This is a genomic window from Phenylobacterium sp. (assembly GCF_013822795.1).
Classification (GTDB): Bacteria; Pseudomonadota; Alphaproteobacteria; order Caulobacterales; family Caulobacteraceae; genus Phenylobacterium.
In genome coordinates this window covers 1-91,106 of sequence record NZ_PNLB01000023.1, presented here as the reverse complement: position 1 = coordinate 91,106, position 91,106 = coordinate 1, and the positions used below count along the sequence as shown (strand labels likewise).

Sequence of the window (91,106 nt, the reverse complement as noted above, 5' to 3'; positions counted from 1 at the left end):
AGATGGCGCCGTTGTCCTTGGCGGTGGAGATCTTCAGACCGGTGTTGATGCGGTTCTGAACGGTGCCGAGGTCTTTGTTGGTGGCGTTCAGGTTTTGGAGCGCGATCATCGCGCCCTTGTTCGTGTTGACCGAATTCAGCGACATACACGTGTTTCCTTTTCTCGGAGACCGACGTCATTTTGACTGCCGGAGGCGTTTTGCCTGCGAAGGTCCTGAGCAAGGGCTGGGCCAGTTTGGGCCGTTAACCACTCATCGTTGATCTGCTTGGGAATTTTCGCAGACCGCCGTTCCGGGCCGGCGGCTCAGTGCGTGGAGCAAGACCGAACACGGTAAATTCTGCCGTCCCGACGCGGCAAAACTTGCGCTCCTGGGTGGGCAGGTTCTGCCGATCGGCGCCGGCGGCGCGCCTGTTTCGACCGCTGTCAGCTTTTCTAAAAACACAAAAAGCTCAAACCGCTGGCGTGGCGAAGGAGCCCCGACCATGCTCCGCGCGACTTTCAGTAGGAGCTTTCCATGGCGCAGGCGCGCAAACGCGGCGGCATCTTCGCCTCTTTCGGCTTCCAGGTCCTGGCGGGCATGGCGCTGGGCCTGGGTCTGGGCCTGCTAGCGCGTCATTTGGGCTCTGAGGCGGGGCAGCCGGGGCACGGCCTGTCCGAAGCCCTGCGGCTGGCCGGCTCGACCTTCGTGCAGCTCTTGCGCGTCCTGGTGCCGCCGCTGGTGTTCACCGCCATCGTCGCCAGCATCGCCAACCTGCGTCAGTTGCAGAATGCTGCAGCCCTGGTGTGGCGCACGCTCTTCTGGTTCGCGGTGACCGCGCTGATCGCCGTCAGCATCGGCATCGTGCTGGGCCTGGTGCTTAAGCCGGGGCTGAACACCACGGTGGCGGCCGCCGCTGCAGAGGTTCCGCATACCAGCGGCTCCTGGCTCGACTTCCTGACCGGTCTGATTCCCTCGAACATGCTGGGTCTTGCGGCGTCCACGACGTTGGCGGACGACGCGGCCAAGACGACGCTTTCGTTCAACGTGCTGCAGATCGTGGTCATCTCGCTGGTGACCGGGATCGCCGCGCTGAAGTCGGGCGCTGCGGCCGAGCCGTTCTTGGCGTTCAACGCCTCGGCGCTGGCCGTCGTGCGCAAGATACTGTGGTGGGTGATCCGGCTGACGCCGATTGGCACCATCGGCCTGTTCGGCAACGCCGTGGCCCACTACGGCTGGGACGCCCTGGCGCAGCTGGGCGCTTTCGCCGTGGCGGTCTATGCCGGTCTCGGCTTGGTGCTGTTCGTGGTCTATCCGGCCTTGCTGGCGGCCAATGGGCTGAATCCGCTGAAGTTTTTTGCGGGCGCCTGGCCCGCGATCCAGCTTGGCTTCGTTTCGCGCTCCTCGATCGGGACCCTGCCGGTCACCCAGACTGTGGCCGAGAGCGCACTGGGCGTGCCGCGGTCCTACGCCGCCTTCGCCGTGCCGTTGGGGGCGACGACCAAGATGGACGGCTGCGCGGCGATCTATCCGGCCGTGGCGGCGATCTTCGTGGCGCAGTTCTACAATGTGCCGCTGGCGGTCAGCGACTACTTCCTCATCGTCTTCGTATCGGTGATCGGCTCGGCGGCGACGGCCGGGCTGACCGGGGCGGTGGTGATGCTCACCCTGACGCTGTCGACGCTGGGGTTGCCGCTGGAGGGCGTGGGGCTGCTGCTGGCCATCGATCCGATCCTCGACATGGGCCGGACCGCGACCAACGTCGCGGGCCAGGCGCTGGTCCCGACGCTGGTCGCCAAACAGCAGGGCATGCTGGACATGGATATCTACAACGCTGCCTCCGGCGATCTGCCGATTGAACCGGACGAAACGACGCAGCGCGCCGCCTGAGGCCGATCGCCGTCTGTCCCTGCACGGGATCCGGCCATAGGATCGCAACGATTTCGGGCGGAGGGCGAATGGGCGACGAGGGGCGGAAGGGCGACTGGCGGAGCGCCGGCGCCGGCGGCGAAGCGCTGCTGCAGGCGATGCTGGACGCGACCTCGATGCTGGCGGGCGTCGTAGAGCCGCTGGACGACGACTACCGTTTCGTCATGGCCAATCGCGGGGCGTGCGAGTTCTACGGCAGCGCCAACGGAACGCTCAACGGCCGCACGGGGCGCGACCTGGGCGTTACCGCCGAGCAGATCAGCGGACGACTGGAGGTCCTGCGGCGGGTGCTTCGGACCGGAGCGCCGGAAACGATCGAGTACTCGTTCCGATTTCCCAGTGGTCGCCAGGGGTGGTTTCTAGGGACGTTCACGCCCCTGGCTGAGGCGGCCGGGCAGGTGGTGTTCATCATCATCGACATCACCCAGCAGCACGTGGCGCAGGTCGAGGCCGAGCGTCAGGGCGCGCGGCTGACTCTTGCGCTCAACGCGACCGAACTCGGGCTCTGGGAGTACGATGTCGCGGCCGACCGGGTGGATTGGGACGCTCGGACCCGGCGCCAATTCGGCCTGCCGCCCGAAGGCGACATCAACTACGCAACCTATGCCGCGGCCGTCCACGTGGAGGACTTCCCGGCCACACGCGTCGCTTACGAGGCGGCGTTGGCTGGTGAGAACGACGGCCACTATGTGGTCGAGCACCGGACGACGGCGGGCGGTGATGGCGGATCGGCGGTCTGGGTGCGCGGCGCCTCGCGCGTGTCATTCGACAGCCAGGGCCGCCCGGTCCACGTGATCGGCACCTCGCAGGACATCTCCGCCCAGGTGGCCGCGCGCGAGCGGCAGGACCTGCTGCTGGCGGAACTGAACCATCGCGTGAAGAACAATCTGGCGGCGGTGCAGGCTATCGCCTCGCAGACCATGCGCGGCGCGCCCGATGACCCGGTGGCGTTCCGGTCGGCGTTCGACAGCCGTATCCAGTCGTTGGCCCGCGGGCATGATCTGCTGACGCGCAACGTCTGGGAGGCGGCCGACCTGCGCGATGTGATCGAGGCGGCGCTGGCTCCGTTCGCGGCGGAGGGATTTGAGATCGATGGGCCCGACGCGCCCGCGCCGCTGGGCCCGGAGATGGCCGTCAACCTGGTGATGGTGCTGAACGAGCTCGCCACCAATGCCGCGAAGTACGGCGCGCTGTCGGGCGCAGGGCGGGTCTCGATTGTCTGGGGCGTGCACGGCGAACGACTGGCGCTGCATTGGCGCGAGCGTGGCGGGCCGCCGGTGACGCCGCCGCAGCGTACGGGCTTTGGCACCCGGCTGACGCTCAGCGCGCTGCAGGCCTATGGCGGGACAGTCGAACTGGTCTTCCCGCCCGAGGGCGCTGAATGCCGGATGACGGCGCTGCTGGCGCGACGTTAGGAGAGCAGCGTCGCCTGCAGGGTGATCTCGGCGTTGAGCAGCCTGGAGACCGGGCAGTTCTTCTCGGCCATGCGGGCCAGCTCATCGAACTTGACCTGATTGATCCCCGGCACCTTGGCCTGCAGGGTGAGGGCCGAGCGGTCGATCTTGAAGCCTTCCCCGTCCGGGATCAGCGAGACGGCCGCCTCGGTCGTGAGTTCCTCGGCCGCCAGACCGGCGCGCTGGATCAGGAAGGCCAGCTGCATGGTGAAGCAACCCGCATGGGCTGCGGCGATCAGTTCCTCGGGATTGGTCCCTGGGGTGTCCTCGAAGCGGGTCTTGAAGCTGTATGGCGTGGCCGACAGCACGCCGGAATCAGTGGTCAGATCGCCGTCGCCGTCACGGCCAGTTCCGCGCCAAACCGCGCGCGCCTTGCGGATCATGCTCGCCTCCTGAATGGGAACGCCCCTGGGACGAGCGGTAAACGCGGCACGCGCGGATTGGATCACTTGCGGCGGTTCATCTCGTCGCCGGCGTCGCGGGGCAGGGGAATGAAGAAGGCCAGCGAGATCAGGGTGATCAGACCCGTGACGACGAAGGCCGGGGAGATGGCTGCCGCCGTGAGGTGATCTTCGCCGCGGGCGACCATGAAGAAGTGCATCAGCGCCGCGGCCAGCCCGATGCCGATCGACTGCACCAGCTGCTGGACCATCGACGAGGTGGTCGAGGCGCGGCTCATGCGATCCTGGCCGATGTCGGCGAAGGCCAGGCCGTTGAGGCTGGTGAAGTGCAGCGAGCGGAAGAAACCGCCGACAGCCAGGATCAGCAGGATGAGCCAATGCGGCGTGGTCGGCGTGAAGAGGCCGTAGGCGACGAAGCTGACGGCGACGATCAAGGCGTTGACGATCAGCACCGAGCGAAACCCGAAGCGGCGCAGGATTGGCGGGGCGGTGGTCTTCATGACCAGGGCGCCGGCCGCGGAGATGAAGGTCATCAGGCCCGCCTGGATCGCCGACAGGCCAAAGCCGACCTGGAGCAGCATGGCGAGCATGAACGGCGTCGCGCCCATGGCGATGCGCATGAACGCCCCGCCGACCACCGAGGCGCGGAAGGTCTGCAGCCGGAACACCGAGAGGTCGAGGATGGCGTGCGGATTGCCCCGGGCGTGACGCCAGTAGACGACCAGCGCGGCCGCGCCGCCCAGGAACATCGTTGCGACCAGGGCGTCGGGCAGCAAGCCGCGACCGAGGTTCTCGAAGCCGAAGATCAGGCCTGCGAGGCCAAGTCCGGTGAGCAGGGTGCCTTTCCAGTCGATGGGCGAGACCTCCTGTTCCTTGACGTTGGGCACGTAGCGCATGACCAGCAGCACGCCGACGACGGCCACGGGAATGCTCAGGAAGAAGATCCACCGCCAGTCGGCGAAGGTGACGATCGCGCCGCCGACGATCGGGCCGATAACGGGGCCGAGCAGGGCCGGCATGGTCATCACCGACATCGCGCCGAGCAGTTCCTCCTTGGGCGTGGTGCGCAGCAGGACCAGCCGGCCGACCGGCATCATCATCGCCCCGCCCATGCCCTGGAAGATCCGAGCGATGACCAGCTGCGTCAGGTCCTGGGCGAAGCCGCAGGCGGCCGAGGCCAGCGCGAAGAGCACCATGGAGACGATGAAGACCCGCTTGGCGCCGAACTTGTCGGCGACCCAGCCGCTGATCGGCAGGAAAACCGCCGAGGCCAGCAGGAACATGGTGATGGCGAGGTTCAGACGCAGCGGCGGCTCGCCGAGCGCGACGGCCATGGTCGGCAGCGCGTTGGCGATCACCGTCGCGTTCATCGTCTGCATGAGCATGGCCGACCCGATGATCGCCGGGATCACCCAGCCCCGGGTCGTCGCGGTGGAGCCTTCGCTCTGGATCGGCTGATCGACGGGGCTCACTGGTCGCACTCCAGGATTTGCAGCAGCGGGGCGCCGGCGGCGGCGAGGGCCGCGCGGGCCTCCGGCGTCAGCCGGGCCAGGCGATCGGCGAGCCAATCGTTGCGGCGCTGGCGCACCGCATCAAGCTGGGCCTCGCCCTGGGGCGTGATGCGCAGGCCCGAGCGGCGGCCGTCTTGCGCGTCGTCGACACGTAAAATCCAGCCCGCCGTCTCGAGCCGCTTGATGTGGCTGCTCATGCTCGGGCGGGAGATCTGCTCGGCCTGAGCCAGTTCGCTGACGCCGACGCCGGGATGCCGACGGATGTGGCCCAGGATCAGGGCGTCGAGCGCTGAGCTCCCCGCGCGCTGCGCCTCCTGGCGCAAGCGTCGCGCCACGCGCAAGAGCGGCGCGCGCAGATTGTCGGCGAGGGCGATCGTCTCGGGCGAGTTCGGCATGAGCACGTAGTTAGGTTGCCGAACTATCTATGTCAAATGCACGATTAACGGGAACGAGTCTGTCGGTTCGCGAATTGGAGGAGTGGGCTGATCAGCGGGCTAGTCGTGAGGCAAGGCGATGGGCGCCGACCAAGGCTTACCGTCCGACATGATGTTCCGCCTCGCCGCCGAAGTGCGCGGCGCGACGCGGCGGATGTCACGTGAACAGGTGTTGGACCTGGCGGACATGCTGCATGAGGAAGTTCGGGCGCGCAGCGATCCTAGCGGCCCACGAGAGGCGGGCCTGGAAGGCGCTGCTAGGAGCTGAGGGCGCGGCGCGCTCGGCGGACCCCCGCGGCGATCGCGCGAGCCTGCGCGGCCAGCTCGTCGAGCACCTGCAGACGCCAGTCGACTGGCTCCCCACGCGAGGCACCTGCGCGGGCGCGTTCGGCCGTCGTGAAGGCCTGGCGCGCCGCCGCCTGACAGTCGGCGAGGTTGGAGATGAAGGCGCCGTCCGCGCCGGCGCGCCAGGCCTCGCGAGCGGCAAGCCGAGCTTGACCGCGCGCCTGCAGGGTCGCTGGCGGGCACGGCGCGGCGGGCTCGGGCGCCATTCCCGACCAGGAGACGCCGCGGCAACGGGCGAGTTCGCGGCGCGCAAAGGTTGCTCGTGCGGCCTCGGCCTTCGTCTCGGCCTCGATCAGCCGGTCAAGCTCGTTCATTCCGATAGTGTATGTTATATACACAATCGTCGCAACCAAAACTCAGCGAGCGCGGCTCAGCCCTCGCTGATGATGATCCGCCGCGCCTGAAAGGGTGGGATGATCGCGGTGATGTGTGCGGCCCAGCGCAGCCGAGCATCGCGCCGGGTGGGGCCGGCGACGCTTTCCAGGTCGTAGAGCCCCGGTCCCGAGCCGCGCAGCAGGCGCTTGACCAGCACCTCGTCGGTGTCGGTTTCCACCACCACCACCTGACCCAGCATGTCAGGGCTCGGCGAGCTGCGCTGATCCTCGAAGTAGATCAGGGCTCCGTCATCGGCGAGGCCGCGCATGGAATGTCCTGAAACCCTTAGCGCCACGGCCTTCTCCGTGCCGCCGGGCGGGATGGGGGCGAGCTCGCCGCTACCTTGGCCGGTCGCCAGCAGCACGTCGCCCTCGGGGTTGGCGCCGACCCGGCCGATGATCGGGGCCAGGCCTTCGGACCCCGTTGAGCGCATGGGCCCCGCGGCGTCGTAGAGCCATTCCGGGCGAACGCCGAAGGCGGCCGCGTACTCCTTGGCGCGCCGGTAGGAGAAAGGGGCGTTGCCGTTTTCGTTGGACGAGTAGGTGTTCCGGTTCCACCCGAACGCGTCGGCGGCGGCCGCCGCCGTTTCAAAGCCTTGCTCGGTGCGGGCCAGCCGCAGACGCTGGAAGCGATCGTCCATATCCGGCTTCTAGCGGAGCCTGTGTGTAAAATAAATACAGAATGCGCTTGCCCGTTCACTGTATGTTCCATACATTTTCGACATGGGACACGAAACGCAGCCGAGAGGCGGCCCCACGGGCCAAGAATATACAACCCTACGACAAACCGGGACGTCGCGGTCGCGCGCCATGGTAGAGCTCGGCGTCGCGCCAGGCGACGCGCGACGGCTGGAGGCGCACTTCCGTGCACGGCCGCAATGGGGCGGAGACCTGCAGGTTCCGCGCTTCGCCCGCCATGATCGGCACGTCGCCGACGTGATGGCGCAAGGCGGCTTCTGCGCTTTCTCCGAACGCCGGATCGGCAAGGAGGGCGTCGCGGTCTGCCTGCCGCTGACGTGGCCGAAATGAACCCAGCGATCGCCGATGTGGTGACTCACGCGCTGCGCACCCTGCCGCCGGAGACCCGCGGCCGCTTCCTGCGGGACCTGATGGCGACGGCCGCGGCCGGTCTGACGGCGCTCGAGGGCGAACGGGCCTGCGGCGAGGCCGTCTATCGCCTGGCCGACGCGGTGGTCGGGGTCGGGGCCGAGCAATCCGAAGCACAAGGGAGAGAGGGATGAGCCGAGCGGCATATCTGGCGCGTCTGGAGCGCGAACGCCTGACCAGGGTCGAGCAGCAGGGCCGGGCCCGACTGGAGGCGCGCCGCGTCGCCGAAGGCGTGGCTGAGACCGTGGCGCTGTCGGCGGCCCGGGGGGCAGAGTTCGAGGCGCCGACAGCCGCACGCGGCGAGCGGCAGCGTCCGTATCGCCGCTTGGCCGGGCTGGACTGGCTGCTGCGCAAGGGGCGGCTGACGACGGCGCAGAAAGCGGCCGGCGAGCGCTATGGTCGTTGCTATCGGGTGGCGCAGGGCGAGGTGGCAATCGCCTCAACGCTCGATGTCCGGCCGGGCGGGGCGGCTGAGAGGCCGTTGACGGCCGTGATCGCCCGCGCGGAGGCCAACGCGCGGGCTCGCGACACGTTGAAGGACTATCGCGAAACCCTGCGCCTCCAGCCTTCGCTGATCGCGGCATGTGACATGATCTGCGGCGAGGAACTGACCCCGCGCGAGGCCGCGCACGGGGGAGACCGGGAGATCTACCGGCTCGAGGCGGTGCTGGAGGTGGCGCTGGATATGCTGGCGGCTGGGAATGCGTAAGTTCTCATTTTGTTCTTGATCCCCGCGGGGATTTTGGTATGCTTGGCGATGGCAGCAAGGTGACTTCGCGCGCCATGACGCCCAGTTTCGGCCGCCCCCGTCCTTGCGGCCGAGGCGGCTCGGTAGTTGGCGGGACCAGACGAGCGAGCGCCTCTTCTAGTGTCCCTCGCAAGTCGAGGTCCACCTGTTGGCCGGACTCGTCGTTGAAAATCAGCACATGGGATTCGCCGGCCTCGAGGGCGGCCTTCACCGCAGGGGCGACGGCGGAGAGGGTTCCGGAGCCAATTTTTCGGCCGCTAGAAAAGGCGGTGTGCGTATCGGACATCGGCGGGACTTCATCAAAATATCACCCGGACATAAATGCGATCTGGCCGGACGGCAAGCGCAGCTAATGCGTAACAGGCGGCGACAAAGGCAAGATTTGCCCCACCCAGCGACTAGGATAGCTATGACTCGGCTCGTCGAGCGGGCCTGTAACTTTCCTGGGGCGTTTCAGCATGCGCGTTTTTCTGCGGGCCGTTCTTCTGGCTTCGGCGTTGTCTACTGCCGGCATGGCGACGAGTACGCTCGCAGCGACCCCAGTAGCGCCTGTGCTCACCACGCCCGACGCCAAGGACGTTCGATCCTACGCTCGACCGCTCGTTGCGCGCGTGACCCATGTCGACCTCGACCTGTCAGCCGACTTCGAGACCAAGATCGTGAGCGGTCAGGCCGCCATGGACGTTCTGGCGGCGCCAGGCGCACGGGAAATCGTGCTCGATACGCTGGGACTGACCATCAACAAGGTCACTGACGGTGCTGGGCGCGATCTGCCATGGAAGCTGGGCGTAGCGGATCCTGAACTTGGCGCGCCGCTGACGGTTCGGCTGAATGGCGCCGACCGGATTGTCGTTCACTACGCCTCGAGCGCCGGCGCGCGCGCCTTGCAATGGCTGCCGCCGTCGCTGACCGCGGGCAAGGCCAAGCCGTATCTCTTCAGCCAAGGACAAGACATCAACAACCGTAGCTGGGTCCCGACGCAGGATAGTCCGGGTATCCGTCAGACCTGGACGGCGCGCATCGTCGTGCCGAGCGATCTGGTCGCCGTGATGAGCGGCGAGCGCCTGACGCCGAACGGCGAGCCGGCGGGGGAGGGCAAGCACGCCTTTCGCTTCCGCATGGACCATTCGGTGCCGCCGTACCTGATCGCGCTGGCTGTAGGCGATCTGACCTTCCGCGAGCTTGGCCCCCGCACAGGCGTCTACACCGAGCCGTCGATGATGGATCGGGCGGCGGGTGAACTGGTGGACACCGAGCAGATGGTGACCACCGCAGAGGGGCTCTACGGTCCCTATCGCTGGGGCCGTTATGACGTCCTGGTGCTGCCGCCTTCGTTTCCGTTCGGCGGCATGGAGAACCCGACGCTTACCTTCCTGACGCCGACCTTCATTACTGGGGACCGGGCCAATGTGGGCCTGGTGGCGCACGAGCTGGCGCACAGCTGGTCCGGAAATCTGGTGACGAATGCGACCTGGCCTGATGGCTGGCTGAACGAGGGTTTCACCACCTACTTCGAGAACCGTATCATGGAGGCGCAGTATGGCGCGCCTCGGGCGGAGATGGAGGCCGATCTCGATTGGGATGGCATGCAAGCTGATATCGCCGAGGCGGGCGGCCCGACCGCGGAAGCCACCAAGCTGTATGGGGACGTCGGCGGGCAACTGGCCTACTTCAAGGGCGCGACCTTCCTGCGGACGATCGAGAAGACCGTTGGGCGTGAGCGTTGGGACGCCTATCTCACCTCGTACTTCGATCGCCACGCGTTCCAGCCGCAAACCACGGCCGGTTTCCTGAAGGACCTTCGCGCCAACCTGATCAAGGGCGACAAGGCGCTGGAGGCGAAGCTGCAGCTCGACCGCTGGGCCTACGCCGCCGGTCTCCCCGACAATGCCGTGCACGTGAAGTCCGAGGCGCTCGCGCGCGTCGACGCGCAGGTCGCTGCGTTCAACCAGGGGACGCCTGCCGCTCAACTGACGACCTCGGCCTGGACCACGCAGGAGTGGCTGCGATTTCTGAACAGTCTCCCGCGGAAGCTGTCGACAGCCCAGCTGGACGACCTCGACGGAGCCTTCAAGCTCTCGACCTCATCGAACAGCTACCTGCGATCCGCATGGCTGGAACTGGCGATCGCCAACCGATACGAGCCGGCCTTGCCCGCCCTTGAGGAGTTCCTGACGACGGTCGGACGCGGACTGTTCCTGCGCCCGCTCTATGCGGGCCTGATGAAGCAGGGCGACTGGGGGCGTCCGATCGCCGTGCGTATCTTCGAGAAGGCGAAGCCGACGTATCATCCGACAGTGGCGTCGAGCCTCGAACGTCTCGTGACTAACGGCTGATCGGAGCGGCGAATGCAAAAGCTGGCGGGCGTTCTTCTTGCCCTCGCATTGACGGGCCCTGCTGCGGCGCAGGACTCAAACGCGGAGTTCTTTGCGCGGAATGCGCAGGCTCCGGGCGTAAAGACGATCCCTGGGATTCAGTACAAGGTCCTGAAATCCGGCCCGGAAAATGGTCCCCATCCGAAGCGCTCCTCGACAATCAAGGTGCGCTACGAGGGCAAATTTCTTGACGGCCGCATCTTCGATTCCTCGAAGAACGATCCAGATGGCGCGGTGACGTTTCCGCTCGGCAAGCTGATCCCGGGTTGGGTGACCGTATTGCCGCTGATGCGGCCCGGCGACGAGTGGGTGATCTACATGCCGCCGGAATACGCCTACGGTCCGGCTGGCAAGGACATCATCCCCGCGAATACGCCGCTCGAGTTCCGGATCGAACTTGTTGAGGTTGTGGACTAAGCGCGGGTCAATTTCGCCGCCAGCAACGTGCCGGCGGCGAACTGGGCGTCTACACTTCCTTCAATGAGGATCACGTCATCCGGTCGAAGGTCGACGCCGTCGAAGGTGATCGGCGAACAGGCCAGGATCAGCGTGAGATCTGCTTGCGTGCGAAACGCCGCTGGGCCTTCTAGCCTTTGCACCTGAGCCGACCACAGGCCTCGCCGCACCATCACGTTGAAGTCTCGCACCGGCCCATTGATCAGGACGGCGTGGCAAGGCGCGTCGCCAGCAAAGGCGAAAGGTGTGGCGGAGGCGTCGAGTTTGACCGTCGCCTGGCCCTCGATCCGCAGTTCCAGGCCTGTACCGTCGAGCACGGTGAGCACGCGATCGACGCCCGCAAAGACTGAGAACGGGCCGGCGGAGCCCACCTCGGCGATGCTGGCGCGCCATTCAAAATCGGCGAGCGATGCGCCGCTCGGCCAGGCGGCGACCTCCCAGGTGAGGCCGCCGCCATTTTTCCATGGCGTCGGCGTGCGATCCGCTGCGCGAAGGATGCGCATCAGCCGAGGATGCCAGGGAGATCGAGCCCCTTATCCCGGGCGACATCGATAGCGATTTCGTAGCCGGCGTCGGCATGCCGCATCACGCCCGTCGCCGGGTCGTTCCACAGCACGCGCTCGATGCGCTTGGCCGCCGCATCCGTCCCGTCGCAGACGATGACCATGCCTGAGTGCTGGGAGAAGCCCATCCCGACGCCGCCGCCATGGTGCAGCGAGACCCAGGTTGCGCCCGAAGCGGTGTTCAGCAACGCATTGAGCAGCGGCCAGTCGGAGACGGCGTCGGAACCGTCGCGCATCGCTTCGGTCTCGCGGTTGGGGGAGGCGACCGAACCTGAATCCAGGTGATCGCGTCCGATGACGACCGGGGCCTTGAGTTCGCCCTTCGCCACCATCTCGTTGAAGGCGAGACCGAGCCGGTGGCGATCGCCGAGCCCGACCCAGCAGATCCGGGCGGGCAGGCCCTGGAACTTGATCTTGCGGGCGGCCATGTCGAGCCAGTTGTGCAGATGCGCGTTGTCCGGGATCAGCTCCTTCACCTTGGCGTCGGTCTTGTAGATGTCCTCAGGATCGCCCGACAGCGCCGCCCAGCGGAACGGGCCGATCCCTCGGCAGAACAGCGGGCGGATGTAGGCAGGCACGAAACCCGGGAAGTCGAATGCGTTCGTGACGCCTTCCTCTTTGGCCATCTGACGGATGTTGTTGCCGTAGTCGACGGTCGGGACGCCAGCGGCCTGGAAGTCGAGCATCGCCTGGACGTGCTCGGCCATAGACGCGCGAGCGGCTTCCTCGACCTGTTTGGGGTCCTGGCCGCGCATGGCGTACCAGCGCTCAAGGCTCCAACCTTTGGGCAGATAGCCGTTCACCGGATCGTGGGCGGACGTCTGATCGGTGAGCAGGTCCGGCCGCACGCCGCGGGCAAACAGCTCCGGCAGCAACTCGGCGGCGTTGCCGAGCAGGCCGACCGAGATCGGGGTCTTCTCGGCGCACGACTGTTCGATCCAGGCCAGCGCTTCGTCGAGGTTGTCGGTCGAGCGGTCGAGATAGCCGGTGCGAAGCCGCATCTCGATGCTGGAGGGCTGGCACTCGATGGCGAGGCAGGACGCCCCGGCCATGACCGCGGCGAGCGGTTGGGCTCCGCCCATGCCGCCGAGGCCTGCCGTGAGCAGCCAGCGGCCCGACAGATCGCCATTGTAGTGCTGGCGGCCCATCTCCACGAAGGTCTCGTAGGTGCCCTGAACGATGCCCTGGGCGCCGATGTAGATCCACGAGCCCGCGGTCATCTGGCCGTACATGGCCAGCCCCTTGCGATCGAGCTCGTTGAAGTGGTCCCAAGTCGCCCAGCGCGGCACCAGGTTTGAATTGGCGATCAGCACGCGCGGCGCGTCGGCATGGGTGCGAAACACGCCGACGGGCTTTCCGCTCTGGACCAACAGCGTCTGATCATCCTCCAGACGGCGGAGCGTTTCGACGATTTTGTCGAAGCTTTCCCAGTCGCGCGCGGCGCGCCCAATGCCACCGTAGACCACCAGTTCCTCCGGCCGTTCTGCGACGTCCGGATGCAGGTTGTTCATTAACATCCGGAGCGGCGCTTCGGTGAGCCAGCTTTTGGCGGAGAGCTCGGCGCCCGTGGCCGGGCGGATCACGCGGGTCTTGTCGATACGGGTCATTTCAGGTGCTCAGGCTGGGCGAAGGCGATGCAGGCCTTCAGGACTTTGGACAGTACGGCGCGCATGGGTTCAGCCTGGATCGGCGAGTAGGGCGCAGGCCAATTGGCCGGTGTCGGGGGCGCGGCCGGATCGTCCATGTAACCACGGCAGGCCAGCTCCATCTGGACCGCGTGTATGCCGTCTGCCGGGAGGCCGTAGTGCCGGGTGGTCCAACCGCCCTTGAAGCGGCCGTTGGTGACGCGCGAATATTTGGGGTGGGCGCACGCCGCTTCGATGGCCGCAGTAAGCTCTGCAGAGCAACTTGCCCCCGAGTTGGTCCCCAGGTTGAGGTGCGGCAGGTCGCCTTCGAACAGCCGTGGAATACGCGAGCGGATCGAGTGCGCTTCGTAGAGCACCACCGTGTCATGCTCCTGCTTCAGCCGCTCGATCTCTTGGGCCAGGGCCGCGTGGTAGGGCTCGAAGAATGCGGTGCGCCGGCGCGAGATTTCGGCCTGGTCCGGTCCCCCCTCGCGATAGAGCGGTTCGCCGTCGAAGGTCGTGCTCGGACAAAGCTCGGTGGTGGCCTGACCTGGATACAGCGAAGCGCCGGTGGGATCGCGATTGACGTCGATGACGCTGCGGCTGATCGAGGTCCGGATCGTAGTCGCGCCAAGTTCCTGGGCGAAATCGTAGAGGCGGTGGATCCACCAGTCGGCGTCCTTGCGCGCTAGCCACGGCGACGTCAGTTGCGCTTCGATGGCGGCCGGAATGTCCATGCCGGTGTGGGGAAAGCTCACGATCAGCGGCGCATCGCCTCGCCGAATTTCCAGCCAGTCCATCAACCGACGTCCGGCAAGGCCACCGCGTCGGCGGCGGCGATAACGTCGCCCGAGCGCACGAGGTCGTTCGCCGCCTGCATATCTGGGTGGAAGTGGCGGTCGTCGCTGAGATACGGCACTTGGGCGCGCAGGCGAGCACGCACCGCTTCCAGCGCGCTGCTCGACGCGAGTGGCGCATGGAAATCACAGCCCTGCGCGCCGGCAAGCAGCTCGATCCCCAGTACGCCGACGACGTTCTCGGCCATGCCCAGCAACCGCCGCGCGCCATGCGCCGCCATCGAGACGTGATCCTCCTGGTTGGCGGAGGTGGGGATGGAGTCGACGCTGGCCGGGTAGGCCTTTTGCTTGTTTTCCGACACCAGCGCGGCTGCGGTCACCTGTGGGATCATGAAGCCTGAGTTCAGGCCGGGCTTGGGTGTCAGGAACGCCGGAAGGCCCGAGAGCGCCGGATCGACGAGCATGGCGATGCGGCGCTCGGAGAGCGAGCCGATCTCGCAGATCGCCAAAGCGATCATGTCCGCGGCGAAGGCGACCGGTTCGGCGTGGAAGTTGCCGCCGGAAAGGGCTTCGTCGGTCTTCGGGAAGATCAGCGGATTGTCGGAAACGCCGTTGGCTTCGGTCGCCAGAGTGGTCGCCGCTTGGCGCAGGATGTCCAGCGCCGCCCCCATGACTTGGGGCTGGCAGCGCAGGCAGTAGGGGTCCTGCACCCGCTCGTCATCCTTCAGGTGCGAAGCCCGAATAGCCGAGCCGGCCATGAGCGACCGCAGTGCGTCGGCAGTCTGGATCTGGCCCGTATGGCGACGCAATGCGTGGATGCGGTGATCGAACGGAGTATCGGAGCCCTTGGCGGCCTCAGTCGAGAGCGCGCCAGTGACAAGCGCCGTCTGGAACAGCAGTTCGGCCTCGAAGAGGCCCGCGAGCGCATTGGCCGTCGAGAACTGCGTTCCGTTCAGCAACGCCAGGCCTTCCTTCGGGCCGAGGGTGAGCGGGGCGAGCCCCGCTTCGGCGAGCGCGTCGCGCGCGGGGCGGCGCGCGCCGCCCACGAAAATCTCCCCAACCCCGATCATGGTCGCAGCCATGTGCGCCAGCGGTGCTAGGTCGCCCGATGCGCCCACTGAACCCTGAGCTGGCACGACCGGCGTCAGGTCCTTCGCCAGCATGGCTTCAAGCAGGGCGGTGGTGGCTGGGCGGACCCCTGAGGCGCCTTGCGCCAGGCTGGCCAGCTTCAGGGCGAGCATCAGCCGGATGACAGGAATGGGTGATGGCTCCCCGACTCCGGCAGCATGCGAGAGCACGATGTTTCGCTGCAACGTCTGAAGGTCCGCCGCTTCGATGCGGACGCTGGCCAGTTTTCCGAAGCCTGTATTGATGCCGTAGACCGGCTCGCCCCTCGCCAGGATACGCTCGACAGCGGCGGCGCTCTGCTCGATCGCAGCGTTCGACGCCGGGCCCAGTCTTACGTCCGCGCCGCGATAGATCGCGCGCCATTCGCCCAGGCTCACGTCAGCCGGGCGCAGCATCACACAGTTCATTTTCCGCTCCACACGCGCGCATGGAGTGGGTTGAACCCCATGCGATAGACAAGTTCGGCTGGGCGCTCGATGTCCCAGATGGCGAGGTCGCAGGCTTTGCCAGCTTCCAGAGTTCCGATTTCGCCGAGCAAGCCGAGCGCGCGCGCCGCCTCGCGTGTCACTCCCGCCAGGCACTCGTCGACGGTGAGGCGAAACAGCGTCGCGGCCATGTTCATGGTCAACAGCAGCGAGGTGAGCGGCGAGGTGCCCGGATTGCAGTCGGTGGCGAGGGCGATCGGCACGCCGGCTCGGCGAAGGTCATCAACTGGCGGCAAGCGCGTTTCGCGGACGGAGTAGAAGGCGCCCGGCAGCAGGGTCGCCACCACGCCGGCGCGGGCCATCGCCGCCACCCCATCCGTGTCTAGGTGCTCCAGATGGTCGGCCGAAAGCGCCCCGAACTCTGCCGCGAGGGCGGCGCCATGTTGGTTCGAAAGCTGTTCGGCGTGGAGCTTTACGGGCAGGCCATGGGCCTGCGCCGCTGCGAAGACGCGGCGCGTTTGGGCGGGCGAAAAGCCGATGCCCTCGCAAAACGCATCGACGGCATCGGCTAGACCTTCCGCCGCTACGGCCGGGATCATGCGATCGCAGATCTCGTCGATATAGCCGTCGGGATCGCCAGACCATTCCGGGGGGAGGGCATGCGCGCCGAGAAACGTGGTGACGATCCGCACCTGGCGCTCGGACGCCAGCCGGCGCGCCGCGCGCAGGCACTTGATTTCATGTTCCAGGGACAATCCGTAGCCGGACTTGACCTCGATTGTCGTGGCGCCTTCTGCGAGCAGCGCATCTAGCCGCGGCAGCGCAGACGCCAGCAGATCGCTTTCGCTCGCCGCTCGGGTAGCGTGCATGGTCGAGACGATGCCGCCGCCGGCGCGGGCGATTTCCTCGTACGAGGCGCCCTGCAGCCGCATCTCGAATTCCTGGGCGCGATCGCCGCCGAAGACCAGGTGGGTGTGCGGATCGATCAGCCCCGGCGTGATCCAGCGACCTTCGCAGTCGACCGTTTCGGCGGGATCGAGCGTGGGAGCCTGAGACGCGGGGCCGGCGTACAGGATGCGGCCGTCCCGAGAGGCGACGACGCCGTCTTCGATCGCGCCGATTCCAGGCTGTTGGGGCGCAAGGGTCGCCAGCCGGGCTTTGATCCAGAGCCGGTCACATCGCATCGTTCGCCTCCTTCCCCTTCGTCTCGAATATGTATAGACATAAATCCGAGCGAGGAGGCTTGTCCAGTGGCTGATCACTCTCAAACGGTCTGGTTCGCAAGCGCGTTGCTGGAGGGCGGCTGGGCGTCGAACGTGCGCCTGACGTTGAGCGACGGCGCTATCGTGCGCGTGGAGACTGATGTCGAGCGCGCCGCCGGCGAGGCCGCGCACGGACCTGCCCTGCCGGGCCTGCCGAACCTGCACAGCCACGCCTTTCAGCGCGGCATGGCGGGGCTGGCCGAGGTGCGCGGCCCTTCGGCTGACAGCTTCTGGACTTGGCGCGAAGTCATGTATCGGTTCACCGAGCGCCTACGACCGGATGACCTGCAGGCGATCGCCGCGCAGGCCTATGTCGAGATGCTGGAGGGCGGCTTCACGCGGGTAGGCGAGTTTCACTACCTCCACCACGACAGGGGCGGCGCGCGGTTCGCCAATCCCGCCGAGATGGCGGCCGCCATCGCCGCGGCTGCTGCTGAGACAGGTCTGGGGCTGACCCTGTTGCCAGTGTTCTATGCTCACGCTGGCTTTGGCGGCGCGCCGCCAACCGAGGGCCAGGCTCGGTTCATCAACGACCTGGACAGCTTCGCTCGCCTGCTGGAGGCGAGCCGTGCCGCCGTGGCGCCGCTCGCCGGCGCGTTGGTCGGTGTGGCGCCGCACAGTCTTCGCGCCGTGACGCCCGAGCAACTCACCGCGCTGGTCGGTCTGGCGGGCGACGCCCCGATGCACATCCACATCGCCGAACAGACCAAGGAGGTCGACGACTGCCTGGCATGGTCGGGCGCGCGGCCCGTCGAATGGCTGCTTGGGCATGCGCCAGTCAGCCAGAGCTGGTGCCTGGTGCACGCGACCCACATGACGCCTGCCGAGACACGGTCGTTGGCGGTCAGCGGGGCCATCGCCGGCCTCTGTCCGGTCACCGAGGCAAATCTCGGAGACGGCCTGTTTCCGGCTGTCGAGCTTGTGGAGGCGGGTGGGCGTTTCGGGGTCGGGTCGGATTCCAACGTGCTGATCGACGCCGCCGAAGAGCTGCGGTTGTTGGAGTATGGTCAGCGGCTGACGCGACGAACGCGCAACGTGCTGGCCCGGGACGCTGGAAGCTCGACGGGAGCCGACCTCTATCGTGCGGCCGCCGCTGGCGGGGCCCAGGCGCTGGGCCGCTCGGCGGCGGCGCTAGCCGTCGGCGCGCCGGCCGACATTGTCAGTCTCGATCCGGCGCATCCGGCGCTGGTCGCGCGCCAGGGCGATGCGATCCTCGACAGCTTGGTGTTTGCTGGTCGCAGAGACATGATTGACGGCGTCTGGCGGGCGGGCGCGAAGCTGGTCACTAATGGACGCCATCACCGGCGTGCCGAGATCGCCGCCCGCTACCGTCGCGCCCTGGAGTACGTGCTCGCGTGAACAAGCCCGCTCCCGTTGCAGAGGCCGAAGCGCCGACTGCGCTGCACCAGCGCATCCGCACCGACATAGAGGCGAAGATTCTTTCGGGCGAGTTGGGCCCCGGCGACCGCATCCCCTTCGAGCATGAACTCACTGAGCAGTACGGCTGCTCGCGCATGACGGTGAGCAAGGCGATATCCGCCTTGGCGGAGGCCGGGTTGATCGAGCGCCGACGGCGCGCCGGCTCCTTTGTCGCCCGGCCGCGGGTGCACTCGGCCGTGCTCGACATTCCCGACCTGCGCGCCGAGATCGAAGGCCGCGGCCAGGCCTATCGGTTCGAACTGAGCGTGTGTGTCCAGCGTGCCGCCGACGGGCCCGACGAAGCGGAGTTGGCGGGCGGACGGACGCTGCTAGCGCTGCGCGGCGTGCACTTCGCCGACGCCCGGCCGTTTTCCCTCGAAGACCGGCTGATCAGCCTACGTGCGGCTCCGGAAGCGGCCCGCATCGACTTCACGCAGATCTCGCCCGGCGCGTGGCTGCTGGAGCACATTCCCTGGACCGAGGCGGAAAACCGGATCTCGGCGCTTGCAGCCGATACCGAGGCCGCACGTCTGTTGGCCATTGCGCCGCGTACCGCCTGCCTGGCGGTGGAGCGCCGGACCTGGCGCGCTGGGGTCGGCGTGACGCGCGTGCGCCAGCTGTTCCCGGGCGAGGCCTACGATCTAGTCGCCCGTTTCGGGCCGTCGCGGGGCTAGGCTTGCCAAGCCGGCCAGCGCGGGCGAAGTCCACGGAGTGACGACGCTCCTCTGGTTTCGCAACGATCTGCGCCTGGCCGAAAACCCGGCGCTTGCCGCCGCTCTCGCGCGGGGCGGCTCGGTCGTGCCGGTGTTCATCCTGGACGACGAAGACGCAGGCCGCTGGCGAGCAGGCGGCGCCTCGCGCTGGTGGTTGCACCACTCTTTGTCGGCGCTCGCTGCTGAGCTTGAGCGGCGCGGCTCGCGCCTGATCCTGAGGCGCGGCGCTGCGGAACACGAAATCCAGCGTCTTGCGGCCGAGGTCGGCGCCGAAGCGGTGGTCTGGAACCGTCGCTATGAGCCCTGGGCCGTCGCGCGCGATGAGCGGCTCAAGGCTGTGCTGAAGGCGCGCGGCGTCGCCGTGCGCAGCTTCAATGCGGGCCTGCTGCGCGAGCCCTGGGAGGTGATGAACGGCAAGGGCGAGCCTTATCGAGTGTTCACGCCCTTCTGGCGAGCGTTGCTTGCTGGGTATGAGCTGCCGGCGCCCCTTCAGACCCCGAAGTACATCCGTGCGCCGCAGGTCTGGCCGGCTGGCGAGACGCTGGGCCACTGGAACCTTGCGCCGTCGCGTCCAGACTGGGCCGGCGGCCTGCGCGAGACGTGGATGCCCGGCGAGCTGGGCGCGCAGGAGCGCCTGGACGCCTTCACCGGCCGTGTCAGCCTGGAGTATGGCGAGGCCCGTAACCTGCCTGGGCGGGAAGGGACCTCGCGCCTGTCGCCGCACCTGCACTTCGGCGAGGTCGGCCCGCGCCAAGTCTGGCGCGCCCTGACAGCTGCCGCGTTCGCCGAGACCGGCGACCTCATGCCGTCGGGCGTGGAAACGTTCCTCTCCGAAATCGCCTGGCGTGAGTTCTCCCACCACCTGCTGTTTCACTCGCCGAGCCTGCCCGAGCAGCCGCTGCGGCCGGAGTTCGCCGCCTTTCGCTGGGCTGAGGACCCGGCCGGTCTGCAAGCGTGGCGCAGGGGCCTGACCGGCTACCCGATCGTCGACGCCGGGATGCGCCAGCTGTGGACCACGGGCTGGATGCACAACCGCGTGCGGATGATCGTGGCCTCGTTCCTGATCAAGGACCTGCTCGTCGACTGGCGCGAGGGGCAGGCCTGGTTCTGGGACACGTTGGTCGACGCCGATTTGGCCAACAACGCCGCCAGCTGGCAGTGGGTGGCCGGCTCCGGCGCTGACGCCTCGCCTTACTTCCGTATCTTCAATCCGGTCACCCAAGGGCAGAAGTTCGATCCCGACGGCGCCTATGTTCGCCGCTGGGTTCCTGAACTCGCCGCATTGCCGGACAGGCTGCTGCACGCACCGTGGACGGCGCGGCCAATCGAGCTTGCTGACGCCGGTGTCGACTATCCGGCGCCGATCGTCGACCACGCGAGGGCTCGCGAGCGGGCCCTCGAAGCCTACGCGGCGACGCGGGCCTAGCTGGACTAGAGGTCCAGCCCGCTCTCACGTCGCATCAGCGGGTTTCCCATCGGCTCGGCGACCCTGGTCAGGGTGTTGCGGTCGCGATGCTGGAAGAGCCCCTCTTGGCCACGCACCGCCAGCATGGTGTCGGACACATAGCTCCAGCTGTCATCGTCGTGGAAGGTGATCTCCAGCTGATAACTGTCGGTGCGGAACGCGTGCTCGAGGAACGCTGTCGAGCTGATGCCATGCTGGGTGTCGCCACGCGTCGCCTTGACGACGATCCCAGTGTCCGTCGCCGCGCCGCCTGCCAGCGCCGTCTGGCCTCGCGGGATCGCCAACGACTGCAGGATCAGCCCGGTCGCCGGTTCATAGAGCCAGTACCCCACCTGGTCGTGGAACGTGGTCTCTTCGCCCACCGCAATGACGCGGACGTGGTAGCGCAAGCCATAGAACAGCTGCGGACCGTTGGCCTGCGGATCGATCGGCCGCATGACGATGCGCTCGACGTATTCCCGCTGTTCGGGGCCGTCGGCCTTGGGGTTCACGTCGACGCCTTTGCGGCCTTCCCATACCCCGGCCAGCCGCCGCAGCGGTCCCAGGTTCGCCAGGCCGTCCGGATCCACGTCCTCCGGCTCGGTGAAGATATCGTCGGGGAACGGGTTCACGGGCGCCTCCTCGCGTCTGTGTTGCACTCTTGCCAATGCCAAGCCGCCCCCGCGACGGTCAAGCTCGGCCGCATTGGTGCGGCCCTGAAGAGCTGGCATAAGGCGGATATCGGAAGCGGGGTTGGAGAGCGGTTCATGGGCGAGTTCACGCGGGATGGTGGCTGCCGCTGCGGCCAGGTGCGGTTTCGGATCTCCGCGCCGCCGTTGATCACCATGGCCTGCCATTGCACCGGCTGTCAGAAGATGACCGCCAGCGCCTTCTCGCTCAGCGTGCTGACGCCGGCCGCAGGCTTTGCCGTCACGGAGGGCGAGCCGGTGATCGGCGGTCTGCACGGTGCAACCCGGCATTTCTTCTGCCCGCACTGCAAAAGCTGGATGTTCACTCGCCCTGACGGAGCCGAGCATCTGGTCAATGTCCGCACGACGCTGCTGGACGATCCGAGCGGTCTTGATCCCTACATGGAGACCATGACCGCCGAGAAATTGCCCTGGGCGGTCACTCCGGCCGTGGAGAGCTTTGAGGGCTTCCCGCCAGTAGAGGTCTACGCTCCGATGATGAAGGCCTTCGCCGCGGGCCGCGCCGGCGGCTGACCGCTACTTTGTTCCGATCACCATCGAGTCCGGTCCGGCCAAAGGCTGGACCACGGCCTCTCTGAACCCGGCTTCCTTCATCCAGCCGATGCAGTCGGCGCCGGTGTAGTCGAAGCCGCCGTTGGTCTCGATCAGCATGTTCAGGCTCATCAGCAGCCCAAAGGCGTTCTGTCGCCGCGCGTCGTCGATGATGGCGTCGTAGACGATCAGCCGGCCGCCGTCGGGCAAGGCGGCGTAAGCCTTGGCGAGAAGTTCGCGCTTCTGGGCCAGGTTCCAGTCATGGAGGATGTGACCCATGATGATGACGTCAGCCGAGGGCAGGGAGCCTGCGAAGAAGTCGCCGGCTGCGAAACGCACCCGGTCCGCCAGCCCCTTCTCCTTCACATAGGCGTCGAACACCGGCTGCACGACGGCCAGGTCGAAGCCGGTCGCGGCCAGGTGCGGGTGCGCCAGGGCGATAGTGGCCGTTGCTCCGCCCTGGGCGCAGCCGACGTCGACCAACGACTTGACCTCGTTCCACGGAAACAGCGCCGCCATCGCCTGCGCCGCCGGCAGGCTGACGCCGGTCATGCCGCGCAGGAAGCTCTCCAGGATCACCGGATCGGCGTAGATGACGCCGAACAGGTCCTCGCCCCCGTCCTTGGCCTCGTTCTGCGGCAGGCCGGTCCGCAGCGCCTCGGTCAGTCCGTCCCAGAACCGGTAGAGGCGTTTGTTGGCCATCTCCAAGATGCCGCCGACATAAGTCGGTTTGTTGCGATCGAGGAAGAGCGCGGTCTCGGGCGTATTGGCGTAGACGCTGCCGTCGCGCGCCAGGACGCCCAGCGCCACCAAGGCGTCGAAGAAGTCGCGCGCCGACCTTGGGTGCAGCGATAATCGTGAGGTCAGCGCCTCCAGGCCCAATGGCCCATTTCCCAGCTCAGTGAATACGCCCAGCTCTACGGCGCTGAGCAGCGTCTTGGAGCCCCAGAAGCCCCAACCTAGCTGCATGATCGCCTCGGGCGTGATCGGGCGCGCATCGTCCATGTCCAGCCTCCCTGGCCAGCCCCGCGCCCGGGCGGACGGTCCGCCTCGCAGGGCGGGTCGTCAAGGGCGGGCCATCGAGCGTGTTCAGCGGATCGGCGCCGTGATCCAGAATGTGAGATGACCAACACGCCGCCAGCGAGTTACTATTCTACCAGGCGTGGCGTCCTGATTGCCTTGATGGAGTGACGACATGCGCGCAATTCTGATCGCGACGTCTGCGGCTCTGTTGCTCGCCGCGCCGGCCGGAGCGGAGTCGCCCAAGTGCACGACGACGATCGACGGTGGCTGGCGTTGCAAGGAGATCGACGGTCATGTCACCGAGCGCCGCCCTGACGGCGAGGGGGGTGCGCGGACGACCTCCACCGATCCGAAGCGGTGGGGCACGTCCGATGGCCACGGCCGCGGCATCACGCCCCCCGACAGTATGATCCGCAACTCCCCGATGCTGCGCCGCGAGGCCTGGGGCCGCGTCACCGATCCGTGGGAGCCGCGCAAGGCGCCCGTTCAATCGGAAGGCGGCTGGCGCGCGCCCAAGGTTCCCACGCCCTAGACGGCGACTAGGGCGTCCAGCCGGGCAGGGCGGCGGCCTGGCGAATCCAGTCGCTCATTTGCACCTCGCCCAACTCGTCGCCTTCATAGATGTCGATCCAGCGCGCTTGGCCGCTCTTCGCCGTCCCGCCCGGCGGGATCGGCGTCAGCGACAGCCCGTCAAAGAAGGTGACCTTCACGTACTTGGTCAGGACGTGGAAGGACACGAACCAGCCGCCAGTCTGTGATCCATAGAATGGCGAGTTCCAGCGCACGCCCTTGCGCGCCGTCGGCACGCTCCGCATGACCAGGTCGTCGAGCCGGCGGCCGAGATCGCGCTTCCAGCCAGGCATCGCAGCGATATAGGCCTGCACCGGGCCGTCGCCGTCGCCCTTGGGGATTTGCGGGTTGCCGCCCGAGAGCAGCTTTGGCGGATTAGGCGAGGTCACGTGCATCGCCCAGGTCGCCGCCCCGCGCCGCCCGCCATTTGGCGACATAGGGCAGCAGGAAAAGGTAGAGTCCAGTCGGCAGCAGGAGGGCCAGCGGCGCCAGCGCCAGGAGGCCGATCCAGGTCGCCGACGATTGCTGCAGCATGGCGACGACGTTCAGCACGACGGCGGCCGTAAAGGCGAGCGACACCCAGCGGTGGACCGCGCGGATCCATTTGTTCCAGTTCATGGACATCTCCATTCGGCGTCAATCGGCTCGGGCCAGCACGTCTTCCAGCGCCGCGAAGAACCGCGGCCAGCCGGCGCTCGCGCCACGGAAGGCCATTTCCTGCTCAGGCCCGAAGCCCGACTGTTCCATGCGCAGCCGCGTGCCGGCCGCGGTCGGCGTGAGTGTCCAGGTGACAACGCTTTCCAGGCCCATGCCCGTCCAGGTGTAGGAAAGCGAGGTCGGGGGTTCGACGGCTAGGACCTCGCAGTTCACCGCGCCCCATTCGGCGCTGAAGCTGAAGCCGTGTCCGACCGCCGGCCTGAAATCGTTCTTCATCAGCCACTCGGCGATCAGGTGCGGTTGGGTCAGTGCGCGCCAGATCCTTTCGGGCGCGAAGGGGATCTCGCGTTCGACGACGACGGTACGGGTTTCGGTCGTGGTAGCGCTCACTGGTCCATCCTCCTGAGCAGGTCTTCGAGTTGATCGAACCGGCTTTCCCAGAAATCGTTCATCTCCCGGGTCCAGTCGATCAGCGGGGCCAGAGCTCCGATCTGGGCGCGATAGTGCGTCTGCCGGCCCTCGGGACGGTCGCGAACCAGCCCGGCCAGCTTCAGGGCCGCCAGGTGCTTGGAGACCGCCGGCTGCGACACCCCCGCCTGCGCTGTCAGCGCTCCGACCGTTTGCTCCCCGTCGCGGCACAGCCGTTCGAAGATCGCACGGCGGGTAGGGTCGGCAAGCGTTCTGAAGATGAGGTCCTGGGCGTCTTGCATCCGGATTAATAACTCAATGGCTATGAATTTATCTATAGCCAATGGGTTATGGGTTCGTCAACCGCTTGCGATCGACGTTATCGAAAGGTGGTCTGCAGCCAATCGACCACAGCCGCCTGCAAGGCGATGCGGTGGTCGTTGTAGCTATGGTCGGTCGGAAACCGGACGCGCTCTGGTTTGGGGCCGCCGGCCGCCTCAATGGCGTCGGCGACGGCTTGGTCTGCGGGCTCGTTGCCATCGTCCGAGCTGATGATCAGCGCCGGCCGTCCGGCCATCTCCGCGGCGTTGGCGCGCCAATCCCAGGCCTGGGCGTTGGCCTGCACCTCGTCGACCAGGGCCGCGGGGCTGGCGTTGGTGAAGCGCGCATCGTCCGTCAGGCCCATGATCGCATCGGCCATGCCGGTTGGGGTGTCGAGCCCGGTCGCCAGCCCGCCCAGGTCCGCGGCCGAAATGACCACGAAGCCCGCCACAGGCTCGTCGCCCAGCATCACGGTGTCGAACCCGCCCATGCTGTGGCCCAGCACCACCAGTCGGCTGGCGTCGACCTTGTCGCTGTTGGATGGGTGGCGCAGCCAGGTCAGGGCGGCGCGGGCGTCTTCGATCGTATTGCCGAAGCTGAACTGGCCGGGCGCGCCCCACACTCCGCGATAGTGGATCGCCATGACGTTCCAGCCCGCGCGCTGGATCGACCGCGCTAGGTCGAGGTTCAGTTCGGTGCCTGGAAATCCATGCAGCAGCAGCACGGTCGGGTGCGGTCCTTCGCCCGCAGCAATGAACCACCGTGCGGGCACGTCGACGCCGGCCGTGTGATAGCGGGTCTGCAGCAGGTGGGCTGGGAAGTCCTTGTCGGGTACCGGATCGGCGATCACCGCCCGCGGCGGAGGGGCCTGCGCGGCGCTGATCGAGGCGGGCGCCAACAGCGCGATCGTCAGCAGCAGGTTCTTCATTCGCAATTCCCCCGGCGGCTAGAGACTAAGCGCGTCAACGGGTGGTTGTCATCGGCCTCAGATCGGCATGGCGGTGGTGTACTTCACCTGGCTGAGCGCGAAGTGGGAGGCGGCGGTCGCGACATTCGGATGGTTTAGGATGACGCCCATCAGGAACCGCTCGTAGCCCGCCACGTCGGAGACGACTACGCGCATCAGATAGTCCCATTCGCCGGACATTGAGTGGCATTCCATGATCTCCGGACGCGTGCGGAGGAAGGATTCGAACTCCTGACGCTGCGCTGTCGCGTGGGACTTCATGCGCAACTGGCACATCACGTTCACGCCGCGGCCGACCCGTTCGGGGTCGACCAGCCGAACCGCATCGCGCAGCACGCCGGCCGCCTCCAGCGCCTTGATCCTGCGCCAGCACGAGGCAGGCGACGCGCCGACCTGCTCGGCCAACACGGCGTGACTCTGCGCGGCGTCGGCCTGCAGGGCGCGAAGCAGTTTCCGGTCGATCTCGTCGAGTTGATGCGTCTCTTTCATGACATGGCCCATTGGTGAAACGTCTCGTCAGAAGATCGCCAAAACGCCGCGAGATTGAAAGCCGTTCATCGCGGCCTGCGCGTAACTTTCTTCTCAGTTGAGGAGGAAGCTGCATGACCGACGTGATCGCTCCCACGCGTTCGCTTTTCGCCGGGTTGAAGGCCCAGGCGCCCGATCCGCTGCTCTCCCTCATCGCGCTCTACAAGAACGATCCGCGCGCGCAGAAGCTGGACCTCGGGGTCGGCGTTTATCGCGACGCGGCCGGCGACACGCCGGTGTTCGGCGCCATGAAGGCGGCCGAGCAGGTGCTGCTCGAGACGCAGCCCACCAAGGCCTATCTCGGCCCGGAAGGCGACTTCGGCTTTCTGGAAGCCATCGCTCCGGTGGTGTTCGGCGACGGCTCGGCGGGCGAGGGGCTGTTCGCGGTCCAAACCCCGGGCGGCACCGGCGCTCTGCGACTAGCGGCCGAACTGGCCAACGCCGGCACGCCCGGCGCGCGCATCTGGATGGGCACGCCTTCCTGGCCGATCCACGCGCCGATCTTCCGCCAGGCGGGGATGGCGGTGGAGACCTTCCGCTACTTTGATGCGGCGACCCAGCGCATCTGCTTCGACGAGATGATGGCCGCTCTGGCCAAGGTCGAGGCCGGCGATCTCGTGCTGCTGCATGGCGCCTGCCACAACCCGACCGGTGCGGACCTGTCACTGGAACAGTGGGCGCAGGTCGCGGCGCTGCTCAGCGCGCGCGGCGCGGTCCCGCTCATCGACCTGGCTTATCAGGGCCTGGGCGCCGGCCTCGACGAGGACGCCGCCGGCATGCGGCTGGTGATGGCGAGCGCCGACGCCGCCATCGTCGCCTATTCCTGTGACAAGAATTTCGGCCTCTACCGCGAGCGCACCGGCGCCCTGTTCGTCCGCGCCCGCGGCCATGAGGACGTGGTCCGCTCCAACATCCTGCAACTGGCGCGCTGCGCCTGGTCGATGCCGCCGGATCACGGCGCCGCCGCCGTCCGCGTGATCCTGCAAGACGCGGCCATGACCGCCCAGTGGCGCGCCGAACTGGACGCCATGCGCACGCGTTTGATCCAGGTGCGCGCTGCGCTGGCCGAGGCAGATCCGCGCCTGGAGCCGCTGCGCGACCAGCACGGCCTCTTCGCCCTGCTGCCGCTGAGCCCGGCCCAGGTCGAGTCCATGCGCCGCGATCACGCCGTCTACATGGCCGGTTCCGGCCGCATCAACATCGCCGGCCTCACGGCCGACACCGTCCAGCCATTCGTGCAGGCGCTCGACGCCTGCCTTAAGGGAGCCGCCTGATATGACCGTGACCCCGGAAAACCCCATCGGCCTCGACGGCTTCGAGTTCGTCGAATTCACCAGCCCCGATCCGGCCAAGATGGCCGCGCTGATCGAGCAGCTCGGCTTCACCGCCTATTCGAAGCACCCGACCAAGGCGATCGTCCGCTACAAGCAGGGCCGCACCAACCTGCTGGTCAACCAGGAGCCCGCCGGCCAGTCCGCCGACTTCCGCGCCGCCCACGGCCCGTCGGCCAACGGCATGGCGTTCCGCGTCGCCGACGCCAAGGCCGCCTATGAGCTGGCCGTCTCGCGCGGCGCCAAACCGGCCGACGCCTCGGCCTCGGCGCTCTCGGACGCCTACGTGCTGGAAGGGATCGGCGGCTCGCTGCTCTATCTGGTCGACCGTTTTGGCGACAAGGGCACGATCTACGACGCTTGGGAGCAAATTCCCGGCGCGGCCGAAGCCGAGGCCAAGAACGCCGTCGGCCTCGACCTGCTCGACCACCTGACCCACAACGTCAAGCGGGGCCAGATGCGCACCTGGTCGAGCTTCTACAATCAGATTTTCGGCTTCGAAGAGCAGAAGTACTTCGACATCAAGGGCCAGGCGACCGGCCTGTTCAGCCAGGCGATGATCGCGCCCGACAAGGCCATCCGCATCCCGCTGAACGAAAGCCAGGACGACAAATCCCAGATCGAAGAGTTCATCCGCGAGTACAATGGCGAGGGCATTCAGCACCTGGCCTTCACCACCGACAACATCTTCGAGACGGTCGAAGCTCTGCGCGCCCGCGGCGTGAACCTTCAGGACACCATCGAGACCTACTACGAACTGGTGAACAAGCGCGTCCCCGGCCACGGCGAGGACCTCGAGCGCCTGCGCAAGAACCGCATCCTCATCGACGGCAATGTCGGCGACGAAGGCATCCTGCTGCAGATCTTCACCGAGAACCTGTTCGGCCCGATCTTCTTCGAGATCATCCAGCGCAAGGGCAATGAGGGCTTCGGCAATGGCAACTTCCAGGCGCTGTTCGAGTCCATCGAGCTCGACCAGATCCGCCGCGGCGTCATCAAGGTCGACGCGGCCTAGGCAAGCCAAGCGGTGTCATCCCGGTTTCGGCCGCAGGCCGAAGATCGGGACCGCTTCGCTTCAGCTGGGATGACACCTAGGGTTTGAGGGGGAAACCGGCCGTGGAGAAAACCATGCCGCTGAACTACATGTCCGGCTTCGGGGGAAGCTTCGAAACCGAAGCTGTCGCCGGCGCTCTGCCCGTCGGGCAGAACTCGCCGCAGAAGACGCCGTTCGGCCTGTTCGCCGAGCAGTTGTCGGGCAGCGCCTTCACCGCGCCGCGCCACGAGAACAAGCGCTCATGGCTCTACCGCCTGCGCCCCACCGCCAGCCATCCGCCGTTCGCGCCCTATGTCGGCGGCAAGCTGCTGCGCTCTGGCCCGTTCGACGAGACCCCGCCCAGCCCCAACCGCCTGCGCTGGGACCCGCTGCCGATCCCGAGCGCGCCGACCGACTTCGTTGACGGACTGGTCACCTACGCCGGCAACGGCGACGTCGGGACCTCGGCCGGCATCGCCATCCACCTCTACGCGGCCAACCGCTCGATGCAGGGCAAGGTGTTCCACGACGCCGACGGCGAGCTGCTGATCGTGCCGCAGGACGGCGAGTTGTTGATCGCCACGGAACTCGGCCGCCTGGAACTGAAGCCGGGCGAGATCGCGCTGATCCCGCGCGGCGTGCGCTTCCGGGTCGAGCTGACCGGTCCCTCCGCGCGTGGCTACGTCTGCGAGAACTACGGCGCGTCGTTCCGCTTGCCTGAACTTGGCCCCATCGGAGCCAACGGCCTGGCCAACGCTCGCGACTTTCTCCACCCGACAGCCTGGTTTGAAGATCGCGACGAACCCACGGAAGTCGTTCAGAAATTCCAGGGCGCGCTGTGGACGACCACGCTCGATCACAGCCCCCTCGACGTCGTCGCCTGGCACGGCACGCTCGCGCCTTGCAAGTACGACCTGGACCGCTTCAACACCATCAACACCGTCAGCTACGACCACCCCGACCCGTCGATCTTCACGGTGCTGACCTCGCCGTCCGAGATCGCCGGCACCGCCAACTGCGACTTCGTGATCTTCCCGCCGCGCTGGATGGTGGCCGAGCACACGTTCCGCCCGCCGTGGTTCCACCGCAACGTGATGAGCGAGTTCATGGGCCTGATCCACGGCGCCTATGACGCCAAGGCTGGCGGCTTCGCCCCCGGCGGGGCCTCCCTGCACAACTGCATGAGCGGCCATGGCCCCGACCGCGAGAGCTACGAGAAGGCGGTAGCCTCCAATCTCGCGCCGCACAAGATCGAGAACACCATGGCCTTCATGTTCGAGAGCCGCTGGGTGATCCGGCCCACGAAGTTCGCCGTCGAAACCCCGCTTCATCAGCTCGACTACGACGACTGCTGGACCGGCTTCGCCAAGGCCCAAGTTCCCTCTTCCTGAGTTAAGCGGCACATGATCGACGAGACCCACGACCCGGCGCGTTCCAGCTGGGTCGCCAGCGCCAATGGCCATGCCGACTTCCCGATCCAGAACTTGCCGCTGGGCGTCTTCTCGCCCAATGGCGGCGCGCCGCGTGGCGGCGTCGCCATCGGCGACCTGATCCTCGACCTGTCGCTGGCGGCGCGCTCGGCCCTGCTGAGCGGCGAGGCCAAGGCCGCCGCCGAGGCCGGCGCCGGCGCCACGCTCAATCCATTGCTGGGCCTTGCGCCCTCGGCCCGTCGCGCCCTGCGCCGGCGCTTGTCTGAGCTGCTGGCCAAGGGTGCGCCTGACCGCGCCGAGGTCGAGACCTGGCTCTATCCGGCGTCGGCCTGCACCCTGTATCTGCCCGCCGCCGTCGGCGACTACACCGACTTCTACGCGGGCATTCACCACGCCCTGAACGTCGGCCGGCAGTTCCGCCCCGACAACCCGCTGCTGCCCAACTACAAGCACGTCCCGATCGGCTACCACGGCCGGGCCTCGTCGATCCGCGTCTCGGGCGCGCAGGTCCGCCGTCCCAGCGGCCAGAAGAAGGCCCCCGACGCCGAGGCGCCGACCTTCGGTCCCTCCGCCCGCCTCGACCTGGAGCTGGAGCTCGGCGTCTGGATCGGCCAGGGCAACGCGCTCGGCGAGCCGATCCCGATCGGTCAGGCGTCCGCGCACATCGCCGGCCTCTGCCTGCTCAACGACTGGTCGGCTCGTGACCTCCAGGCTTGGGAATACCAGCCGCTCGGTCCTTTCCTGGCCAAGAACTTCATGACCACGATCTCGCCGTGGATCGTCACCAGCGAGGCTCTGGCCCCGTTCCGCATCGCCCAGCCGGCGCGGCCCGAGGGCGACCCGGCGCCAATGGCCTATCTGAGCGACGACGCCGACCAGGCGTCGGGCGCCTACGCACTGGACCTCGAAGTCTTCCTGTCGACCGCGCAGATGCGCGCGCAGGGGCTTGCCCCCGTCCGCATCTCGGCCAGCGCCGCGCGCCACCTCTACTGGACGGCCGCCCAGATGGTGACCCACCACACCGTCGGCGGTTGCGACCTCAATTCCGGCGATCTGCTCGGCACCGGCACCATCTCGACGCCCGACGACAGCGGCCTTGGCAGCCTGCTGGAGCTGACCCGCGGCGGCGCCCAGCCGATCACCCTGCCGGGCGGCGAGACCCGCGCCTTCCTACAGGACGGCGACGAACTCGCGATCGCCGGCCATGCTCGCGCCGACGGCTATGTCGCCATCGGCTTTGGCCCCTGCACCGGAACGGTTGCAGGGTGAGCGAGGAGGCGCCCCAACTGCCGGCGCGTCTGTTCTCCACGCCGGCCGGGGTGAAGCTCGGCCCGCTGGAGCTCATCGCCGACGGCGCGGCGCGCAATTTCGTGCTGCAGATCGGCGAGGGCTTCTTCCACGGCTTCGTGGTTCGCCGCGGCGAAGAGGTGAGGGGCTATGTCGATCGCTGCCCCCACGCCGGTCTGCCGCTGGCCCAGAAGCTCGACGACTACCTGACGCCGGCCGGCGACCTAATCGCCTGCTCCTGGCATGGGGCGCTATTCGACATCGACACCGGCGATTGCGTCGGCGGGCCGTGCGCCGGGGCGGCCTTGCGCACGTGGCCGGTGGTGCTGGTCGACGGCTGGATTCTCACCGCCTAAGCCTTCGCGCAGCAATTCTGAGGGTGCTCCGTAGTCTCCCAGGCTGGACCACGCCGCATCCGGCGGGCTAGGTCGCATGCAACGAGACGTAGAGGACGCCCGCATGACCCAGAACTTCGAGACCCGCGCCATTCACGCCGGCGCTGCGCCCGACCCGACGACCAAGGCCAGGATCACCCCGATCTACCAGACGACGGCCTTCGTCTTCGACGACGCCGATCATGCGGCCAATCTCTTCAATCTCGAAGCGCCGGGGAACATCTACACTCGCCTGGGCAACCCCACGACCGGCGTGCTGGAAGCGCGCCTCGCCGACCTGGAAGGCGGCGTCGCGGCCCTGGCCGTCGGCAGCGGCCACGCCGCCCAGTTCCTGGCTTTCCATTCGCTGATGGAGCCCGGCTGCAACATCGTCGCGTCGCGCAAGCTGTACGGCGGCTCGATCAACCAGCTCGGCCAGTCCTTCAAGCGGATGGGCTGGGAGACCACCTTCATCGACAGCGACAACCCGGCCGACTACGCGGCGGCCATCAACGACAAGACCCGCGCCGTCTTCGTCGAGTCGATCGCCAACCCGGGCGGCGTGATCACCGACATCGCCGCCATCGCCAAAGTCGCCCATGACGCCGGCGTGCCGCTGGTCGTCGACAACACCCTGGCCACGCCCTACCTCTGCCGGCCGTTCGAGCACGGCGCGGACATCATCGTCCACTCGCTGACCAAGTTCCTCGGCGGCCACGGCAATTCGATGGGCGGCGCGATCATCGACTCCGGCCGCTTCGACTGGGCGGCCAGCGACAAGTTCGGCTACCTCTCGCAGCCCAACCCCAGCTACCATGGCAAGGTGTTCACCGAGGCGTTCGGTCCGGCCGCCTTCATCGTCGCCTGCCGCGCGCTCGGCCTGCGTGACCTTGGCCCGTCGATCTCGCCGTTTAACGCCTTCATGATCCTGACTGGCATCGAAACCCTGCCGCTGCGCATGCAGCGCCATGCCGACAACGCCCTGGCGGTCGCCAAGTGGCTGGAAGCCAACGACAAGGTGGCGTGGGTCTCCTATGCCGGCCTCGACGGCAATCCGTACAATGCGCTGGCTAAACGCTATACGCCGAACGGCGCCGGCTCGGTGTTCTCGTTCGGGCTCAAGGGCGGCTATCAGGCCGGCATCAAGCTGGTCGGCGGCGTGAAGCTGTTCTCGCACCTGGCCAACCTCGGCGACACGCGCAGCCTGATCATCCATCCGGCCTCGACCACCCATCGCCAGCTGGACGAGAAGAACCAGGTCGCCGCCGGCGCCGGCCCGGACGTCATCCGTCTGTCGGTCGGCATCGAGAACGTCGCCGACCTGATCGCCGACCTCGAACAGGCCTTCGCCGGCCTCTGACCTGGTCCCCGGCGCGCGCGACGCAGGGTTGCGCGCGCCCAGCGCTCCGAGCCAAAATGGGGCGGGGGCTTCAGACCAGTAGGATGCTTATGACCCGTACGCTTGCCGCCGCCCTCGTTCTCAGCCTCGCCGCCGCGCCGCTCGCCGCCTGCGGCAGCACCGCGACAACCCAGGTCGACACCGCCACGACCGGCCAGCAGCTGATCGACCTGAAAGCCGCCTACGATCAGGGCGTGATCAGCAAGTCCGAGTACGAGCGCAAGCGGAAGGACATCCTGCGGAAGTAGACTGTCTTCTTGGAGAGGCGAGGGGGATGCTCCCCTTGCCCCCTGCGCCAATCCCCGCTACCCAGCAGGCAATAGCATCAAGAGTTTGAGCCGACGCTCAAACGCCAACCTGCTCCCGAGCAAGGTGGCGCCTCCGCAAGGAGGGATGTGGCCGGTCCGGCAACCAAACGGGACGAAGCCTCAGCGTCATTCAGCCTCCAGATGCGCAAACCGCATTTTCGAGGGGCGCATGTCCAACATCCAGCAGTTCGCCAGCGACAACTACGCCGGCATTTGTCCGCAGGCCTGGGCGGCCATGGACGCCGCCAATCGCGGCCACGCGCCGGCCTATGGCGAGGATCCGTGGACCCAGGCCGCGGCCGACGCCTTTCGCGCCCTGTTCGCCACCGATTGCGAGGTGTTCTTCGCCTTCAACGGCACGGCGGCCAATTCCATGGCCCTGGCCGCGCTCTGCCAGTCCTATCACAGCGTCATCTGCGCCGAGACGGCCCACGTCGAGACCGACGAATGCGGCGCGCCGGAGTTCTTCTCCAACGGCTCCAAGCTGCTGGTCGCGCCCAGTCCCGACGGCAAACTGACGCCGGCCGCCATTCGCGAGATCGCCGGCAAGCGCAGCGACATCCACTATCCCAAGCCGCGGGTGGTCACGATCACCCAACCGACCGAGACCGGACAGGTCTATTCGCCAGGTGAAGTGGCCGCGATCTCGGCGGTCTGCCGCGAACTGGGCCTGCGCCTGCACATGGACGGCGCGCGGTTCGCCAACGCCTGTGCGCACCTGGGTTGCGATCCGGCCGACATCACCTGGAAGGTCGGCGTCGACGTGCTCTGTTTCGGCGGCACCAAGAACGGCATGGCGGTGGGGGAAGCGATCCTGTTCTTCGACCACGCCCTGGCCGAGGACTTCGACTATCGCTGCAAGCAGGCCGGGCAGCTGGCCTCGAAGATGCGGTTCCTGGCCGCGCCGTGGATCGGCATGCTGGAAGGCGGCGCCTGGCTGTCCAACGCCGCGCACGCCAATGCTTGTGCGCAGCGACTGGCTGATCGGATCGCCGGCCTGCCGGGCGCGTCGCTGATGTTCCCGGTCCAGGCCAACGCCGTCTTCGTGGCCGCGCCCGAGGACCGATTGGAGGCCCTGCGCGCCAAGGGCTGGCGCTTCTACACCTTCATCGGCGGCGGAGCCCGGTTCATGTTCTCTTGGGACGCCGACATGGGCCGGGTCGACGCCCTGGCCGCCGATATGGAGGCGGTGTTCAGCGCGTAGGCCAGCTTCAGTCTGCCGGACGAAGTCGCAGCGGACCGCGTTCGGCAGTCGAAGGAGGTGGCCGGTCGAGTGCGTACAGCCGATAGGTCGGAGTGGCCGGGCCTATCGGAGAGAGCGTCCAGCCGTGGTCACGCAGGTTGCTGGCGATCTTGCCCCAAAAGAGAGGGGTGTCGTGCAAGATGATCACATGGCTGGGCCGTGCGTTTCGGGCGATGGCGTCGATGGCTTCGCCGCGCTGGTCGCCACGCGAGGGTTCAGTCAGCCGCAGATGCGCCTGCATGCTGGGCGGCGTCTTCAGCCCGACGAGATCGATCAAGCGCCGGTTCGTCGCGTAGGCGGGGACGCCGGCGTCATGCACCAGAATACGGGCGTCGGCCGGCAGGTTGGCTTGAGCCCAGCGCGCCAGGCCAAGGTGTTGGCGGGTTACTTCCTGGCCGTCGCCATAGGCTGCCACCGCGCGCGTCGTCGAAACGACCGCTGCGGCCAGGCAGATGACCAGTGCGATGGTCAGCAGGCGCCTATTGTCGGTCTGGCAGAGCGCCCAGATGCAGACCGGCAGCAGCACGTACACATAGCGGTAGTGGTTGTGGAAGAGGCCGCCCGGCAAGGTCGCCGCGAACGCGAAGAAGAAGGCGAGCGCGAAGCCCCAGCAGGCGAGGGTCAGCGCGCTGCGCGGCGCCATCGCCAGCGCCGGCAGCAGCGCGCCGAGACCAAGCGCCATGGCCAGGGACGCGACGGCGAGCTTTCGGGGCGTCGAAAGTCCTGACTCGGCGAAGAAGGCCCGCTTGGCGGCCCCGGTCGCGGGCGACAATGCTCCGGTTTCGGCCAGCATCCAGGCTATCCAGGGGGCCGCAGCGGCGGCGCTGAGCGCCAGATCGAGGGCGAAGGCCGTAGGCCAGCGCGAGTGGCCGCTTTTCCACCTGCGCACCCCCTGGTGCGCCAGCAGCAAGCCTGACAGCGCCGCCAGTTCGGGACGCAGAAATGGCAACAGGCCGCAGAGGATCGGCAGCGCCGGCCCGAGGCGCGGTCGTCCGGCCAGCGCCAGCGCCCACACGACGCCGGCCATGGCCCAGGATGTCTCCAGGCCGTTGAACAGGTGGAAGGCGCTATAGCCGCTGCCCGCGGCGATGATCAGCACCGCCGCCTTGCGCCAGGGCCCCAGCCCACGCTGGTCGGCCAGCGCGGCGGCGCCGAGCAAGTAGACGATGGCGCCCAGAGTATTCACGGCCAGCGCCGCCAAGGCCGGCTGCGGGGTGGCCAGCAGCGCGGCTGCGGTCAGCGCCAGATGAATCGGACTGGTCGCGCCGATCAGTGGCGACACGCCATAGTTCTCGTCCTGGCCGCTCAGCAGCGCGCGGGCGTTGTGCAGCGTGATGTAAGCGTCATCGAGCGGGAACACCGCGCCGTTCGCCGCGATCACGACGGCTGCAGCAAGCGCGACCGCGATGACCGCGGCCAGCGTCGATTGCCGTACGAGAATCGCTCGTATGTGTTGCATCGAGCCGATTCATACATGTGATGCGTGTGTCTGCGCGAGGGGCTAGTCCAGCACGCGCCCTTCGCGCCAATAGCCCATCAGGTTGAGCGAAGCCTTGTCGACCTTGCGCTCGGTGATCAGCAGGCGGCGGATGGCGAGCACGGCGGCCGCCTCGCCAGCGACCCAGCCATAGAAGCCGGCGTCCCCCGCGGCCGAAACGTCCCACAAGATCCCCTCGTCGACGTCAACCTCGGCTAGCGCGGGGGCGGCGCGAGCCGCGCTGGGCACGACGGCGCGCTGGGCGGCGGCGATCATCAGGGCGCCAGGGGCGCCGAGATTGCGCGCCATCCACTCGGCTGCGAGGCCCGGCCACGTGGCCAACGGGATCTCGTCGTCCTGGTCGGGGACTTCGATGAACAGCTGCGTTTCCGGCGGCGCGGGCAGGGCGGCCAACTCCTCGAGGATGCCGGCGACCGCCGGCAGGGCGGTTTCGTCGGCGATCAGCAGCAGGCGCTGCAGGCCTCGCGGCGGCTTCCACTCATAGCCGCCGCCGTCGCCTTCGAAGGCGGCGTTGGGGGCCATGAGCTGCAGGCGCTCGCCCGGCTGGGCCCGCGTCGCCCAGGTCGAGGCCGGGCCGGTCTCGCCGTGCAGCACGAAGTCGACGTCGACCTCGCCGGCGGCCGCGCGCAGGGCGCGGATCGTATAGGTGCGCATCGGCGGACGGGTTTCGACGTCCTGCTTCTTGTAGCGGGCGTACCAGTCCGGGGTGATGGCCATGGCCGGGGGGCGGCCCTGGGGGTCCGGGAAGAAGATCTTGATGCGCTGGTCAGGCGCCAGGGTCGCCATTTGGCCGACTTCCGGACCCTCGAAGGTGAAGCGCCAGAGATGCGCCGACAGCGGCGTCTTGTCCTTCAGCGCGACGTCGAACAACCGGTAGGGCGAGGCAGGCGGGGAGGCATGCTGCGGCATGCGCTCACCACATCATGATTGCGAACGACTCGCAATATCATTCGGCCCCGCCGATCCAGGTGCTCCGCGCGTTCAGGTCCTGGTCCAGCAGCACCAGGTCAGCGCGCGCCCCGGGCGTGATGACGCCGTAGTCGCGCTTGAGCCCCAGGAACGCTGCCGGGGCCGTCGAAGCCATGCGCGCGGCGTCTTCGAGGCTCAGGCCCGCCATTCGCACCGCATTGGCCACCGCTTTGGCCATATCGAGGTCGGAGCCGGCCAGCGTGCCGTTCTCGTCGACGCAGACGCCGTCGACGACGCGGATCGGGCGGCCCTGGATGGTGAAGCTCTTGTCGACCATGCCGACACTGGGCATGGCGTCGGTGACCAGCATGAAGCGGTCATGGCGCTTGGCGGCGAAGGCGATGCGCAGCACCGCCGGGTGGATGTGCCGACCATCGGCGATGATGCCGCACCAGCTGTCCTGATGCTCTAGCGCCGCCCCGACCACGCCCGGCGCGCGGCTCGCCAGCGGCGACATGGCGTTGAACAGATGCGTAAAGCCGCTGACCCCAGCGCCCAGCGCCTCGATCAGCCGCTCATAGGTGGCGTTGGTGTGCCCGGCCGCAACGGTGACGCCGGCCTTCGCCAGGCGGGCGATCATTTCCGGCGTCGTGGTTTCCGGCGCCAGGGTCACCAGCGTCCGGCCGTGCTTGGCCGAGGTCAGCAGCTCCAGCGCCGCCTCGTCTAGGGTGCGGAACTTTGAGGCGTCGTGCACGCCCTTGCGCTGCTCGCTGAGGAACGGGCCTTCGATATGGATGCCCAGCACGCCGGGCACGCCGGCCTCGATGGCGGCGTCGACCGCGGCGATGGCCTTGGCGACGGTCGAGAGGTCGTCGCTGATCAGGGTCGGCAGGAAGCCGGTGGTGCCATAGGCCCGGTGCGCCGCGCCGATGGTGGCGATGGCTTCCAGGGTCGGGGAGTCGTTGAACAGCACCCCGCCGCCGCCGTTGACCTGGGTGTCGATGAAGCCGGGCAGCAGATAGCCGCCCTCGAGGTCGATGGTGCGGTCGGCCGCCGTCTGCCCCAGCGCGACGATGCGCTCGCCGTCGATGACGAGGCTGGTGGTCACTAGGCCTTGCTCGGTCAGCACCTGGCCGTTCACGAACGCGGTGCTCATCAGACGGTCTCGGTCACCTTGTTGAGGTGCGGGGGCCGGTCGGGATCATGGCCGCGCAGGATCGAGAGCTGGTTGGCCATGCGGTAGAAGCCCTGCACCCGGACGATCGGTTCCAGCGCCGGATGGGCGCTCAGGGTCGGCAGATCGCCGCCGCCGCCGGCCAGCATCACATCGGCGCCGCGTGCGGCCAGATCCTTGGCCAGAGCTACGACGCTCTCCTGGCTCTGATCGTCTTGGGCGAAGACCAGCACCGGGAAGCCTTGCTTCACCAGCGCCATCGGGCCGTGCAGCACCTCGGCGGCGCTGAACGCCTCAGCATGCAGGCCGCAGGTCTCCTTGAACTTGAGCGCCGCCTCCTGGGCGACGCCGAAACCCACGCCGCGGGCCAGGACGTAGAGGTTGCGGGCGCTCTTCAGGCGCTCGGCGGCGGGGCTCCAGTCGAGCGGCCAGGCCTTCTCCAGAATCGCCGGAAGGTCGTTCAGGCCCTTGTCGAGCGCCGCGTCCTGCGTCCAGGCGGCGGCCAGCTGGGCGATGCCGGCCAGGGCGGCGATGTAGGACTTGGTGGCCGCGACGCTGACCTCAGGGCCGGCGTGCAGCGGCAGCACCCGGTCGACGAGCTTGGCCAGGGGCGAGGTCTCGTCATTGACCAGCGCCACGGTGCGCGCGCCGCCCTGTTTGGCGGCCTCGACCGCGGCCAGCAGGTCCGGGCTTTTTCCCGACTGCGAGATGGCCAGGTAGAGCATGCCGTCCAGCTTGGGCTCGGCCGCATAGACCGAGCTGACCGACAGCGCCGCCGACGAGGTGACGACCCCCGTGCCGGTCTCGATCAGGTACTTCGCGTAGGTCGCCGCGTGGTCGGACGAGCCGCGCGCGCAGGTGACCACGGCCTTGGGCGGATCGGCGCGCAGCTCGGCGCCCAGCGCTATCGCGGCCTCGCGGTTGGCGGCCAGCATCCGGGCCACGACTGCGGGCGCTTCGGCCGCCTCCTGGAACATGCGCGTAGCCTCAGGGCGCAGGGCAGGCGGCTTCAGGGTCACGCGTTTTCTCCGGGCCACGGGTCTTGTCTCAAAGAGCGTTGAGTTCGGCGACGAAGTCGTAGGCGTCGCCGCGATAATAGGACTGGGTGACTTCGACCGCGCGCCCGTCCTTCAGGAACCCGCGGCGCTCGATCAGCAGGCCGGCGTCGCGCGGCGCCACGCCCAGCAGTTCGGCCTGCTCGTCGGTGAAGAGAACGGCCCGCAGCCTCTGCAGGGCCCGGACCGGGCGGTGGCCGGTCTTTTCCAGCGCCTCGTAGAGCGAGGTTTCCACGAACTCGGGGCTCGGCATGCAGAAGGCCGCCAGCGTCGAGTACTCCAGCGCCATCGGCGCCCCGTCGGCGAAACGGATGCGGTTGAAGCGGTAGACCGGCGCGCCGGGCGACAGGCCGAGCGTCAGCGACTCTTCCGGCGTCACCAGGCCTTCGGTGCGCGACAGCCAGGCCGAGTGCGGGATGCGGCCACGGGCGATCATGTCCTCGGTGAACGACGACAGCTTGGAGAAGTTCTTCTCGACTCGCGCAGCGACGAAGGTGCCCGCGCCCTGGCGACGGACGAGGAGCCCCTCGCTGACCAGCCCGTCCAGCGCCTTGCGCACGGTGATTCTCGACACGCCCAGTTCCTCGGCGAAGTCGCGTTCGGCCGGCAGGGCGTCGTCGGGACCGAGGATGTGGTTGGCGATCGCGTCGCGCAGCACCTTCTGAAGCTGGCGGTAGAGCGGCGCGTGGTCCTTGGCGTCCAACTGGCCGATGCGCTCGGAAAAGGTCAAAGGCGTCGCTCCGCGTCGATCGCCGGCCGATATCCCGCCGACGTGTCTTGAGACCATTTAGATACCAATATGTGCCAAGTGTGCAATTGGTCTCTTTTTGGGCTTGTCAATTTTGTGAAACTGCGCACAGATCGGCTCCGCAAGTCGATGTAACGCCGGTCTTCGCAGATGTTTGCGAAGAATTGGTATCACATTGGGCTCGCATCGGCTCCGGGGGGAGACCCGGATTTAGGGGAGAAGCCGAGTGAAAATGCATCGCAAATCCATTTTGATCGCCTCTGCGAGCCTGTTGGCTGTCGCGGTCGCAGGGCCGGCCTTCGCGCAGGACACCCAGGTCGACGAGCTGGTCGTCACCGGCATCCGCGCCTCGCTGCAGCAGTCGCTGGAGACCAAGCGCGCGGCCGACGCCATCGTCGACTCGGTCACCGCCGAAGACGTCGGCAAGTTCCCGAACACCAACGTCGCCGAAGCCCTGACCATGGTGCCCGGCGTCACCGTCGACCGCCAGTTCGGCCAGGGCGAAAAGGTCAGCATCCTGGGCACCGACCCGGCGCTGAACCGCACCCTGCTCAACGGCCAGACCGTCGCATCCGCCGACTGGTTCATCCTCGACTCGCCGGGCCGGACCTTCAACTACGCCCTGCTGGCGCCGCAGATCGTCGGCCGCGTCGACATCTACAAGTCGCCGGAAGCGCGCATCGACGAAGGCAGCATCGGCGGCACGGTCAACGTCGTCACCCGTCGCCCGCTCGACCTGAAGCCGATGCTGGCCGCCGGCTCGATCGGCTACCTCTACAACGACCGCTCGGAAGAGGGCGACCTGCAGGGCGCCCTGATGGGCAGCTGGAAGAACGAGGCCGAAACCTTCGGCATCGCGCTCTCGGTCCAGAAGGCCACCGACCAGCTGCGCCGCGACGGCATCGAGACCTACGGCACCATGGCCGCCAGCAACTGGGCCGGCGGCAACGCCGACAACCCGGTCGACTCGCGCAACTTCGGCTGCACCGGCACGTGCGCCTCGACGCTGGGCGCCAACCTCAACGCCCGCAGCCCCAACGCCTTCGGCACCTCGTTCTTCGAGCAGGAGCGCGATCGCACCAGCTACACTGCGTCGCTGCAGTTCCGCCCGACCGAGGAAGTTGAACTGGAGTTCAACTGGCTCAAGATCCAGGCGAACTACGACAACCTGAACCAGTCGATGTACGCCTTCCAGGGCAACACCTGGAACAGCCTGGGCGCGCTGACCGGTCTGACCGTGAACAACGGCATCGTCACCTCCGCCAGCTTCAAGAACGCGCTGAGCGTGCTGGACGTCCAGTCCCGCGAAGCCGAGATGAACTCCGACACCTATGACTTCCGTGGGAAGTATCAGGGCGACGGTTGGGATCTGTCGGGCGCGGCCGGGTTCTCCAAGGCCGACGGCGGCACCAAGAAGCAGGTGTTCCTCGAGTTCCTCAACTGGGCCGACTACACCGTCGACATCAGCGGCGTGCCCGGCCAGCTGACCTACGCCACCAACGTCCAGGGCAATCCGGCCGCCTTCGCCACCGATCCGGGCTGGAGCGGCAACCTGGTCGAAAAGCCGACCACCGACGAAGAAAAGTACGCCCAGGCCGACTTCGGCTATGACCTCGACGGCGTCATCAAGCGCGTTCAGGTCGGCTACAAGTTCCGCCGCCACGAGACGACCCAGCAGTACGCCGGCATCGCCGTGACCGGCGTCTCGGCCCCGGCCAGCCTGTTCAATCCGTCTCAGGCGCCGGGCAACTATCTCGACGGCTTCAACTCCAACCAGCAGATGAAGAACCGCTTCCGCATCGATGGCGGGGCGATGGTCAGCTACGTCGAAGGCGGGACGTGGCTGGCGCCTGGACGCGCGATGCCGACGCCCTCGATCTTCGCGGCGCCTGAATTCACCGCCGGCAACTGGGCGATCCAGGAGGACATCAACGCCCTCTACGCCCAGGCTGAGATCGACTCCGGCGAGCTGCGCGGGAACTTCGGGGTCCGCTACGTCTACACCGACGTCGACAGCGCCGGTTACGTCTGCAACCCGGGCTCGGCCTGCTCGGCCCCGGCGGACTGGACCTGGAAGTCCTCGCAGAAGAGCTACGACAACTTCCTGCCGAGCGTGAACCTGGTCTACAGCGTCCGCGAAGACCTGCTGCTGCGCTTCGCCGCCGCCCAGGTGATCGCGCGGCCGAACTACGCCGACATGACCAACTTCTTCCAGCTGTCGGACGGCATCCTGATCGGTTCGGGCGGCAACCCGAACCTCGACCCCTATAAGTCCAGCAACTTCAACATGTCGGCCGAGTGGTACTTCCAGCCGCAGGCGATCGTGGCGGTGGAGTTCTTCTACAAGGACATCAGCAACTACATCCTGCAGCAGACCGCGCCGGAGCAGTACTTCAACCAGTCGCAGGGCCGGGTCACGACTTACCAGATCAGCCGTCCGCACAACGCCGGCACGGCCGACATCAAGGGCGTGTCGATCGCTTATCAGCAGAACTACGCCTACGGCTTCGGCCTGCTGGCCAACTACACCTATGCTGACGGCAATGGCAGCGAAGGGCAGGACCTGCCCTTCAACTCCAAGCATCAGATCAACGTCAGCCCGTTCTACGAGAATGGTCCGATCCAGCTGCGCGCGACCTACACCTGGCGTTCGGAGTACTTCACCGGCGTCGACCGCGGCGACAACATGTACGTCAAGGACTCGGACAACCTCGACATCTCGGGAACCTACAACTTCACCGACAATGTCAGCCTGACCCTGGCCGGGATGAACCTCACCGACTCCGAGTACTACGCCTACGCCAACGTCGAGGCGATGCCGCGCGCCTCGTACCGCACCGGCCGCAAGTACATGGCGACAGTCAGCCTGAGCTTCTGATCCGCGCGAGAGCGCGAAGTCCCAACGTGGAAGCAGCTCAGCTCCTGAGCTGCGCCCGCGGCGGACGGGGAGCCCATGCCCGGGAGCCCCGTCCGCGCCTTCGCTTCCCGCCTCGGCCGGTACAGGATGCGTCCATGATGACCCGCCGCGCCGATATTCCCCCGAACCCCGCCTCGTCGAGGCCACTGGGCGGGGCGGCTTGCCGCTCCGCCCTTATTTTGTGCGAGTCCGGCCGATGATCCGTTCTCTTCTCCTGGCCACGGCCGCCGCGGCGATGTTCGCCGGGACTGCGCTCGCCGCCGCCCCGATCGTTCCGGCGCCGGTGTCTGACACCCCGCGCGAAGGGGCCTTCCAGCTCGACGCACGCACTGTGATCAGCGTCCCGGCCAACGACGCCCAGGCGCTGGCCAGCGCCCGCTACCTGGCTGATCTGCTGGAGCGTAGCCGCGGGCTGAAATTGGCGATCCGTGCGCCGAAGGCCGACGAGCGGGCGATCGTGCTCAGTCGCCAGGGGCCGGCGGGCGAGGCCTACAAGCTGGACGTCGGCGTTCAGCGCATCACTATCGCCTCGGCCGGTGACGCGGGCCTGTTCTACGGCGCGGTCAGCGCCTGGCAGTTGGCGACCGCCGAGCTCGGCAAGGGGCCGGCGGTGCTATGGGCCCGCCAGATCGACGATGCGCCGCGGTTCGGCTGGCGAGGCGTGATGCTCGACAGCGCCCGCCACTTCCAGAGCGTCGATTATGTGAAGGGCCTGATCGACCGCATGGCTCTGGCCAAGCTCAACACCCTGCACTGGCACCTGACCGACGATCAGGGCTGGCGGCTGGAGATCAGGAAGTACCCGAAGCTGACTGAGGTCGGCGCCTGGCGGGTTCCGGCCGGCCCGGCCGCTGCGGCTGACATCGATCCCAAGACTGGTAAGCCGCGCGTGATCGGCGGCTACTACACTCAGGACCAGGTTCGCGAGATCGTCGCCTACGCCGCCGACCGTCACGTGACCATTGTCCCGGAGATCGAGACGCCGGGGCACGCCCACGCGCCGATCGTCGCCTATCCGCAGCTGGGCTCGGCCGCCACGCCGCCGACCGCGACGTCCTCGGACTGGGGCGTCTTTCCCTATCTCTACAATGTCGATGAGCAGACCTTCGCCTTCCTCGACGACGTGCTGACCGAGGTCGTGGCGCTGTTTCCGGGGACCTATGTCCACGTCGGCGGCGACGAGGCGGTGAAGGACCAGTGGAAGACCAATCCGGCCGTCCAGGCGCGGATGAAGGAGCTGCACATCGCCAGTGAGCGGCAGCTGCAGGGCTGGTTCATCTCTCGGGTCGAGCAGATGTTGCATGCCAAGGGCCGCCGGCTGATCGGCTGGGACGAGATCCTCGAGGGCGGCGTCGCCGAGACGGCCACGGTGACCTCCTGGCGCGGGATCGACGGGGCGATCATCGCCGCCAAGCTGGGCCATGACACCATCCTCAGTCCCGAGCCGATGATGTACCTCAACTACCGCCAGAGCGCCGCGCCGGACGAGCCGCCGGGCCGCGGCGGGGTGGTGACGCTGAAGGACGTCTACGACTACGAGCCGATGCCGGCGGCGCTCAATCCCGACGAGCAGCGCCACGTGCTGGGCATGCAGGGCAACATCTGGACCGAGCACGCGCGCACCGAGGAGCGGGTTTCCAAGATGCTGTTCCCGCGCGTGGCCGCCGTCGCCGAGACCGCCTGGTCGCCGGCTGCGAACAAGGACTGGAAGGGCTTCGCCGACCGGCTGCCGGCCGAGCTCGGCCGCTACCGTGCGCTGGGCCTGACGTTCGATGAGACGCCGCTGAAGGTGCGGGCGCTGAGCACGCCGCAGGGCGATGGCGCACGCGTGACGCTGCTGGGCGCCGAGCAGGTCGGTGAGATCCGCTACACCCTCGACGGCTCGGCGCCGGGCGCCGGCTCGACGCTCTACAGCCAGCCGTTCACGGCGCCGCTGGGGACGCAGGTGCGCGCTCAGGCATTCCGTGGGGGGCAGCCGCTGGCGGCCGCATCCGACATCGCCGTCGACGCGCGCAGCATCCGCACGCGGGCCAGCCAGGAGTTGAAAGCCTGTACGGGGGCGCTGGTGCTGAACCTCGAAGACGACGCCCCGATCCAGGGGGAGCGGGCCCGCTTCCTGGTCGATATCCTGAGCCCCTGCTGGCTCTACGAAGGCGCGGACCTGACGGGCGTGTCTGAGGTTGAGGTCGCGGTCGGTCAGATCCCGTTCAACTTCCAGATCGGCAAGGACATCGAGAAGATCAAATTCCACCCGCCGGCCACGCCAGAGGGCGAACTTGAGATCCGCCAGGGCTCCTGCCAGGGCGCAGTGGTCGCCACCCTGCCGCTCGCCCCGGCGACCCGCTCTCAGGGCGTCACGGTGCTGAAGGGTAAGATCGCCGGCGCCGCCGGCGCCGCCGGACCGCAGGACCTCTGCTTCACCTTCACCCAGAAAGCCGTCGAGCCGATGTGGGTCGTCGATCGCGTCACCCTGGTCGCGGGAGCCGCCGATGGCCGCTGAACTGATCCTGCTTTCGCCGCTCGACGGTTGGGCCGCGCCGCTGGCCGAGGTACCTGATCCGGTCTTCGCCCAAGCCATGCTGGGCGACGGCGTTGCGATCGACCCGACCGGTTCGGTGCTGCACGCGCCCTGCGACGGGGTGGTCATCTCGGTCCACGCCGCGCGCCACGCCGTCAGCCTGCGGGCCGAAGGGGGCGTGGAGCTACTGATGCATGTCGGCCTCGACACCGTGACCCTGGGCGGCAAGGGCTTCGAAGCCCACGTCGTCGAGGGCCAGGCGGTGCGCGCCGGCGAGCGCTTGATATCCTTCAACCTGGCGGTGCTGGCCGAGGGCGCCAAGAGCCTGATCACCCCGATCATCGTCACCGACGCGGCCGGCCGCACCATCGCGGCGCGGACCACCGGGGCGACGATGAAGGTCGGGGAGCGGCTGCTGACCCTGTCGGCGCCCGCTGGTGTCGAAGAGGCGGCCGCCGTGGCCGGACCCGAGCTGACCCGCGCGATCGTCGTGCCGCTGGTCCACGGCCTGCACGCGCGGCCGGCGGCGCGGGTCGCCGAGGTCGCCAAGCGCTTCCAGGCGGAGGTCTCGCTGCTGGCGCTCAACCGTCGCGCCAACGCCCGCAGCCCGGTGGGGATCATGTCGCTGGGCCTGCGCCACGGCGACAGCGCCACCCTGGCCGCCGCCGGTCCCGACGCGGCCGCGGCGTTGGAGGCGCTGGCCGAACTGATCGAGGGCGGCATGGGCGAGGGCGCGCCGATCCGCAAGCCGGCGGCGGCGCCGGTCGTGGAGAGCGCACCGGCCAAGCGGGCCGGTCTGGCCCAGCTGAAGGGCGTCATGGCCTCGCCGGGCCTCGCGGTCGGCAAGGCGGTGCGCCTATTCGTCGAGGAGCTGGCCGTCGTTGAGTCCGGGCAAGGGGCGGCGGACGAGCGCGCGGCGCTGGACGCCGCCATCGCCGCCGTCGCCGGCCGCATCGCCCGCGAGGCCGAGAGCGGCGAGGGGCAGGCGCGGCGCGCCATCCTGGGCGCCCACGCGGCCTTTCTCGAAGATCCCGAGCTGACCGGCCAGGCGGCGCGGCTGATCGGCGAGGGCAAGAGCGCCGGGTTCGCCTGGCGCGCGGCCATCGGAGCCTATGTCGAGGCGCTGCGCGGCCTCGGCGATCGGCGCATCGCCGAGCGGGTCGACGACTTACTGGATCTTGAGCGCCGGGTCCTTCTGGTGCTGGCCGGCGAGGAGGACCGTGGGCCCGACCTGCCGCCGGGCGCGATCCTGCTGGCCGAGGAACTGCTGCCCTCGCAGCTGATGGGGCTGGACGCCGCCCGGCTGGCCGGGATCTGCACCGCCAGGGGCGGGCCGACTTCGCATGTCGCCATCCTGGCCGCCTCGATGGGCGTGCCGGCGGTGGTGGCGGCCGGGGCGGGCGTGGCGGCGATCAACGAGGGGACCAGTCTGATCCTCGACGCCGACGCCGGCCTGCTGCACGTGGCCCCCGACGCCAAGGCGCTGGAGGCGGCGCAGACCACCCTGGCCGTCCGCGCCGAGCGCCGGGCCGCTGCGCGGCTCGCTTCGCGCGAGGACTGCCGGATGGCCGACGGCACGCGGATCAAGGTCTATGCGAACCTCGGCTCGGTCGCCGACGCCGAGGCCGCGGAGGCGGCCGGGGCCGAGGGCTGCGGCCTGCTGCGCACCGAGTTCCTGTTCCTCGAGCGCGAGACCGCCCCCGACGAGGACGAGCAGGCCGAGCGCTACGGCGCCATCGCCGCGGCGATCGGCGGGCGGCCGCTGATCATCCGCCTGCTGGACGTCGGCGGTGACAAGACAGCGAGCTATCTGCCTATCGGGCCTGAAGAAAATCCCGCCCTGGGGGTGCGAGGGGTGCGCGTGCTGATGCGTCGCCCGCAGGTGCTGAAGACCCAGCTGCGCGCCATCCTGCGCGGCGCGCCGCACGCCAAGATCATGGTCCCGATGGTCGCCAGCCTGTCGGAACTTCGGGCCGTACGCGCCGCCTTGGACGACGCCCGCCGCGAGATGGGCCGGGTCGGTCGCTCGGACCTTGGGGTGATGATCGAGACCCCGGCGGCGGCGGCGATCGCCGACCTGCTGGCCGCCGAGGCCGACTTCCTTTCGGTCGGCACCAACGACCTGACCCAGTACGCCCTGGCCATGGATCGCGGCAATCCGGACCTAGCCGGCGAGATCGACGCCCTGCACCCGGCGGTGCTGCGGATGATCGCCCAGGCCAGCGAGGGCGGGCGCAAGCACGCCTTGTGGACCGGCGTCTGCGGCGGCCTGGCCGGCGACTTGGCGGCCGTGCCGATCCTGATCGGCCTGGGGGTCAGCGAACTCTCCATGCCTTCGGCGGCGATCCCCGAAGCCAAGGCCCTGATCCGCACCCTGTCGCCGCAAGCCTGCGCCGACCTGGCCCGCAAGGCGCTGGACGAGCCGTCGGCGGAGGCGGTGCGGGCCCTGTCGAACACCTTCCTGACCGGAGAAGCCTGATGGCCTCGCCCCTTGAAGCGCTGCAATCCCTCGGACGGGCGCTGATGTTGCCCATCGCCGTGCTGCCGGCCGCCGGCCTGCTGCTGCGGCTGGGCCAGCCCGACCTGCTCGACGTGCCGTTCATGGCCGCGGCGGGGGAGGCGATCTTCGCCAACCTCGGCCTGCTGTTCGCGGCGGGCGTGGCGGTGGGGCTGGCGCGCGACAACAACGGCGCGGCCGGACTGGCCGGCGTGGTCTGCTTCCTGATCGCGACGCGCAGCGCCGAGGTGCTGTTGCATGTCCCGCCTGAGGCCTTGAAGGGCATGTCCGGCGACGCCGTCGGCCTGGCGACCGCGGCCTTCAAGGAGAAGGCGATCGCCAAGGTCTCGGTGCCGATCGGCATCCTGTCCGGCCTGATCGGAGGGCAGTTCTACAATCGGTTCTCGAACATCAAGCTGCCGGAATATCTCGCCTTTTTCGGTGGGCGGCGGTTCGTGCCGATCGTTGCGGGGCTGGCCGGCCTGATCCTCGGGGCGCTGGTCGGCTTCACCTATGAGGGCCTGGACGCAGGCATGGACGGCGCCAGCCGCGCCATCGTCGGCTCGGGCGAGGCGGGGCTGTTCGTCTACGGGGTGCTGAACCGGGCGCTGATCGTCACCGGGCTCCATCACATCCTCAACAACATCGCCTGGTTCATTGTCGGCGATTTCCACGGCGCGACCGGCGACCTCAACCGGTTCTTCGCCGGCGATCCGAGCGCCGGGTCGTTCATGGCCGGGTTCTTCCCGGTGATGATGTTCGGCCTGCCGGCGGCGTGCCTGGCCATGTACCACGCCGCCCCGCCGCATCGGCGCAAGGCGGTCGGCGGGATGCTCGGCTCGATGGCGCTGACCACCTTCCTGACCGGGGTGACCGAGCCGATCGAGTTCAGCTTCATGTTCCTGGCGCCGGTGCTCTACGCCATCCACGCGCTGCTGACCGGGCTGTCGTTCATCGTCATGAGCCTGCTGGACGTGAAGCTCGGATTTGGCTTCTCGGCGGGGTTCTTCGACTATGCGCTGAACTTCGGAAAGGCCACCAACCCGTTGTATTTGCTGCCGATCGGGGCGGCGTACTTCGCGCTCTACTACGGCGTCTTCCGCTGGGCGATCATGCGCTTCGACCTCAAGACCCCGGGCCGCGAGGCCGAGCCGACGGCGGCCGAGGCCAGGCCCCTGAGCGGCAAGCGCGGCGAGGACTTCGTCGTCGCGCTCGGCGGGGCCGGCAACCTGATCGGCGTCGACGCCTGCACCACGCGGCTGCGGCTGGTGGTGGCCGACCAGGGCGCGGTCGACGAGGCGGCGCTGAAGGCCCTGGGCTCGCGCGGCATGGTGCGGCCCTCGGACAAGGCCCTGCAGGTGGTGCTGGGCCCGATCGCCGACCAGGTGGCGGGCGAGATCCGGGCGGCGATCGCCGGCGGCGGAACTCCTGTGCCGCAAGCGGTTGCGGCCCCGGCCGCAGCGTTCGACGTCGGGCCGTGGCTGGCCGGACTGGGCGGGGCGGGCAATGTCGTCGAGGCCGGGCTCAAGGCCGGCCGCGTGTGCGTGCGGCTGGTCGATCCGGCGGCGCTGGACGAGGCGTTGCTGAGCGCCCGCGGGGCGCGCGGCGTGGCCCGGTTGCCGGACGGAAGCGTACAGATTCTGCTGCGTCCGGCCTAGGCTAGCGGCAGGTTTCTCAGGCCCGCCTTGCAGGAACGCTCACGATAGGGCCCGTAGGGCGGACTCAGAGACGCGAAAAGTCGCCTCTATCGTCACGATCGGCAGGTTCGGGGCCGACAACCTGCCGATGCCGATCAGAGCAGGTGGCGCAGCCAAGGTTCCGGGACCCAGGTCGGGGTCGCCGACAGCGCCACGCGCTGGCCGTCGATGTGGACCTCGACCGGATAGCCTTCACGCTCGAACCCCCGCCCGTGGGCGATCGCCGCGGCGTCGTCGGCGCAGGCCGCGGTGCGCGTGTCGAACCGCTCGCCGAGATGATTGATCAGGGAAAAGGAGTAGATGCGCATACGACCCCGATCGCCGCGGATGCGGCGCACAATCGGGGGATTTGGACGCGAGCATACGTCCAGCCCCGGGCGGCGGCAAGATGCCGACATCGCGCGTGCCGCTTTCAGTCGGCGGGCGAGGAGGACGGGGCGGCGGTCTCGCGCGGGGGCGGATCGTGGCCGCGCGCCTCATGCCGGGCGACCGCGCCGGGGTCGCGCTTGTCGACCGGCTGTCCGCAGCGGGTGCAGATGTGGAAGTGGCGGGCGTCGTCGATCGGCTCGTGATCCTGGCGACCGATGTAGTGCAGTTCCCTCGGCATGAGATCGTCCTGAAACGCATCGCCCCGGGGCGGCCGCGGAGCGAGCGGCCATCATAGCAGACGGCGGCGGGCGGGGAGGGGCGCGTCGCGCGCATCGGGTCTTGTCCTGCGGCGACGCATCAGGGCTGGCGCGGCGGCGTCAAGCGCGCCAAAGGAGCCGTTCAGAACCCGTCCCCCGAGGTCCGTCTTGCAGTCCGCCCCCCCACGCCCGCGCATCACCGTCTTCTCGCTGGGCGGCACGATCTCCATGGAGGGGAGCGGCGGCTCCGGCGTGGTCCCCACGCTGGACGCCAACGACCTGTTGTCGGGCGTGCCGCACCTGGCGGCGGTGGCGCAGGTCGCCGGCGAGACGGTCTCCAAGGCCGCGAGCGTCGAGCTGGGGTTCGAGGACGTCGCCGCCCTGGCCGAACGCATTCGTGCGGCGGTGGCCGGCGGCGCCCAAGGCGTGGTCGTGACCCAGGGCACCGACACCCTGGAGGAGACCGCCTACCTGCTCGACCTGCTGCTGGACCTGGCCGAGCCGGTGGTGGTGACCGGCGCGATGCGCGACCCGACCAAGCCCGGCGCGGAGGGGCCGGCCAACCTGGCCGCGGCGATCCGCGTCGCCGCGAGCCCGGCCGCCCGAGGGCTGGGCGTGGTGGCGGTGATGAACGACGAAATTCACGCCGCACGCTTTGTGGCCAAGCGCCATACGCACAAGACCTCGGCCTTCGGCTCGGGAACGATCGGGCCGCTTGGCTGGGTGGTCGAGGACCGGGTGCGGATCGCCTTCCGGCCGGCCGAGCGCACGCCGACGGTCATCTGGAAAGGCGCCCCGCCGCGGGTGATCCTGCTGCCGATGGTCTTCGGCGGCGACCCGCAGAGCCTGCGCGACCTCACCCGCGAGCCGGTGGCCGGGATGGTGGTCGAGGCGGTCGGCGGCGGGCACGTGCCGTTCGCCATGGTCGAGCCGCTGGCCCAGCTGGCGGCCAAGGCCCCGGTCGTGCTGGCCTCGCGCACAGGGGCGGGCGAGACGCTCGAGAAGACCTACGGCTATGCCGGCGGCGAGATCGACCTGCTGGGCCGCGGCCTGATCGGCGCGGGGCTTCTGGACGCGCGCAAGGCCCGGCTGCTGCTCAGCCTGCTGCTGGGGGCCGGGGCGAGCCGCGAGGAGATCGCCGAGGCGTTCGCGCGCGCCTAGGGCGGAGCTTAGGACCGGCTGAGGCCGTCGCCCGAGTCAGCCCGCCGACCGTGGGGAGAGGAGGAAGGCCAGCCCCCGCAGAACCGCCTGCTCCAGCCGTTCGGCGGAATCCACGTCCTCCTGCATGTGGACGCTGAGGGCGATGCCGCGTCCCAGCACCCAGAATACACGAGCGATGTCCTCGACCCGATCAGCCGGGGCCCTGTCGTCGCCGAGCAACGAGCTCTGGAACACCTCGAACGCCCTCTGCTCAGCTTCCCGCACCGCGAGGTTCGGTTCCATTTGCATGAGCGCGTAGAGGTGCGGCCGCCTGCGGATGAACGTCAGCAACGCGGCCGACGCGGCGTCGATCCGGCGTTGGAACTTGCCGCTCGCCATGGACCGCTCGATCGTTTGGGCGAGCTCCCGCCAGCCTTCGACCGCGACCGCCGCCAGCAAGGCGTCCTTGTTGGCGAAATGGTAGTAGAGGCTCGCAACCCCACTGCCGACTTCCGCTGCGATGAGCCGGAGCTGCAAGGCGTCCGCCCCGCCCTGGTCGACCAGGCGGCGCGCTGCGTCCAAGACCCGACGGCGCAAAGTTCCGGAGCTTGCGATCGCCAAGCGCGTCATCTCATGCTGTCCTTAGAAGACAGCCCCGACCATGGACGATGACGTGCGCCGCAACCAGCCTCAGTGGCGGGTCGGCAGCACCACGGTCATGTCTTCGTAGCCCTTCACGAAGGTCGAGTAGCTGCGCTTCGGCTCGGCCTGCAGCTGGATGTCGGGGAAGCGCTTGAGGATCTCTTCCCAGATGATGGTCAGCTGCAGTTCGGCCAGGCGGTTGCCGACGCAGCGATGAATGCCGAAGCCGAACGACATGTGCTGGCGCGGGCGGGCGCGGTCGACGATGTAGCTGTTGGGGTTCTCGATCACGCGCTCGTCGCGATTGCCCGAGACGTACCACATGACCACCTTGTCGCCTTCGCGAATGGTCTTGCCGCCCATCTCGAAGTCCTGGGTGGCGGTGCGCGACATGTGGGCCAGCGGGGTCTGCCAGCGGATCGTCTCGGAGACCATCGAGGTGATCAGGCCGTGGTCGGCGCGCAGCTTGGCGTACTGGTCGGGGTTCTGGTTCAGCGCGTAGACCGAGCCTGAGATGGTGTTCCGCGTGGTGTCGTTGCCGCCGATGATCAGCAGGCCGACATTGGCGTGGAACTCGGCCATGGTCATGTTCCGCGTCTCCTCGCCGTGCGCCAGCATGGAGATCAGGTCGCCGGCCGGCTCGGCGTTCACGCGCTGGTTCCACAGCTCGGTGAAGTAGCCGAAGCACTCGTTCATGGTCGCGCGCAGGTCCTGCAGATCGGCTGCGCCGCCGGGATAGCCGGGCGGCGTGGTCATGGCGTCGGACCAGCGGGTCAGCTTGCGGCGCTCCTCGAACGGGAAGTCGAACAGGGTCGCGAGCGTCATCGTGGTGAGCTCCTTCGACACCAGGTCGACCCAATCGAAGGCTTCGCCGACCGGCAGCGAGTCGAGGATCAGCCCGGCCCGCTCGCGGATCTGCGGGGCCATGACGGTCAGGGCGTGCGGCGACAGCGCCGGGCTGACCGTCTTGCGCTGCACGTCGTGGCGCGGCGGGTCCATGGCGATGAAGTTGGTGGCGGTGTTATTCGGGTCGCGGAACCCTTGGGCGGCCTTCGGGGTCAGCGAGATGCCCTTGGCCGACGAGAACACCTGGTGGTTGGAATCCACCGACATGATGTCGTTGTAGCGGGTGATCGACCAATAGGGCCCGTAGTTGCTGTCGGGCGTGAAGTGGACAGGGGCCTCATCGCGCAGGCGCTGGAAGATCGGCCACATGGAGTCGTCGCGAAACAACGAGGCGCGGGCCGGATTCAGTTCCTCCACCGGCGCCTCGTAGGCGGCCTTGTGCGCGGCGGCGCGCTTGTCCTTCAGGATGTCCGCGGCAGCCATGACTGTTCCCTCGCCCTAAAACGCCCTCTGTCGGGGCGACAGGTGATCGGACCCTTTCGAACAAGGTTCCACAAGGTCTTAGGAAGCATTTGGTGACTTGAGTGATCGCCGAACGTCCCGGCGCGACCGCGGGCGATCCATAGATCGACCGCTGCCTAGCAGCGTCGGCCAAATCGCCGGCACAGGTCGCGAGCGCGCCAGAAGTGGAAGTTAGGTCGCAGCTGAGAAGCGGACGCTAGATGAGTCCCCTCGCGTCAACGTCAGGCTCGACCGCTTCCGTCGGCGCCGGCAAGAGGACCAAAGATACCCCCAATGTGTGGAGCTGCTAATCGGTCAGGCCGGAAAGGCCCACATGTCGGATCGGGCCCTCCGCCGAGGCCGCTGTGCTCCATCGCCTGCTTGGGCTTCCCGTGGGCGCGGTCGAGGGTGACGCGCGCCGCGGCGGGCTGTTCCTTGTCGCGCATGATGGACGCCAGGTTCTTACGGCTGATCGGGTGAAGGTCTGGGCCGCCTCTCTGAGGTCGACGTTGGCCCTGCTACGCGACCCGACGGGACGTCCTGTGCCCTCGCGTCTACTCCGCGCGGCATTGATTTCCTTTGATTTAGTTTCATAGGTCGCCCGCTCGGCGCTCGGCCCTCATTGATCCTCCGCGCCCCAACGCATAGTCGTGGGGCGAGCACACTGGGGGGATCATGACAGAGCGAGCTTTGGGGAGGCGATTTAGCCTAGAGTACATCTCAAAGGGGGCACCCGGTGCGGACAGCGAGCGCTTTCGGAGACGCATCGCTGGCTACATCAAGATTTCCTCCGGAACGCTTTCCGAGGATCTTCCAGAAGTGCTTCAGGTGGAGCTCGGAGTTAAAGTTCCCACCTTCTTTGACGAAGTGGATTGGGACGCCTTCTTTCTCAAATTGGAGCTCCGCGACCTGCTCGACTCCTTGACCATTGCCTACAGCGTGGCCAACCGGGACGGCTACAAGCAGACGCTCCGCGGCTTCGTCGAGCGCGCTCTTCGCGAAGAGAATTTGCAGTACACCACCGACGAAGAGTGCGGCCTTCATCCTTACATTGACGCGGCCTTCCAGCAGGCGCGTGTTTCAGCAATAGCCTCGCTATCTGAACACGGGCATGGAGCAGCCCTCGCCTCCTATCAAGGCGGAATGAATGCGCTTGTAAACGACGACACCCTGACAGCTGTGCGGAGCGTCTTCGACGCAGCGGAATCGGTGTTCAAGCAGGAATTTGGCGTAGCTCGTTTGGGCAAGAGCGAAATCGACAAGAACCTCGCACCCCGCCTAAGAGCCTACTACTCCGACCGGGCATCCGATGCCGGCGGTCGACTGATCGCCGCTTTCGGTGAGTGGGTGAACGGGGCCCACTCGTATCGCCATGCTGATGGCGCGCCCGAGCCAACGCCACCGCCCCGAGAGCTAGCAGTGGCCTTCATCACGGCGGGCACAGCCTGGATCCGCTGGATGACCGACACCAACTTCCTCCAGTCGGCCTCAACCTGATCGGTTCGCGCCGCAGAGCCAGGCCTCAGGCGTAAGGGGTCGAGCACGTTCTCCGGCTTCCGATGCTACGGCCAGAACCGGCGTAGCGAGGCCAATTAACGCCAACTCAAGGACCAAAACGGCAGGGGTCTTAGGGCGGAGGCGGGGGAAGCGCATATGGACCTTCAGGCGTGCTGTTTTGCGACGCAGTTGTTGGGAAGAGTTGAGTTCAATGCTGGCGTAGCGGCCTGGGCTCAAGCGATCGGCGGTCTAGCCGCAATTTGGGTCGCTTATCTCGTCGGGCAGCTTCCGGCCAAGCAGGCGCGTGAGGCTCGGAAGGCGGAACAGATCGCATTCTGCGAGACGCTCAAGCGAGCAGCGCAATTCACGTTCAGCACGTACTCCGACGCTTTCATCGCAGCGGATAAGCAGGATTGGCTGGCCTTTCGATCCGCCATCGGCGCTCCGGTTCAGGCCAAGACGGATGGCTTGATTGTTAAAGCCCTTGAAGAGCCCCTCTCCAATTGGCCGAGCGGGGAGCTTTACTTGGCAACCCAGATGTTTGCGTTCGCCACCGGTCTTGTCGCAGAAATTGATGGCCGGCCTCTCGGAGACAGTGAAGGTGATTGGAACCAGCAACTTCGGGTGGCGGCCGGTCGGCTCACGATGCTCGACGCAGCCAAGGTAAAGTTGGACGACGAAATCGCCGCGGCTGTGCTGGAAATTCGCAAAGGTCGTCTTCATGCCGGCCTCCCCTCAGCCGAAACCGGCATGTAGCCGTTCGCCATCAGGACCTCGGCGGGAAGCGTGCAACCGAGCTTTTCCGGGCGGCGGGCCCCACTCCCGGCGGCTCGCCCTGGATTTGCTCACCGGGCGGCAGGAGAGCGGACGTTGTCAGTGTCAGCAAAGAGCCCATAGCGGACGGTGGGGAGGGCTTAGCTCCTGACGGCGGGTGCGCTCAACCCCTGGCCAACGCGCTGGCCGCCTTGCCGTCATACTGGCCGCCGAAGCTGGTCTTCAGGTGGGCCATGATGGCCCCGACGTTGGCGTCGGGGTTCTTGGCCCGGAAATCGTTGATGACCTCGCGCAGTTCGGCGTCCGTCATCTGCTTTGGGCCGTAGGACGAAAGGATCGCCAGTTCGGTTTCAGCGGCCTTGGTGCGCTGGTCGACCTTCGACGCATCGCTGCCGGCTTCGATCAGGCGCGCGCGCTCGCTCGCGAGATTCTCCAGGGTCAGCTTCGTATTCTTGAGGAACTTGGCGACGGTTGCGGCGACCTTTTCATCAGTGACTTCCGTCACGCCGCGCTTGAACTCTTCGGTGGTGATCTGCGTCGCTTCGCCGATCAGCGTGGTGAGCAGGTCAGCCTTCAGGCGGTCGTTCAACTTACGCGCCGCGAGTTGGTCAGCTTTGAGATCGTCAAGCAAAGCCATGTCGCTGTCCTTTCAATTCACTCTGTTCGGTAGTTCTGTCGTGGGGGAGGGAGGCCGCCGGCGTCGCGCCGTAAGCCACCGTAGCAGGCTCCTTGCAATCCATGTCCGCATTCCGCTGGCGGCGAGGCTGAAAGCGGGCCTTCATTCGGTTGGGCGCTTGCCGCGCTCCATGCCTTGGGCTCAGCCGACGCTGGTCCGGCCGGAGCGTCGGTCCCACACGTCCATCATCGCGTGCGCGGCGCTCTCCCGGAGCGTGGCGCGGTCGTCTTCGCTGGCCGAGAGCACGGCGTCGGGCTGCATGGCGAAGCGTTCGTTGAAGGCCTGGGACAGCCGCATCCGGGTGACATAGCCGCAGCGCGCGGCGATCTCGGCGAGCGGGAGGCGGTCGGACGACGTGAGCAGGACCCAGGCGTGCTGGAGCCGCAGATCGTTGATGAAGCGGGTTACGCCGCCGTACGGGGCGAATGCGCGGTAGAGAGTGGCGCGCGAGACGCCCAGGCGCGCGGCGATCCAGGCGGGCGACAGGGCAGGTTCGCTCAAGTGGTCGTTGACCAGCGCTTCGGCCATGGCCTTCAGCAGCCGTGGCGTGAGCCGGGCGCGCCGCACGTCGGCCAGGGCCAGGCCCAGCATGTCGATCGCGGCGCGCAACACCACCGAGCCCTGCGCCTGGGTCATCCGCGGCGCGTCTTCGCAGAGGCAGGCGAGGGTGCTCGCGATCACCCGCGCCAGCGGATGGTCCCCGCGGATTTCGGCGCCGTGGAGATCCAGGCGCCGCTGCGGCTCGGGCAGCATCCCGCGCCCGAAAACCATCATGGTCGCTGTATAGTCGGTCCCCATCACCCTGACCGCCTGCGCCAGGTCGAGGACGAGGATGTCTCCGCCGCGCAGGCGCCGGCCCGACCACGTCGGCTGCACTTCGAACACGCCGTCCTCGACGACATAGACGAACAACTGCTCGGCGCTGGTGGCGGCGATGAGGGCGGCGTCCCGCGTCATCGCGATCTCGCCGCGGGCCCGCGCGCGCGTGACGACCGCGTCAGGCAGCACGAACGCCTCGGCGAAGAAGTCGAAGTCCGGCTGCGCGGCCATCCGCGCCGGATCGGCATGAAAGGCGAACGCCACCGACAGCGCCAGGCGACGCGCGAAGTCGAGCGACGCCTCACCTGGCAAGCGCTCATGGCGCACGCGCGGGATCGGCTGACCGAGCACGAGTTCGCCACCGGATGCGTTCATCACCCTGTTCATCAATATCGAATGGCCCAGCTGCCCGGCCAGGCCAACTATTTTTCACGAAATGAGACGGATCGCAGGAATTGGATCCGCACTGAGACGCCCCGGAATTCTCGACGGTCACGGCACATGGTAGGCGGCTGAATAGTCGATGACGTTCACCGCTTCGAGCAGGTATCGCCTATTTGCGGCCCGGGGGAATCCATTGTTCAACTTCAAATCAGCGGTCGCCGGACTATTTGCTGTCGCTTCACTTACATTTGCGACCGGCAGCAGCGCCGCGACAACGCTCAACGGCGTGACGCTTCACCGCGTGGAAATTCTTGGATCGACCTATGATGTGACCTTCCGCGATGGGGTCTTCGACACGGTCTTCCCGCACGCAAACCTCACCTTCACGACGCAGCCCGGCGCTGAGGCTGCGGTCGCCGCAATCCGATCCACCGCCGCCTACCAGAGCGTCAAACCGGCCGATCCCGGCTTTGGGGGATTTCTGGCGCCATTCGGGTTCCGTGACGAAATCGTCGTCTGGGCGGTCGTTGGAGGCGGTTTCAACGGCGAAGGCGGGGGCGGCTGGTACCGCGCCTATAACTACGGCGACCAGTTCACCTGGGCGGAGTTTAGCCCCTCCGCGGTTCCCGAGCCCGCCACGTGGGCCATGATGATCATCGGCTTCGGCGCAGCGGGGGCGATAGTTCGCACCTCGCGCCGCCGGAACGCTCTAAGCGCCTAATCTACATCAGTGAGAACGAGCCTGCCCTGCCGCGGCGGGGGGGGCAGGCCACGTGGCGAGCACGCCGGCCGCGGCTAAGGGGGACCCCATGACGCTTTCCATCGCCAAGACCTTCAAGGCCCTGACCGCAGCCAGCGTGCTCGCGCTCGGCGCCCTCGCGGCCGCGCCGGCCTCGGCCGCGCCGGCCTCGGCGGCGACGCCGGGCGTCGCCATCGGCAGCTATTCGACCTTCACCGGCGGCTATTGAACGGCGGGCTGGGCGTTCAGCGTCGCCACCTCGCAACAGCTGGTCGGCCTCGGCGTCTTCGACTACCAGGACGACGGCCTCTACCTGGACCACGAGGTCGGCCTCTGGGACACGAACGGCGTCCTGCTCGCCTCGGTGATCGTCACCAACGCGGATCCCCTGATCGACAGCTTCCGCTACGGGTCGATCACGCCCTTCACGCTTGCGGCCGGACAGACCTACATCGTCGGCGCGGCCGACCTGGCTTACTACAGGGACCCGATCCCGACCGCCGGAACCCTGGCCACCGCGCCGGGCCTCACCTATCTCGGATCGCGGTACTATCGCGGGACGGAATTGCACTTCCCGGCCGGCGAGACCACGACGAAGTGGATCGGCGCCAACATCCTGCTGGGCAGCGCCGTCCCCGAACCGGCCACCTGGGCGATGATGATCATCGGTTTCGGCGCCGCCGGCGGGGCGATCCGCGCCTCACGTCGCCGCAACGCCCTCACCGCGGTCTAATCGACGATCTATCACGAGGCGAGGTGACGCTCTTCGCAGCTTGCCACGGCGTAGTTATGGATGGGAGTAGGCTCCTCTTAAGCCTCCGACCTGACAACGCTGTCGCGAAATGACCGAACGCCACCTGCCCGTATGTGTCGCCGCCCTTTACCGGTTCTCGCCGTTCGACGACTGCGAGCGGCTGCGTGATGGGCTGGCGGCCGTTTGCGCTGATCACGGGATCAAGGGCACGCTGCTGCTGGCTCCAGAGGGCATCAATGGCACCATCGCGGGCACGGCAGACGGAATCGATGCGGCGCTGGCCTATATCCGCACGCTGCCCGGCTGCGAGCAGCTATCGGTGAAGATCTCCCGCGCCGAAGTCATGCCGTTCTACAGGATGAAGGTCCGCATCAAGCGCGAGATCGTCACTATGGGGCAGCCGCACATAGACCCCCTGGAGGCCGGACACTATTTGTCCGCCGACGACTGGAACGCCCTGATCAGCGAGCCGGACACGCTCGTCATCGACACCCGGAATGATTACGAAGTCAGGATCGGCACCTTCGCGGGCGCCGTGAACCCGGGGACGAGAAGTTTTCGGGAGTTTCCAGACTGGTTCCGCGCCAACCGCGAGGCCCTGCTGGCGGGGCGAGCGGCGCCGAAGATCGCCATGTTCTGCACCGGTGGAATTCGCTGCGAGAAGGCGACCGCCTTCCTGAAGTCGGAAGGGTTGGACGCCGTCTATCACCTCGACGGCGGCATCTTGAAATACCTGGAGACGGCGAGTGAAGCGACCAGCCTTTGGCAGGGCGAATGCTTCGTCTTTGACCAGCGCGTGGCGCTCGGCCCTGGCCTTGCGCCAGGAAGCCACGTGCTGTGTCGCGCCTGCCGCATGCCTGTAACGCCGCAGGAGCGCGCCTCTCCGCTCTTTGAGGAGGGCGTCAGTTGCCCAGCCTGCCATGGCGAGCGGAACGTGGAACAACGCGCGGGCTACGCGGAGCGGCAGCGCCAGGTGGCGCTGGCCGCATCGCGTGGCGGCGACCACTTCGCCAGCGGGCCACCGGTCGTGAAGCGGGCCTCCTAAGGGTATTGCGCCGGGGCGGCGAGAGCCGCCGGCGGCACAGGCCGCACCGCGTCGCCGCGATGCGGCCTTAAGGCCTTAGCCGGCGACGGCGTCCTTGAGCGCCTTGGCCGCCGCGAACGCGACCTTCTTGGAGGCGGCGATTTCGATCGCCGCGCCGGTGGCCGGGTTGCGGCCGGTGCGCGCGGGCTTGTCCTGGACCTTGAACTTGCCGAAGCCCGGCAGGTTGACCTCGTGGCCGAGCACGAGCGCTTCGCGCACGGCGCCGAGCAGGGTGTCGACAGCTTCGCGGGCCTGGGCCTTGGTCAGCTTCCCGTCGGCGGCGAGCCGTTCGGCCAGATCGGTGGTGTTCATTCAGTGCTCCTAGGGAATCGAGAAGGCGAGGTTTCACTGCGACGACGCTGCTGTCCATGGCGCTTAGCGCGGCTCGAGGCCGGCTAGGCCCGCAAGACTCGGCGTTCTTGTGGGTCTCGCGCAGACAGGGCTTTGACGCCATGCGTGGCCGATCCGAGTAAGGCGAACACCGCGGGAAATCGGCGCGCGTAGGGCGAGGGGTTCGAGGGGGACGTGCTCGAATATTTCGACGCCAGCCAAAAGTGAGTGCAAGTAAATCGCCGAGCGATTTTCATGTGATATTTTCAGCCTTTGGTTGTTTATCCGCCAGGCTCAACGCTCGTTATTTTTCCGCTTTTTGACTTGGGAAATATATCTGCCATCCTGGCGGCATGTGGGACATGCAGGATTCCTGTCGCGCTGGTCGCGCGCGCCTTCGCGTCGAAGGCTAGAGCCCCCGGGTCTAGGCGCGTCCGCCACGGCCCGGGGTGATCGGCGCCCGCGAGAATTATCGCCCGCGCCACGGCCGCATGGCCGTTCCCACATCCGCCCGCCATCATCAGCGTGAGTCGCCTGCGACGGACTTTGCGTCCGCGCGGGGCGGTCCATGCGCCTGGGCGGGTTCATCTTCCGCCTACGGGAGCCTCGCATGGCGATGACCCTCTTCGACCACCAGCAGCGATTGGACGACCTCGAGCTCGTCGTGCGGACGCTGGTGGAAACCGTTTCCACCCACCCGTCCGGACGGGCCCAGCTCGGCGAGGTCGTTCGCCGGCTTCGCGCGCGCGGCGCGAACGGCGCGGCGGCGCTCCTTGCCGGAGAGCCCGCTGAAGCCGCCTACCGCCGCTAGCGCGCCGACCTCGTCCTTTTCCTCATTCCAGCGATCTCTGGAGACATTGCACCATGACCAACGACCTTCCGCCGATCTACGCCACCTCCGAAGACTATGAGCGTTTGTCCGCCCTTCGCGGCAAGCTGCGCCCCGGGCCTGGCGCGCGCCTGCTGTTCGAGGAGCTGACGCGGCTGCAGCTGGCGGCGCCCGACGCCGAGCCCTTCGCCCGGCTGGGCGCGCGGGTGCGCTACCTCAATGCGCAGAGCCAGCGCATCAAGACCGCCCGACTGGTCCTGCCTGAGGACGAAAAGCTGCATGAGAGCTCGGTGACGGTGACCTCGCCGATGGGCGCGGCGCTGCTGGGGCTGCAGGCCGGCAGCGAGTTCACCTGGCGCGACCACGGCGGGGCGCGGCGCGGCGTCACCATGCTGGAAGTGCTCGATTAATCGTGCGGCGCGGTCGGCCCTGGACTGGCCGCGCCGCCTGTCGCCGTCAGGGCGTCGGGCCCCGCAGGCGCGCGATCCGCGCCTCAATCGCCTGTTGCTCGGACGGGGCCTTGGCGGCCCACCAGGCGCGCACGTCGCTGTTGTCGGCCGGCAGGATCCAGTCGGCGTAGGTCTTGGACGGGCCCTCCAGACCGGCGGCGTTGCGGCCGCGCAGATGGCGATCGAAGAAGGCGCGCACGAAGTCGTTCTGCGCCCCGATCATCACCCTGGCCGGGGGGGCGCCGAGCAGCGGGTCGCGGAGCGGCCGGCGGATGAACAGCGAGAAGTCCGAGAGGCCCAGGTGCCGCGCCTCGCGCAGCTGCAGGCGCTGGACCTTGGGGTCGCTGCCGGCGGCGGCGAAGGTCTCGTAGGAGAAGTCGTTGAACGCCCGCGCCCGGCCGGCCGGCGGCTCCACGCCCATGGCCTGGTAGATCGTGCGCATGTCGGAGTGGAACATCAGGAACGGGACGGGCATGGCCGCATCGAACGCCTGGAAGGGGAAGTCGGCGCCGTCCAGGTTGATGCCGGCGGCGCAGCGGCGATCGACCATGCAGACGCTGCCCGAGGTCGCGCCGCCGAACGACATGCCCATCTCGCCGACCCGGGCCAGGTCGCTGGCGGCGAGGATCGGGGCGATCGCTGCGGGGACCGCGCTGGCCTGCAGCTGGTCATGCAGGAAGATGCGGTCGGCGGCCCAGATCACGCCGCTGCGGGTGATCCGCTCGTTCTTGGCCAGGCCGGTTTCGCGAAGCTGCAGCTGACCTTCGAGGCGGGCGTCGAGGTCTTTGCCGGCGATGGCGTCGATCTGGGCCTGTTTTCCGCTGTCGTCGCCGCGATTGAACAGTTCGGGGTCCATCGGGGCCACGGTTCCGTCCGGGAACAGCGTGGCGGCGGAGTCGTAGGTGTGCTGCAGCGAGAACACGACGTAACCGTGGCTGGCCAGCTCCTCCATCAGCACCGTGTTCTGGCCGAGGAACGAGGTGAAGCCGTGGCTGTAGATCACGACCGGCAGCCTGCTCGCGCCGGGGGCCAGCGGGGCGTTCTCGTACGAATTCGTCCGCACGTGCTTGAGGTAGGTGAAGAAGGGCGGGAACTTGAACGGCGCGCCCAGGCTGCGGGCGGTGGTGGCGGCTTCCTCGTCGGTGAAGTAGGGGCGCGGCTTGAACCCGCTGGTGTCGCCGGCCGGATACCAGACCCGCACCAGCAGGCGGCGCGGCGCGCCCGGGGCCGCGGCCAGCACGCCGGTCCGGCTGGGGTCGGCGATCTCGAAGGTGCGCACCCCGACGGGGCGCTCGCCGCTCGGCCGGGGCAGGGCCCCGACCGGGAACATGACCAGGGCGGCGATTGCCGTCGCCGCCAGCAGGGTCACGAGCGGGCCTGACACATAGGGCGGGCGGCGCGACGCGGGCCGCCCGCGCAGCCGCGCGATGCCGAGACCGGCCAACAGGATCACGGCGACCGCGACGCCGAGCGCGCTCTGCCAGCGATCGTCCAGCACGCCGACGATCCCCACAGCCAGCGCCGCCAGGGCCGCGCCGAGCAGCACCCGGGGCCGGCCGGGCAGGGCCCGCAGCCACCAGGCGAGGACGAACGTCGCCAGGGCGGCGATCAGCAGGATGTCGGTTGCGGTCACATCAGCGTCCCCCGGATGGCGCGCCTCAGGGTCGTGCAAACCGGGGGGCGGCGCAATCTCCGAGGGAAGATTCCGAAGCTCTTAACCTCCCCGTGCGAGGTCGGATCGAGAGTCTGAGTTTGTAAGTTTTGAGTGGAGTGTTCGGTGCCGCAACCCGCGTATTCGAGTGCGAATGGCTACATCAGCGAGTCGTTCGTAACGCTTAAGTTCGATGTGCCGATTGACGGCGCCGCCTTGCCGAATGCGTCGGCGTTCCGGATGCAAGTCAATGGAACGGACGTCACCGTCACCAGCGTCGTCGCCGACGCTGATGCGCAGGCGGTGAAGGTCGGCTTTTTCGGGGTCGTCCTGCTCGCCGGCGATATCGTCGATTTCGACTATACAGACCCGACCGTTGGCAATGACGCCCTGGCCATCCAGGGTCTCGACGGGGCGGACGCCGCGAGCTTCAGCCACTCGGTGGTCGTCGTTATGGGGCGGCCAGGTCCGTCGGCGCCGGCTGCGCCGACGCTGGACGCCGGCAGCGACAGCGGGGTTCTCGGCGACCGGATCACCAACGACACGACGCCGACGGTCAGCGGGATCGCCGGCGCGAACAACACCGTAAAGCTCTACGACACCGACGGGACGACGCTGCTGGGGACGACCACGGCCGACAGCGGCGGCGCGTGGAGCATCACCTCGAGCGCGCTGAGCCAGGGATCCCATACGCTGAAGGTCCTGCAGGTCGACGGTTCCAGCACCGCCAGCCCGCTTTCGACCGGGCTGAACGTGACGATCGACACCAGCGCGCCGGCAGCGCCGTCGGCGCCGGACATGACGTCTGGGAGCGACGCCGGAGCGTCCAGCACCGACAACATCACCAATGACACCACGCCGACCTTCACCGGGACGGCCGAGTCCGGCTCGACGGTGACGCTCTACGACACCGACGGGACGACGGTGCTGGGATCGGCTGTCGCCACGGGCGGAAACTGGTCGATCACCAGCGTGGCGCTGAGCCAGGGGACGCACACCATCACCGCCAAGACGACCGACGCCGCGGGCAATGTCTCGGCCGCCAGTTCCGGGCTCGCGGTCACGATCGATACGGCCGCGCCGACGGTGGCGATCACCAGCAGCGCCTCCACCCTGAAGGCGGGGGAGAGCGCGACGATCAGCTTCACCTTTAGCGAGGCGGTCTCGGACTTCACTGCAGGCGACATCGTGGTGAGCGGCGGAACCTTGTCCGGCCTTTCGGGCAGCGGCCTCGTCTACTCCGCGGCCTTCACGCCGACCGCCAGTGTCAACGCCGGCACGGGCAGCGTCACGGTCTTGGCGAGCAGTTACACCGATCTGGCCGGCAACGGCGGCGGCGCGGGCGTGTCGCCGTCGCTGAGCTACGACACGCTCGTTCCGGCGACGCCGTCGACGCCTGACCTGGATGGGGCGTCCGACGACGGGACGTCCGACGTGGACGACATCACCACGGTCAAGACACCGACCTTCACCGGCGCGGCGGAGGCCGGCTCCACGGTGCGGCTGTACGACACCGACGGCACGACGGTGCTGGGCTCGACGGTGGCCACGGGCGGGATCTGGTCGATCACGTCCTCGACGCTGTCGGTCGGGACCCACACGATTACGGCCAAGGCGTTCGACGCGGCGGGCAACGTCTCGACGGCGAGCGGCGGCCTTTCGGTGACCATCAATGCACCGGTCGTTCCCGAGCACGAACCCCAACCGCCGGCCGTCACCATCGAGGTGACGCCGACAGTGACGATTTACACGGGCGATGCGACCGCCAACTTCATCCAGACTGACGGCCTGGCCCCGGCCAGGGTGTCCGGCGGCGGCGGCGACGACCGGATCTATGGCGGCGAGCACACCGACCTGCTGCACGGCAACCAGGGCGACGACTACATTCTTGGCAGCCTCGACGCCGACACGGTGATGGGCGGGCAGGGGAGCGACTTCCTGCACGGTAACCAGGGCGACGACATCGTCTTCGGCGACCTCGGCCGCGACAGCGTCGCCGGCGGGCAGGGCAATGACTTCGTGCATGGCAACGCCGGCGACGACGTGCTGCTCGGCGATCTCGGCGACGACACCCTGCTGGGCGGCCAGGGGAACGACGCCATCCAGGGCGGCGAGGGGAAGGATCTCCTCTCCGGCGACCTGGGCGATGACGTGCTGACCGGCGGCGCAGGGGCGGATCTGTTCTTCTTCCAGGCCGGCGGCGGGCGCGATGTGGTCACGGACTTCAGCCGCGCCGAGGGCGACCTCATCGTGCTGTCGACCACCCAAGCCGCCAACTTCCAGGCCCTGGGCTCGAAGATGGCCATGGTCGGCGCCGACACCGTCATCAGCCTCGGCGCTCAGACCATCGTGCTGGCCGGCGTTTCGATGAGCAGCCTGACCGCGCAGGACTTCGTGTTCGTCTGACCGGCGGCTGAGGGCGGCGGGTCAGCGGCTGACGCGGGTGTTCTCGCCGTTGCCGACGACCCGCACACGATCGCCGACCCGGAAGTCGTTCGGCCCGCCGGGCTGGACGATGGCGATCGTGCTGCCGGAATCGAGCTGGACGGTGAGTTCCAGGCCGGGGGTGTTCTGCGAACCCTGCAGCGCGCTGCCCAGGGCGCCGCCCGCGACGGCGCCGGCGACGCCGCCGGCGACGTTCGCCGCCGTCCCGCCGCCGATCTGGCTGCCGGCGATGCCGCCGAGGATCGCGCCTGTACCCATGCCCAGGCGGGTCTCGCCCGGCCGGATGTTGACCGGTCGAATGTTCTGCAGCGTGCCGAGCTCGACGCTCTGCGGGCGCATCGTCTCCGTGCGGCTGTAGCTGTTGGGCGAGGGCTGCGGCGTGCAGGCGCCGAGCAGTGCGGCGGACGCGAAGAGAGGCAGGGTAAGGTATTGAATCTTGGTCATTTCGGCGCGTCTCCACGACGAGCTGAGGCCGAGTCTAACGATTGCGGCGCTGGTTATCCCCGCCTAATTGGACCGCAGGCGGACGCCCGACGCCATCCGGTCGAATCCCGAACCGGTCTGGGGCCACCACCCCCGGTGGGCAACAGCGGCGCAGGTCATATGGTTCTTCGTTCGAGGAGGACTGGCCATGATACGAGCAAGCGTCACGCGGTCAGGCATCGGATGGCGACTAGCGCTTGGCGTCGGCGCCGTGGCGCTGTGCGCAGGCGAGGCTTCAGCCCAGTCGGGGCCGCGACCGCCACGGGACGAACTAAAGGCGTTTCCACAGGCCGGGCCTGGTCAGGTGCGCCGGGTCATCCGCCTTCCGCCCGAGCGTGACGAGAACGGGTTGAGGGTGGGCCTGATCATCGGCCGCACCATGTGGGTGGACTGCAACCGCCAGGTCTTCTCCGCCCGGATCGACGAGCGCACGGCGGAGGGGTGGGGCTACAACTACTATGTGGTCACCAATGTCGGCCCGCCCGCCAGCACCATGATGGCCTGTCCGACCAAGGCCCGCAGCCAACAGTTCGTCCGTAGCGCCGAGGAGCCGTTGCTGCGCTACAACAGCCGCCTTCCGCTGGTCGTCTTCGCACCGACGGACGTCGAGGTCCGCTACCGCATCTGGCGCGCGGGCGCTGAGGTCGTGGCGCGATGAGCGAGACCGGGGCCACGCGGCGCAGGTTCGATTGGCGGCTGTTGCTGGCGACCCGCGCCGTCATCATCGTCGCGGCGGTGGTGGCGACGATCGTTACGCTCGCGGTCTGGCGCGCGCCGTTCGGCGCTCAGCAGATCTACGCCTTCACGGACATCGCGCTGTCGTGCCTGGCGGTCTCCCGGCTGCGGACGGCCGGTTGGGTCTTCGTCGCCGTGCATCTGCTCGTCGCGATGGCGTGGTGCGAGGCGATCTGGCAACTGCCGGCACGATGGTTCGCGTAGTGCGCCGAGGCCGGCGGCGGCCACTCAGGCGCCGGCCTGATTGCAGCCGGGAGCGCCGCCGACGAGCATAGGCCTGTCAGGCAGGAAGGGCCCGCCATGCAAGGTCGACCGGACGACAGCATGGCGATGGCGCTGATCGGAACCGCCGCCGCAGTGGCGCTGCTGTACGTCTTCCGCTCGATCCTCTGGCCGTTCGCCTTCGCGGTGGTGATGGCGATCCTGATCGAGGCCTTCATCCGCGTCGTCGTCAGGCTGTTTCCCTGGGTGAACCAACAGGTCGCCATGGTCCTTTGCAGCGTAGCGTTGCTGGGGCTGCTGCTGTTGGCGGGGCTGTTCATGCTGCCGAGCCTGACCGCGCTGGGCGGCGAGGCGCCGCTGCTGCAACAGCGTCTCGACCGCTTGCTGGTCGCGGGCAGCGACCGGTTCGGGATGGAGCACCCGGTCACGGTCGGAGGGCTGATCGGCGGCATGGATCTGCGGCTCGTCGCGTCCTGGGGGCTGACCAGCCTTCGCGGCCTGACTTCCGGCTTCGTCCTGACGGCGCTGTTCCTGGTGTTCCTGCTGGCCATGCGCAACACGATCGCGCGCCGCATCCGCCTGGCGGCCGAACCGCATGGCGATGGGCCGATCGAGGTGCTGCAACGCTCCATCCGCGGGGTGGAATCGTACCTGTGGATCCAGACCATCACTGGGGTGATGAACGGCGTGGCCTCGGCGCTGGTCATGGCCGCGGTGGGGCTGGACCATTGGTTGTTCTGGGCCGTCGCGCTGTTCCTGCTGTCCTACATTCCGTTTCTCGGCGTCGCGGTCGGCAGCGTCGGGCCGGCGCTGTTCGCGCTGATTCAGTTCCCGTCGCCGATGCCCGGTGTGGTGATCTTCCTGGGGATCCAGGCCATCGCCTTCGTGGTCGGCAATCTGATCGCGCCGAAGATGCAAGCGTCGCAGCAGAACATCGACCCCTGCGCCGGCCTCATCGCGGTCGGGGTCTGGAGCATCGTCTGGGGGCTGCCGGGGGCGTTCCTGGCGATCCCCTTGACCCTGGCGCTGATCTATCAGCTGGCGGGGTATAAGCATCTGAAATGGGCCGCAATTCTGATGTCGAACGACGGCGATCCGCTGCCGAAGTCGGGTGATGGAGACGAAAATCCAGAGCGCTCCTGAGCGAGACCTGGAGCTTGGCCGACCTCAGGCCCGCCCAGGACCAGAGTTGGGGTTAACGCCCGATGGGCAGCGCGGGAGCTGACCCTGACGCTGGAGACGAAACGTCATCGGCGGCGCGCCGCCCACTTCGGAGCGCCCGGAAGGGTCGGCCGGCCATGTCCTCACAGAAGCTGTCGCTGCCGGCGCTGACCGCGATGGTGGTCGGCTCGATGGTCGGGGCCGGCATCTTCTCGCTCCCGCGCACCTTCGGCGCGGCCTCGGGTCCGGTCGGCGTGCTGATCACCTGGGTGATCGCCGGCGGGGGCATGTACATGCTGGCCCGCGTCTTCCAGGCCCTGGCCGAACGCAAGCCCGACCTCGATGCCGGGGTGTTCGCCTACGCCAAGGCCGGGTTCGGCGACTATCCGGGCTTTCTGTCGGCGTTCGGCTATTGGATCGGCAGTTGCATCGGCAACGTCTCCTACTGGGTGCTGATCAAGGCCACGCTGGGCGCGTTCTTCCCGGTGTTCGGCGACGGCAACACGGTGACGGCGATCATCGTCGCGTCGATCGGCATCTGGCTGTTCCACTTCATGATCCTGCGCGGCGTGAAGAACGCGGCGCTGGTCAACACCATCGTCACCGTCGCCAAGATCGTCCCGATCCTGGTCTTCATCGTCGTCCTCGCCTTTTCGATCCGAGCGGGGATGTTCCGCGAGAACTTCTGGGGCGGCGTGGGCATGCCGCAGACGAGCCTGTTCGAGCAGGTGCGCGCGACCATGCTGGTCACGGTCTTCGTCTTCCTCGGCATCGAGGGGGCCAGCGTCTATTCGCGTTATGCGAAGAAGCGCTCGGACGTCGGGGCGGCGACCATTATCGGCTTCATCGGCGTGACCGCCTTGATGGTGCTGGTCACCATGCTGCCGTTCGCCGTCCTGCCGCGGGCCGAGATCGCCGACATGCGTCAGCCGTCGATGGCCGCGCTGCTCGAGGCCGTAGTCGGGCCGTGGGGCGCGGTGTTCGTCAGCGTCGGGCTGGTGGTGTCGGTGCTGGGCGCCTACCTGGCCTGGTCGTTGATCGCGGCCGAGGTGCTGTTCGTCGCGGCCAAGAACCAGGACATGCCCAAGGTCTTCGCGACCGAGAACAAGAACCAGGTCCCGGCCGCGGCGCTCTGGATGACCAACGCCGTCGTGCAGCTGTTCGTGATCAGCACCTATTGGTCAAGCGACGCCTTCGCGCTGATGCTCAGCCTGACCAGCGCGATGTCGCTGATCCCCTACATGCTGGTGGCCGCCTACGGCCTGAAGCTGGCGCGTGGGCGGCTGACCTACGAGACGCGGCCGCAGGAGCGCAACCGCGACCTGATCTTTGCGGGGATCGCGACGCTCTACACGATCTTCATGATCCTGGCGGGCGGGCTGAAGTTCCTGCTGCTCTCGGCGGTGCTCTATGCGCCCGGCACGCTGCTCTACCTGTGGGCCCGGCGCGAACGGGGGCGGCGGGTCTTCCGCGGCCTCGACTGGGCGCTGCTGGCGATCGCGGTCATCGGCGCCGTGTACGGCCTCTACGCCCTCGCGTCGGGGCGGATCACTCTCTGAAATCGCTGAACGGAGACATCCCATGGCAGGCGAGTACGGCGTCCATTCCGAAGTCGGCCAGCTGCGCAAGGTCATGGTCTGCGCGCCGGGCCGCGCCCACCAGCGGCTCACCCCCAGCAATTGCGACGACCTGCTGTTCGACGACGTGATGTGGGTCGAGAACGCCAAGCGCGACCACTTCGACTTCACCCAGAAGATGCGCGACCGGGGGATCGAGGTGTTGGAGATGCACAATCTCCTGACCGAGGTGGTCGGCACGCCGGAGGGGCGCGCGTGGATCCTCGACAACCAGGTGGTCGCCAACCAGGTCGGCGTCGAACTGCTCGGCGAGGTGCGAAGCTATCTCGACGGGCTGCCGGACCGCGAGCTGGCCGAGGTGCTGATCGGCGGACTGTCGACCGAGGAGTTTCCCGACGAGCTCGGCGGCGCGATGTTGCCGCTGATCCGTGACGCCGCCGGGGTGGCCGAGTACCTGCTGCCGCCGCTGCCCAACACGCTCTACACGCGCGACACGACCTGCTGGATCTATGGCGGGGTGACGCTCAACCCGCTCTGCTGGCCGGCGCGGCACGAGGAGACGATCCTCACCACGGCGATCTACAAGTTCCACCCCGACTTCGCCGGCAAGGTGAAGGTGTGGTGGGGCGATCCGACCGCCGACTGGGGGCTGGCGACGCTCGAGGGCGGCGACGTCATGCCGATCGGCAAGGGCAATGTGCTGATCGGCATGAGCGAGCGCACCTCGCGCCAGGCGATCGGCCAGCTGGCCAACAAGCTGTTCGCGGAGGGCGCGGCGAGCCGGGTGATCGTGGCCGCCATGCCCAAGCTGCGCGCGGCCATGCACCTGGACACCGTGCTGACGTTCGCCGACCGCGACTGCCTGCTGATCTATCCGGACATCGTCGACCAGGTTCACGCCTACTCCTATCGGCCGGGCGACAAGGCCGGGACGCTGGACCTGCGGCGCGACAGCGGCTCGCTGGTCGAGACCATCGGCGAGGCCTTGGGCGTCAAGGCGATGAGGGTCGTGGAGACCGGCGGCACGGCCTACCAGCGCGAGCGCACCCAGTGGGACAGCGGCGCGAACCTGGTCTGCGCCTCGCCGGGGGTGGTCTACGCCTATGACCGCAACACCTACACCAACACCCTGCTGCGCAAGGCCGGGATCGAGGTGATCACGATCGCCGGGGCCGAGCTCGGGCGTGGGCGCGGGGGCGGACACTGCATGACGTGCCCGCTGCAGCGCGACGCGGTGGAGTTCTAGTGCTCATGCGCCTTGCGGCGGCCATCGCCGTGGCGGCGCTCAGCGTGGCTGTGAGCGCCCAGGCCCAGGAACGCGACCCCAGCGCCCGTTACGACATCGACGACGCCCTGCATCGTCGGCCGCATGACGTGTCCGAGCTGCCGAGCGTCGAGGCGGCGCGCGGGCGGGCCCTGACCTTCGATGCGTCGGTCGGCGGGACGCTCACGACCAACGCCGGGACGAGCCGATGGGACGCGATCGAAACGGGCTACGTGACGCCGGCGCTGGGATTGAGCGTCACGCCTGTTCCGGCCTGGGGTTGGGAGGTCGGCGGCGGCGCGATGCTCGATGGCGACTACTATTCCAGCGACTATGACGACGACCTGGGGGAGGGGCGGGCCGAGGCGTTCGTCTTCGCCGAGCGGCCGCTGGGCGCGGGAACGTTCACGGCCGAGTTCATCTACGTCGGAACCTATGAGAACGACTTTTCCGACCGCGACTTCGACCTGCAGATCTTTGATCTGACCTACAGCGCCCGCTTGGGTGCGATCGACGCCGACGTGTCGGCCGAATACCAGGATTCCGACGTGCCGGAGCTGCGCCGCACGCGGCTCACCGCGATGATCGGGCACACCTTGGCGCAGCCGCAGCTGGGTCACGAGATCACGATCGAAGGCGACCTGGCGTTTTCCGACTTCACGAGCGGGGCGAACGCCAACCGCAACGACGTGACCGCCGCGCTGGTGCTGACCGCAGAGCGTGAGCTGGGCCGGGGCGTGTCGCTGACGTGGGAGGCGGCGTTCGTGAACCGCTTTTCCAACCGCGAGCGGTCCCGCTTCACCGCGCTGGATCTGGGGGTCGAGATTGCAAAAGCCTTCTAGCCCCAGAGGTCCGCCATGACCCCCGATCCCGTCGCCGACCAGAAATTGTCGCTGAAGGCGCTGATCGCCCTGGTGATCGGTTCGATGATCGGCGCCGGCATCTTCGCGTTGCCGGCCACGTTCGCGCGCACGACCGGCGGCGCCGGCGCGATGGTCGCGTGGGCGATCTCGGGCGCGGGCATGCTGATGCTGGCGTTCGTCTTCCAGGCGCTGGCGCAGCGCCGGCCGGACCTGGACGCGGGCATCTTCGCCTACGCCAAGGCCGGCTTTGGCCGCTACCTAGGCTTCATCTCGGCGATCGGCTACTGGACCGGCGCGTGTTTCGCCGACACCGCGTGCCTGATCCTGATCAAGTCGACGTTGGGCAAGTACTTCCCGGTGTTCGGCGACGGCACCACGCTGGTGGCGATCATCGGCGCCTCGCTGATCGTCTGGGGCGTGCACTTCCTGGTGCTGCGCGGGGTCAAGAGCGCCGCGCTGCTCAACACCATCGCCACCTACGCCAAGATGATCCCGATCGGGCTGTTCCTGCTGGTCATCGTCACCGGCGTGCGGGCCGACATCTTCGCGCTCAACTTCTGGGGCGGCGAGCCTCCGGGCCTCGGAACCCTGGCCAGCCAGGTCCGCGCCACCCTGATGCTGACGGTGTTCGTGTTCGTCGGGCTGGAGGGGGCCAGCGTCTATTCGCGCTACGCCAAGCGGCGCGAGGACGTCGGCGTCGCCACGGTGCTCGGCTTCCTCGGCGTGCTTTGCCTGCTGGTGCTGGTCACGCTGTTGTCTTTCGGGGTCATGCTGCGCCCGGACCTGGCGGCGCTGGCCGAGCCGTCGATGGCCGGGATCATGGACTACCTACTCGGTCCGTGGGGCGCGCTGCTGGTCAGCGTCGGACTGCTGATCTCGGTGCTGGGCAACTACCTGTCCTGGTGTCTGCTGTCGGCGGAGGTGATGCATGTCGCCGCGCAGGACGGCACGCTGCCGTCCTATCTCGGCAAGGAGAACGCGGCCGGCGCGCCGGCCGCGGCGCTGTGGTTCAGCAACGGCGTCATCCAGGTCTTCCTGATCATCTCGTGGTTCGCCGAGGAGGCCTTCGTCATGGCCCTGAAGATGACCAGCGCCATGGTGTTGATCCCCTACCTGCTGGTCGCCGCCTATGGTCTCAAGCTGGCCTGGAGCGGCGAGACCTATGCGGCGGGCTCGACGTCGCGCCGGCAGGACCTGATCCGCAGCCTGGTGGCGAGCGCCTACATCAGCCTGATCATCATCGTCGGCGGAGCCAAGTACGTGGTGCTGTCGACGCTGCTCTACCTGCCGGCCACGATCCTGTTCTTCCACGCAATGCGCGAGCAGAAGCTGAAGGTGTTCAGCCAGCGCGAGCTGCTGCTGTTCGGCCTGGTGATCGTCAGCGCGGCCGTCGGGGCCTACGGACTATCGACGGGCGCGATCACGCTCTGAGCCGTCGTCTGTGATGTCTGGGGAGTGTGGTCACCCCCCAGCCCTTCGCTGGACTGGGGGGTGATGGTGCCGCCGGGCAGGATTGAACTGCCGACCTCAGCCTTACCAAGGATGCGCTCTACCACTGAGCTACGGCGGCGACGAGGCGCGGGCTATAGCCAAACCCGCCTCCGGTGGAAAGCCCCAATTTGAAGAAACTGTCCTTGACCTGTGGAGCGTCTCGCCGCACCCCCGGTTTTGATGGGAAAGCACGACAAAACCCCCGAGAACGATCGCGAGGCGAAGCTGGCCGCGGCGCTGCGCGCCAACCTGCGTCGGCGCAAGGCGGCGCCGAAGCCGGTCGAGTCGCCGGCTCCGAAGGCGGACGATTCGGACAAGGTCTCGTGATGGGCGCCCCGCTATTCGGCGCCGCAGCATCGCGATAGATAGCGGCCAAAGGGTCCGAAGGCGCGGTCATCGCGCCAGGACTGCCGAGGGACACGTTTGGATCGCATCGCCATCACCGGCGGCGCACGTCTGATGGGCGAAATCCCCATCAGCGGCGCCAAGAATTCCGCCATCAAGCTGATGGCGGCGAGTTTGCTTACCGACGAACCGCTACGCCTGACCAACATGCCCCGGCTGGCCGACACCCGGCTGCTGGCGCGGCTGCTGCGCCGCCTGGGGACCGAAGTCGTCGAACTGGACGGCGAGGACGGGCCTGAGACGGTGCTGCACACCCGCGAGATCGTCAGCGCGCTGGCCCCCTATGATCTGGTCCGCCAGATGCGGGCCTCGTTCAACGTGCTGGGGCCGCTGATCGCCCGCACCGGCCATGCCAAGGTCTCGCTGCCCGGCGGCTGCACCATCGGCGCGCGGCCGGTCGACCTGCACCTTGAGGCGCTGCGGGCGCTGGGGGCGTCGATCGATCTGCACGAGGGCTATGTCTACGCCCAGGCGCCGCGCGGGCTGACCGGGGCGGAGATCGCGTTTCCGTTCGTCTCGGTCGGGGCGACCGAGCACGCCATGCTGGCCGCGGTCCTGGCCAAGGGGACGAGCGTGCTGAGCAACGCCGCCTGCGAACCGGAGCTGGGCGACCTGGCCGACTGCCTCAACGCCATGGGCGCGAAGGTGTCGGGGGCGGGGACCTCGACCATCGTCATCGAGGGCGTCGAGCGCCTGCACGGCGCGACGCATTCAGTGATCGCCGACCGCATCGAGACCGGCACCTACGCCCTGGCCGCGGCGATGGCGGGCGGGCAGGTGCGGCTGACCAACACCCGCTGCGACTTCGTCGAGGCGCTGCTGGTCAAGATGGAGGAGGCCGGGGTCGAGGTGGAGCGCCACGACGACGGCATGACCATCCGCCGCAACGGCGCGCGGCTGAAGGCGGTGGAGGTCGAAACCGACCCCTATCCCGGATTCGCCACCGACCTGCAGGCGCAGTTCATGGCGCTGATGACGCTGGCCGACGGCGAGAGCGTGATCACGGAGACCATCTTCGAGAACCGCTTCATGCACGCGCCGGAGCTGTCGCGCCTGGGGGCCGAGATCGCCGTCCATGGCGGCGAGGCGCGGGTGCGCGGCGTCGAGGTGCTGGAAGGCGCTCAGGTGATGGCCACCGACCTGCGCGCCTCGGTCGGCCTGGTGATCGCCGCCCTGGCCGCGAATGGGGAAACCATGGTCAGTCGCGTCTATCATCTGGACAGAGGCTTCGAGCGGCTGGAAGAGAAGCTCAGCGCCTGTGGCGCAAACGTCCGCCGGATCATCGGCGACGGCGAGCCCGAGGATTGAGATGACCAAAGCTGCTCCTCTGAGGCTGCTGGCCGAAGACGCCGAGGATCTGAAAGTGATCGCCGCGGCGCTGCAGGACGCCGTCGGCAAGATCGGCGACATCTCCTATGAGCCGGCGGGCCGGCGGCTGACCCTGGCGTTCAACCGCTATCGCTGGGAAGCCAAGGGCGGCGAGCGCGTGCGATCGGCCCTGCAGGTCGGCGGGGTGATGAAGGTCCAGGCCCGCAAGCTGCGGCGCAACGCCAAGGACGCGGTGGTCGAACTGCTGGACGTGGCCTTCGAGCCGGGCGAGGCGCCCGGAGGGGCGGTGACCTTCACCTTCGCCGGCGGCGGCGACCTGCGGGCCGAAGTCGAGTGCCTGGACGTGGTGCTGGCCGACGTCAGCGCCCCCTGGGCGACGCCGCGGACGCCGAAGCACGAGGACTAGGCGGACGCGTCGCTAACGCGCAAGCGCTCGGAGCTGTTTCATCCAGCTGTAAGTCTTGCCCAAGTATGCGCTGCCTTCTTTGCTGAGGTGGCCTTCGTCCCGGTAGATATACAGATCGCCTCTTTTCGGACGGCAGACGTCTTTCGAGCAGATTTCGTTGGTGAGCCAAAATACCGGAACTTCGCCCAGCAACGAGTGCAGGAATACGAACGGGGTGTGCGTCATGTCCAAGGCGAAGTTGCACACTTCGTCCGGCCAGTTGGCGATCGAGGCGCGGGCGGCGCAAAGGCCATTGTTCCACCCGCTGCGCGGGGTTGGCGAAACGATTATGACGCGCGGGCCGATGGCTCTGATCGCATTTGCGGTCTTGATGAGTTCGTCGTGAAGTATCGCCACTTCATCGGGTTTGTGGACGTGGCCGTCACGAGTCATGAAGTCGCCTTCAACCATGCTGAAGGGTGACGACAGTATAACTAGATCGAATTCATGATGCTGACTGATGAATTTGACCACATCGTCGTTGAAGGCGATGCACTTCCGCGACCATTTTTCGGGATACTCGGCGGAGTCGATGGGCGCGACGCCAATTATCGGGGCGCAAACTGACATCGTTTCTTGCTGAAGGCGTATGTTTGGTTCGCTTGCCAAGATCCCCTGGGCGAGGTGCATCGCGAAGCTGTCGCCCCATAGCAGCACGTTGGGGTGGCTTGCCGTCATGCAGTTCGCCGAGTGATTGAAGCCGTCTTCGCAGTCTTCGCTGAGGCCGTAGTTGATCGTCAGCCGTTCCTCCAGATTGCCAAGGCTCGCGCCCTCCCGGCTGCGAGACGCAAAGCCGTCGTTGACGGAGCCCGCAACGCCCAGGCCGATGAACAGGGCGCCGATGACGCCGCTGGCTGCGAACATGCCGCGCCGTGTCGGCAGGATTGAGCGCTGTCCGTTGCGGAACGGCTTCTCGATATATCGCCAGCTGAAATGCGCCAGGATGAGCGACAGCGCTGCGAGCGCGATCATCAACACCGTCGAGGGCTCGGTGAAGCTGCGAATTCGTGCGAATGCAAACAGCGGCTGGTGCCACAGGTACGCGCTGTAGCTGATCAGGCCGACGCCGACGAAGGCTCGGGTTCTCAGCAGGCTCGCCGTCCAGGTGCCGGCGCCTCCGAACAGGATGATTAGCGCCGTGCCCAGAACTGGGACGAGCGCGTAGGTGCTGGGGAACGGCACAGCGTCGTCGTAGATCAGGATCGCAAATACGATCAGTCCGAGGCCTGCTGCGCTCAGCCAGTTGCTTGTCCGCTGTTCGCGATCGCGCAGCCAGAAGGCGCATATCGACCCGGCCAGCAGCTCCCATGCCCGTGTCGGGGCGAGATAGAAATTGGCGGTGGGCTCGTGGCGCCAGCCCCACTCGCTGATCAGCAGGCTGAGCGCCGCGACGGCGCAGATCAGCCAGAACACGCGACGTCGGCCAAGGCGCCACGTCGCCAGCAGAAACAGCGGGAAGAGCAGGTAGTACTGCTCCTCGACCGCCAAGCTCCACGTGTGCAGGAGCGGCTTCAGGTCGACTTCCGGCGCGAAGTATCCCTCTTCGCGCCAAAACTGAATGTTTGAGATGAACAATACGACCGAGACTATGCTCTTGGAGAAGCGTTCCAGCTCGGACGGCAGCATCCACATCCATGCGAATGGGATGCAGCAAACGATTACGAAAAACAGCGCTGGTAGAATGCGTCTCGCACGGCGCTCGTAGAAGCGAGGTATTGAATAATCGCCGCTCTCCAGCTCGGAGAGTAGTATCGAGGTGATGAGATATCCGCTGATGACAAAGAATATATCGACGCCGACGTAGCCGCCTTTAAATATGCTCAGGCCCGCATGAAACAAGATCACGGGAATGACGGCGACCGCCCGCAAGCCGTCGATCTCTGGGCGGTAGTCTAGGCGCGACATCTGAGTCCCTTTGCGCACAGAGCGCCAGCGCCCCGGCTCGAACCGCCGTGCCCGCGCGCTATACTGAGATGAAAATCACGCGAACAAGCCTCGTCGACCTGCAGCCGGAGCCGCAAAGCTTGAATGACCGGCATTCAGTCAATCGCGCCGAGGTAATGGATCCTAAATCAAGGGATAGGAGCGGGCAGTCCAATCGCCAAGACCTAAGCTTGACCAGAGACATCCGGTCGCACCCACGTCGAGCTGGGCGCCTTCAGTCACATGCATTTGGCCGAACTGTTGGCTGTCGCCGGCGCGCGCGAACTGGCCCTAGGGTGTCTTTAGAGGCGGTCTCCCTCCCGCGGTCCGGGCTTCACCGGATGTCGCCGGCCCCCCAAAGGTGATCTCTCTCCGCCGGACTGAAGTGCGACCTCCCGCGCGGGCGCCAGAGTGCGCGGGCGTGCGCTGGATTGGGAGAACGCCATGGTTGCGGCATCGGCGTCCGAGGGACGTTGGGCGTCGGTAAGCGGGCGCGCGCCCGGGCTTGCCGGACTGTCCTGCCACGTCGAGTTCTACGTCGCGAACGCGCTGGCCGGCGTCCTGCGGATCGAGGAGAGCGGCCATGTCCGCATCGTCGACGAGGGCCGGGCCGCCGCCCTGATCGCGGTGGACAGTCACGAGACGCTGGTCAGGCTGCTGCGCGGCGACCTGCCGCCGATCGTCGCTCACCTGCAGGGCCTGGTGCGGTTCGAAGGCGACGCCGATCTGGCGCTTCGCGTCCTGTTTGGGCTGCAGGAAGGCTCGCCCTGGATCGAGCCCGAAACGGGGAGGCCGTCATGATCTCCGACACCATCAGCATCCTCGACGGCAACAAGTTCGTCGTGAGCAACCGCGAAGGGGACATCGAGGCGACCCCGACCGACAATCACGGCCTGTTTCTCAACGACACGCGGTTCCTGTCCCGCTGGGTGCTGACCGTCAACGGCATGCGGCCCAAGCTGTTGTCGGTGGACGACACGGCCTATTTCGCAGCCCAGCACTTCCTGGCCCTGGCGACCGGCACTGTCTATGTCGACTCGCACCTGACGGTCGTGCGGCGGCGGTTCGTCAACGGCGGGTTCCACGAAGAGCTGGTGGTCGCCAACCACGACCAGGAGCCGATCGAACTGGACGTCCGCATCGAAGCCGACGCGGACTTCGCCGACCTGTTCGAGGTCAAGGACAAGCTCAACAAGAAGGGCGAGCTCTATCGGCGCGCCGAGGCCGACGGAACGCTGACCCTGGGCTATCGGCGCGACCGCTACTGCCGCGAGACCCAGGTGGTCAGCAGCAAGCCGGCGCAGGTCGGCGACGGGGGCTTAAGTTTCCATATCCGCCTGGAGCCGCAGGCCGAGTGGACGACGTCGCTCGACGTGCGGGCGGTGACCGATCCTGGCCAGACCAATATCGACGACCGCAACCGCCTGAAGGAAGCCAGCCTGCTGGAGACCGACGACGAGACGGCGCGGGCGATGACGGGCGATCTACGCGCCTGGATCAAGGACGCGCCGCGGCTCTCCTGTTCCTGGGAGTCGCTGGAGCACACCTATCGCCGCAGCCTGATCGACCTGGCGGCGCTGCGCTTCCGGTCGGGAATTTTCCCCGGCGCGCTGCCGGCGGCGGGCCTGCCGTGGTTCATGACCGTGTTTGGCCGCGACAGCCTGCTGACCAGTTTCCAGGCGCTGCCGTTTGCGCCCGAGCTGGCGGCGACGACGCTCAACTCGCTGTCGCTGCTGCAGGCGCGGCGGGACGATCCGTTCCGGGACGCCGAGCCGGGCAAGATCCCGCACGAACTGCGCTTTGGCGAGATGACCGCCTTCGAGGAGACGCCGCATTCGCCGTACTACGGCACGGCGGACGCCACGCCGCTGTTCCTGATCCTGCTCGAGGAATACGAACGCTGGACCGGCGATCGGAAGCTGGTGCGCCGGCTGGAGCGCAACGCGCGCGCGGCGGTCGACTGGATCGACCGGTACGGCGATCGCGATGGCGACGGCTATATCGAGTACCAGACCCGCAGTTCGAACGGGCTCGGCAACCAGTGCTGGAAGGATTCTGGCGACTCCATCGCCTATGCCGACGGCAGGATCGCCAGCCTGCCGAGGGCCACCTGCGAGCTCCAGGGCTACGCGTACGACGCCAAGCGGCGCATGGCGCGGTTGGCGCGCGAGGTGTGGGACGATCCGACCTGGGCCAAGGAACTCGATAGCCAGGCGGCCCACCTCAAGCGGCGGTTCAACCAGGACTTCTGGATGCCCGAGCGCCGCGCCTTCGCGCTGGGCTTGGACGGGGAAAAGCGCCAGATCGACTCGTTGACCTCGAACATCGGCCATCTGCTGTGGAGCGGCATCGCCGACAAGGACAAGGCCGAGCACTGCGCCCGGCGACTGATGGGCGATGCGCTGTTCTCCGGCTGGGGCGTTCGGACCATGGCCGTGGGCGAGGGATCGTACAATCCGATCGGCTACCACGTCGGCACGGTCTGGCCGCACGACAACTCCTTCATCGCCTGGGGCTTGCGCCGCTACGGCTTCCGCGAAGAGGCCGCGCAGCTGTCGTTCGCCATGCTCGAGGCCGCCGAGCTGTTCCACAACCGGCTGCCGGAGGCGTTCGCGGGCTATGCGCGGTCGACCACCAAGTACCCGGTCGAGTACCCGACGGCGTGCAGCCCGCAGGCCTGGGCGACCGGTGCGCCGCTGTTGCTGCTGCGCGCGCTGCTCGGCCTGGAAACGGACGGCCGCCACCTATTCGTCGATCCGGCGCTGCCCGAGCAGATCGCCCAGCTGACCCTGCTCGACATCAGCGGGCCCTGGGGGCGGATCGACGCGTTCGGAAGGGCTCGCGCCGCAGTAGATGCGCCCTCAGCGGCCGGCTAGGCGGCGCCGCGCCCAAGTTCACCTTTGGCGCGGTCCGCCCACGTCAGCTTTCGACCAGTTGCGGACGCTACCGCCCCTCGTCGCGAAGGGCGCGCTCCCTTGATGCCGCGGCAACGAACTTCTCGGGATCGTGCGTCAACAACGCCAGCAGGTCGGACGGAACTCTGGGGTTGTAGGCCACTCGCGCTCTGACGCTCTCATCGGGGTCGCGGACCAGCTTTTCAAACAGCTCTCGATCCAGCTTTAGCTTCGCCGCTACGGCGAACCGAACCCGAACGTTGGCGTCGGCGGCGAGCACTCGCAGGATCTTCAGGGGGACCGTCTTATTGATCGCCACCCACTCGCGCATGTCCGGGAAGCGCTCGATCACCTCGATCCAGGTCTCCTCGCTGGCGGCGTCCAGCGCTGCGCGGCGTTGCTCGTCCAGGTCGTCACTGGTCCGGAGGCGCTGGAACTCGTCCGCTGAGTCAATCATAGGTTAGCTTAGCATGCGCGAGCGGAATTCCGCTCTCCACCTGTAGCGGACCTTTCGAGCGTCAGCTTACGGGCCGAGCGCGGGCCCGGTACTGCGTGACCCAGCCCTAGCCCTCAACGGTCCCGGCGGTTAAAGAGCGCGGCATGCGCCGCTTCTCCTTTACCGATCCCGGCTTCGAGGCCGCCTTCGCCGCCTTCATCGACGAGCGTCGCGAGACGCCCGAAGAGGTCGATGCGGCGGTGCGCGACGTGCTGGCGGCGGTGCGGGCCGAGGGAATGGAGGCGCTGCTGCGCTTCGCCCGGCAGTTCGACAAGGTCGAGATCGACGAGAGCAACATCCGGGTTTCGGCCGAGGAGATCGAGGAGGGCGCGGCCCAGTGCCCGGCGCAGGTGCGCGAGGCCATCGCCTTCGCCGCGGCGCGGATCGGCGCCTATCACGCCCGCCAGCGTCCGGCCGACCAGGCCTTTACCGACGAGGCCGGGGTGGAGCTGGGCTGGCGCTGGACGGCGCTGGAGGCGGTCGGGATCTATGTGCCCGGCGGCCGCGCGGCCTATCCCTCGACCGTGCTGATGAACGCGGTGCCTGCCAGGGTGGCGGGCGTCGAGCGGATCGCCATGGTGACGCCGCCCGGACGCTTGCAGCCGGCGGTGCTGGCCGCGGCCAAGGAAGCCGGGGTGACCGAGATCTGGCGCGTGGGCGGGGCCCAGGCGGTGGCGGCGCTGGCCTATGGCGCGGGACCGATCAAGCCGGTCGACAAGATCGTCGGGCCGGGCAACGCCTATGTCACGGCCGCCAAGCGGCGGGTCTACGGCACGGTGGGCATCGACGCCCTGGCCGGGCCGTCCGAGATCGTGGTGGTGGCCGATGGCGCGAACCGTGCCGACTGGATCGCCGCCGACCTGCTGAGCCAGGCCGAGCACGACCCGGCTGCGCAATCGATCCTGATTACCGACGACGACGCCTTCGCCGCGGCGGTCGAGGCGCAGGTGCAGGAGCAGCTGGCGACCCTGACGACCGGCGAGGACGCCGCGGCGTCCTGGCGCGACCACGGGGCGGTGGTGATCGCCCCGCTCGACGAGGCCCCGCGCCTGGTCGACCTGATCGCGCCCGAGCACGTCGAGTTCGCGATGGAGAACCCCGAACGGCTGTCGGACCGCGTCCGCCACGCCGGGGCGATCTTCCTGGGCCGAGTGACGCCCGAGGCGATCGGCGACTATGTCGCCGGCTCCAACCACGTGCTGCCGACCAGCCGCGCGGCGCGGTTCTCGTCAGGCCTGTCGCTGTACGACTTCATCAAGCGCACCTCGATCGTGAAGTGCGACGCGGCTTCGTTCGCGGTGCTGGGGCCGCACACCGTGGCGCTGGCCGAATCCGAGGGGCTGCCGGCCCACGCGCGTTCGGCGGCGATCCGGCTGGGGCAGTAGAACGAGCTTCCGACCGAAATCGGAAGCTGAACAGTTCCTGTCAATTTCGTCTTGGAGGCCGTTCAGGTAGCGCCCTCTAGGGTCTCCTTCATCGGGGCCGCAGCGGCCCCCAAGAGATGAAAGACGGAGACCAGCAATGCGCAATCTGATGAATGGCAAGCTGGCTGTGGTCGCCCTGTCCGGCGTGATCGCGGCGAGCGCGGTCGGAACCGCCAACGCCCAGCAATACCGCACGCCGACCGGCGGCGGCGTCGGCTCGATCGTCAGCTGCGACGCGCAGGGCAACAAGCAGGCCGGCGGCGCGCTGATCGGCGCCCTGCTGGGCGCGGCGGCCGGTTCGAACCTGGCCAAGAACGACCGCGGCACCGGCACCGCCATCGGCGCCGTGGCCGGCGCGGCCACCGGCTCCTACGTCGGCTGCAAGATGCAGCGCGACCAGGCCGCGCAAGCTGGCTACACCCAACAGCCCAACTATCGCCCGGCGACCTACAGCCAGAACGGCTATCGCCTGAACAGCGACATCGCCCCGGCGACCTTCCAGCGGGACGGCGGCTCGTTCGTCGCCAACTCGATGCTGAACCTGCGTTCGGCCCCGACCACCAATTCGGCCCGCGTCGGGTCGCTGCGGGCCGGCGAGAACTTCCAGGCCCTGGCCCGGGTGCGCGGCAGCGACTGGATCCTGGTCGGCCAGAACGGCGTCGGCGTCGGCTACGTCCACGGCGCCTATGTCCGGCCGGCGGGCAGCTACCAGTACGCCCGCTACTAAAAGCGGACAAAATGGAGAGCACTGACGCCCGGCGAACACGCCGGGCGTCTTTTCTTGTGCGCAGGGCGCAAGATCGCACTTGGCAGGATGACGTTAGGGGGCGGTTTGCAATAAAGCTCCGGTCAAGCCCTCTCCCGCAGCGCCATGGCCGACGAAGACCGTATCAAGCATCGACTGCAGTCCGTCGAAATCGACGAGGAGTCCCTCGCCGCGGTTTCGCGTGACCAGGAGCAGGAACGGCAGATCGCGATCTTCGATCTGCTGGAGGAGAACTATTTCTATCCGGACGGCGCCGAGGCGGGGCCCTACGACCTGCGCATGGGGCTGATGGAGAACCGGCTGGTGCTGGACGTCCACGGCCCGGCCTACGAGAAGCGCCACATCCTGTCGCTGTCGCCGTTCCGCGGGCTGATCAAAGACTACTTCATGATCTGCGAGAGCTATTACCAGGCGATCCGCAACTCCTCGCCGCAGCAGATCGAGGCCCTGGATATGGGCCGGCGGGGCTTGCACAACGAAGCCTCTGACCTGCTGCGCACGCGGCTGGCCGGCAAGATCGAGACCGACCTCGACACCTCGCGCCGGCTGTTCACGCTGATCTGCGCGCTGCACTGGCGAGGTTAGGGGTGGCGTCAGCTTCGCCACGCGCGCCGCTGCCGGGCGCGGTCCTGTTCGCCTGCAACTTCAACCGGGTGCGCTCGCCGATGGCCGAGGCGCTGCTGAAGCGGGCGCTGGGCGACCGGGTCTATGTCGACAGCTGCGGCCTGAAGCGCGATCCGACGGAGGCGGGGGAGGGGGCCGATCCCTTCGTACGCTCGGTGATGGAAGAGATCGCCGTCGACCTGGCCCGCCATGCGCCGAAGACCTTCGACGAGCTCGAGGACGCCTCGTTCGACCTGGTGATCTCGCTGACGCCGGAAGCCCAGCACCGCGCGGTGGAGATGACCCGCGGCCGCGCCGCGGAGATCGAGTACTGGCCGACTTTCGACCCGACCTTGGCCGATGGATCGCGCGAGGCGCGGCTGGCGGCCTATCGCGAGGTGCGCGATCATCTGGCCAAGCGGATCGCCGAGCGCTTCCCGCGCTAGCCTTCCGGGCGCTGAAGGCGTAAAGGCAACGCGCTATAATTGGATTGCACGCCACGGCTCGCGCCGAGACACACTGCGCGGGCCGTTGGTGATTCGATAAACACCACTTGGGAGCCTGCATGGCTAAAGAAGAGCTTTTGGAGTTTCCGGGCGTGGTCAGCGAAGTCCTGCCCAACGCGACCTTCCGCGTGAAACTCGAGAACGACCACGAGATCATCGCCCACACCGCCGGCAAGATGCGCAAGAACCGCATCCGCGTGTCGGCCGGGGACAAGGTGCTGGTCGAGATGACGCCCTATGACCTGACCAAGGGCCGCATCACCTTCCGCGTCCGCTAGAGGCCGCTTGCCGAAGATGCCCCCGCAGCGCCTGGTGCTGGCCTCAGCAAGTCCCAGGCGGCTGGATCTCCTGCGCCAGGTCGGGCTTGAGCCCGACGAGATCGTCGCCGCGGAGATCGACGAGACCCCGCTCAAGAACGAGACCCCGCGCCGCACGGCGCTGCGCCTCGCGGTCGCCAAGGCCGCGAAGGTCGCGGGCGCGCGTCCCGGCGACGTCGTGCTGGCCGCCGACACGGTGGTGGCGGTGGGAACCCGCATCCTGCCCAAGGTGGAGACCCGCGACGAAGGCCGCCGCTGTTTGGAGTTGCTGTCGGGACGCGCCCACAAGGTGCTGACCGGCGTGGCCGTGCACGGCGCGGGCGGCAAGACCGCCAGCCGGCTGGTCGAGACCCGGCTGCACTTCAAGCGCCTGACCGAGGCCGAGATCGAGGCCTATCTCGACGGCGGCGAGGGTGTCGGCAAGGCCGGCGGCTATGGCATCCAGGGCCAGGCCGGAGCTTTCGTGATGTCGATCCAGGGCTCCTATCCGGCGGTGGTCGGCCTGCCGCTCTACGAAACCCTGAACCTTCTGCGCGGCGTGGGATTTGTGCGGGCATGAGCGAACGCACTCTCTTTCTCGATCGCGGAATCGGCGAGAGCCGCGCGGTGGTGCTGCTGGACGGCGCGCCCGAGCGGCTGCTGATCGAGCGCGACGGCGACGACGCCCGCACCCGGCTGGGCGCGCGGCATGTGGCGCGGGTGCGTAAGGTCGAGCCGGCCTTCGCCTCGGCCTTCGTCGACCTCGGCGGCGTCGAGGCGCTGCTGTCGTTCAAGCCTGACGCGCGCCCGGTCGAAGGCTCGGCGCTGGAAGTCGAGATCCGCAGCGAGCCGCGCGACGGCAAGCTGGCGACCGTGCGCGTGATCGGTCCGGCGCAGGGCGCGCCGAAGCTGCTGAGCGCCGCGCCGACCTTGGCCGAGCAACTGGCCGCCTTCGCCCGCGACGCGCAGATCGTCGAGGGCCGCGACGCCCGGCTGGTCGCCGACGAGGCGCAGGACGAGGCGCTGACGGTCGTTCACAAGCTGCCCGGCGGCGGCGACATCGCCATCGAACCGACCCGGGCGCTGGTCGCCATCGACGTCGATATCGGCGAGCGCAAGGGCAACGACGTCAAGCGCGTGACCCGCGCGGCCAATCACGCGGCGCTGGCGCACGGAGCGCGGTTGCTGCGCCTGAAGGGGCTGGGCGGCATCGTGGTGTTCGACCTGGTCGGGCGCGGCCATGACGGCAATGCGCTGCTGACTGCGGCGCGAGCGGCGTTCGGTCCCGACAATCCTGGTGTTGCGATCGGCCCGGTCGGGCGTTTCGGCACTATGGAGATGACCATTCCGCGGCGCACCCCGCCGCTGACCGACATCCTCTGCGACGCCGGTGGCGGCTTAAGCGACCTGACCCTGGCCCTGCGCCTGATCCGCGCCATCGAGACCGAGGGCGCGAGCCAGCCGGGCGCGCGTCTGGAAGCCCGCTGCCATCCGGTGGTGGCCAAGGCCGCTGCACCCTATGCCGAGCGGCTGGCCGGCAAGATCGGCGCGCGCTTTGCGATCGCGCCGCAGGAGGGCATGGCGCGAACCCGCATCGACGTGAGGGCGGCGTGAGCGCGCCCTGTCCGATCTGCGGCAAGGCGGCCCAGCAGGAGTACCGGCCCTTCTGTTCCAAGCGTTGCGCCGATGTCGACCTGCAGCGCTGGCTGAGCGGCCGCTACGCCATTCCCTCGACCGACGACGAGGCGGAAGGCGACGGAAGTGAAGAAGACTGAAACCGCCGCTGGACAGGCGCGAACGCCTCTTCTATAGACGCGGCTCCCGCGCAGGCGGGACCTGCTTTCGCCCTCCGATTTGATCGGAACGGCCAGGGCCTGGGTAGCTCAGTTGGTAGAGCAGCGGATTGAAAATCCGCGTGTCGGTGGTTCGAATCCGCCCCCAGGCACCATTTTCTCCCATAAAGCTTTGAGTGGATCAGGTGTCCCTGTCGCCTGCGCCTTGAGCCGATCGGCGGCGCGGCCGTAAATCGACGCCGTGGCCGTCGTCGCGCATCCTTGTCGGCGGGGCTACTCGCCGAGGAGCGGCCTTGCGTGGGATTGGGGAGCATGAAGGCAGTCCTTCAATGGCTGGTGCGACGCGCAGGGCTCTATGTGTTGCTCGTGTTGGCTTTGGCGGTTGGATCAATCGCACTGCCAGCGATCTGGGGCGGCGTGCGAAGTGATGGGCTTCGCAACGAGCTCATGTCCCCCCGCGAGATCACGGCGAAGCTGGACGAGCGAAAGGCCGATGCAATTCGCGCGCTTGAAGCCAAGCAGGCCGCCGCCCGCGACGCGCCGGCGAAGGCGTTGCGTGAGCAACTGGTCCGGGCGGAAGCTGACCGGGCGGTTGTAAGGAGCGAGCTTGGTCGAAAGCCCGGGTGGTTTGACTCGCTTCGTCCAGCGACGATCCTGGAACGCAAGAACCTTGAACTACGAGCGGCTGCGCTTGATCTGGAGATTGGACTGCTGGACGCCGCCGTCGAGAGACGTGACGTTCGGGATCAGGTTGAGAAACTGAAGGCGGACTTCAAGGCGGCTCACGAGGCATGCGTGCGCGCCAACAAGGCCGTTGATGAGTTCAACCGCCGCAGCCCGTTGGATCAGTCTGTCCGCAATGTGCTTGAGGAAGAAGCAGACCAGCTGACGGTCAATGCCCGCAAAGAGTGCGAGCAATCCAATAGGCTGTTCTACGATCAGGAACGCGTTCGCAGCTCACTTGCAGAGGTCGAGCGGCGATACGTGCAGGTCGCGACCGAGGCTGACTCGACGCTCTCCAAAATTCCCGTCGATACCGTACGGCGAACGCTTCAAGATATTCTGCTCAAGGCCGCGATCGTGCTCGCCGGCATCATCGCCGCGCCCTACGCCATTCGCGTTGTATTTTACTTCATTCTCGCGCCCTTGGCGGAGCGACGGCCAGCCATTCAGATCCGACCGCCGGCCGGATCGGCGATGGGCCCCGCGCCGCTCGACCAGGTGTCGGCCACCTCTGCTCCGATCACCCTGCAGCCGGGCGAGGAGCTACTCGTGCGCCAGGGCTTTCTTCAGTCGACCTCGACCACCGGCAGAAAATCCACCTGCGCGCTGCTCGACTGGCGTCACCCCTTGAGCAGCGTGGCCAGCGGTCTTGTCTTTCTCACGCGCATCGAAGGCGAGGGCGAAACCACGGTTGTTTCGGCTGTGCGTGACCCGTTCGCAGAGGTTGCGGTATTGAGGCTGCCAGTGGGAGCGACATGCGTGCTCCAACCACGCGCCCTAGCGGCCGTCGTGCAGCCGACGGGGCGGCCCATTCGCATCACGAGCCATTGGCGCCTCGGGTCGCTGCACGCGTGGCTCACGCTGCAACTGCGCTATCTGATGTTTCATGGTCCAGCTCGTCTCGTGATCACCGGAACGCGCGGGGTAAGGGTGGAGCGGGTCGAACGGGGGCGTGTCTTTGGGCAGGAACAACTCGTTGGGTTCAGCGCCAACCTTACCTACTCGGTCTCTCGCACCGAGACCTTCTGGCCTTACTTCTTTGGGCTGGAGCAACTTCTGAAGGACAAGGTGGAGTCTGGCGAGGGCGTGCTGATCGTGGAGGAGGCCCCTCTAGCGGGACGTGCGAGCCGGGGCCCGCGCAAAGGCTTGGAGGGGGCCGCTGACGTCGTGCTCAAAGCCTTCGGGCTGTAAGGGCGCGAGAAAAAGTGCGGCCAGCCGGCCGTGGACTTTCGCTCGATCGCCTGCGATTTGACGGGGCCGGCGCCGAGTTTGGGCAGGCCGCCTCGGGAGGACTTCGATGACCGCCAACAACCGCGTCGCGCTTTCCAGCGACCACGCCGCCATCGAGCTTCGCCAGGCCATCGCCGCGCACATCGCCGCGCACGGCTGGGAGGCGGTCGACATCGGGCCGACGACGCCGGAGAGCACGCACTATCCGCAGCACGGGCAGGCCGCCGCCCGGCTGGTCGCGTCCGGCGACTGCCGGTTCGGGATCATTCTGTGCGGCACCGGCCAGGGCATCATGATGGCGGCCAACAAGGTCAAGGGCGTTCGCTGCGGGGTCTGCGCCGACACCTTCTCGGCCCGTATGATCCGCCAGCACAACGACGCCAACATGCTGTCCATCGGCGCGCGGGTGGTGGGCGAGGGGCTGGCGCTCGACATCGTCGACGCCTTCCTGACCGCGCAGTTCGAGGGCGGCCGGCATGCGTCGCGCGTGGATATGATCAAGGCGCTGGAGGGTTAGGGGCTGGCGGCTTGCCGCAGCCTGCTAGCAGGGCGCTTCAGTCGAGGTGGGCGGTCAGCTCCTCCCAAGCCGCCAGCTTGCGTGCGAACGGGACAGCGTGGGCCGGGCTGCTGGAGGGCAGGGCGATCAGGGCCAGGCCCGGGCGGTCGGCGAGGATCTTCGAGCCGAGCTTCGCCGACTTGCCGCCGTTGAAGGCGACCGCGCGCAGGGCTGGCAGGCTGGCGCAGAGCTCGGGCAGGGCGTTGGGCTGGTGGTCGCGGATGGCGGCGTCGAGGCTGCCGGGCCGGACGGCTGAGCCGACGACGTCCCAGAGGCCGACGCCGGCGGCCAGCAGCATCTGCAGCCGCTCGGCATAGGGCAGGGAGAGCAGCGGCGCGCCGGTCACCGCCTGCATCAGCCGCCAGAACTGGTTCTGCGGGTTGGCGTAGTACTGAGCAGCAGCCAGCGACTTCTCGCCAGGCAGGCTGCCGAGCACCAGCAGGCGGGTGCGGGCGTCGGCCACGGGAGCGAAGGAGACCTTGCGGTCGGCGTCGGCGGCGGAGCTCATCGTCGCGATAGTGACCCAGCGCGGCGCGCCCGGCCAGGGGCGCGACTGGCCTGATCCGACCCAGGTTCGATTCTGTGCCGTTTGCGGCGTCGGTCGCGAAATCCGGCCGCCCGCGCAATTTCAGCCCCAAATTCTCCAATTTGGCCGGCCGAGACGCAGATTTCTTTTCCACAATCGCCTAGTCGCGCGGTTCTGGTGGCGGAACCGCGGCCTAAGGCGCCGCTCGGCCCGGCGGCTGGGCCATGGCGCCGGGGACACGCCTGGCGCGTCTTAGGCCTGCAATTGCCGAACGTTGGTTGACTCGGGGGGCTCGGACTCTCATCTCCCCGGCGCGACAGTTCGATGACCGAAATTCGTGCTGGCCGGCGCCGAAAGGGCAGGCTGGCGCCGGTTATTTTGAGATCGGCGTTCCGCGACGATTGCTGCGATGCAGCGCAAAATCGCCGCCAAAATTGGAAAATCGCCGCGCTTTACTTGGCTGGGCCGTTGTGCGCCGCAGCAAAGCGCGTGTCCCCCCAGACTTCTTGGGGTCGCACCCTTCTGCATGGCCTCTTGACGCTTGGAATAGGGGTTGCCAAAGGACCCCTGCCGCACGTCTAACATTGCGGTAAGATTTCGGGTTCCCCTCGGGAAGCTCGATTTCGCTCCCGTATCCGAACGCCCGGTTTCACGCAGGTGGAAGACGGCGCCAGGGTCGGGCGCAGCGAAGCGGCTCTCGCGCTTTGGCTGGGCGACCAGGCAGGGCGACGGGCTATTTAGTTAGGGTGGGAGACGCTCTCGCGCGACGACCCTTCGGTCCAAACGTGCTAGACCAATCAGGAACTGGCGACAGATGCTCGACAATAAACGAAAGACCCCTTTCATCGCTCTCATCGGCGCGGTCGCGCTGATGGCGAGCGCGCCGGCGTTCGCGCAGGACGCGGCCGCTCCGGCTGCTCCGGCCGCCGCCGACGCCGCGGCCGCCCCGGCCGCTCCGGCTGCTGACGCCGCCGCCGCCCCCGCTGCTGACGCCGCCGCCGCTCCGGCTGCTGACGTCGCTCCGGAAACCATCGAACATGCCGGCAAGCTGACCGTCATGCAGATGTTCATGGACGCCGACCCGGTCGTTAAGGTCGTGATGATCGGCCTGGTGCTGTCCTCGATCCTCTCCTGGACCCTGCTGGTCACCAAGCTGCTCGAGTTCGGCTCGCTGAACCGCACCTCGGACCGCTTCATCGAAGCCTTCCGCGGCGCCAAGTCGGTGACCGAAATGAACCGCATCGCGATGTCGGACGAGTACGAAGGCAACCCGCTGGCGGACATGACCGCTGCGGCGACCCAAGAAGTCGAACTGTCGCGTCAAGCCGGCCTGGCCGTGTCGGGCGCTCACCGCGAAACCACGCTGCACCGGGCTGAAGCCGCGGTCGGCGCGGTGCAAGCCCTGATGGCCAAGCGCCTGTCGGGCGGCATGCAGTTCCTGGCCTCGGTCGGTTCGTCGGGTCCGTTCATCGGTCTGTTCGGTACCGTTTACGGGATCATGAACTCCTTCATCGGCATCGCGAACACCAACACGACCAACCTGGCCGTCGTCGCTCCCGGCATCGCCGAAGCGCTGCTCGCCACCGGTA

The 91,106-nt window shown here is 67.7% G+C and carries 93 protein-coding genes, 2 tRNA genes, 1 pseudogene and 1 riboswitch; of the genes and pseudogenes, 58 read left to right on the top strand and 38 right to left on the bottom strand.

The features are described 5' to 3' along the window. A pseudogene (locus C0481_RS19125) lies at positions 1-145 on the bottom strand (flagellin); the annotation flags it as partial. A gap of 369 nt (positions 146-514) precedes the next feature. Between C0481_RS19125 and C0481_RS19120 the strand changes: the two are divergent. Together C0481_RS19120 and C0481_RS19115 are read left to right on the top strand one after the other, a co-directional pair. After that, positions 515-1,867, top strand: a complete 1,353-nt coding sequence (locus C0481_RS19120) for a dicarboxylate/amino acid:cation symporter (RefSeq protein WP_293406797.1) — start codon at positions 515-517, stop codon at positions 1,865-1,867. 68 nt (positions 1,868-1,935) lie between these two features. After that, on the top strand, positions 1,936-3,321 hold the full coding sequence (locus tag C0481_RS19115) for an HWE histidine kinase domain-containing protein (protein WP_293406795.1): 1,386 nt from the start codon (positions 1,936-1,938) through the stop codon (positions 3,319-3,321). Here C0481_RS19115 and C0481_RS19110 read toward each other — a convergent pair. The 5 genes from C0481_RS19110 to C0481_RS19090 form a co-directional block, all read right to left on the bottom strand. Further along, positions 3,318-3,743, bottom strand: a complete 426-nt coding sequence (locus tag C0481_RS19110) for an OsmC family protein (protein ID WP_293406793.1) — start codon at positions 3,741-3,743, stop codon at positions 3,318-3,320. The two genes, C0481_RS19115 and C0481_RS19110, sit on opposite strands and share 4 nt — an antisense overlap. 62 nt (positions 3,744-3,805) lie before the next feature. Continuing rightward, the gene (locus C0481_RS19105) at positions 3,806-5,233 is read right to left on the bottom strand and encodes an MFS transporter (RefSeq protein WP_293406791.1); all 1,428 of its coding nucleotides are present in this window, start codon (positions 5,231-5,233) and stop codon (positions 3,806-3,808) included. Next, positions 5,230-5,667 carry a MarR family transcriptional regulator gene (locus tag C0481_RS19100; RefSeq protein ID WP_293406789.1) on the bottom strand — a complete coding sequence of 146 codons (438 nt, stop codon included), beginning with the start codon at positions 5,665-5,667 and terminating at the stop codon, positions 5,230-5,232. The genes C0481_RS19105 and C0481_RS19100 overlap by 4 nt, the downstream gene beginning before the upstream one ends. Positions 5,668-5,963: 296 nt before the next feature. Further along, a complete protein-coding gene (locus C0481_RS19095) occupies positions 5,964-6,365 on the bottom strand; it encodes a hypothetical protein (RefSeq protein ID WP_293406787.1) in 402 nt (133 codons plus the stop codon). 56 nt (positions 6,366-6,421) lie between these two features. Further along, on the bottom strand, positions 6,422-7,066 hold the full coding sequence (locus C0481_RS19090; RefSeq protein ID WP_293406785.1) for a S24 family peptidase: 645 nt from the start codon (positions 7,064-7,066) through the stop codon (positions 6,422-6,424). 169 nt (positions 7,067-7,235) lie between these two features. On the opposite strand from C0481_RS19090, the gene C0481_RS19085 reads away from it, so the two are divergent. From C0481_RS19085 to C0481_RS19075, 3 genes are read left to right on the top strand one after another with little or no spacing between them, the layout of a single operon-like run. Next, a complete protein-coding gene (locus C0481_RS19085) occupies positions 7,236-7,454 on the top strand; it encodes a hypothetical protein (RefSeq protein ID WP_293406783.1) in 219 nt (72 codons plus the stop codon). Then, positions 7,451-7,666, top strand: a complete 216-nt coding sequence (locus C0481_RS19080) for a hypothetical protein (protein ID WP_293406781.1) — start codon at positions 7,451-7,453, stop codon at positions 7,664-7,666. Before C0481_RS19085 ends, C0481_RS19080 begins: the two co-directional genes overlap by 4 nt. Then, a complete protein-coding gene (locus C0481_RS19075; RefSeq protein WP_293406779.1) occupies positions 7,663-8,241 on the top strand; it encodes a hypothetical protein in 579 nt (192 codons plus the stop codon). The genes C0481_RS19080 and C0481_RS19075 overlap by 4 nt, the downstream gene beginning before the upstream one ends. A gap of 4 nt (positions 8,242-8,245) precedes the next feature. On the opposite strand, the gene C0481_RS19070 is transcribed toward C0481_RS19075, so the two are convergent. After that, positions 8,246-8,566, bottom strand: a complete 321-nt coding sequence (locus tag C0481_RS19070) for a DUF2239 family protein (protein WP_293406777.1) — start codon at positions 8,564-8,566, stop codon at positions 8,246-8,248. Between the two features lie 172 nt (positions 8,567-8,738). Between C0481_RS19070 and C0481_RS19065 the strand changes: the two genes are divergently transcribed. After that, positions 8,739-10,616, top strand: a complete 1,878-nt coding sequence (locus C0481_RS19065) for a M1 family metallopeptidase (protein WP_293406775.1) — start codon at positions 8,739-8,741, stop codon at positions 10,614-10,616. A 12-nt stretch (positions 10,617-10,628) separates the two neighbouring features. Beyond that, the gene (locus C0481_RS19060) at positions 10,629-11,072 is read left to right on the top strand and encodes an FKBP-type peptidyl-prolyl cis-trans isomerase (RefSeq protein ID WP_293406772.1); all 444 of its coding nucleotides are present in this window, start codon (positions 10,629-10,631) and stop codon (positions 11,070-11,072) included. Here the strand turns inward: C0481_RS19060 and C0481_RS19055 are convergent. The 5 genes from C0481_RS19055 to hutI are packed head-to-tail and all read right to left on the bottom strand — an operon-like array spanning position 11,069 to position 16,833. Then, positions 11,069-11,614: a HutD family protein gene (locus C0481_RS19055; RefSeq protein ID WP_293406770.1), complete on the bottom strand. Its 546-nt coding sequence runs from the start codon at positions 11,612-11,614 to the stop codon at positions 11,069-11,071. The genes C0481_RS19060 and C0481_RS19055 overlap by 4 nt on opposite strands. Then, entirely contained in the window at positions 11,614-13,281 is a 1,668-nt protein-coding gene (gene hutU, locus C0481_RS19050; RefSeq protein ID WP_293406768.1) for a urocanate hydratase, read from the bottom strand. The genes C0481_RS19055 and hutU overlap by 1 nt, the downstream gene beginning before the upstream one ends. Next, the gene (gene hutG / locus C0481_RS19045) at positions 13,278-14,099 is read right to left on the bottom strand and encodes an N-formylglutamate deformylase (protein WP_293406766.1); all 822 of its coding nucleotides are present in this window, start codon (positions 14,097-14,099) and stop codon (positions 13,278-13,280) included. Before hutG ends, hutU begins: the two co-directional genes overlap by 4 nt. After that, a complete protein-coding gene (gene hutH, locus C0481_RS19040) occupies positions 14,099-15,643 on the bottom strand; it encodes a histidine ammonia-lyase (protein ID WP_293406765.1) in 1,545 nt (514 codons plus the stop codon). Before hutH ends, hutG begins: the two co-directional genes overlap by 1 nt. Next, a complete protein-coding gene (hutI, locus tag C0481_RS19035; RefSeq protein WP_293406764.1) occupies positions 15,628-16,833 on the bottom strand; it encodes an imidazolonepropionase in 1,206 nt (401 codons plus the stop codon). Before hutI ends, hutH begins: the two co-directional genes overlap by 16 nt. 66 nt (positions 16,834-16,899) lie before the next feature. Between hutI and C0481_RS19030 the strand changes: the two genes are divergently transcribed. Genes C0481_RS19030 through C0481_RS19020 form a run of 3 tightly spaced genes read left to right on the top strand, consistent with a single transcriptional unit; the run spans position 16,900 to position 20,469 of the window. Continuing rightward, positions 16,900-18,270, top strand: coding sequence for a formimidoylglutamate deiminase (locus C0481_RS19030; protein ID WP_293406763.1), 1,371 nt, complete (start codon positions 16,900-16,902; stop codon positions 18,268-18,270). After that, positions 18,267-19,004 (top strand): histidine utilization repressor, encoded by a 738-nt coding sequence (gene hutC / locus C0481_RS19025; RefSeq protein WP_293406761.1) that lies wholly within the window; start codon positions 18,267-18,269, stop codon positions 19,002-19,004. The genes C0481_RS19030 and hutC overlap by 4 nt, the downstream gene beginning before the upstream one ends. 37 nt (positions 19,005-19,041) lie before the next feature. After that, positions 19,042-20,469: a deoxyribodipyrimidine photo-lyase gene (locus C0481_RS19020; protein ID WP_293406759.1), complete on the top strand. Its 1,428-nt coding sequence runs from the start codon at positions 19,042-19,044 to the stop codon at positions 20,467-20,469. Positions 20,470-20,474: 5 nt separating this feature from the next. Here C0481_RS19020 and C0481_RS19015 read toward each other — a convergent pair whose 3' ends face one another. After that, positions 20,475-21,119: a heme-binding beta-barrel domain-containing protein gene (locus tag C0481_RS19015; protein WP_293406757.1), complete on the bottom strand. Its 645-nt coding sequence runs from the start codon at positions 21,117-21,119 to the stop codon at positions 20,475-20,477. Positions 21,120-21,254: 135 nt separating this feature from the next. On the opposite strand from C0481_RS19015, the gene C0481_RS19010 reads away from it, so the two are divergent. Continuing rightward, positions 21,255-21,710, top strand: coding sequence for a GFA family protein (locus C0481_RS19010; protein ID WP_293406755.1), 456 nt, complete (start codon positions 21,255-21,257; stop codon positions 21,708-21,710). Positions 21,711-21,713: 3 nt separating this feature from the next. On the opposite strand, the gene C0481_RS19005 is transcribed toward C0481_RS19010, so the two are convergent. Continuing rightward, a complete protein-coding gene (locus C0481_RS19005) occupies positions 21,714-22,733 on the bottom strand; it encodes a methyltransferase (RefSeq protein ID WP_293406753.1) in 1,020 nt (339 codons plus the stop codon). A gap of 190 nt (positions 22,734-22,923) precedes the next feature. On the opposite strand from C0481_RS19005, the gene C0481_RS19000 reads away from it, so the two are divergent. Further along, positions 22,924-23,283 carry a hypothetical protein gene (locus C0481_RS19000; protein WP_293406751.1) on the top strand — a complete coding sequence of 120 codons (360 nt, stop codon included), beginning with the start codon at positions 22,924-22,926 and terminating at the stop codon, positions 23,281-23,283. A 7-nt stretch (positions 23,284-23,290) separates the two neighbouring features. Here C0481_RS19000 and C0481_RS18995 read toward each other — a convergent pair whose 3' ends face one another. The 6 genes from C0481_RS18995 to C0481_RS18970 all read right to left on the bottom strand — a co-directional run bounded on the left by C0481_RS18995 (position 23,291) and on the right by C0481_RS18970 (position 26,163). Beyond that, entirely contained in the window at positions 23,291-23,710 is a 420-nt protein-coding gene (locus C0481_RS18995) for a DUF1801 domain-containing protein (protein WP_293406750.1), read from the bottom strand. Then, positions 23,697-23,939 carry a hypothetical protein gene (locus C0481_RS18990; protein ID WP_293406749.1) on the bottom strand — a complete coding sequence of 81 codons (243 nt, stop codon included), beginning with the start codon at positions 23,937-23,939 and terminating at the stop codon, positions 23,697-23,699. Before C0481_RS18990 ends, C0481_RS18995 begins: the two co-directional genes overlap by 14 nt. An 18-nt stretch (positions 23,940-23,957) precedes the next feature. Further along, positions 23,958-24,368, bottom strand: coding sequence for an SRPBCC domain-containing protein (locus tag C0481_RS18985; protein WP_293406748.1), 411 nt, complete (start codon positions 24,366-24,368; stop codon positions 23,958-23,960). Then, positions 24,365-24,688 (bottom strand): metalloregulator ArsR/SmtB family transcription factor, encoded by a 324-nt coding sequence (locus C0481_RS18980; protein WP_293406747.1) that lies wholly within the window; start codon positions 24,686-24,688, stop codon positions 24,365-24,367. Before C0481_RS18980 ends, C0481_RS18985 begins: the two co-directional genes overlap by 4 nt. Before the next feature lie 77 nt (positions 24,689-24,765). Then, positions 24,766-25,635 (bottom strand): alpha/beta fold hydrolase, encoded by an 870-nt coding sequence (locus C0481_RS18975; RefSeq protein WP_293406746.1) that lies wholly within the window; start codon positions 25,633-25,635, stop codon positions 24,766-24,768. A gap of 57 nt (positions 25,636-25,692) precedes the next feature. Further along, positions 25,693-26,163 carry an Lrp/AsnC family transcriptional regulator gene (locus C0481_RS18970; protein WP_293406745.1) on the bottom strand — a complete coding sequence of 157 codons (471 nt, stop codon included), beginning with the start codon at positions 26,161-26,163 and terminating at the stop codon, positions 25,693-25,695. Between the two features lie 113 nt (positions 26,164-26,276). On the opposite strand from C0481_RS18970, the gene C0481_RS18965 reads away from it, so the two are divergent. From C0481_RS18965 to C0481_RS18930, 8 genes are all read left to right on the top strand, one after another. Continuing rightward, a complete protein-coding gene (locus tag C0481_RS18965) occupies positions 26,277-27,476 on the top strand; it encodes an amino acid aminotransferase (protein ID WP_293406744.1) in 1,200 nt (399 codons plus the stop codon). 1 nt (position 27,477) lies between these two features. Beyond that, the gene (gene hppD / locus C0481_RS18960; RefSeq protein ID WP_293406743.1) at positions 27,478-28,548 is read left to right on the top strand and encodes a 4-hydroxyphenylpyruvate dioxygenase; all 1,071 of its coding nucleotides are present in this window, start codon (positions 27,478-27,480) and stop codon (positions 28,546-28,548) included. Positions 28,549-28,661: 113 nt separating this feature from the next. Then, positions 28,662-29,957, top strand: coding sequence for a homogentisate 1,2-dioxygenase (gene hmgA, locus C0481_RS18955; protein ID WP_293406742.1), 1,296 nt, complete (start codon positions 28,662-28,664; stop codon positions 29,955-29,957). Between the two features lie 12 nt (positions 29,958-29,969). After that, positions 29,970-31,265 carry a fumarylacetoacetase gene (gene fahA, locus C0481_RS18950; protein WP_293406741.1) on the top strand — a complete coding sequence of 432 codons (1,296 nt, stop codon included), beginning with the start codon at positions 29,970-29,972 and terminating at the stop codon, positions 31,263-31,265. Then, complete coding sequence (locus C0481_RS18945; RefSeq protein WP_293406740.1) at positions 31,262-31,639, top strand: Rieske (2Fe-2S) protein; 378 nt, start codon at positions 31,262-31,264, stop codon at positions 31,637-31,639. The genes fahA and C0481_RS18945 overlap by 4 nt, the downstream gene beginning before the upstream one ends. A gap of 76 nt (positions 31,640-31,715) precedes the next feature. Next, entirely contained in the window at positions 31,716-33,017 is a 1,302-nt protein-coding gene (locus C0481_RS18940) for an O-acetylhomoserine aminocarboxypropyltransferase (RefSeq protein ID WP_293406738.1), read from the top strand. Positions 33,018-33,106: 89 nt separating this feature from the next. Next, positions 33,107-33,304, top strand: a complete 198-nt coding sequence (locus C0481_RS18935) for an SHOCT domain-containing protein (RefSeq protein WP_293406736.1) — start codon at positions 33,107-33,109, stop codon at positions 33,302-33,304. A gap of 69 nt (positions 33,305-33,373) precedes the next feature. Further along, positions 33,374-33,481: riboswitch (SAM-I-IV-variant riboswitch) on the top strand. Between the two features lie 52 nt (positions 33,482-33,533). Beyond that, positions 33,534-34,568, top strand: a complete 1,035-nt coding sequence (locus C0481_RS18930) for a low specificity L-threonine aldolase (protein ID WP_293406734.1) — start codon at positions 33,534-33,536, stop codon at positions 34,566-34,568. A gap of 7 nt (positions 34,569-34,575) precedes the next feature. On the opposite strand, the gene C0481_RS18925 is transcribed toward C0481_RS18930, so the two are convergent. From C0481_RS18925 to C0481_RS18905, 5 genes are all read right to left on the bottom strand, one after another. After that, positions 34,576-36,066: a hypothetical protein gene (locus C0481_RS18925; RefSeq protein WP_293406732.1), complete on the bottom strand. Its 1,491-nt coding sequence runs from the start codon at positions 36,064-36,066 to the stop codon at positions 34,576-34,578. A 42-nt stretch (positions 36,067-36,108) separates the two neighbouring features. Further along, on the bottom strand, positions 36,109-37,014 hold the full coding sequence (locus C0481_RS18920; protein WP_293406730.1) for a siderophore-interacting protein: 906 nt from the start codon (positions 37,012-37,014) through the stop codon (positions 36,109-36,111). Between the two features lie 37 nt (positions 37,015-37,051). Continuing rightward, complete coding sequence (nagA, locus tag C0481_RS18915; protein ID WP_293406728.1) at positions 37,052-38,170, bottom strand: N-acetylglucosamine-6-phosphate deacetylase; 1,119 nt, start codon at positions 38,168-38,170, stop codon at positions 37,052-37,054. Next, positions 38,170-39,165 carry an SIS domain-containing protein gene (locus C0481_RS18910; RefSeq protein WP_293406801.1) on the bottom strand — a complete coding sequence of 332 codons (996 nt, stop codon included), beginning with the start codon at positions 39,163-39,165 and terminating at the stop codon, positions 38,170-38,172. Before C0481_RS18910 ends, nagA begins: the two co-directional genes overlap by 1 nt. A 70-nt stretch (positions 39,166-39,235) precedes the next feature. Further along, positions 39,236-39,973 (bottom strand): GntR family transcriptional regulator, encoded by a 738-nt coding sequence (locus C0481_RS18905; protein WP_293406726.1) that lies wholly within the window; start codon positions 39,971-39,973, stop codon positions 39,236-39,238. A 250-nt stretch (positions 39,974-40,223) separates the two neighbouring features. On the opposite strand from C0481_RS18905, the gene C0481_RS18900 reads away from it, so the two are divergent. The 4 genes from C0481_RS18900 (at position 40,224) to nagE (ending at position 49,581) form a co-directional block, all read left to right on the top strand. Next, positions 40,224-42,869: a TonB-dependent receptor gene (locus tag C0481_RS18900; RefSeq protein WP_293406724.1), complete on the top strand. Its 2,646-nt coding sequence runs from the start codon at positions 40,224-40,226 to the stop codon at positions 42,867-42,869. Between the two features lie 235 nt (positions 42,870-43,104). After that, positions 43,105-45,408, top strand: coding sequence for a family 20 glycosylhydrolase (locus tag C0481_RS18895; RefSeq protein ID WP_293406722.1), 2,304 nt, complete (start codon positions 43,105-43,107; stop codon positions 45,406-45,408). Continuing rightward, positions 45,398-47,905, top strand: a complete 2,508-nt coding sequence (ptsP, locus tag C0481_RS18890) for a phosphoenolpyruvate--protein phosphotransferase (RefSeq protein WP_293406720.1) — start codon at positions 45,398-45,400, stop codon at positions 47,903-47,905. The genes C0481_RS18895 and ptsP overlap by 11 nt, the downstream gene beginning before the upstream one ends. Beyond that, entirely contained in the window at positions 47,905-49,581 is a 1,677-nt protein-coding gene (nagE, locus tag C0481_RS18885; RefSeq protein WP_293406718.1) for an N-acetylglucosamine-specific PTS transporter subunit IIBC, read from the top strand. Before ptsP ends, nagE begins: the two co-directional genes overlap by 1 nt. Before the next feature lie 134 nt (positions 49,582-49,715). Here the strand turns inward: nagE and C0481_RS18880 are convergent, their stop codons facing one another. Then, positions 49,716-49,928: a hypothetical protein gene (locus C0481_RS18880; RefSeq protein ID WP_293406716.1), complete on the bottom strand. Its 213-nt coding sequence runs from the start codon at positions 49,926-49,928 to the stop codon at positions 49,716-49,718. 104 nt (positions 49,929-50,032) lie between these two features. Next, positions 50,033-50,227: a hypothetical protein gene (locus C0481_RS18875; RefSeq protein WP_293406714.1), complete on the bottom strand. Its 195-nt coding sequence runs from the start codon at positions 50,225-50,227 to the stop codon at positions 50,033-50,035. A gap of 187 nt (positions 50,228-50,414) precedes the next feature. Here C0481_RS18875 and C0481_RS18870 point away from each other — a divergent pair, with 187 nt between their 5' ends. After that, positions 50,415-51,407 (top strand): asparaginase, encoded by a 993-nt coding sequence (locus C0481_RS18870; RefSeq protein WP_293406712.1) that lies wholly within the window; start codon positions 50,415-50,417, stop codon positions 51,405-51,407. A gap of 36 nt (positions 51,408-51,443) precedes the next feature. Here C0481_RS18870 and C0481_RS18865 read toward each other — a convergent pair whose 3' ends face one another. Continuing rightward, a complete protein-coding gene (locus C0481_RS18865) occupies positions 51,444-52,016 on the bottom strand; it encodes a TetR/AcrR family transcriptional regulator (RefSeq protein WP_293406710.1) in 573 nt (190 codons plus the stop codon). A 60-nt stretch (positions 52,017-52,076) separates the two neighbouring features. Beyond that, positions 52,077-53,357 carry a cytochrome P450 gene (locus C0481_RS18860; protein ID WP_293406708.1) on the bottom strand — a complete coding sequence of 427 codons (1,281 nt, stop codon included), beginning with the start codon at positions 53,355-53,357 and terminating at the stop codon, positions 52,077-52,079. Between the two features lie 837 nt (positions 53,358-54,194). Here C0481_RS18860 and C0481_RS18855 point away from each other — a divergent pair. After that, positions 54,195-54,872: a hypothetical protein gene (locus C0481_RS18855; protein WP_293406706.1), complete on the top strand. Its 678-nt coding sequence runs from the start codon at positions 54,195-54,197 to the stop codon at positions 54,870-54,872. A gap of 156 nt (positions 54,873-55,028) precedes the next feature. Beyond that, positions 55,029-55,628, top strand: a complete 600-nt coding sequence (locus C0481_RS18850) for a hypothetical protein (RefSeq protein WP_293406704.1) — start codon at positions 55,029-55,031, stop codon at positions 55,626-55,628. 181 nt (positions 55,629-55,809) lie between these two features. Here the strand turns inward: C0481_RS18850 and C0481_RS18845 are convergent, their stop codons facing one another. Both C0481_RS18845 and C0481_RS18840 read right to left on the bottom strand, forming a co-directional pair. Next, positions 55,810-56,283 (bottom strand): GatB/YqeY domain-containing protein, encoded by a 474-nt coding sequence (locus C0481_RS18845; protein WP_293406702.1) that lies wholly within the window; start codon positions 56,281-56,283, stop codon positions 55,810-55,812. 180 nt (positions 56,284-56,463) lie between these two features. Next, a complete protein-coding gene (locus tag C0481_RS18840; RefSeq protein WP_293406700.1) occupies positions 56,464-57,516 on the bottom strand; it encodes an AraC family transcriptional regulator in 1,053 nt (350 codons plus the stop codon). A gap of 202 nt (positions 57,517-57,718) precedes the next feature. Between C0481_RS18840 and C0481_RS18835 the strand changes: the two genes are divergently transcribed. From C0481_RS18835 to C0481_RS18820, 4 genes are all read left to right on the top strand, one after another. Next, positions 57,719-58,246, top strand: a complete 528-nt coding sequence (locus C0481_RS18835; RefSeq protein WP_293406698.1) for a PEPxxWA-CTERM sorting domain-containing protein — start codon at positions 57,719-57,721, stop codon at positions 58,244-58,246. 88 nt (positions 58,247-58,334) lie between these two features. Continuing rightward, complete coding sequence (locus tag C0481_RS18830) at positions 58,335-58,493, top strand: hypothetical protein (RefSeq protein WP_293406696.1); 159 nt, start codon at positions 58,335-58,337, stop codon at positions 58,491-58,493. 135 nt (positions 58,494-58,628) lie between these two features. After that, a complete protein-coding gene (locus tag C0481_RS18825) occupies positions 58,629-58,997 on the top strand; it encodes a PEPxxWA-CTERM sorting domain-containing protein (protein WP_293406694.1) in 369 nt (122 codons plus the stop codon). Between the two features lie 109 nt (positions 58,998-59,106). Next, positions 59,107-60,063 carry a rhodanese-related sulfurtransferase gene (locus C0481_RS18820; RefSeq protein WP_293406692.1) on the top strand — a complete coding sequence of 319 codons (957 nt, stop codon included), beginning with the start codon at positions 59,107-59,109 and terminating at the stop codon, positions 60,061-60,063. A gap of 75 nt (positions 60,064-60,138) precedes the next feature. On the opposite strand, the gene C0481_RS18815 is transcribed toward C0481_RS18820, so the two are convergent. Next, positions 60,139-60,414 (bottom strand): HU family DNA-binding protein, encoded by a 276-nt coding sequence (locus C0481_RS18815; RefSeq protein WP_293406690.1) that lies wholly within the window; start codon positions 60,412-60,414, stop codon positions 60,139-60,141. A 628-nt stretch (positions 60,415-61,042) separates the two neighbouring features. Here C0481_RS18815 and C0481_RS18810 point away from each other — a divergent pair. Together C0481_RS18810 and C0481_RS18805 are read left to right on the top strand one after the other, a co-directional pair. Then, positions 61,043-61,243 carry a hypothetical protein gene (locus tag C0481_RS18810; RefSeq protein ID WP_293406688.1) on the top strand — a complete coding sequence of 67 codons (201 nt, stop codon included), beginning with the start codon at positions 61,043-61,045 and terminating at the stop codon, positions 61,241-61,243. 53 nt (positions 61,244-61,296) lie between these two features. Further along, positions 61,297-61,671, top strand: a complete 375-nt coding sequence (locus C0481_RS18805; protein ID WP_293406686.1) for a GreA/GreB family elongation factor — start codon at positions 61,297-61,299, stop codon at positions 61,669-61,671. A gap of 46 nt (positions 61,672-61,717) precedes the next feature. Here C0481_RS18805 and C0481_RS18800 read toward each other — a convergent pair whose 3' ends face one another. Continuing rightward, positions 61,718-63,343, bottom strand: a complete 1,626-nt coding sequence (locus C0481_RS18800; RefSeq protein WP_293406684.1) for a hypothetical protein — start codon at positions 63,341-63,343, stop codon at positions 61,718-61,720. A 258-nt stretch (positions 63,344-63,601) separates the two neighbouring features. Here C0481_RS18800 and C0481_RS18795 point away from each other — a divergent pair, with 258 nt between their 5' ends. Next, complete coding sequence (locus C0481_RS18795) at positions 63,602-65,767, top strand: Ig-like domain-containing protein (RefSeq protein ID WP_293406682.1); 2,166 nt, start codon at positions 63,602-63,604, stop codon at positions 65,765-65,767. A gap of 21 nt (positions 65,768-65,788) precedes the next feature. On the opposite strand, the gene C0481_RS18790 is transcribed toward C0481_RS18795, so the two are convergent. Then, positions 65,789-66,250: a hypothetical protein gene (locus C0481_RS18790; protein WP_293406680.1), complete on the bottom strand. Its 462-nt coding sequence runs from the start codon at positions 66,248-66,250 to the stop codon at positions 65,789-65,791. A gap of 187 nt (positions 66,251-66,437) precedes the next feature. On the opposite strand from C0481_RS18790, the gene eco reads away from it, so the two are divergent. The 7 genes from eco to C0481_RS18755 all read left to right on the top strand — a co-directional run bounded on the left by eco (position 66,438) and on the right by C0481_RS18755 (position 73,542). Continuing rightward, positions 66,438-66,947, top strand: a complete 510-nt coding sequence (gene eco, locus C0481_RS18785; protein WP_293406678.1) for a serine protease inhibitor ecotin — start codon at positions 66,438-66,440, stop codon at positions 66,945-66,947. Then, on the top strand, positions 66,944-67,228 hold the full coding sequence (locus C0481_RS18780) for a hypothetical protein (RefSeq protein WP_293406676.1): 285 nt from the start codon (positions 66,944-66,946) through the stop codon (positions 67,226-67,228). The genes eco and C0481_RS18780 overlap by 4 nt, the downstream gene beginning before the upstream one ends. A 96-nt stretch (positions 67,229-67,324) precedes the next feature. After that, entirely contained in the window at positions 67,325-68,389 is a 1,065-nt protein-coding gene (locus C0481_RS18775; RefSeq protein ID WP_293406674.1) for an AI-2E family transporter, read from the top strand. A 155-nt stretch (positions 68,390-68,544) separates the two neighbouring features. Then, the gene (locus C0481_RS18770) at positions 68,545-69,966 is read left to right on the top strand and encodes a basic amino acid/polyamine antiporter (protein WP_293406672.1); all 1,422 of its coding nucleotides are present in this window, start codon (positions 68,545-68,547) and stop codon (positions 69,964-69,966) included. A gap of 22 nt (positions 69,967-69,988) precedes the next feature. Beyond that, a complete protein-coding gene (locus C0481_RS18765) occupies positions 69,989-71,230 on the top strand; it encodes an arginine deiminase (RefSeq protein ID WP_293406670.1) in 1,242 nt (413 codons plus the stop codon). Beyond that, positions 71,230-72,090 (top strand): hypothetical protein, encoded by an 861-nt coding sequence (locus C0481_RS18760; protein ID WP_293406668.1) that lies wholly within the window; start codon positions 71,230-71,232, stop codon positions 72,088-72,090. Before C0481_RS18765 ends, C0481_RS18760 begins: the two co-directional genes overlap by 1 nt. Positions 72,091-72,105: 15 nt before the next feature. Continuing rightward, entirely contained in the window at positions 72,106-73,542 is a 1,437-nt protein-coding gene (locus C0481_RS18755; RefSeq protein ID WP_293406666.1) for a basic amino acid/polyamine antiporter, read from the top strand. A 64-nt stretch (positions 73,543-73,606) separates the two neighbouring features. On the opposite strand, the gene C0481_RS18750 is transcribed toward C0481_RS18755, so the two are convergent. Continuing rightward, positions 73,607-73,681 (bottom strand) — tRNA-Thr (locus C0481_RS18750). 71 nt (positions 73,682-73,752) lie between these two features. Between C0481_RS18750 and C0481_RS18745 the strand changes: the two genes are divergently transcribed. The 3 genes from C0481_RS18745 (at position 73,753) to C0481_RS18735 (ending at position 75,742) form a co-directional block, all read left to right on the top strand. Further along, complete coding sequence (locus tag C0481_RS18745) at positions 73,753-73,929, top strand: hypothetical protein (protein WP_293406664.1); 177 nt, start codon at positions 73,753-73,755, stop codon at positions 73,927-73,929. 96 nt (positions 73,930-74,025) lie between these two features. Beyond that, positions 74,026-75,315 carry a UDP-N-acetylglucosamine 1-carboxyvinyltransferase gene (gene murA, locus C0481_RS18740; RefSeq protein WP_293406662.1) on the top strand — a complete coding sequence of 430 codons (1,290 nt, stop codon included), beginning with the start codon at positions 74,026-74,028 and terminating at the stop codon, positions 75,313-75,315. Between the two features lies 1 nt (position 75,316). Continuing rightward, positions 75,317-75,742: a DUF2948 family protein gene (locus tag C0481_RS18735; protein ID WP_293406660.1), complete on the top strand. Its 426-nt coding sequence runs from the start codon at positions 75,317-75,319 to the stop codon at positions 75,740-75,742. A gap of 12 nt (positions 75,743-75,754) precedes the next feature. Here the strand turns inward: C0481_RS18735 and C0481_RS18730 are convergent, their stop codons facing one another. Continuing rightward, positions 75,755-77,686: an acyltransferase family protein gene (locus tag C0481_RS18730; protein WP_293406658.1), complete on the bottom strand. Its 1,932-nt coding sequence runs from the start codon at positions 77,684-77,686 to the stop codon at positions 75,755-75,757. Between the two features lie 462 nt (positions 77,687-78,148). Between C0481_RS18730 and C0481_RS18725 the strand changes: the two genes are divergently transcribed. Beyond that, entirely contained in the window at positions 78,149-78,505 is a 357-nt protein-coding gene (locus C0481_RS18725) for a hypothetical protein (RefSeq protein ID WP_293406656.1), read from the top strand. Continuing rightward, a complete protein-coding gene (locus C0481_RS18720; RefSeq protein ID WP_293406654.1) occupies positions 78,502-80,580 on the top strand; it encodes a glycogen debranching N-terminal domain-containing protein in 2,079 nt (692 codons plus the stop codon). The genes C0481_RS18725 and C0481_RS18720 overlap by 4 nt, the downstream gene beginning before the upstream one ends. Positions 80,581-80,647: 67 nt before the next feature. Here C0481_RS18720 and C0481_RS18715 read toward each other — a convergent pair whose 3' ends face one another. Beyond that, complete coding sequence (locus C0481_RS18715; RefSeq protein WP_293406652.1) at positions 80,648-81,055, bottom strand: hypothetical protein; 408 nt, start codon at positions 81,053-81,055, stop codon at positions 80,648-80,650. Positions 81,056-81,198: 143 nt separating this feature from the next. Here C0481_RS18715 and hisD point away from each other — a divergent pair, with 143 nt between their 5' ends. The 11 genes from hisD to rpiB all read left to right on the top strand — a co-directional run bounded on the left by hisD (position 81,199) and on the right by rpiB (position 88,952). Further along, positions 81,199-82,479 carry a histidinol dehydrogenase gene (gene hisD / locus C0481_RS18710; protein ID WP_293406650.1) on the top strand — a complete coding sequence of 427 codons (1,281 nt, stop codon included), beginning with the start codon at positions 81,199-81,201 and terminating at the stop codon, positions 82,477-82,479. 136 nt (positions 82,480-82,615) lie between these two features. Further along, positions 82,616-83,245 (top strand): SH3 domain-containing protein, encoded by a 630-nt coding sequence (locus tag C0481_RS18705; protein WP_293406648.1) that lies wholly within the window; start codon positions 82,616-82,618, stop codon positions 83,243-83,245. 144 nt (positions 83,246-83,389) lie between these two features. Then, complete coding sequence (locus C0481_RS18700; protein WP_293406646.1) at positions 83,390-83,869, top strand: UPF0262 family protein; 480 nt, start codon at positions 83,390-83,392, stop codon at positions 83,867-83,869. A gap of 2 nt (positions 83,870-83,871) precedes the next feature. Next, positions 83,872-84,333: a low molecular weight phosphatase family protein gene (locus C0481_RS18695; RefSeq protein ID WP_293406644.1), complete on the top strand. Its 462-nt coding sequence runs from the start codon at positions 83,872-83,874 to the stop codon at positions 84,331-84,333. A gap of 119 nt (positions 84,334-84,452) precedes the next feature. Continuing rightward, positions 84,453-84,671 carry a translation initiation factor IF-1 gene (gene infA / locus C0481_RS18690; RefSeq protein ID WP_012522747.1) on the top strand — a complete coding sequence of 73 codons (219 nt, stop codon included), beginning with the start codon at positions 84,453-84,455 and terminating at the stop codon, positions 84,669-84,671. A gap of 16 nt (positions 84,672-84,687) precedes the next feature. Further along, entirely contained in the window at positions 84,688-85,269 is a 582-nt protein-coding gene (locus C0481_RS18685) for a Maf family nucleotide pyrophosphatase (RefSeq protein WP_293406799.1), read from the top strand. Continuing rightward, the gene (locus C0481_RS18680) at positions 85,266-86,303 is read left to right on the top strand and encodes a ribonuclease E/G (RefSeq protein WP_293406640.1); all 1,038 of its coding nucleotides are present in this window, start codon (positions 85,266-85,268) and stop codon (positions 86,301-86,303) included. Before C0481_RS18685 ends, C0481_RS18680 begins: the two co-directional genes overlap by 4 nt. Next, the gene (gene yacG / locus C0481_RS18675; protein WP_293406638.1) at positions 86,300-86,464 is read left to right on the top strand and encodes a DNA gyrase inhibitor YacG; all 165 of its coding nucleotides are present in this window, start codon (positions 86,300-86,302) and stop codon (positions 86,462-86,464) included. The genes C0481_RS18680 and yacG overlap by 4 nt, the downstream gene beginning before the upstream one ends. A 97-nt stretch (positions 86,465-86,561) precedes the next feature. Further along, positions 86,562-86,637 (top strand) — tRNA-Phe (locus C0481_RS18670). Between the two features lie 157 nt (positions 86,638-86,794). Continuing rightward, entirely contained in the window at positions 86,795-88,396 is a 1,602-nt protein-coding gene (locus C0481_RS18665) for a hypothetical protein (protein WP_293406636.1), read from the top strand. Between the two features lie 106 nt (positions 88,397-88,502). After that, positions 88,503-88,952, top strand: coding sequence for a ribose 5-phosphate isomerase B (gene rpiB, locus C0481_RS18660; protein ID WP_293406634.1), 450 nt, complete (start codon positions 88,503-88,505; stop codon positions 88,950-88,952). Between the two features lie 37 nt (positions 88,953-88,989). Here rpiB and C0481_RS18655 read toward each other — a convergent pair whose 3' ends face one another. Next, the gene (locus C0481_RS18655; protein WP_293406632.1) at positions 88,990-89,499 is read right to left on the bottom strand and encodes a DNA-deoxyinosine glycosylase; all 510 of its coding nucleotides are present in this window, start codon (positions 89,497-89,499) and stop codon (positions 88,990-88,992) included. 832 nt (positions 89,500-90,331) lie between these two features. Here C0481_RS18655 and C0481_RS18650 point away from each other — a divergent pair. Further along, a partial coding sequence (locus C0481_RS18650; RefSeq protein ID WP_293406630.1) for a MotA/TolQ/ExbB proton channel family protein occupies positions 90,332-91,106 on the top strand: 775 nt, incomplete at its 3' end.

Excerpts from the sequence above, each read along its gene's own strand:
- C0481_RS18920 (WP_293406730.1), bottom strand. The coding sequence starts at position 37,014 with ATGCCGCAGCATGCCTCCCCGCCTGCCTCGCCCTACCGGTTGTTCGAC.
- hisD (WP_293406650.1), top strand. The coding sequence starts at position 81,199 with ATGCGCCGCTTCTCCTTTACCGATCCCGGCTTCGAGGCCGCCTTCGCC.
- C0481_RS19115 (WP_293406795.1), top strand. The coding sequence starts at position 1,936 with ATGGGCGACGAGGGGCGGAAGGGCGACTGGCGGAGCGCCGGCGCCGGC.
- C0481_RS18840 (WP_293406700.1), bottom strand. The coding sequence starts at position 57,516 with ATGAACGCATCCGGTGGCGAACTCGTGCTCGGTCAGCCGATCCCGCGC.
- C0481_RS18730 (WP_293406658.1), bottom strand. The coding sequence starts at position 77,686 with ATGTCGCGCCTAGACTACCGCCCAGAGATCGACGGCTTGCGGGCGGTC.
- C0481_RS18805 (WP_293406686.1), top strand. The coding sequence starts at position 61,297 with ATGACCAACGACCTTCCGCCGATCTACGCCACCTCCGAAGACTATGAG.
- C0481_RS19060 (WP_293406772.1), top strand. The coding sequence starts at position 10,629 with ATGCAAAAGCTGGCGGGCGTTCTTCTTGCCCTCGCATTGACGGGCCCT.
- C0481_RS18685 (WP_293406799.1), top strand. The coding sequence starts at position 84,688 with ATGCCCCCGCAGCGCCTGGTGCTGGCCTCAGCAAGTCCCAGGCGGCTG.
- C0481_RS19010 (WP_293406755.1), top strand. The coding sequence starts at position 21,255 with ATGGGCGAGTTCACGCGGGATGGTGGCTGCCGCTGCGGCCAGGTGCGG.
- C0481_RS18910 (WP_293406801.1), bottom strand. The coding sequence starts at position 39,165 with ATGTTCCAGGAGGCGGCCGAAGCGCCCGCAGTCGTGGCCCGGATGCTG.
- C0481_RS18790 (WP_293406680.1), bottom strand. The coding sequence starts at position 66,250 with ATGACCAAGATTCAATACCTTACCCTGCCTCTCTTCGCGTCCGCCGCA.
- C0481_RS18940 (WP_293406738.1), top strand. The coding sequence starts at position 31,716 with ATGCAACGAGACGTAGAGGACGCCCGCATGACCCAGAACTTCGAGACC.
- C0481_RS19055 (WP_293406770.1), bottom strand. The coding sequence starts at position 11,614 with ATGCGCATCCTTCGCGCAGCGGATCGCACGCCGACGCCATGGAAAAAT.
- C0481_RS18765 (WP_293406670.1), top strand. The coding sequence starts at position 69,989 with ATGGCAGGCGAGTACGGCGTCCATTCCGAAGTCGGCCAGCTGCGCAAG.
- C0481_RS18895 (WP_293406722.1), top strand. The coding sequence starts at position 43,105 with ATGATCCGTTCTCTTCTCCTGGCCACGGCCGCCGCGGCGATGTTCGCC.
- C0481_RS18655 (WP_293406632.1), bottom strand. The coding sequence starts at position 89,499 with ATGAGCTCCGCCGCCGACGCCGACCGCAAGGTCTCCTTCGCTCCCGTG.
- C0481_RS18850 (WP_293406704.1), top strand. The coding sequence starts at position 55,029 with ATGGACCTTCAGGCGTGCTGTTTTGCGACGCAGTTGTTGGGAAGAGTT.
- hutI (WP_293406764.1), bottom strand. The coding sequence starts at position 16,833 with ATGCGATGTGACCGGCTCTGGATCAAAGCCCGGCTGGCGACCCTTGCG.
- C0481_RS18975 (WP_293406746.1), bottom strand. The coding sequence starts at position 25,635 with ATGAAGAACCTGCTGCTGACGATCGCGCTGTTGGCGCCCGCCTCGATC.
- C0481_RS18770 (WP_293406672.1), top strand. The coding sequence starts at position 68,545 with ATGTCCTCACAGAAGCTGTCGCTGCCGGCGCTGACCGCGATGGTGGTC.
- C0481_RS18720 (WP_293406654.1), top strand. The coding sequence starts at position 78,502 with ATGATCTCCGACACCATCAGCATCCTCGACGGCAACAAGTTCGTCGTG.
- C0481_RS18680 (WP_293406640.1), top strand. The coding sequence starts at position 85,266 with ATGAGCGAACGCACTCTCTTTCTCGATCGCGGAATCGGCGAGAGCCGC.
- hppD (WP_293406743.1), top strand. The coding sequence starts at position 27,478 with ATGACCGTGACCCCGGAAAACCCCATCGGCCTCGACGGCTTCGAGTTC.
- nagA (WP_293406728.1), bottom strand. The coding sequence starts at position 38,170 with ATGAGCACCGCGTTCGTGAACGGCCAGGTGCTGACCGAGCAAGGCCTA.
- C0481_RS18900 (WP_293406724.1), top strand. The coding sequence starts at position 40,224 with ATGCATCGCAAATCCATTTTGATCGCCTCTGCGAGCCTGTTGGCTGTC.
- C0481_RS18845 (WP_293406702.1), bottom strand. The coding sequence starts at position 56,283 with ATGGCTTTGCTTGACGATCTCAAAGCTGACCAACTCGCGGCGCGTAAG.
- C0481_RS18665 (WP_293406636.1), top strand. The coding sequence starts at position 86,795 with ATGAAGGCAGTCCTTCAATGGCTGGTGCGACGCGCAGGGCTCTATGTG.
- C0481_RS18775 (WP_293406674.1), top strand. The coding sequence starts at position 67,325 with ATGCAAGGTCGACCGGACGACAGCATGGCGATGGCGCTGATCGGAACC.
- C0481_RS18700 (WP_293406646.1), top strand. The coding sequence starts at position 83,390 with ATGGCCGACGAAGACCGTATCAAGCATCGACTGCAGTCCGTCGAAATC.
- C0481_RS18880 (WP_293406716.1), bottom strand. The coding sequence starts at position 49,928 with ATGCGCATCTACTCCTTTTCCCTGATCAATCATCTCGGCGAGCGGTTC.
- C0481_RS19095 (WP_293406787.1), bottom strand. The coding sequence starts at position 6,365 with ATGAACGAGCTTGACCGGCTGATCGAGGCCGAGACGAAGGCCGAGGCC.
- rpiB (WP_293406634.1), top strand. The coding sequence starts at position 88,503 with ATGACCGCCAACAACCGCGTCGCGCTTTCCAGCGACCACGCCGCCATC.
- C0481_RS19070 (WP_293406777.1), bottom strand. The coding sequence starts at position 8,566 with ATGTCCGATACGCACACCGCCTTTTCTAGCGGCCGAAAAATTGGCTCC.
- C0481_RS19080 (WP_293406781.1), top strand. The coding sequence starts at position 7,451 with ATGAACCCAGCGATCGCCGATGTGGTGACTCACGCGCTGCGCACCCTG.
- C0481_RS19065 (WP_293406775.1), top strand. The coding sequence starts at position 8,739 with ATGCGCGTTTTTCTGCGGGCCGTTCTTCTGGCTTCGGCGTTGTCTACT.
- C0481_RS19090 (WP_293406785.1), bottom strand. The coding sequence starts at position 7,066 with ATGGACGATCGCTTCCAGCGTCTGCGGCTGGCCCGCACCGAGCAAGGC.
- C0481_RS18990 (WP_293406749.1), bottom strand. The coding sequence starts at position 23,939 with ATGAACTGGAACAAATGGATCCGCGCGGTCCACCGCTGGGTGTCGCTC.
- C0481_RS18930 (WP_293406734.1), top strand. The coding sequence starts at position 33,534 with ATGTCCAACATCCAGCAGTTCGCCAGCGACAACTACGCCGGCATTTGT.
- C0481_RS18715 (WP_293406652.1), bottom strand. The coding sequence starts at position 81,055 with ATGATTGACTCAGCGGACGAGTTCCAGCGCCTCCGGACCAGTGACGAC.
- C0481_RS18965 (WP_293406744.1), top strand. The coding sequence starts at position 26,277 with ATGACCGACGTGATCGCTCCCACGCGTTCGCTTTTCGCCGGGTTGAAG.
- eco (WP_293406678.1), top strand. The coding sequence starts at position 66,438 with ATGATACGAGCAAGCGTCACGCGGTCAGGCATCGGATGGCGACTAGCG.
- C0481_RS18810 (WP_293406688.1), top strand. The coding sequence starts at position 61,043 with ATGGCGATGACCCTCTTCGACCACCAGCAGCGATTGGACGACCTCGAG.
- C0481_RS18865 (WP_293406710.1), bottom strand. The coding sequence starts at position 52,016 with ATGACGCGCTTGGCGATCGCAAGCTCCGGAACTTTGCGCCGTCGGGTC.
- ptsP (WP_293406720.1), top strand. The coding sequence starts at position 45,398 with ATGGCCGCTGAACTGATCCTGCTTTCGCCGCTCGACGGTTGGGCCGCG.
- C0481_RS19000 (WP_293406751.1), top strand. The coding sequence starts at position 22,924 with ATGCGCGCAATTCTGATCGCGACGTCTGCGGCTCTGTTGCTCGCCGCG.
- C0481_RS18820 (WP_293406692.1), top strand. The coding sequence starts at position 59,107 with ATGACCGAACGCCACCTGCCCGTATGTGTCGCCGCCCTTTACCGGTTC.
- infA (WP_012522747.1), top strand. The coding sequence starts at position 84,453 with ATGGCTAAAGAAGAGCTTTTGGAGTTTCCGGGCGTGGTCAGCGAAGTC.
- C0481_RS18875 (WP_293406714.1), bottom strand. The coding sequence starts at position 50,227 with ATGCCGAGGGAACTGCACTACATCGGTCGCCAGGATCACGAGCCGATC.
- C0481_RS19075 (WP_293406779.1), top strand. The coding sequence starts at position 7,663 with ATGAGCCGAGCGGCATATCTGGCGCGTCTGGAGCGCGAACGCCTGACC.
- C0481_RS18735 (WP_293406660.1), top strand. The coding sequence starts at position 75,317 with ATGACCAAAGCTGCTCCTCTGAGGCTGCTGGCCGAAGACGCCGAGGAT.
- C0481_RS19005 (WP_293406753.1), bottom strand. The coding sequence starts at position 22,733 with ATGGACGATGCGCGCCCGATCACGCCCGAGGCGATCATGCAGCTAGGT.
- nagE (WP_293406718.1), top strand. The coding sequence starts at position 47,905 with ATGGCCTCGCCCCTTGAAGCGCTGCAATCCCTCGGACGGGCGCTGATG.
- C0481_RS18815 (WP_293406690.1), bottom strand. The coding sequence starts at position 60,414 with ATGAACACCACCGATCTGGCCGAACGGCTCGCCGCCGACGGGAAGCTG.
- C0481_RS19100 (WP_293406789.1), bottom strand. The coding sequence starts at position 5,667 with ATGCCGAACTCGCCCGAGACGATCGCCCTCGCCGACAATCTGCGCGCG.
- C0481_RS18860 (WP_293406708.1), bottom strand. The coding sequence starts at position 53,357 with ATGGCTGCCGCGGACATCCTGAAGGACAAGCGCGCCGCCGCGCACAAG.
- C0481_RS19120 (WP_293406797.1), top strand. The coding sequence starts at position 515 with ATGGCGCAGGCGCGCAAACGCGGCGGCATCTTCGCCTCTTTCGGCTTC.
- C0481_RS18780 (WP_293406676.1), top strand. The coding sequence starts at position 66,944 with ATGAGCGAGACCGGGGCCACGCGGCGCAGGTTCGATTGGCGGCTGTTG.
- hutG (WP_293406766.1), bottom strand. The coding sequence starts at position 14,099 with ATGGACTGGCTGGAAATTCGGCGAGGCGATGCGCCGCTGATCGTGAGC.
- C0481_RS18755 (WP_293406666.1), top strand. The coding sequence starts at position 72,106 with ATGACCCCCGATCCCGTCGCCGACCAGAAATTGTCGCTGAAGGCGCTG.
- C0481_RS18705 (WP_293406648.1), top strand. The coding sequence starts at position 82,616 with ATGCGCAATCTGATGAATGGCAAGCTGGCTGTGGTCGCCCTGTCCGGC.
- C0481_RS18795 (WP_293406682.1), top strand. The coding sequence starts at position 63,602 with ATGCAAGTCAATGGAACGGACGTCACCGTCACCAGCGTCGTCGCCGAC.
- C0481_RS18935 (WP_293406736.1), top strand. The coding sequence starts at position 33,107 with ATGACCCGTACGCTTGCCGCCGCCCTCGTTCTCAGCCTCGCCGCCGCG.
- C0481_RS19085 (WP_293406783.1), top strand. The coding sequence starts at position 7,236 with ATGGTAGAGCTCGGCGTCGCGCCAGGCGACGCGCGACGGCTGGAGGCG.
- C0481_RS19110 (WP_293406793.1), bottom strand. The coding sequence starts at position 3,743 with ATGATCCGCAAGGCGCGCGCGGTTTGGCGCGGAACTGGCCGTGACGGC.
- C0481_RS18925 (WP_293406732.1), bottom strand. The coding sequence starts at position 36,066 with ATGCAACACATACGAGCGATTCTCGTACGGCAATCGACGCTGGCCGCG.
- C0481_RS18980 (WP_293406747.1), bottom strand. The coding sequence starts at position 24,688 with ATGCAAGACGCCCAGGACCTCATCTTCAGAACGCTTGCCGACCCTACC.
- C0481_RS18970 (WP_293406745.1), bottom strand. The coding sequence starts at position 26,163 with ATGAAAGAGACGCATCAACTCGACGAGATCGACCGGAAACTGCTTCGC.
- hmgA (WP_293406742.1), top strand. The coding sequence starts at position 28,662 with ATGCCGCTGAACTACATGTCCGGCTTCGGGGGAAGCTTCGAAACCGAA.
- hutU (WP_293406768.1), bottom strand. The coding sequence starts at position 13,281 with ATGACCCGTATCGACAAGACCCGCGTGATCCGCCCGGCCACGGGCGCC.
- fahA (WP_293406741.1), top strand. The coding sequence starts at position 29,970 with ATGATCGACGAGACCCACGACCCGGCGCGTTCCAGCTGGGTCGCCAGC.
- C0481_RS18725 (WP_293406656.1), top strand. The coding sequence starts at position 78,149 with ATGGTTGCGGCATCGGCGTCCGAGGGACGTTGGGCGTCGGTAAGCGGG.
- C0481_RS18830 (WP_293406696.1), top strand. The coding sequence starts at position 58,335 with ATGACGCTTTCCATCGCCAAGACCTTCAAGGCCCTGACCGCAGCCAGC.